Annotated in this window: 105 protein-coding genes and 1 pseudogene (2 of these 106 cut by a window edge); 48 read left to right on the plus strand and 58 right to left on the minus strand. The window is 72.8% G+C overall.

What is annotated here, in order from left to right:
* A protein-coding gene (locus QEZ54_RS26550; protein ID WP_281307442.1) for a glycosyltransferase family 2 protein crosses the window boundary here: on the plus strand, positions 1–192 show its 3' portion. 807 nt of this gene lie to the left of the window's left edge; the window shows 192 of its 999 coding nt (coding positions 808–999); its start codon lies off the left edge, out of view; its stop codon occupies positions 190–192.
* Positions 193–263: 71 nt separating this feature from the next.
* On the opposite strand, the gene arc is transcribed toward QEZ54_RS26550, so the two are convergent.
* Positions 264–2,030 (minus strand): proteasome ATPase, encoded by a 1,767-nt coding sequence (arc, locus tag QEZ54_RS26555; protein WP_281307443.1) that lies wholly within the window; start codon positions 2,028–2,030, stop codon positions 264–266.
* Positions 2,031–2,227: 197 nt separating this feature from the next.
* Here arc and QEZ54_RS26560 point away from each other — a divergent pair, with 197 nt between their 5' ends.
* Positions 2,228–2,512 (plus strand): ferredoxin, encoded by a 285-nt coding sequence (locus QEZ54_RS26560; protein ID WP_281307444.1) that lies wholly within the window; start codon positions 2,228–2,230, stop codon positions 2,510–2,512.
* A 96-nt stretch (positions 2,513–2,608) separates the two neighbouring features.
* Here QEZ54_RS26560 and QEZ54_RS26565 read toward each other — a convergent pair whose 3' ends face one another.
* From QEZ54_RS26565 to QEZ54_RS26575, 3 genes are read right to left on the minus strand one after another with little or no spacing between them, the layout of a single operon-like run.
* Positions 2,609–3,163 carry a hypothetical protein gene (locus tag QEZ54_RS26565; RefSeq protein ID WP_281307445.1) on the minus strand — a complete coding sequence of 185 codons (555 nt, stop codon included), beginning with the start codon at positions 3,161–3,163 and terminating at the stop codon, positions 2,609–2,611.
* Positions 3,164–3,165: 2 nt separating this feature from the next.
* Positions 3,166–4,122: a tRNA (adenine-N1)-methyltransferase gene (locus QEZ54_RS26570; RefSeq protein ID WP_281307446.1), complete on the minus strand. Its 957-nt coding sequence runs from the start codon at positions 4,120–4,122 to the stop codon at positions 3,166–3,168.
* A gap of 4 nt (positions 4,123–4,126) precedes the next feature.
* Positions 4,127–5,305: a M50 family metallopeptidase gene (locus tag QEZ54_RS26575; protein ID WP_281307447.1), complete on the minus strand. Its 1,179-nt coding sequence runs from the start codon at positions 5,303–5,305 to the stop codon at positions 4,127–4,129.
* A 98-nt stretch (positions 5,306–5,403) separates the two neighbouring features.
* Here QEZ54_RS26575 and QEZ54_RS26580 point away from each other — a divergent pair, with 98 nt between their 5' ends.
* From QEZ54_RS26580 to QEZ54_RS26620, 9 genes are all read left to right on the plus strand, one after another.
* On the plus strand, positions 5,404–6,294 hold the full coding sequence (locus QEZ54_RS26580) for a PD-(D/E)XK nuclease family protein (protein WP_281307448.1): 891 nt from the start codon (positions 5,404–5,406) through the stop codon (positions 6,292–6,294).
* A gap of 9 nt (positions 6,295–6,303) precedes the next feature.
* Positions 6,304–7,590 carry a sensor histidine kinase gene (locus QEZ54_RS26585; protein ID WP_281307449.1) on the plus strand — a complete coding sequence of 429 codons (1,287 nt, stop codon included), beginning with the start codon at positions 6,304–6,306 and terminating at the stop codon, positions 7,588–7,590.
* Entirely contained in the window at positions 7,587–8,261 is a 675-nt protein-coding gene (locus QEZ54_RS26590) for a response regulator transcription factor (protein WP_281307450.1), read from the plus strand. Before QEZ54_RS26585 ends, QEZ54_RS26590 begins: the two co-directional genes overlap by 4 nt.
* Positions 8,262–8,361: 100 nt before the next feature.
* Complete coding sequence (locus QEZ54_RS26595) at positions 8,362–9,153, plus strand: ABC transporter ATP-binding protein (RefSeq protein ID WP_281307451.1); 792 nt, start codon at positions 8,362–8,364, stop codon at positions 9,151–9,153.
* Positions 9,150–11,693, plus strand: coding sequence for an ABC transporter permease (locus QEZ54_RS26600; RefSeq protein WP_281307452.1), 2,544 nt, complete (start codon positions 9,150–9,152; stop codon positions 11,691–11,693). Before QEZ54_RS26595 ends, QEZ54_RS26600 begins: the two co-directional genes overlap by 4 nt.
* A gap of 286 nt (positions 11,694–11,979) precedes the next feature.
* Positions 11,980–12,756 carry an ABC transporter ATP-binding protein gene (locus QEZ54_RS26605; RefSeq protein ID WP_281307453.1) on the plus strand — a complete coding sequence of 259 codons (777 nt, stop codon included), beginning with the start codon at positions 11,980–11,982 and terminating at the stop codon, positions 12,754–12,756.
* 2 nt (positions 12,757–12,758) lie between these two features.
* Positions 12,759–15,302, plus strand: a complete 2,544-nt coding sequence (locus QEZ54_RS26610) for an FtsX-like permease family protein (RefSeq protein ID WP_281307454.1) — start codon at positions 12,759–12,761, stop codon at positions 15,300–15,302.
* Positions 15,303–15,450: 148 nt separating this feature from the next.
* Positions 15,451–16,020, plus strand: coding sequence for a helix-turn-helix domain-containing protein (locus QEZ54_RS26615; RefSeq protein WP_281307455.1), 570 nt, complete (start codon positions 15,451–15,453; stop codon positions 16,018–16,020).
* Positions 16,017–17,303: an MFS transporter gene (locus QEZ54_RS26620; RefSeq protein ID WP_281307456.1), complete on the plus strand. Its 1,287-nt coding sequence runs from the start codon at positions 16,017–16,019 to the stop codon at positions 17,301–17,303. The genes QEZ54_RS26615 and QEZ54_RS26620 overlap by 4 nt, the downstream gene beginning before the upstream one ends.
* 63 nt (positions 17,304–17,366) lie before the next feature.
* Here QEZ54_RS26620 and QEZ54_RS26625 read toward each other — a convergent pair whose 3' ends face one another.
* Positions 17,367–18,194, minus strand: a complete 828-nt coding sequence (locus tag QEZ54_RS26625) for a DUF4878 domain-containing protein (RefSeq protein WP_281307457.1) — start codon at positions 18,192–18,194, stop codon at positions 17,367–17,369.
* Positions 18,195–18,460: 266 nt separating this feature from the next.
* Here QEZ54_RS26625 and QEZ54_RS26630 point away from each other — a divergent pair, with 266 nt between their 5' ends.
* Positions 18,461–20,131 carry an FAD-dependent monooxygenase gene (locus QEZ54_RS26630; protein WP_281307458.1) on the plus strand — a complete coding sequence of 557 codons (1,671 nt, stop codon included), beginning with the start codon at positions 18,461–18,463 and terminating at the stop codon, positions 20,129–20,131.
* Positions 20,132–20,283: 152 nt separating this feature from the next.
* On the opposite strand, the gene QEZ54_RS26635 is transcribed toward QEZ54_RS26630, so the two are convergent.
* The gene (locus QEZ54_RS26635) at positions 20,284–21,258 is read right to left on the minus strand and encodes an ATP-binding cassette domain-containing protein (protein WP_348650578.1); all 975 of its coding nucleotides are present in this window, start codon (positions 21,256–21,258) and stop codon (positions 20,284–20,286) included.
* Between the two features lie 3 nt (positions 21,259–21,261).
* Here QEZ54_RS26635 and QEZ54_RS26640 point away from each other — a divergent pair, with 3 nt between their 5' ends.
* The 3 genes from QEZ54_RS26640 to QEZ54_RS26650 all read left to right on the plus strand — a co-directional run bounded on the left by QEZ54_RS26640 (position 21,262) and on the right by QEZ54_RS26650 (position 24,109).
* Complete coding sequence (locus QEZ54_RS26640) at positions 21,262–21,972, plus strand: ABC transporter permease (RefSeq protein WP_281307459.1); 711 nt, start codon at positions 21,262–21,264, stop codon at positions 21,970–21,972.
* A complete protein-coding gene (locus QEZ54_RS26645) occupies positions 21,969–22,694 on the plus strand; it encodes an ABC transporter permease (protein ID WP_281307460.1) in 726 nt (241 codons plus the stop codon). Before QEZ54_RS26640 ends, QEZ54_RS26645 begins: the two co-directional genes overlap by 4 nt.
* A gap of 431 nt (positions 22,695–23,125) precedes the next feature.
* A complete protein-coding gene (locus QEZ54_RS26650) occupies positions 23,126–24,109 on the plus strand; it encodes a glycine betaine ABC transporter substrate-binding protein (RefSeq protein ID WP_281307461.1) in 984 nt (327 codons plus the stop codon).
* Between the two features lie 79 nt (positions 24,110–24,188).
* On the opposite strand, the gene QEZ54_RS26655 is transcribed toward QEZ54_RS26650, so the two are convergent.
* Positions 24,189–24,830 carry an HAD family phosphatase gene (locus QEZ54_RS26655; protein WP_281307558.1) on the minus strand — a complete coding sequence of 214 codons (642 nt, stop codon included), beginning with the start codon at positions 24,828–24,830 and terminating at the stop codon, positions 24,189–24,191.
* Between the two features lie 192 nt (positions 24,831–25,022).
* Between QEZ54_RS26655 and QEZ54_RS26660 the strand changes: the two genes are divergently transcribed.
* A complete protein-coding gene (locus QEZ54_RS26660) occupies positions 25,023–26,444 on the plus strand; it encodes a WGR domain-containing protein (protein ID WP_281307462.1) in 1,422 nt (473 codons plus the stop codon).
* A 54-nt stretch (positions 26,445–26,498) separates the two neighbouring features.
* Here the strand turns inward: QEZ54_RS26660 and QEZ54_RS26665 are convergent, their stop codons facing one another.
* The 3 genes from QEZ54_RS26665 to QEZ54_RS26675 all read right to left on the minus strand — a co-directional run bounded on the left by QEZ54_RS26665 (position 26,499) and on the right by QEZ54_RS26675 (position 28,596).
* Entirely contained in the window at positions 26,499–27,401 is a 903-nt protein-coding gene (locus tag QEZ54_RS26665; protein ID WP_281307463.1) for a histidinol-phosphatase, read from the minus strand.
* Positions 27,402–27,476: 75 nt separating this feature from the next.
* Entirely contained in the window at positions 27,477–27,980 is a 504-nt protein-coding gene (locus QEZ54_RS26670; protein ID WP_281307464.1) for an NUDIX domain-containing protein, read from the minus strand.
* 49 nt (positions 27,981–28,029) lie between these two features.
* Positions 28,030–28,596, minus strand: a complete 567-nt coding sequence (locus QEZ54_RS26675) for a TetR/AcrR family transcriptional regulator (protein ID WP_281307465.1) — start codon at positions 28,594–28,596, stop codon at positions 28,030–28,032.
* Between the two features lie 104 nt (positions 28,597–28,700).
* On the opposite strand from QEZ54_RS26675, the gene QEZ54_RS26680 reads away from it, so the two are divergent.
* The 3 genes from QEZ54_RS26680 to QEZ54_RS26690 all read left to right on the plus strand — a co-directional run bounded on the left by QEZ54_RS26680 (position 28,701) and on the right by QEZ54_RS26690 (position 30,874).
* Positions 28,701–29,096: a nuclear transport factor 2 family protein gene (locus tag QEZ54_RS26680; RefSeq protein WP_281307466.1), complete on the plus strand. Its 396-nt coding sequence runs from the start codon at positions 28,701–28,703 to the stop codon at positions 29,094–29,096.
* A gap of 66 nt (positions 29,097–29,162) precedes the next feature.
* Positions 29,163–30,248, plus strand: a complete 1,086-nt coding sequence (locus QEZ54_RS26685) for an S-(hydroxymethyl)mycothiol dehydrogenase (protein ID WP_281307467.1) — start codon at positions 29,163–29,165, stop codon at positions 30,246–30,248.
* A complete protein-coding gene (locus tag QEZ54_RS26690; RefSeq protein WP_281307468.1) occupies positions 30,245–30,874 on the plus strand; it encodes an MBL fold metallo-hydrolase in 630 nt (209 codons plus the stop codon). The genes QEZ54_RS26685 and QEZ54_RS26690 overlap by 4 nt, the downstream gene beginning before the upstream one ends.
* 185 nt (positions 30,875–31,059) lie before the next feature.
* Here the strand turns inward: QEZ54_RS26690 and QEZ54_RS26695 are convergent, their stop codons facing one another.
* From QEZ54_RS26695 to QEZ54_RS26705, 3 genes are read right to left on the minus strand one after another with little or no spacing between them, the layout of a single operon-like run.
* Complete coding sequence (locus tag QEZ54_RS26695; protein WP_281307469.1) at positions 31,060–32,004, minus strand: GNAT family N-acetyltransferase; 945 nt, start codon at positions 32,002–32,004, stop codon at positions 31,060–31,062.
* Between the two features lie 33 nt (positions 32,005–32,037).
* Complete coding sequence (locus QEZ54_RS26700; protein ID WP_281307470.1) at positions 32,038–32,289, minus strand: UBP-type zinc finger domain-containing protein; 252 nt, start codon at positions 32,287–32,289, stop codon at positions 32,038–32,040.
* Positions 32,286–33,857, minus strand: coding sequence for a Na+/H+ antiporter (locus tag QEZ54_RS26705; RefSeq protein WP_281307471.1), 1,572 nt, complete (start codon positions 33,855–33,857; stop codon positions 32,286–32,288). The genes QEZ54_RS26700 and QEZ54_RS26705 overlap by 4 nt, the downstream gene beginning before the upstream one ends.
* Positions 33,858–34,234: 377 nt before the next feature.
* Here QEZ54_RS26705 and QEZ54_RS26710 point away from each other — a divergent pair, with 377 nt between their 5' ends.
* From QEZ54_RS26710 to QEZ54_RS26720, 3 genes are all read left to right on the plus strand, one after another.
* Complete coding sequence (locus tag QEZ54_RS26710) at positions 34,235–34,570, plus strand: hypothetical protein (RefSeq protein ID WP_281307472.1); 336 nt, start codon at positions 34,235–34,237, stop codon at positions 34,568–34,570.
* A 73-nt stretch (positions 34,571–34,643) separates the two neighbouring features.
* Positions 34,644–36,014: a serine hydrolase domain-containing protein gene (locus QEZ54_RS26715; protein ID WP_281307473.1), complete on the plus strand. Its 1,371-nt coding sequence runs from the start codon at positions 34,644–34,646 to the stop codon at positions 36,012–36,014.
* Between the two features lie 137 nt (positions 36,015–36,151).
* Complete coding sequence (locus QEZ54_RS26720; protein WP_281307474.1) at positions 36,152–36,634, plus strand: PaaI family thioesterase; 483 nt, start codon at positions 36,152–36,154, stop codon at positions 36,632–36,634.
* A gap of 328 nt (positions 36,635–36,962) precedes the next feature.
* Here the strand turns inward: QEZ54_RS26720 and QEZ54_RS36405 are convergent, their stop codons facing one another.
* The 9 genes from QEZ54_RS36405 to QEZ54_RS26765 form a co-directional block, all read right to left on the minus strand.
* Positions 36,963–37,223: a GntR family transcriptional regulator gene (locus tag QEZ54_RS36405; protein ID WP_348650579.1), complete on the minus strand. Its 261-nt coding sequence runs from the start codon at positions 37,221–37,223 to the stop codon at positions 36,963–36,965.
* A 176-nt stretch (positions 37,224–37,399) separates the two neighbouring features.
* Positions 37,400–39,022, minus strand: a complete 1,623-nt coding sequence (locus QEZ54_RS26730; RefSeq protein ID WP_281307476.1) for a glycoside hydrolase family 13 protein — start codon at positions 39,020–39,022, stop codon at positions 37,400–37,402.
* A gap of 29 nt (positions 39,023–39,051) precedes the next feature.
* Positions 39,052–42,012, minus strand: a complete 2,961-nt coding sequence (locus QEZ54_RS26735; RefSeq protein ID WP_281307477.1) for a carbohydrate-binding protein — start codon at positions 42,010–42,012, stop codon at positions 39,052–39,054.
* A gap of 145 nt (positions 42,013–42,157) precedes the next feature.
* The gene (locus QEZ54_RS26740) at positions 42,158–43,045 is read right to left on the minus strand and encodes a carbohydrate ABC transporter permease (RefSeq protein ID WP_281307478.1); all 888 of its coding nucleotides are present in this window, start codon (positions 43,043–43,045) and stop codon (positions 42,158–42,160) included.
* A gap of 14 nt (positions 43,046–43,059) precedes the next feature.
* A complete protein-coding gene (locus QEZ54_RS26745; RefSeq protein WP_281307479.1) occupies positions 43,060–43,950 on the minus strand; it encodes a sugar ABC transporter permease in 891 nt (296 codons plus the stop codon).
* A gap of 71 nt (positions 43,951–44,021) precedes the next feature.
* Positions 44,022–45,377 carry an extracellular solute-binding protein gene (locus QEZ54_RS26750; protein WP_281307480.1) on the minus strand — a complete coding sequence of 452 codons (1,356 nt, stop codon included), beginning with the start codon at positions 45,375–45,377 and terminating at the stop codon, positions 44,022–44,024.
* A gap of 284 nt (positions 45,378–45,661) precedes the next feature.
* The gene (locus QEZ54_RS26755) at positions 45,662–46,666 is read right to left on the minus strand and encodes a LacI family DNA-binding transcriptional regulator (RefSeq protein ID WP_281307481.1); all 1,005 of its coding nucleotides are present in this window, start codon (positions 46,664–46,666) and stop codon (positions 45,662–45,664) included.
* A 226-nt stretch (positions 46,667–46,892) separates the two neighbouring features.
* Positions 46,893–48,362: an MFS transporter gene (locus QEZ54_RS26760; RefSeq protein WP_281307482.1), complete on the minus strand. Its 1,470-nt coding sequence runs from the start codon at positions 48,360–48,362 to the stop codon at positions 46,893–46,895.
* 174 nt (positions 48,363–48,536) lie between these two features.
* A complete protein-coding gene (locus QEZ54_RS26765) occupies positions 48,537–48,875 on the minus strand; it encodes an Imm51 family immunity protein (RefSeq protein WP_281307483.1) in 339 nt (112 codons plus the stop codon).
* Between the two features lie 167 nt (positions 48,876–49,042).
* Here QEZ54_RS26765 and QEZ54_RS26770 point away from each other — a divergent pair.
* The 8 genes and pseudogenes from QEZ54_RS26770 to QEZ54_RS26805 form a co-directional block, all read left to right on the plus strand.
* Positions 49,043–49,396 (plus strand): annotated as a pseudogene (locus QEZ54_RS26770) (DUF1622 domain-containing protein); the annotation flags it as partial.
* Positions 49,397–49,515: 119 nt separating this feature from the next.
* Entirely contained in the window at positions 49,516–49,788 is a 273-nt protein-coding gene (locus QEZ54_RS26775) for a DUF1622 domain-containing protein (protein WP_281307484.1), read from the plus strand.
* Positions 49,789–49,899: 111 nt separating this feature from the next.
* Positions 49,900–50,691: an META domain-containing protein gene (locus QEZ54_RS26780; protein ID WP_281307485.1), complete on the plus strand. Its 792-nt coding sequence runs from the start codon at positions 49,900–49,902 to the stop codon at positions 50,689–50,691.
* A gap of 111 nt (positions 50,692–50,802) precedes the next feature.
* Positions 50,803–55,665: a diguanylate cyclase gene (locus QEZ54_RS26785; protein ID WP_281307486.1), complete on the plus strand. Its 4,863-nt coding sequence runs from the start codon at positions 50,803–50,805 to the stop codon at positions 55,663–55,665.
* Between the two features lie 168 nt (positions 55,666–55,833).
* Positions 55,834–56,700: a PAC2 family protein gene (locus QEZ54_RS26790; protein ID WP_281307487.1), complete on the plus strand. Its 867-nt coding sequence runs from the start codon at positions 55,834–55,836 to the stop codon at positions 56,698–56,700.
* Positions 56,701–56,955: 255 nt separating this feature from the next.
* Complete coding sequence (locus QEZ54_RS26795) at positions 56,956–57,777, plus strand: GntR family transcriptional regulator (RefSeq protein WP_281307488.1); 822 nt, start codon at positions 56,956–56,958, stop codon at positions 57,775–57,777.
* Between the two features lie 69 nt (positions 57,778–57,846).
* Positions 57,847–58,212, plus strand: a complete 366-nt coding sequence (locus tag QEZ54_RS26800) for a hypothetical protein (RefSeq protein WP_281307489.1) — start codon at positions 57,847–57,849, stop codon at positions 58,210–58,212.
* 100 nt (positions 58,213–58,312) lie between these two features.
* Positions 58,313–58,765: a hypothetical protein gene (locus QEZ54_RS26805; protein WP_281307490.1), complete on the plus strand. Its 453-nt coding sequence runs from the start codon at positions 58,313–58,315 to the stop codon at positions 58,763–58,765.
* Positions 58,766–59,076: 311 nt separating this feature from the next.
* Here QEZ54_RS26805 and mshC read toward each other — a convergent pair whose 3' ends face one another.
* Positions 59,077–60,318 carry a cysteine--1-D-myo-inosityl 2-amino-2-deoxy-alpha-D-glucopyranoside ligase gene (gene mshC / locus QEZ54_RS26810; RefSeq protein WP_281307491.1) on the minus strand — a complete coding sequence of 414 codons (1,242 nt, stop codon included), beginning with the start codon at positions 60,316–60,318 and terminating at the stop codon, positions 59,077–59,079.
* An 88-nt stretch (positions 60,319–60,406) separates the two neighbouring features.
* Here mshC and QEZ54_RS26815 point away from each other — a divergent pair, with 88 nt between their 5' ends.
* Together QEZ54_RS26815 and QEZ54_RS26820 are read left to right on the plus strand one after the other, a co-directional pair.
* Complete coding sequence (locus QEZ54_RS26815) at positions 60,407–60,985, plus strand: DUF3090 family protein (RefSeq protein ID WP_217401957.1); 579 nt, start codon at positions 60,407–60,409, stop codon at positions 60,983–60,985.
* A gap of 34 nt (positions 60,986–61,019) precedes the next feature.
* Positions 61,020–61,796, plus strand: coding sequence for an SCO1664 family protein (locus tag QEZ54_RS26820; protein ID WP_281307559.1), 777 nt, complete (start codon positions 61,020–61,022; stop codon positions 61,794–61,796).
* Between the two features lie 3 nt (positions 61,797–61,799).
* Here the strand turns inward: QEZ54_RS26820 and QEZ54_RS26825 are convergent, their stop codons facing one another.
* The 14 genes from QEZ54_RS26825 to uraD form a co-directional block, all read right to left on the minus strand.
* On the minus strand, positions 61,800–62,099 hold the full coding sequence (locus tag QEZ54_RS26825; protein ID WP_281307492.1) for a GNAT family N-acetyltransferase: 300 nt from the start codon (positions 62,097–62,099) through the stop codon (positions 61,800–61,802).
* Between the two features lie 9 nt (positions 62,100–62,108).
* Positions 62,109–63,239, minus strand: a complete 1,131-nt coding sequence (locus QEZ54_RS26830) for an XdhC family protein (protein WP_281307493.1) — start codon at positions 63,237–63,239, stop codon at positions 62,109–62,111.
* Entirely contained in the window at positions 63,232–63,801 is a 570-nt protein-coding gene (locus tag QEZ54_RS26835) for a nucleotidyltransferase family protein (protein WP_281307494.1), read from the minus strand. Before QEZ54_RS26835 ends, QEZ54_RS26830 begins: the two co-directional genes overlap by 8 nt.
* The gene (gene alc / locus QEZ54_RS26840) at positions 63,798–64,775 is read right to left on the minus strand and encodes an allantoicase (protein WP_281307495.1); all 978 of its coding nucleotides are present in this window, start codon (positions 64,773–64,775) and stop codon (positions 63,798–63,800) included. Before alc ends, QEZ54_RS26835 begins: the two co-directional genes overlap by 4 nt.
* A complete protein-coding gene (allB, locus tag QEZ54_RS26845; protein ID WP_281307496.1) occupies positions 64,772–66,064 on the minus strand; it encodes an allantoinase AllB in 1,293 nt (430 codons plus the stop codon). Before allB ends, alc begins: the two co-directional genes overlap by 4 nt.
* Positions 66,061–67,206 (minus strand): hypothetical protein, encoded by a 1,146-nt coding sequence (locus QEZ54_RS26850; protein WP_281307497.1) that lies wholly within the window; start codon positions 67,204–67,206, stop codon positions 66,061–66,063. The genes allB and QEZ54_RS26850 overlap by 4 nt, the downstream gene beginning before the upstream one ends.
* Positions 67,206–68,723, minus strand: coding sequence for a malate synthase A (gene aceB, locus QEZ54_RS26855; protein ID WP_281307498.1), 1,518 nt, complete (start codon positions 68,721–68,723; stop codon positions 67,206–67,208). The genes QEZ54_RS26850 and aceB overlap by 1 nt, the downstream gene beginning before the upstream one ends.
* 1 nt (position 68,724) lies before the next feature.
* A complete protein-coding gene (gene pucD, locus QEZ54_RS26860; RefSeq protein ID WP_281307499.1) occupies positions 68,725–70,989 on the minus strand; it encodes a xanthine dehydrogenase subunit D in 2,265 nt (754 codons plus the stop codon).
* A gap of 206 nt (positions 70,990–71,195) precedes the next feature.
* Positions 71,196–72,716 carry an 8-oxoguanine deaminase gene (locus QEZ54_RS26865; RefSeq protein WP_281307500.1) on the minus strand — a complete coding sequence of 507 codons (1,521 nt, stop codon included), beginning with the start codon at positions 72,714–72,716 and terminating at the stop codon, positions 71,196–71,198.
* Positions 72,713–73,183 (minus strand): (2Fe-2S)-binding protein, encoded by a 471-nt coding sequence (locus QEZ54_RS26870; RefSeq protein ID WP_281307501.1) that lies wholly within the window; start codon positions 73,181–73,183, stop codon positions 72,713–72,715. Before QEZ54_RS26870 ends, QEZ54_RS26865 begins: the two co-directional genes overlap by 4 nt.
* The gene (locus tag QEZ54_RS26875; RefSeq protein WP_281307502.1) at positions 73,174–74,028 is read right to left on the minus strand and encodes an FAD binding domain-containing protein; all 855 of its coding nucleotides are present in this window, start codon (positions 74,026–74,028) and stop codon (positions 73,174–73,176) included. Before QEZ54_RS26875 ends, QEZ54_RS26870 begins: the two co-directional genes overlap by 10 nt.
* On the minus strand, positions 74,025–74,885 hold the full coding sequence (gene pucL, locus QEZ54_RS26880; RefSeq protein WP_281307503.1) for a factor-independent urate hydroxylase: 861 nt from the start codon (positions 74,883–74,885) through the stop codon (positions 74,025–74,027). Before pucL ends, QEZ54_RS26875 begins: the two co-directional genes overlap by 4 nt.
* Positions 74,885–75,211 carry a hydroxyisourate hydrolase gene (gene uraH, locus QEZ54_RS26885; RefSeq protein WP_217401937.1) on the minus strand — a complete coding sequence of 109 codons (327 nt, stop codon included), beginning with the start codon at positions 75,209–75,211 and terminating at the stop codon, positions 74,885–74,887. Before uraH ends, pucL begins: the two co-directional genes overlap by 1 nt.
* On the minus strand, positions 75,208–75,705 hold the full coding sequence (gene uraD / locus QEZ54_RS26890; protein ID WP_281307504.1) for a 2-oxo-4-hydroxy-4-carboxy-5-ureidoimidazoline decarboxylase: 498 nt from the start codon (positions 75,703–75,705) through the stop codon (positions 75,208–75,210). Before uraD ends, uraH begins: the two co-directional genes overlap by 4 nt.
* Positions 75,706–75,811: 106 nt before the next feature.
* On the opposite strand from uraD, the gene QEZ54_RS26895 reads away from it, so the two are divergent.
* Entirely contained in the window at positions 75,812–77,260 is a 1,449-nt protein-coding gene (locus QEZ54_RS26895; protein ID WP_281307505.1) for a PucR family transcriptional regulator, read from the plus strand.
* A gap of 174 nt (positions 77,261–77,434) precedes the next feature.
* Here the strand turns inward: QEZ54_RS26895 and QEZ54_RS26900 are convergent, their stop codons facing one another.
* From QEZ54_RS26900 to QEZ54_RS26925, 6 genes are all read right to left on the minus strand, one after another.
* Positions 77,435–78,085, minus strand: coding sequence for a DMT family transporter (locus QEZ54_RS26900; RefSeq protein ID WP_281307506.1), 651 nt, complete (start codon positions 78,083–78,085; stop codon positions 77,435–77,437).
* 12 nt (positions 78,086–78,097) lie between these two features.
* A complete protein-coding gene (locus tag QEZ54_RS26905; RefSeq protein ID WP_281307507.1) occupies positions 78,098–78,418 on the minus strand; it encodes a hypothetical protein in 321 nt (106 codons plus the stop codon).
* 144 nt (positions 78,419–78,562) lie between these two features.
* Entirely contained in the window at positions 78,563–79,246 is a 684-nt protein-coding gene (locus QEZ54_RS26910; protein ID WP_281307508.1) for a histidine phosphatase family protein, read from the minus strand.
* Between the two features lie 10 nt (positions 79,247–79,256).
* Entirely contained in the window at positions 79,257–80,087 is an 831-nt protein-coding gene (locus QEZ54_RS26915; protein WP_281307560.1) for an undecaprenyl-diphosphate phosphatase, read from the minus strand.
* A gap of 6 nt (positions 80,088–80,093) precedes the next feature.
* On the minus strand, positions 80,094–81,146 hold the full coding sequence (locus tag QEZ54_RS26920) for an LLM class F420-dependent oxidoreductase (RefSeq protein WP_281307509.1): 1,053 nt from the start codon (positions 81,144–81,146) through the stop codon (positions 80,094–80,096).
* A gap of 91 nt (positions 81,147–81,237) precedes the next feature.
* Positions 81,238–82,083, minus strand: a complete 846-nt coding sequence (locus QEZ54_RS26925; RefSeq protein WP_281307510.1) for an alpha/beta hydrolase — start codon at positions 82,081–82,083, stop codon at positions 81,238–81,240.
* A gap of 55 nt (positions 82,084–82,138) precedes the next feature.
* Between QEZ54_RS26925 and QEZ54_RS26930 the strand changes: the two genes are divergently transcribed.
* From QEZ54_RS26930 to QEZ54_RS26940, 3 genes are all read left to right on the plus strand, one after another.
* The gene (locus tag QEZ54_RS26930; protein ID WP_281307511.1) at positions 82,139–82,606 is read left to right on the plus strand and encodes a helix-turn-helix domain-containing protein; all 468 of its coding nucleotides are present in this window, start codon (positions 82,139–82,141) and stop codon (positions 82,604–82,606) included.
* 49 nt (positions 82,607–82,655) lie between these two features.
* Complete coding sequence (locus QEZ54_RS26935; RefSeq protein WP_281307512.1) at positions 82,656–83,627, plus strand: aldo/keto reductase; 972 nt, start codon at positions 82,656–82,658, stop codon at positions 83,625–83,627.
* A gap of 124 nt (positions 83,628–83,751) precedes the next feature.
* On the plus strand, positions 83,752–83,943 hold the full coding sequence (locus QEZ54_RS26940; RefSeq protein ID WP_212825334.1) for a DUF5703 family protein: 192 nt from the start codon (positions 83,752–83,754) through the stop codon (positions 83,941–83,943).
* Positions 83,944–84,343: 400 nt separating this feature from the next.
* Here the strand turns inward: QEZ54_RS26940 and QEZ54_RS26945 are convergent, their stop codons facing one another.
* Positions 84,344–84,994 (minus strand): hypothetical protein, encoded by a 651-nt coding sequence (locus tag QEZ54_RS26945; protein ID WP_281307513.1) that lies wholly within the window; start codon positions 84,992–84,994, stop codon positions 84,344–84,346.
* 53 nt (positions 84,995–85,047) lie between these two features.
* The gene (locus QEZ54_RS26950; RefSeq protein WP_281307514.1) at positions 85,048–86,370 is read right to left on the minus strand and encodes a M20/M25/M40 family metallo-hydrolase; all 1,323 of its coding nucleotides are present in this window, start codon (positions 86,368–86,370) and stop codon (positions 85,048–85,050) included.
* Between the two features lie 142 nt (positions 86,371–86,512).
* Here QEZ54_RS26950 and QEZ54_RS26955 point away from each other — a divergent pair, with 142 nt between their 5' ends.
* Both QEZ54_RS26955 and QEZ54_RS26960 read left to right on the plus strand, forming a co-directional pair.
* Positions 86,513–87,178, plus strand: coding sequence for a DUF3159 domain-containing protein (locus tag QEZ54_RS26955; protein ID WP_281307515.1), 666 nt, complete (start codon positions 86,513–86,515; stop codon positions 87,176–87,178).
* A gap of 332 nt (positions 87,179–87,510) precedes the next feature.
* The gene (locus QEZ54_RS26960) at positions 87,511–88,467 is read left to right on the plus strand and encodes an aminoglycoside phosphotransferase family protein (protein WP_281307516.1); all 957 of its coding nucleotides are present in this window, start codon (positions 87,511–87,513) and stop codon (positions 88,465–88,467) included.
* A 62-nt stretch (positions 88,468–88,529) separates the two neighbouring features.
* Here QEZ54_RS26960 and QEZ54_RS26965 read toward each other — a convergent pair whose 3' ends face one another.
* On the minus strand, positions 88,530–89,462 hold the full coding sequence (locus tag QEZ54_RS26965; RefSeq protein ID WP_281307517.1) for a nucleoside hydrolase: 933 nt from the start codon (positions 89,460–89,462) through the stop codon (positions 88,530–88,532).
* A 65-nt stretch (positions 89,463–89,527) separates the two neighbouring features.
* Between QEZ54_RS26965 and QEZ54_RS26970 the strand changes: the two genes are divergently transcribed.
* Positions 89,528–91,960, plus strand: a complete 2,433-nt coding sequence (locus tag QEZ54_RS26970; protein ID WP_281307518.1) for a hypothetical protein — start codon at positions 89,528–89,530, stop codon at positions 91,958–91,960.
* A gap of 21 nt (positions 91,961–91,981) precedes the next feature.
* Here the strand turns inward: QEZ54_RS26970 and QEZ54_RS26975 are convergent, their stop codons facing one another.
* The 4 genes from QEZ54_RS26975 to QEZ54_RS26990 all read right to left on the minus strand — a co-directional run bounded on the left by QEZ54_RS26975 (position 91,982) and on the right by QEZ54_RS26990 (position 94,176).
* Positions 91,982–92,317 carry a cupin domain-containing protein gene (locus QEZ54_RS26975; protein ID WP_281307519.1) on the minus strand — a complete coding sequence of 112 codons (336 nt, stop codon included), beginning with the start codon at positions 92,315–92,317 and terminating at the stop codon, positions 91,982–91,984.
* A 44-nt stretch (positions 92,318–92,361) separates the two neighbouring features.
* The gene (locus QEZ54_RS26980) at positions 92,362–92,682 is read right to left on the minus strand and encodes a helix-turn-helix transcriptional regulator (protein ID WP_281307520.1); all 321 of its coding nucleotides are present in this window, start codon (positions 92,680–92,682) and stop codon (positions 92,362–92,364) included.
* Positions 92,669–93,052, minus strand: coding sequence for a type II toxin-antitoxin system RelE/ParE family toxin (locus QEZ54_RS26985; RefSeq protein WP_281307521.1), 384 nt, complete (start codon positions 93,050–93,052; stop codon positions 92,669–92,671). Before QEZ54_RS26985 ends, QEZ54_RS26980 begins: the two co-directional genes overlap by 14 nt.
* A gap of 152 nt (positions 93,053–93,204) precedes the next feature.
* Positions 93,205–94,176, minus strand: a complete 972-nt coding sequence (locus QEZ54_RS26990) for a LacI family DNA-binding transcriptional regulator (protein ID WP_281307561.1) — start codon at positions 94,174–94,176, stop codon at positions 93,205–93,207.
* A gap of 147 nt (positions 94,177–94,323) precedes the next feature.
* On the opposite strand from QEZ54_RS26990, the gene QEZ54_RS26995 reads away from it, so the two are divergent.
* Positions 94,324–95,298 carry an ROK family protein gene (locus QEZ54_RS26995; protein ID WP_281307522.1) on the plus strand — a complete coding sequence of 325 codons (975 nt, stop codon included), beginning with the start codon at positions 94,324–94,326 and terminating at the stop codon, positions 95,296–95,298.
* Between the two features lie 52 nt (positions 95,299–95,350).
* On the opposite strand, the gene QEZ54_RS27000 is transcribed toward QEZ54_RS26995, so the two are convergent.
* Positions 95,351–98,494: a GH92 family glycosyl hydrolase gene (locus tag QEZ54_RS27000; RefSeq protein ID WP_281307523.1), complete on the minus strand. Its 3,144-nt coding sequence runs from the start codon at positions 98,492–98,494 to the stop codon at positions 95,351–95,353.
* Positions 98,495–99,192: 698 nt separating this feature from the next.
* On the opposite strand from QEZ54_RS27000, the gene QEZ54_RS27005 reads away from it, so the two are divergent.
* Positions 99,193–99,594: a hypothetical protein gene (locus QEZ54_RS27005; RefSeq protein WP_281307524.1), complete on the plus strand. Its 402-nt coding sequence runs from the start codon at positions 99,193–99,195 to the stop codon at positions 99,592–99,594.
* 13 nt (positions 99,595–99,607) lie between these two features.
* Complete coding sequence (locus QEZ54_RS27010) at positions 99,608–99,832, plus strand: helix-turn-helix transcriptional regulator (protein ID WP_281307525.1); 225 nt, start codon at positions 99,608–99,610, stop codon at positions 99,830–99,832.
* Between the two features lie 203 nt (positions 99,833–100,035).
* Here the strand turns inward: QEZ54_RS27010 and QEZ54_RS27015 are convergent, their stop codons facing one another.
* The 4 genes from QEZ54_RS27015 to QEZ54_RS27030 form a co-directional block, all read right to left on the minus strand.
* Positions 100,036–101,211 carry a hypothetical protein gene (locus tag QEZ54_RS27015; protein WP_281307526.1) on the minus strand — a complete coding sequence of 392 codons (1,176 nt, stop codon included), beginning with the start codon at positions 101,209–101,211 and terminating at the stop codon, positions 100,036–100,038.
* A gap of 125 nt (positions 101,212–101,336) precedes the next feature.
* On the minus strand, positions 101,337–101,948 hold the full coding sequence (locus QEZ54_RS27020; RefSeq protein WP_281307527.1) for a nucleoside/nucleotide kinase family protein: 612 nt from the start codon (positions 101,946–101,948) through the stop codon (positions 101,337–101,339).
* 13 nt (positions 101,949–101,961) lie between these two features.
* Positions 101,962–103,056 carry a beta-eliminating lyase-related protein gene (locus QEZ54_RS27025; protein WP_281307528.1) on the minus strand — a complete coding sequence of 365 codons (1,095 nt, stop codon included), beginning with the start codon at positions 103,054–103,056 and terminating at the stop codon, positions 101,962–101,964.
* A gap of 31 nt (positions 103,057–103,087) precedes the next feature.
* Positions 103,088–103,897: a HEAT repeat domain-containing protein gene (locus QEZ54_RS27030; RefSeq protein ID WP_281307529.1), complete on the minus strand. Its 810-nt coding sequence runs from the start codon at positions 103,895–103,897 to the stop codon at positions 103,088–103,090.
* Between the two features lie 228 nt (positions 103,898–104,125).
* Between QEZ54_RS27030 and QEZ54_RS27035 the strand changes: the two genes are divergently transcribed.
* Positions 104,126–105,190 carry a hypothetical protein gene (locus QEZ54_RS27035; RefSeq protein WP_281307530.1) on the plus strand — a complete coding sequence of 355 codons (1,065 nt, stop codon included), beginning with the start codon at positions 104,126–104,128 and terminating at the stop codon, positions 105,188–105,190.
* Between the two features lie 77 nt (positions 105,191–105,267).
* Here QEZ54_RS27035 and QEZ54_RS27040 read toward each other — a convergent pair whose 3' ends face one another.
* The gene (locus QEZ54_RS27040; RefSeq protein WP_281307531.1) at positions 105,268–105,759 is read right to left on the minus strand and encodes a DUF1990 domain-containing protein; all 492 of its coding nucleotides are present in this window, start codon (positions 105,757–105,759) and stop codon (positions 105,268–105,270) included.
* A 74-nt stretch (positions 105,760–105,833) separates the two neighbouring features.
* Between QEZ54_RS27040 and QEZ54_RS27045 the strand changes: the two genes are divergently transcribed.
* From QEZ54_RS27045 to QEZ54_RS27060, 4 genes are all read left to right on the plus strand, one after another.
* Positions 105,834–106,373: a hypothetical protein gene (locus tag QEZ54_RS27045; protein ID WP_281307532.1), complete on the plus strand. Its 540-nt coding sequence runs from the start codon at positions 105,834–105,836 to the stop codon at positions 106,371–106,373.
* A gap of 74 nt (positions 106,374–106,447) precedes the next feature.
* Positions 106,448–108,085: a RecQ family ATP-dependent DNA helicase gene (locus tag QEZ54_RS27050; protein WP_281307533.1), complete on the plus strand. Its 1,638-nt coding sequence runs from the start codon at positions 106,448–106,450 to the stop codon at positions 108,083–108,085.
* Between the two features lie 117 nt (positions 108,086–108,202).
* A complete protein-coding gene (locus QEZ54_RS27055) occupies positions 108,203–108,364 on the plus strand; it encodes a hypothetical protein (protein ID WP_281307534.1) in 162 nt (53 codons plus the stop codon).
* Positions 108,364–109,512, plus strand: a complete 1,149-nt coding sequence (locus QEZ54_RS27060; RefSeq protein WP_281307535.1) for a putative sulfate exporter family transporter — start codon at positions 108,364–108,366, stop codon at positions 109,510–109,512. The genes QEZ54_RS27055 and QEZ54_RS27060 overlap by 1 nt, the downstream gene beginning before the upstream one ends.
* 77 nt (positions 109,513–109,589) lie before the next feature.
* On the opposite strand, the gene QEZ54_RS27065 is transcribed toward QEZ54_RS27060, so the two are convergent.
* Both QEZ54_RS27065 and QEZ54_RS27070 read right to left on the minus strand, forming a co-directional pair.
* Positions 109,590–110,564 (minus strand): hypothetical protein, encoded by a 975-nt coding sequence (locus tag QEZ54_RS27065; RefSeq protein ID WP_281307536.1) that lies wholly within the window; start codon positions 110,562–110,564, stop codon positions 109,590–109,592.
* Between the two features lie 164 nt (positions 110,565–110,728).
* Entirely contained in the window at positions 110,729–111,724 is a 996-nt protein-coding gene (locus QEZ54_RS27070; protein ID WP_281307537.1) for a hypothetical protein, read from the minus strand.
* A 178-nt stretch (positions 111,725–111,902) separates the two neighbouring features.
* Between QEZ54_RS27070 and QEZ54_RS27075 the strand changes: the two genes are divergently transcribed.
* On the plus strand, positions 111,903–112,424 hold the 5' portion of the coding sequence (locus QEZ54_RS27075; protein ID WP_281307538.1) for an ABC transporter ATP-binding protein. 216 nt of this gene lie beyond the right edge of the window; the window shows 522 of its 738 coding nt (coding positions 1–522); it begins with the start codon at positions 111,903–111,905; its stop codon lies beyond the right edge, outside the window.

The following is a 112,424-nucleotide window of genomic DNA, read 5'->3' on the forward strand; positions in this document are numbered from 1 at the left end:
GCGGTGCTGTTCATCGGCGCCCTGCAGCTGCTGTGCCTGGGCCTGCTCGGCGAGTACCTGGGACGGCTGTACGCGGAGGTCAAGGGCCGCCCCATGTACATCATCGGCTACGACTCGGCCATGCACGTGCCGGCGCAGGAGCCCGCCGACGAGGCCGACGGCGACCGGCTCACCGAGGCGGCGGCCCGCTGAACCGGCCCTGACGCGACGAGAAGCGGCGGGCGTGCTCTCGGGGAGCACGCCCGCCGCTTCTCGTGCGGCCGTTACAGGTACTGGCCGGTGTTGCTGGCGGTTTCGATCGACCGCCCGGACTCGGTGCCCTTGCCACCGGAGACCAGCGTGCGGATGTACACGATCCGCTCGCCCTTCTTGCCGGAGATCCGGGCCCAGTCGTCCGGGTTGGTGGTGTTCGGGAGGTCCTCGTTCTCGCGGAACTCGTCCAGGCAGGCGTCGAGCAGGTGCTGCAGGCGCAGCCCCTTCTTGCCCGAGGAGAGGAACTCCTTGATCGCCATCTTCTTGCCGCGGTCGACGATGTTCTGGATCATCGCGCCGGAGTTGAAGTCCTTGAAGTACAGGACCTCCTTGTCACCGTTGGCGTAGGTGACCTCCAGGAAGCGGTTCTCCTCGGTCTCGGAGTACATCCGCAGCACCACCGAGTTGATCATCGCGTGCACGCACGCCTCGGCGTTGCCTCCGTGCTCGGCCAGGTCGTCCGGGGACAGCGGCAGGCCGGTCAGGATGTACTTGCTGAAGATGTCCTTGGCCGCCTCGGCGTCGGGTCGCTCGATCTTGATCTTCACGTCGAGCCGGCCCGGGCGCAGGATGGCCGGGTCGATCATGTCCTCGCGGTTGGAGGCGCCGATGATGATGACGTTCTCCAGGCCCTCCACGCCGTCGATCTCGCTCAGCAGCTGCGGGACGATGGTGTTCTCCACGTCCGACGAGACGCCGGAGCCGCGGGTACGGAAGATCGAGTCCATCTCGTCGAAGAACACGATCACCGGCGTACCCTCGGAGGCCTTCTCCCGAGCCCGCTGGAAGATCAACCGGATGTGCCGCTCGGTCTCGCCGACGTACTTGTTGAGCAGCTCCGGGCCCTTGATGTTGAGGAAGTAGCTGGTCTTCTTCTCCTCGCCCCGGCGCTCGGCGATCTTCTTGGCCAGCGAGTTGGCCACCGCCTTGGCGATCAGGGTCTTGCCGCAGCCGGGCGGGCCGTAGAGCAGCACACCCTTCGGGGGGCGCAGGTGGTGCTCGCGGAACAGGTCCGCGTGCAGGAAGGGCAGCTCCACGGCGTCGCGGATCTGCTCGATCTGGTGCACCAGGCCGCCGATGTCGTGGTAGTCGACGTCGGGCACCTCCTCCAGCACGAGGTCCTCGACCTCGCTCTTGGGGATGCGCTCGTACGCGTACGCCGACCGGGGCTCGATCATGAGCGAGTCGCCGGACCGCAGCGTGCTCTCGATCAGCCCCTCGGCCAGGAACACGATCCGCTCCTCGTCGGCGTGCGAGATGACCAGGGCACGGTCACCCCCGTCGAGGATCTCCTTGAGCATGACGACCTCGCCGACCCGCTCGAAGCCGAGCGCGTCGACGATGTTCAGGGCGTCGTTGAGCAGGACTTCCTGCCCGCGCTGCAGGGCGTCGACGTCCAACGACGGCGACACGGCCACACGCAGCTTGCGCCCACCGGTGAAGACGTCCACCGTGCCGTCTTCATGCTTGGACAGGAAGACACCGTAACCGCTCGGCGGCTGCGCCAGGCGGTCGATCTCCTCCTTGAGCGTCACGATCTGGGCGCGCGCTTCCTTGAGCGTGGCCACCAGTCGTTCGTTGTTCTCGGTCAGCCGGGCCAGCTGTGCCTGAGTAGCGGCGAGCCGCTCCTCCAGCTGGCGTACGTGCCGCGGACTCTCGCTCAGCTTCCGCCGCAACAGGGCGAGCTCCTCTTGCAGGAACGCGACCTGAGTGGAGAGATCGTTGGCTTCCTTCTCCCACCGCGCGGCGCGCGCATCCGCGTCGTCGCTCTTTGCCACGTCCCACCTCCCCGGGGGTGTCCTCCTGTCGGTCCCACCTCGATCGGGCCGACATCAAGGGTGCTCCTAACACTAGCGGCTGATCGCCCCAGTTGAACCCTCCCGACACCCGCGTACCCGAAGAAGCTTGATCCGGAATCGCCCGCAGAGCGGCCCTGCCGGGCGGCCGGGCGCGGCGGCGCGCTAGGGTCGGGGACGTGACAGAGCTGCGGGTGCGGGTGGACCAGGATCTGTGCACAGGCGACGGCCTGTGCGTGCAGTACGCGCCCGAGATCTTCGAATTCGACGTCGACGGCCTGGCCTACGTGAAGGGCGAGGACGGTGAGCTGCGGATGTCGCCCGGCGACACGGTGGGCATCCCGGCCCATCTGCGCCTGGAGGTCATCGACGCGGCCAACGAATGCCCTGGTGAGTGCATCCACATCCAGCGCACCGCCGACTCCGAGCCGCTGACCGAGGACGAGCGCAACGCGCTGCGCTGAGCCTGTCGCTGTCCGCTATCAGCTTAATACGGCAAAGGCCCCGACCCGGCAGCAACCGGGCAGCGGGGCCTTTTTCGTACCGGCTCGCGCCGGGGGTCAGAGCATCGGGCGGCCGGCCAGTGAGGCGATCAACTGAGCGAACTCCTCCAGCCGGGTGATCTGGCCGGAGCCGCCGTCCTCCAGCGTCTTGCCGAAGCGCAGCGCGTCCTGGCGCACCACGTGGTGCGGGTCGTCCAGCGGATGCCCGTTGGACGCCTCGTCCAGCGAGCTGAGCAGCAGGTACACGTCGACGCTGTCGACGCGCAGGTGACCGGCCGAGGTCCGGCTGAGCCGGCGCCGGCAGCCCACCTCGGTGATCACCGACAGCGGCACCACGCGCAGCGAGGAGACCATCGAGCCGGGCGGGCCGTCCCCCGGCGCCACGTCCTCGCCGTGCCACAGCAGCAGCCGCGACCCGTCGCAGATCACCACCTCCTGCCACACCCCGTTGTACTCGTTGACGAAGCGCTCCAGGGTGAAGCCGAGCACCTGGGTGCCGCGCAGCACGCCCTCCAGGGCCTCCAGCGCCACCTCGGGGTCGCGCAGGTAGGCGCGCGCCGCCGAGTCCAGGTCGGGGTAGGGCGACCAGTCGGGGAAGACCGACCCGGGCACGATCACTCCTCGTCTTCGCGCACCGGCGTGTCCTCGCCGGTGCTGCTGGCGGCAGCGCCCTGCTTGCGCAGCTCGTAGGCCTCACGGCCCTTGCTGGGCTTGCGGCGGCGCGGCGGGGCGGTCACCCCGGGGGCGAGCTTGCGGGCGCGCACCAGGAACGCGGTGTGCGCGATCATGCGGTGGTCCGGGCGCACGGCCAGGCCGTCGGCGTGCCAGTCGCGCACCAGCGACTCCCAGGCCAGCGGCTCGGTGAAGCCCCGCTCGCGCAGCGCCTCGACCAGCTCCGACAGCTGCGGGGTGGTGGCCACGTACCCGATGAACACCCCGCCGGGCAGCAGGCACCGCTCCACCATGTCCAGGGCCGCCCACGGGGTCAGCATGTCCAGGATGATCCGGTCGAAGCCGGTCTCGGCGTTGTCGGCGACGTCGCCGACGCCCAGGTGCCAGGACGGCATCGACGGGCTGGCGGGCTTGCCGTCGGCCGCCCAGGTGGTGCCGAACCACGACTGCACGTTCTTGCGGGCCACCGCGGCGAAGTCGTCGCGCAGCTCGTACGACCACAGCTCACCCTCGGGCCCGACCGCCCGCAGCAGCGAGCACGACAGCGCCCCCGACCCGACGCCCGCCTCCAGCACCTTCGCGCCGGGGAAGATGTCGCCCATGGCCACGATCTGCGCCGCGTCCTTGGGGTAGATCACCTGGGCGCCGCGCGGCATGGACAGCACGTAGTCGGCCAGCAGCGGCCGCAGCGCCAGGTAGGCGGTGTTGCCGGTGGAGTGCACCACGCTGCCGTCGGGGCGTCCGATCAGGTCGTCGTGGGCGAGGATGCCGCGGTGGGTGTGGAACGCCTTGCCGGGCTCCAGCACGATGGTGTGCATCCGGTTCTTCGGGTCGGTGAGCTGCACGCGGTCGCCCGCGGTGAAGTTGCCGCGCCGTACGGTCGGCATCGGATCGGTCATCGCCTCATATCCCTGTCTGCTTCGCGGGCGCGGCCTTCAGCGTGGCCGGATCGAGCACCTGCACCACGTCCATGGCGGTGAGCACGCCCACCACATCTTCCCCGTCGACCACGAGGTAGGGCGCAGCCGGGTCCCCGCGCAGGAGCTTGATCACGTCGGCGCCCCGGGCCGAGGCCGGGATGCGGGCCACGGCGGCGATGCCGCGGGCGACGGTCTCCACCGTGACCCAGGGGCGGCGGGCGGGCGGCACCGCGGCGGCCGCGTCCGGCACCACCAGCGCGATCAGGCGGCCGTCCGGGTCGGTGACGCCGAGCAGGCAGGCCGCCCGGCCCTCGGCCTCGGCGCGGCGGTCCGCCTCGGCCAGCGAGGTGCCCGCCGGGACCGCGTAGAGCGGCTTGGCCAGGGCCACCGGGTCGACCAGCGGGTAGCGGCGGCGGACCCGGGCGGTGAGCACGGCCCCGGCCGCGCCCTGCCAGATGCTGTACGCCACGAACAGGCCGAACAGCAGGCCCCACCAGGTGTACCAGCCGGTGCCGTAGAGCAGCGCGGCGATGACGGCGGTGGCCACCGCCACCACCCGGCCGGACCAGCCCGCCACCAGCAGCCCGGCGTCGCGGTCGCCGCGCACCGCCCAGACCAGCGCGCGCAGCGCCCGGCCGCCGTCCAGCGGCCAGCCCGGCAGCGCGTTGTACACCGCCACGATCAGGTTGCAGACGGCCAGCTGGAACGCGATCTGGTCGGCCACGGTGCCGTCGGGCAGCAGGACCGCCGCGACCACGGAGCCGACCCCGACCAGCGCCGAGACCACCGGACCGGCGATCGCTGTCGTGAACTCGACGCCGGCGCGCGGGGAGTCGTGCTCGAACTCGGTGTAGCCGCCGAGCAGGTCCAGCGTGATGCCCTTGACCCCGATCCCGTGGCGGCGGGCCGTCACCGCGTGCCCCAGCTCGTGCAGCAGCACCGACAGCAGCAGGCAGGCGACGAAGCCGAGCCCGGCCAGGAACCGGGCGGCCCCGTGCAGGTCGAGGCGCTCGCCGATCACCTCGCCGTACCAGAAGGTGATGACCAGGGCCATGAGCAGCCACGATCCGCTCAGGCGGAGCGGGAACCCGAACACCCGCCCGATCTGGAAACCGGAGCGCCGCTGCTCGGGCGGCCCGGACTGGGGTGTCGGCTCGGTCACGGCGTCGTCTCCATCGTGACCATGCTATGCCGTGCCGTCCGCATCGCGTCGGTTGTGCCGTGCGGGACAGGTCGTACCACTGTCCTAACCTGTGGGCTATGACCGAGCAGCCGGTGTCGGAGACGACCGCGCCCCGCCCCCTTCCGTCGCTGTCCCCCTCCCGAGCCGCCGACTTCAAGACCTGCCCCCTGCTGTACCGGTTCCGCAGCATCGACCGCATCCCCGAGCAGCCCACCGCCGAGCAGGCGCGGGGCACGCTGGTGCACGCGGTGCTGGAGAAGCTGTTCGACGCCCCCGCCGCCGACCGGACCCGGGAGGTCGCCGACGAGCTGGTCACCCCGCAGTGGGACCGGCTGGTCGGCGAGCAGCCGGAGCTGGCCGCGCTGGTCGACGGCACCGAGCGGACCCGCGACGAGTTCCTGTCCTCGGCGCAGGAGCTGCTGGGCGGCTACTTCGCGGTGGAGGACCCGCGGCGGCTGGAGCCCGCCGAGCGGGAGACGCTGATCGAGGCCGTGCTCGGCGCCGAGGGCGAGGAGCAGCTGCTGATCCGCGGCTACATCGACCGGCTGGACGTGGCGCCGGGCGGGCTGCTGCGGGTGGTCGACTACAAGACCGGCGGCTCGCCCCGGGAGGCGTTCGAGTCGCGGGCGCTGTTCCAGCTCAAGTTCTACGCGCTGGTGCTGTGGCGCACGCGCGGGACGGTGCCGCGGGTGCTGCGGCTGATGTACCTCAAGGACGCCGAGATCTGCGACTACACGCCCGACGCCGAGGAGCTGACCCGCTTCGAGCGCACCCTGTTCGCGCTGTACCGGGCGATCGAGGCGGCGACGGTGGCGCAGGACTTCCGGCCCAAGCCGAGCAAGCTGTGCGGCTGGTGCGCGCACCAGTCCCGCTGCCCCGAGTTCGGCGGGACGCTGCCGCCGTTCCCGCAGCAGGTCACCGCCGCCACCATCGACGCGCGCCAGCGCCGGCTTGAGGGCACCAAGTAACCTCGCCGGGTGCTCCTCCCCTCTCACCTGCGCTTCTCCCACTGGCTGCGGCCCGGCTGGTGGACGCCGCTGCGCGTCGACGCGGCCCTGGCGGCCGGGCTGCTCGTCGCGCAGCTGCTGCTGATGCACGCCGAGCCGGCCTGGAGCGGGCACACCGGGGGCTGGCTGGCCCTGTGGACGGCGGTCACGCTGCTGCCCGTGGTGCTCCGGCGCCGCTGGCTGTGGGGCGCGGTCGCGCTCCTGCTGCTGACGCTGCTCGCGGGCTGGGTCGAGCCGATGGTGTGGACCGGGCAGGGCATCACGCTGTGGGTGCTGGCGTACACGCTGGCGGCGTACGAGCGCTGGTGGCGCGCGGTCGCGGGCAGCGTGCTGCTGTGGGCCGTCAACGACCTGGTCTTCGTGTACGCCGTCGGGTCGGGCTACCTGGACGACAAGGCCGGTGGCCAGGTGATCTCGACGTCGGCCGGGCTGATCGTGAACGTGGTCGCGATGGTGATCACGTTTCTGATCGGGCGTACCGTGCGGGCCCGGCGGGAGGCCTCGGCGGCGCTGGCCGAGCGGGCGCTGGCCGCCGAGGCGGGGCGGCAGGCCCACGCCGAGCAGGCCGTGGCCGAGGAGCGCCGCCGCATCGCCCGGGAGCTGCACGACGTGGTGGCCCATCACGTCAGCGTGATCGGGGTGATGTCGACGGCGGCGCGGCGGATGCTGGACCGGGACCCGGCCGCCGCCGACGAGGCGCTGAGCACGATCGAGCAGACCAGCCGGAGCACCCTGCGGGAGCTGCGCCGCCTGCTGTTCGTGCTGCGCGCCGACGGCGCCGCCGAGCCGGAGCCGGGGCTGACCCCGCAGCCGGGGCTGGGCGGCCTGCCGGTCCTGGTCGAGCAGGTGTGCGAGGCGGGGCTGCCGACGGCGCTGCGGTGCGAGGGGCTGCCCGGGGAGCTGGATCCGGGGGTGGGGCTGACGGCGTACCGGATCGTGCAGGAGGCGCTGACCAACGCGCTCAAGCACGCCGGGCCGTGCCGGGCCGAGGTCAGGCTGGCCGGGGACGGCTGCCGCCTCACCATCGAGGTGTTCGACACGGGTCGGGGGCCGCGCACGCGTACCCTCGGCCCAGGGATCGCGGCGCCGGGGCACGGCCTGCTCGGCATGCGCGAGCGGGTCGCCGTGTACGGCGGCAGCCTGCGCACCGGCCCCCGCCCCGGCGGCGGGTTCCGGGTGTACGCGGTGATCCCGCTGGAGCAGACCGGCCCCGCCCTGGCGGCGGCCCTCGACACGGGCGTGGAGGTGCCGCGGTGAAGCCCATCCGGGTGCTGCTCGCCGACGACCAGCCGCTGCTGCGCAGCGGGTTCCGGATGGTGCTGGGCGCCGAGCGCGACCTCGACATCGTCGGCGAGGCCGCCGACGGCGCCGAGGCCGTGGACCTGGCCCGGCGCCTGCTGCCGGACGTGGTGCTGATGGACGTGCGGATGCCCCGCCGCGACGGGGTGGCCGCCACCCGCGACATCGTGGCCGCGAAGCTGCCGGTGCGGGTGCTGATCCTGACCACGTTCGACCTCGACGACTACGTGGTCGGCGCGCTGCGGGCAGGGGCGAGCGGCTTCCTGGCCAAGGACGTGCCCGCCGAGGAGCTGGTCGCGGCGATCCGGACGGTGGCGGCGGGCGAGGCGGTGGTGGCGCCGCGCATCCTGCGGCGGCTGCTGGACCGGTTCGCCGACCTGCTGCCGGACCCGGCGGTGACCGTGCCGGACGCGCTCGGGTCGCTGACCGAGCGGGAGCGCGAGGTGCTGGCGCAGGTGGCCCGGGGGCTGTCCAACGCCGAGATCGCCAAGGTGCTGACGGTCAGCGAGACCACGGTGAAGACCCACGTCGGGCACCTGCTGACCAAGCTGGGGCTGCGCGACCGGGTGCAGGCGGTGGTGCTGGCGTACGAGACGGGCCTGGTGCGCCCCGGCTCGGCCCGGCCGTAGCGGGGAGGAGATCGGCTCGTCCTTCAGGAGGAGCCGGCCCGGGCCAAGACCGTGCTGGAGTCGGAGGGCCGACCGCGGCGGCGCTGACAGCCTGTGGGGCATGACTTCACCCCTGACCGAGCCCCGGGCCGATCGGAACCCCGGGGCCGCTGCCGCCGCGGTCGACCTGTGGAAGGTGTACGGCTCCGGCGAGGCCCAGGTCGTCGCCCTGCGCGGCGTGAACTGCGCGCTGGAGCGCGGCCGGTTCACCGCCATCATGGGCCCGTCCGGCTCCGGCAAGTCCACCCTGATGCACTGCCTGGCCGGGCTGGACAGCGTGACCCGCGGGCAGGTGTCCATCGGCGAGACCGCGGTGACCGGCCTGTCCGACGCCGGGCTGACGAAGCTGCGCCGCGACAAGGTCGGCTTCATCTTCCAGCAGTTCAACCTCCTGCCGACCCTGTCCGCCGAGGAGAACATCCTGCTCCCGCTCGCGATCGCGGGCCGCAGACCGGACCCCGCCTGGTACGCCACCGTCATCGACACCGTCGGCCTGCGCGACCGCCTGCACCACCGCCCCAGCCAGCTCTCCGGCGGCCAGCAGCAACGCGTCGCCTGCGCCAGGGCCCTGGTCGCCCGCCCCGAAGTGATCTTCGCCGACGAACCGACCGGCAACCTCGACAGCCGCTCCGGCGCCGAGGTCCTCGCCTTCCTGCGCCGCAGCGTCACCGAGTACGGCCAGACCATCATCATGGTCACCCACGACGCCAACGCGGCGTCGTACGCCGACCGCGTGATCTTCCTGGCCGACGGGCAGATCGTCGACGAGCTGGCCTCGCCCACCGCCGACGCGGTGCTGGACCGGATCAAGCGGCTGGACACCGCCGCCGTCGCCACCGGAGCCACCGAATGATCAAGGCCAGCCTGCGCGGGCTGCTGCAGCGCAAGCTGCGCCTGTCGCTCGCCGTCTTCGCGATCGTGCTGTCGGTCGGCTTCCTGTCGGCGATCCTGGTCCTGTCCGCCACCCTGAACGCGCAGTTCAGCACCCTTTTCAGCACGATCAACCAGAACGTGGCGGTGCGGGTCGAGGCCGGTGAGCCGGGCCCCAGAGCGCCCCGGCTGACCGCCGCACAGGTGCGCGACCTGGCCGCCACCGACGGGGTCGCCGCGGCGTCACCCGAGGTCAGCGCCGAGGGCGTGGTGCCGTACCGGGCGGGCGACGACACCCCGGTCGGCACGGACCAGGCACTGGGCTTCGGTGTCGACGGCCGGGACGACCCGCTGGGCCTGGTGGCCCTGCGCGAGGGCGCCTGGCCCGCGGCCGCCGACGAGGTCGCGGTCAGCGCGCACACCGCCGAGCAGGCCCGGGTCAAGCGCGGCGACCGGCTGAAGGTCTACCTGCCGGTGCTCAACGAGCCCCGCACCTTCCGCGTGGTCGGCGTCGTCGGCATCGCCGGGGGCCGCGACTCGCTCGCGGGCGAGACGATGGTGCTGTTCCAGGAGGCGTTCGCCCAGCAGACCTTCTACGGGGAGACCGGGGTGTACGCCGGGGTGTCGTTCTCGGCCGCCGACGGGGTGAGCCAGGAGCTGCTGCGCGACCGGATCACGGCGAAGCTGCCGAGCGGGTTCACCGCCCGGACCGCCGCCGAGGTCAACGACGAGCAGGCGGCGGCGGTGAGCACCCAGTTCGACTTCTTCACCTACATCCTGGTCGGGTTCGCGGTGCTCGCGGGCGTGGTCGGCGTCTTCCTGATCTACAACACCTTCAACATCATCGTGGCGCAGCGCACCCGCGAGCTGGCGCTGCTGCGCGCCCTCGGCGCGGGCTGGGGCCAGGTCGCCGGGTCGGTGCTGCTGGAGGCGCTGGTGGTCAGCGCGGTCGGGGCGACCGTGGGCCTGAGCGCGGGCATCGGGCTGGGCTACTGGGGCGAGGCGGCGCTGGCCGAGCAGCTGACGATGGACCCGGTGCCGGTGGTGGTGGCGCCGTCGACGGTGCTGCTGGCGTACGCGCTGGGCATCGTGGCGACGATGGTCGCCGCGTTCATCCCGGCGATCAAGGCGTCGTCGGTGCCGCCGGTGGCGGCCATGCGCGACCTGTCCCGCCCGGACAGGTCGCTGCTGGGGCTGTCGCTCACCGGCGCGGCGTTCGCCCTGCCCGGGGCGGGGCTGGTGCTGCTGGGCGCGCTGGCCGACCTCGGCGGCGCCGGATTCCTGGTACTGCTGGGCGGCGCGGTGCTGCTCCTGCTCGGCTCGCTGCTGCTGGCGCCGCTGCTGGCCCGCCCGGTGATCCGGGCCCTCGGCTTCGTGCTGGGCCGCGGCCAGGCGGGGCGGCTCGGCGTACGCAACGCGCTGCGCAATCCGCGCCGCACCGCCGTCACCGCCGTGGCGCTGACCGTCGGCGTGATGATGGTCGGCACCGCCGCGACCGTGATCGAGTCGTTCAAGAGCAGCCTGACCGAGGCCCTCGGCACGAGCGCCGGGGTCGAGGTGCTGATCCAGGCGCAGCTCAACGCCGCCCCCGACGGCACCCAGGGCTTCGACCCGAAGGCGCTGGAGCGGGTGCGGGCCATCCCGGGCGTCGAGGAGGCCGCCGCGTGGCACTTCGACGCCGCGGACGTCGCCGTGGCCGGGCAGCCGCAGTTCGTCTTCGCCACCGACGTGGCCCAGGCGGCGCGGATGTTCTCCATGAAGACCGTCTCCGGCAGCCTGCGCAGCCTCGGCGCGCGGGAGCTGGTGCTGGACGAGAACACGGCCGAGGCCCTGGGCCTGTCGGCGGGGGAGCAGACGAAGGTGCGGCTCGGCCCGGTCGAGCGGCAGTACACCGTCGTGGCTGTGTACGAGCCGACACCGCTGGTCTCCGGCATCCTGGTCGGCCCGGCCGCGGTGGCCGACTTCAACGGCCCGCTGGCGATGCAGGGCCTGGTCTCGCTGGACGAGGGTGTCGACGCGGCACCGGTCGTGGCCCAGGTCGAGCAGATCATGAAGGACTACCCGGGCGTACGCGTCGGCGACCGGCAGTCGTACGTCGAGCAGTCGTCGGCGCAGCTCGACGGGCTGCTGCTCGGCATCCAGCTGCTGCTCGTCGTGTCGCTGGTGATCGCGGCGCTGGGCATCCTCAACACGCTGATGCTCAGCGTCACCGAGCGCACCCGCGAACTCGGCCTGGTCCGCGCGATCGGGCTCAGCCGCGGCGGCGTCGTCGCGATGGTCAACGTGGAGTCGATCCTGACGGCCGTCTTCGGGGTCGCCCTGGGGCTGGCTCTCGGGGTCGGCCTCGGGGCCGCCCTCACCCAGGCCCTGATCCGCCTCAAGTTCGCCACCGCGATCACCGTCCCGTGGACCCAGCTGGCGGCGTACCTGGTGGTGGCGGTGCTCGCGGGCGTGGTCGCCGCGATCCTGCCCGCCCGCCGCGCGGCCCGCCTGAACGTCCTGGACGCCATCGCCTACGAGTAGCACCCGCCCGCCGCCGCGCGCGGCTCCGTTAAGAAGGGCCCCTTTTACCTCGCATTGCGATAACAAGGGGCCCTTCCTTACCTCGCGGGCGGGTGGGCGGGTGGGGGTTGGCCCTGAGGGCGGGGTGGGGGTGCACCCCGGGCGGACGACCCGGGGACGGTCACCCTGCGGGCCGAGGTTCGGGGGCGGCGGCGGGCCGACGATGGGTACACCGGCCGGCCGGGTGCTCCCGCCTTAAGCACCCCGCCGGCCGGTCCAATTCGTCCGGCCGAGGGAATGATCGTTGATGACCACAGCAGCCCCGCCCCAGTCGCGCCAGCGCGCCGAGACCGCCGCCGCCCGCGCGGCCGGAGTCTGGAAGGTGTACGGCTCCGGCGAGGCCCAGGTCGTCGCCCTGCGCGACGTAGACGTCGAGCTCGAGCGCGGCCGGTTCACCGCCATCATGGGCCCGTCCGGCTCCGGCAAGTCCACCCTGATGCACTGCCTGGCCGGGCTGGACAGCGTGACCCGCGGGCAGGTGTCCATCGGCGAGACCGCGGTGACCGGCCTGTCCGACGCCGGGCTGACGAAGCTGCGCCGCGACAAGGTCGGCTTCATCTTCCAGCAGTTCAACCTCCTGCCGACCCTGTCCGCCGAGGAGAACATCCTGCTCCCGCTCGCGATCGCGGGCCGCAGACCGGACCCCGCCTGGTACGCCACCGTCATCGACACCGTCGGCCTGCGCGACCGCCTGCACCACCGCCCCAGCCAGCTCTCCGGCGGCCAGCAGCAACGGGTCGCCTGCGCCAGGGCCCTGGTCGCCCGCCCCGAAGTGATCTTCGCCGACGAACCGACCGGCAACCTCGACAGCCGCTCCGGCGCCGAAGTGCTCGCCTTCCTGCGCCGCAGCGTCACCGAGTACGGCCAGACCATCATCATGGTCACCCACGACGCCAACGCGGCGTCGTACGCCGACCGGGTCGTGTTCCTGGCCGACGGCGCGATCGTGCACGAGCTGACCTCGCCCAGCGCGGACGCCGTGCTCGATACGATGAAGAGCCTCGACCGCCGGGACGGTCGGTAGGCATGCTGCGCGCCTCACTCAAGAGCCTGTTCTCCCGCAAGCTCCGGCTGACGCTGTCGGTGCTGGCGGTGGTCCTGGGCGTGATGTTCGTGTCCGGCTCGTTCGTGCTCACCGACGCGCTGGGCCGCTCCTTCGACAACATGTTCTCCTCGTCGATGACCTCGACCGACGTGCTCGTCACGGCCAAGCCGACGATCGACGTGTCCGAGTTGGAGGGTGAGTCCGTACCGGGGCTGCTGACCGCCGCCGACCGGGACCGGGTCGCCGCCGTGGCGGGCGCGGGCCAGGTCGTCGGCGAGGTCCAGGCCGACGGGGCCCGGGTCGTCGGCGCCGACGGCAAGGTCGTCACCTCGTACGGGCCGCCGCGCTTCGGCGGGAACTGGACCGGCGAGACCGGTGGCCTGCGGCTGCGGGAGGGCAGGGCGCCTGCGGCCGCGGACGAGATCGCGGTCAACGTGCTGCTGGCCGAGCTGGGCAAGCTGAAGGTCGGCGACCGGGTCGGCGTGCTGACGACCCAGCCCAAGCAGGTGTTCACGCTCGTCGGCGTGTTCGGCTACGAGGGCGGGCTGCCCAGCCGGGGGCCGGTGCAGGAGGTGCGGTTCACCGAGCCGGTGGCGCAGCGGTTGATGCTGGGCACGCCGGGGGCGTACACGAGCATCAGCGTGACCGCCGCGGCCGGGACCGACGCCGCGGCCCTGCGCGACGCGATCCGGGCGGCGCTCGGCGACGGGTACACGGTGCAGACCGGGGCCGAGGCCGCCGCCGCGATCGCGGGCGACTTCAAGGAGGCGCTGGCCTTCTTCAACAAGATCCTGCTCGGCTTCGCCGGGGTGGCCCTGTTCGTCGGCAGCTTCCTGATCCTGAACACGTTCTCCATCATCGTGGCGGAGCGGACCAGGGAGCTGGCCCTGCAGCGCGCGCTGGGTGCCAGCCGCCGCCAGGTCATCCGGACGATGCTGGTCGAGTCGCTGGTCATCGGCGGCATCGCCTCGGTGGCCGGCCTCGCGGCGGGCGTGGGCGTCGGCGCGCTGCTGGCGAACCTGGCCGCGGACATGAACAAGCTGGTCCTGGCCGGGATCGGGGTGCCGCCGGCGGCGGTGCTGGGCGCGTTCGGGGTCGGCATGATCGTCACCCTGATCGCCGCCCTGCTGCCCGCCGTACGCGCCTCGCGGGTGCCGCCGATCGCGGCCCTGCAGGAGGTGGCCATCCCGGACCGGCCGCTGACCAGGCTGACCGTCTCCGGTTCGGTCCTGGCCGCGGCCGGCGCGGGCCTGATCACGTGGGCCATGGCCGCCGACGGCGACACCGCGATGTGGCTGCTCCTCGGCGGCGTGCTCGGCGCGTTCGTCGGCGTGGCACTGCTCAGCCCCGCGCTGGCCAGGCCGACCGTGTCCCTGCTGGGGCGGCTGTTCTCGTGGTCGGTGCCGGGCCGGCTCGGGCGGCTGAACTCCGGCCGCAACCCGCGGCGGACCGCGATCACGGCGGCCGCGCTGATGGTCGGCGTCGCCCTGATCACCGGCGTGAACACGATGCTGACCTCGGTGGAGCAGTCCCTGCGCGGCAACGCGGCGGAGAGCTTCCAGGCCGACCTGATCATCTCCGGCCAGGAGAGCCCGGGGGTGCTGCCCACCTTCGACGCCGCCCTGCTGCCGGGCATGCGGCGGCTGCCGGGGGTCGTGTCGGTCGCGGCCGAGTACAACGACCAGGCCGTCATCGACGGCGAACCGGGCTGGGCCAAGGCCGTCACCGACCTGCCCGCGATCGTCCGCGACCTGTCCCTGCCCACCGTCGCCGGGTCACTCGCCCAGCCGGGGCCGCGCGAGGTCGTGCTCGACGACGAGACCGCCCGCGAGTCCGGCCTGTCGGTCGGCGACACCGTGTCGGTACGCCCGACGCGCGGCGAACCCGCCGAGTACCGGATCACCGGCGTCTACCAGCGGGTGGAGTTCTACGGCGGCTACGTGTTCGGCACCGACATCACGGCGCAGATGCGCTCGCAGCAGCCGTCGTTCGCGTACGTCACGCTGGCGTCGGGCGCCGACGAGCGGGCCGTCCGCGACGGCCTGACCGCGCTGCTGGCCGACAGCCCCGAGATGCTGGTCGAGAACCAGACGGAGTACCTGGACCGGCAGCTCGGCGACGTCGCGCAGCTGATGCTGATGATCCAGGTGCTGCTGGGCCTGGCCATCGTCATCGCCATCCTCGGCGTGATCAACACGCTGGCGATGTCGGTGCTGGAGCGCACCCGCGAGATCGGGCTGCTGCGGGCGATCGGCCTGGGCCGGGCCGCGACCATGCGGATGGTCACCGTCGAGGCCGTGGTGATCACCGTGTTCGGCGCGCTGCTGGGGTTGGTCGTCGGCGCCGGGCTGGGGGCGGTGATGGTGCGGGGGCTGGCCGACGACGGTCTGAAGGAGCTGGCCCTGCCGTGGGCCCAGATGGGGACGTACCTGGCGCTGGGCGTGGTCGTCGGCGTGCTGGCCGCAGTCCTGCCCGCGATCAGCGCGGCCCGGGTGAACGTGCTACGCGCCATCGCCCACGACTGACCCCGCTCCGCAGGGAAAAGGAAGGGCCCCTTCTTATCGCAATCCGATGTAGAAGGGGCCCTTCTTCACGCGCCGGAGCGCTTCGGCTTGGCGGCGGGTTCCGTTCGCGGGATTGCCAAGAAGTCTTTGCAAAGATATGTTGGCGGTCGTGTCCAACGACCGCATCCATCTCGACCCGCGCACGCTGCGCGGGCTGGCCCACCCGTTGCGGGTGCGCATTCTGCAGCTGCTGCGCGACCACGGTCCCTCCACCGCCACCCTGCTGGCCCAGCAGCTCGGCCTGTCCAGCGCGGCGACCAGCTACCACCTGCGCCAGCTGTCGCTCTACGGCTTCGTCGCCGACGAGCCCGAGCAGGGCACGGGCCGCGAGCGCTGGTGGCGCGCCGTGCACCGCGGCACCACCGTCGACCGGGTGGACCCCGAGTCCTTCCCCGACTTCGAGATCTACCTGCGCGCCGTCGCCGCCGAGTACGCCGCCCGCATCGACCGCGCCATCAGCGAGATCCCGACCCGGCCCACCGCGTGGGCGAACGTGGGCACCCTGAGCGACTGGACCCGGCAGCTCGATCCGGCCGAGACCGAGGCGATGCTGGCCGAGCTGGTCGAGGTGGTCGACCGGTACCGGCGCGCGGACCCGGACACCCCCGCCCCCGACGGCACCAGGCGGGTGCAGGTGCAGCTGCAGGTGCTGCCGGTCTTCGACGAGGTGCGCGCGTGAAGGGCCTGATCGGACTGTTCACCGCCGGCACGATCTCGCAGATCGGCAGCCGGATGACGTTCCTGGCCATCCCGTGGCTGGTGCTGGTCACCACGGACAGCCCCACCAAGATGGGCCTGGCCGCGGCCGCCGAGTGGCTGCCGTACGTGCTGGCCGCCCCGCTGGGCGCGCCCCTGCTCGACCGGTACGGCGCCCGCCGCATCGCCATCGGCGCCGACCTGGCCAGCGCCCTGGCCACCGCCGCCGTGGCGCTGGGCTACGTCGGCGGCTTCGGAGCGCTGCTGGCACTGCTGGTGTTCGCGGGCGCGCTGCGCGGCATGGGCGACAACGCCAAGCGGATGCTGCTCCCCCGCGTCATCGCCGCGTCCGGAGTGGAGATCACCCGGGCCGCCTCGGTGTACGACGGAGTGAACCGGCTGGCCGGGCTGCTCGGCGCGGGCATCGGCGGCAGCGTCATCGTCTGGCTGGGCGCGCCCGGCGCGGTGCTGTTCGACGGCGCCACGTTCGCGCTGTGCGCGCTGCTGGTGGCCCTGTTCGTGCCCGCCGACGCGAGCGGCGCCCCCGTGCCGACGACGGGGATCGCCGCGGTGCTGGCGGCGCCGCGGGAGCCGTACCTGACCGCGCTGCGGGGCGGGTTCCAGCACCTGCGCGGCGACCGGCTGCTGATCGGCATCCTGGCGCTGCTGTTCGTGACGAACCTGGCCGACCAGGCCAACGCGGTGGTGTTCGTGCCGGTATGGGTCGACGAGGTGCTGCACTCACCGGTCGCGCTCGGCTTCACCGGCGGCGCGTTCGCGCTGGGCGCGGTCCTGGGCAACCTGGTCTTCACCGCCCTGGCCCCGCGCGCGCCCCGGTATGCCGTGTTCACCGCCGGGTTCCTGATCGGCGGGGCGCCCCGCCTGTTCACGCTGGCCCTGTCGGACACGCTCACCCTGGTCCTGGCCGTGTCGCTGGTCAGCGGACTGGCCATGGCGGCGGTCAACCCGATCCTGTCCGCGGTCAGCTTCGAGCGGGTGCCCGAGCACCTGCAGGCCCGGGTGCTGAGCCTGTCCACCGCCATCGCGTACGCGGGCATCCCGCTGGGCGGCCTGCTCGGCGGCTGGGCGGTGCAGGGGGTGGGCCTGACCGGTTCGCTGCTGCTGTTCGGCGCGCTCTACCTGGCCGCCACGCTGCTGCCGGTCCTCGACCGCCGTACCTGGCGCGACATGGACCGGCGCCCCGACACCGCGAAGGTCCCCGCACCGCGCGAGCCGGAGACCGCCGTCGAGGCGGCTGTGGCCTGACACCGCGACGCCGCGCCACCGGCTGGGACGGTGGCGCGGCGTCGCGGGACGGTCCGGTCCGGCTCAGTCCATGTCGACCATGTCGCCGTCGCAGACCTTCCAGCCGTTCTCGTCCACGAGTTCCAGGTCATAGGTGACCTTGGAGGACTTCCCGTCCGGCGAGCTGATCTCCATCTCGACCCGGACGGTCGCGCGGTCCCCCGAGATCGTCTCGTCGATGACGTCCCAGGTGAACCCGTAGCCGTCGGGCAGGTCGTCCATGTCCGTCGAGGACTTCTTCGCGTCCATCTTCGCGCGCTCCTTGGCGCAGACGAGGGACCTCATCGCCTCGGCGTCGCCGTCCGCGCTCGCTTCGTACAGTGAGTCGACGACGTCGCCGGGGCTGTCCGACGCCAGCGAGTAGATGCCGGCTCCGCAGACGGTCGCGCCGCAGAGCGCGAGTGCCGCCAGCAGCACGACGAGGCCGCTCACTCCGGCGACCTTCGTGGTGCGCATGTGCGCGACCAGCGTCCCGGCCTCGGCGAGGATCCCGTTCTTCGCGACCTGACCCGCACCCTCCGCGGTGTCCGCGACGCCGGGTGCGCTCGCACCACCGCCGAAGTCGTTCTGGTGCAGGAGATTCAGCAGGTCGTCGCTGAAGGCGGGGTCTCGGCGCAGCTCGCCGTCCAGCGCCTGCACCGCGGCCGCCCGGCTCGCCTCGTCGGTCGGCGCCTGCTCCAGCTCGCTCAGGACCCGGGCGCCGAGACCCGTGCTGCGCAGTCGCGCGGCGACGAGATCGTAGACCGCTCCGGCGGTGTCGGCGGGCTCCTGCTCGGCCGCGTGGCCGTCGGCTCGCTGGAGCCGCCGCGCGATCAGGTCGACCGCGCTCGCGGCCATGCCTGCGATGTCCATGTGATCTTCCATCCAGGGCGTCGGGAGGTCTCACCATACCGACAAACACGAATCGCGGCGTACCTCGCTCCATCCACTTGAGACGAACGGCCGAAGGCCGTCGGGCGACCGGTATGCGGGCGGCGCCGGTCGGCGGCGTCAACTTAGGTTGACGCCCAGCCCTCTTGTCAACTACGGTTGACAACAGGACGGCAGGCCGCCGGATGATCCGTGATCGTGGACGCCCGGTGCTGCCCGGACGACACCCAGCGATCACGGAGGTGGCCATGACCGCGCAGGTCGAGCGCAGCGACGTCGTGATCGTCGGCGGCGGGCCGACCGGCCTGCTGCTCGCCGCCGAGCTGCGCCGCGGCGGCGTCGGGGCGGTCGTGCTGGAGCGGCGCGCCGCCCCCGACGACCTGCCGCGCGCCAACGGCCTGGTCGGGCAGGTGGTGCGCGTGCTCGACCAGCGCGGCCTGCACGGCGAGCTGGCCCGGCACGACCGCGGACCGCGCGGGCTGCTGCGCCGCTTCGGCACCGGCAACCTGGGCCGCCCCCGCCCCATCCGCGCCTTCGGCTACGCGGGCTTCCGGCTGCCGCTGCACCGGCTGCCCGACAACCCGCTGCACGTGCTGCCCGTACCGCAGCGGCACCTGGAACTGGTGCTCCAGCGCGACGCCCTGCGCCTGGGCGTCGAGCTGCGGCGCGAGCACGAGCTGCTGGCGTTCACCGCCGACACAGACGGCGTCGACCTGGCGGTGCGCGGACCCGACGGGCCGTACCGGCTGCGGGCGGCGTACCTGGTGGGCTGCGACGGGGCGCACAGCGCGGTCCGCAAGGGCGCCGGGATGGAGTTTCCGGGGCTGACCAGCCGCGACACCGTCAGCCGGGACGCGCACGTGGTGCTGTCGGCGGGCGAGCTGACGCGCCGCGGCGCGCTGCGGATGCCCGGCGGGGCGCCGCTGCGGCCGTTCGAGCTGCACCGGCTGCCGGGCGGGGTGTTCACGTTCGCCTCGTTCCGGCCCGGGGTGCACCTGGTCCATGTCAGCGAGTGGGACCAGCCCGAACCCGACGAGAGCGTGCCGATGAGCCTCACCGAGCTGGGTACGGCGGTGCGCCGGGTGCTCGGGCGGGACCTGGCCATGCGGGCACCCGGCGGACCCGGGCCGCACGTGCTGCGGCGGCTGGCCGGACGCAACTCGCGGGTGGCGCTGCCGTACCGGATCGGGCGGGTGCTCGTGGCGGGCGACGCCGCGCACGTGGTGGCCGGGTTCGGTGGCGCGGGACTCAACCTGGCCCTGCAGGACGCGGTCAACCTGGGCTGGAAACTGGCCGCCGCCGTACGCGGTGACGCACCCGAGGGCCTGCTCGACTCCTACGACGCCGAGCGGGCGCCGCAGGCCCGGCGGATGCTGGCGCACGCACGGGACCAGGCGGCGCTCATCGCCCCCGGCGACGCGGTCACCGCCGAGCGGGCGGCGTTCCAGGCGCGGCTGGCCGACCCGGCGGTGCTGGCCGGACTCGCCGCGACCATGGCGGGCAGCGAGGTGGCGTACGAGGCGGACCCGGCGGACCCGCGCGTCGGCCGCCTCGTACCCGACCTGCGGGTGCGCGTCGGCGGACGGCGTACCCGGGTGGCGGAGCTGCTGCGCACGGGGCGGCCGCTGCTGCTGGACGCCACCGGCCGGACCGGACCGGACTCACCCGCCGAGCTGGCCCGGCCCTGGTCGGGGCGCGTCGACGCGGTCACCGCCACCGCCACCGCAGCGGACGCCCTGCTCATCCGCCCCGACGGCTACGTGACCTGGTCGGCCCGGTCCGCGACAGCCCTGCCCGACGCACTCACCCGCTGGTTCGGCCCACCCCCACTCCCACGGCCCCCCTCGCCCCCACGGCCGCCTTCGCCGCAACCGCCCCCATCAGCGCCCGCGCCGCCGTCCCCGCCCCGCTTCACATAAACGCTGGCCTATCTCGAAGAAAAAATGGAGATCATCTTCTACGAGATAGGCCAACGTATATGGAAGACGGGGCGGGGACGGCGCGCGGGCGGCGCGGGCGGGGCAGGGGCGGGGTGAGCTGGGCGAACCGGGTGCGGAGGTGGTGATGCGGGTCAGATCAGGGTGCGGAGGTGGGTGTAGACCGCGTCGGGGGTGAGGATGCCGAGGACGGTGGCGCCGTCGCGGATGGCGACCCAGCCGGTGTCGGACTCCAGGATCGCGGCGAGCGCGTCCCGCAGGTTCGCCGTCGCCGCCACCACTGGCGCGTCCGCGGGGGCGTCGGCGGGCAGCGGCGCCAACCCCTCCCGGGGTACGGGGGCGACCGCGAGCAGCTTGATGCCCCGGTCGGCACCGACGAACTCGGCGACGAAGTCGTTGGCCGGGCGCGACAGCAGCGTCGCCGGGTCGGCGAACTGCTCCAGGCGGCCGCCCTCGGACAGCACCGCGATCCGGTCGCCGAGCCGCACCGCCTCGTCCACGTCGTGGGTCACGAACACGATCGTCTTGCGTACGGCCTGCTGCAGCCGCAGGAACTCGTCCTGCAGCCGCCCCCGCACGATCGGGTCGACCGCCGAGAACGGCTCGTCCATCAGCAGCACCACCGGGTCGGCGGCGAGCGCGCGGGCCACCCCGACGCGCTGGCGCTGGCCGCCGGACAGCTCGTGCGGGTAGCGGGCGGCGTACTGCGGGGCGGGCAGGCCGACCAGTTCCAGCAGCTCGTCGACGCGTTCGGCGACGCGGGCCCGGGGCCAGCCGAGCAGGCGCGGCACGGTGGCCACGTTGTCGCGCACGGTGTGGTGCGGGAACAGGCCGACGTTCTGGATCACGTACCCGATGCGGCGGCGCAGCTCGATCGGGTCGACCGAGGTGATCTCGTCGTCGCCGAGCCACATCCGGCCGCCGGACGGCTCGATCAACCGGTTGATCATGCGGAGCAGGGTGGACTTGCCGCAGCCGGACGGGCCGACCAGCACGCTCAGCCGGCCGGCGGGCAGTTCCAGGCTCAGTTCGCGTACGGCGACCGTGCCGTCGCCGTACTGCTTGCGGACTCCGTCCAGCCGGATCGACACCGCGGCGGTACCGTTCACCCCATGCCCTCCAAGGTCAGCGCCTTCGTGTCCGCCGGGGCCGCCTACGACCCCGGCCCCGGCAACCCCTGGTTCTCGTGGGACTACCTGCGCCAGAACTACGGCACCCTGCTGGCCGCGCTGCGCGAACACCTCCTGCTGACCTTAGTCGCCGTAGCCGTGGCCGCGCTGCTCGCGATCCCGCTGGCGGTGCTGGCGCACCGATTCGGCCGGCTGACCGGCACGATCCTGGGCGTCACCGGGGTGCTGTACACGATCCCGTCACTGGCCCTGTTCGCGTTCCTGGCGCCGTTCACCGGGATCCAGCCGGTCACCGTCCTGATCGGACTGGTGCTGTACGCCCTGATCACCATCATCCGCAACACCCTCACCGGCCTGCGCCAGGTGCCCGCCGAGGTGGTCGAGAGCGCCCGCGGCATGGGGTACGGCCGCGCGGCGCTGCTCTGGCGCATCGAACTGCCGCTGGCGCTGCCCGGCATCATGACCGGGCTGCGCATCGCCACGGTCTCCACCGTGGCGCTGGTCACCGTCGGCGAGCTGGTCGGCTACGGCGGCCTCGGCGACCTCATCATCGGCGGCTTCAACGCCAACTTCTACCGGGCGCAGGTGATGGCGGCGACGCTGGCCTGCGTCGGCCTGGCCCTGGTGCTCGACCTGGCCCTGATCCTGGTCGGCCGGGCCGTCATGCCCTGGACCCGCCGGAGGACCGCATGACCATCATCCACGACGCCATCCTCTGGCTGAACGACCCGCTGAACTGGACGAACCCGAACGGGATCATCGCCCGGACCGAGGAGCACCTGTGGATCTCGGGCGCCGCGGTCGGGCTGGCCTGCGCGGTGTCCTGGCCGGTGGGGGTATGGATGGGGCACGTCGGCCGCGGCGGCCCGGCCGTGGTGGCCATGACCAACCTCAGCCGCGCCGTGCCCACCGTGGCGCTGCTGACCATCCTGCCGCTGACCGTGATCGGCTTCGGGCCGCCCGCGATCATCCTGGCGCTGGCCCTGTTCGCGATTCCGCCGCTGCTGGCCAACGCGTACCTGGGGGTGCGCGAGGTCGATCCGCAGGTGCGCGACGCCGGGCGGGGCATGGGGCTGTCCGGCTGGCAGCTGCTGCGCTCGGTGGAGCTGCCGCTGGCGGTGCCGTACCTGGCCAACGGGCTGCGGATCGCGGCGGTGCAGGTACTGGCGACGGCGACGCTGGCCGCGTACGTCAACGGCGGCGGACTCGGGATGATCATCAGCCGCGGCTTCGGGCTGGGCCTGAACGCGGGCGGCGGCCAGGTGCTCGCCGGGGGCCTGCTGGTGGCGCTGCTGTGCCTGCTGGCGGACGGGCTGCTCGTCCTGGTCGAGCGCGCCGCCCTGCCCAAGGCGCTGCGCCGCACCGACCACCGCCCGCCCCGCTCCGCCGCCGACCCCATCACCCCCACCCCCTGACCCCACCCCGCCCGCCGCCCGTCCCCGGGCCGGCCTAGGTGCAGTTTCAGGGAAAGTGCAGGAATCCTGGCATCGATTTGTGCACTTTCCCCGGAACTGCACGCACCACTTCCGGGTGCGCGTTAGCACGAAGGCAGCGCCTGCGCCAGCGGGAAAGTGCGCAATCGGGCGGTAGGCGCGCGAAGGTGCGGAAAGCATGATGATCGTCACTGGGCGACGGGGAACAATCGCGGACCGCCGCGGCTGCCTGCGCAGACCTCCGGTTTGTGAACGGCTGTTCGCGGGTAGGGGCGCGGGCAGTTCACAAATCTTCGCCACTATGTCCCACGTATCAGCTAGGAAACGTGGTGACGAGGTCATTTCGCGCACGTTCGGCCGGGTTGCCCGGCCGAGAACGGAAGGCTGCACGCATGTATTCGCATACTCGTAGATTGTCCGCTTTAACCCTGGCAGGCCTCGCGGCGGCGGCGTTCACGCTGGCCGCCTGCGGTGAGGCCGGATCGTCGGGTACGGCCGCGCCGCAGAGCGTCTCCGGTGCGGGCTGCGCGCCGGTCGCCGGGACCGCGCTGGTGGTGCTCGAGGACGACAAGCACCTGCAGAACGCGGACAACGTGATCGCCGTCGCCAACGCGAAGGCGGCCAGCCCGGCGCTGTTCGCGGCGGTCGACAAGGTCGGCGCGGCGCTGGACACGCCGAAGCTGGTGGCTCTGAACCGGGCCGTGGACGTGGACCGCAAGACCGCGCAGGTCGCGGCGGCCGACTTCGCGGCTACGGCGGGGCTGGCCAGCGGCCTGTCCGGCGGCAGCGGCAAGGTGGTCGTGGGTGCGGCGAACTTCCCGGAGAGCCAGATCCTGGCCGAGCTCTACAAGATCGCGCTCAACGGCGCGGGCTTCACCGCGACGGTGCAGACCGCGGGCAACCGCGAGCTGTACGAGGCGGCCCTGGAGCGCGGCGAGCTGAGCGTCTTCCCCGAGTACGCCGCGACGCTGACGGAGTTCCTGAACCAGAAGCAGAACGGCAAGGACGCCCAGCCCAAGGCCAGTGGTGACGTGACCGCGACGGTGACCGCGCTGAAGGGCCTGGCCGAGAAGGCGGGCCTGGCCGTCGGCGCCCCGTCGGCGGCGACCGACCAGAACGCGTTCGCGGTGACCAAGGCGTTCGCCGACGCCAACGGCGTGAAGACGCTGTCGGACTTCGCGGCCAAGTGCAGCGGCAAGGCGTCGGTGCTGGCCGGTCCGGCCGAGTGCCCCGAGCGGACGTTCTGCCAGAAGGGCCTGAAGACGGTGTACGGCATCGACTTCGGCTCGTTCGCGCAGGCCGACGCGGGCGGTCCGCAGACCAAGACGGCGCTGACCACCGGCAAGGCGAGCCTGGGCACCGTCTTCTCCTCCGACAGCGCCTTCGCGGCGAGCTGACCTGCCCCACCCGGGCCACAGGTTGGGAAGGGCCCCTTCTACATCGCATTGCGATAAGAAGGGGCCCTTCCTTCGTCTTTCAGCGCGGGGCGGTGAGGGTGGCGAGGTCGGCGAGGGTGACGCCCGCCAGGGTGGGCAGCAGCACCAGCCCCGGCGCCGCGTCGACCGACACCGCGTGCGGCACGGCGATCACCCGGGCGCCGGCGGCCAGGGCGCTGGCGGCGCCGGTGGGCGAGTCCTCGATGGCCAGGCAGTCGGCGGGCTCGACGCCGAGCAGCTTCGCCGCGCGCAGGTACGGGTCGGGGTGCGGCTTGGTGAACGCGACCTCGTCCCCGCAGACCACCGCGTCGAACGTGTCCCGCCCCAGGGTGTCCAGCGCGATCTCGACCACGCGCCGGTTGGTGGAGGTGACCAGGGCCGCGGGGATCCCGGCGGCGCGCACCTCGGCGAGCAGTTCCCGGGCGCCGGGCCGCCACACCAGGTCGCTCGCGAACAGCACCGCGACCCGCTCGTAGATCCAGTCGGAGCTCGTCTTGGCGTCGCGCCACGACTGGCCGATGCCGTCGTGGAACAGGACCATGGATTCGGGTACCGAGCGCCCGACCATGGCCAGCCGCACCTCGGCGGCCAGCACCGCGCCGTACTCGGCGGCCAGCTCGTCGATCGCGATGTCCCACAGCGGCTCGCTGTCGAAGAGGGTTCCGTCCATGTCGAAGAGCACTGCCGCGGGAGTCACCGGCCGATCATCGCGCACCGCGCCCGGCTGCGGCGCCGGAATATCGAACGTAGTGGCCGGAATCACGCTGACCAGCAACGATGACCGAGCTGTGGGACGGCGGGCCGCACTGTCGGTGGCGGTCGCTAACGTACCGCCAGTCCGAGCGCTTCCCCCGCCGCGAAAGGCGAGCCCGCCATGCCCGTTGAGACGACGTACCTCGAACTGTCCGAAGCCGACGGCGGCTCGCACAAGTTCTACGAGGTGATTGTCGACGACACCGAGCTGACCATCCGGTACGGCCGGATCGGCGACCCCGGTGCCACCAGCAAGAGCAGCTTCGCCGACCACGACAAGGCCAAGGCCGCGGCGGCGAAGAAGATCGGCGAGAAGGTGCGCAAGGGCTACGCCCCGGCGGTCCAGGGCCAGCGGCAGAAGCGCTCCGTGTCCCGCCGTGTGATCACCAGCACCCGGTCGACCGCCAAGAGCGCGCCGGTGCTGTGGCGCTACCGCTCGGGCACCTCCGCGTTCGGCATCTTCGTCGACGAGCGGGTGTGCATGGTCGGCAACGAGGCGGGCGTGATCACCACGCTCAACCACGACGCCGAGGTGATCTCGCAGGTCAAGCTGCCCGACGGCGTCAAGTGCATCGTCGCCGACGACGCGTGGCTCTACGCCGGCTGCGACGACGGCAACGTCTACGACCTGTCCGGCAAGATGCCGCGGGTGGCGTACCAGATCGCGCCCGACATCGACATCTACTGGCTCGACATCCACGACGGCGTGCTGGGCGTCTCCGACGCGCGCGGCGGCGTCGCCGCGATCGACCATGAGGACGAGTTCCTGTGGCGCAAGCAGAGCGAGGGCTCGTCGGGCTGGATGGTCCGCTGCGACGCCACCGCCGTGCACCACGGCCACTCCAGCGGCGTGACCAGCTACAACTGGCACACCGGCGACGTGCTGTGGAAGCACAGCAGCAGCGCGGTGCTGTTCGGCTGGCAGGAGGAGCACACGCTGTACGCGGGCACCTCCGACCGCAAGGTGGTCGAGCTGGCCAAGGACGGCGCGCACCGCCGCACCTACTCCTGCGACGCGGCCGTGTTCTCGTGCGCCACCAGCCCCGACGGCAAGTTCATCTTCGCCGGCGACAACAGCTCCTCGGTGTACTGCTTCGACGACGCGGGCAACCGCCTGTGGAAGCTCGGCACCGGCTGCGGCTCGGCCTACTCGATGCAGTACCACGACGAGCGGCTCTACATCGTGACCACGGACGGCTCGCTGGCCTGCATCGACGCCTCCGAGCCGGCGATCCGCGCGGCCGAGCAGGGCACCGTGCCGGAGATCAAGGACATCAAGGCGCCGCAGGCGGCCCCGGCCGTGGCCGCGCCGACCGCGATCGAGACCACCAGCGACAGCAGCGGCGGCGTGGTGCTCGAGTGCGTCGAGGAGGGCGGCCGCCTGCGGGTGCGCGTGGTCTCCTCGGGCTACCAGAGCTCGTGGCAGGTGCAGTTCCCCAAGGGCATCCGCCAGGCCGGTGCGCGATACCTGGTCAGCGAGGTGCGCGAGGCGAGCCGGGGCGGGTTCTACCGCGCCTTTGGCGAGATCCGGAAGTTGGTCTAATTTCGATGGGGGCACCGTCGCAGCCGTCCAGCTCTCGGGTGCGGCGGTGCCCCCTCAGCCGATCGCGTCCGGATCGGACAGCGGCACCAGGCGCGACGCGCCGCCGGTGTCGAAGGCGAGCCGCTCGCGGTATCCGGCGGCGCGGGCGTACCGGATGATCTCGTCGAAGCGGTCGGCTGCCTCGTGCGGCTCGTGCGCGTCGCTGGCCAGGGTGATCGGCACGCCCGCCTCGTGGCACATGCGCAGCAGCGTCGGCGCCGGGTAGGGCTCGGCGATCCGCTTGCGCAGCCCGGCGCTGTTCACCTCGACCGCCACCCCGCCGCGCACCGCCGCCGCGACCAGCCGCTCGTACAGGTCGACCGGCTCCTGCTCGCACCGGTGCCCGAACTTCTTGACCACGTCGGCGTGGCCGAGCACCTGCACGACCCCCGCCTCGGCCAGCTCGGTGACCAGCGCGAAGTAGTCCTCGTACGCGCGGCGCACGCCCCGGCGCTCGTACTCGTACGTGACGGCGGGGTGGTCCAGGGCCCACTCGCCGACCCAGTGCACCGAGCCGATCAGGTAGTCGAACGGGTACTGCGCCAGGATGGCGGCGATGCGGTCGGCGTGCGCGGGGAACCAGTCGACCTCCATGCCCAGGCGCACCGGCAGGCCCCGGTCGCGGGCGCCGGTGACGGCCTCGACGTACCGGTCCAGGTGCAGGTTGAGCTCGTCGTAGTACATCTGCCGGCTCTGCTCGGTCAGGTCCTGGCGCGACCCGCCCGCCCAGAAGCCCTCGATCGCCGGGGCGAACTCGACGAACCGGTACAGGTGCTCGGTGAAGCCGACCTCGGTCGCGCCCCGCGACAGCGCCCGCTCGACGAACGCGTCGACGTGCCCCGGCGGATACTGCCCCGGCGGCGGGCTGGTCTCCGGCCGAGGCTCATGCGGGTGCAGGTGCACGTGGTAGTCGCCCATGACGTCAGCTCTAGCCGATGCCGCGCGGCGGCGTGACGCCGGGGGTCCGCGTCGCCGCAGTCCGGGACCGCCGGCTCACAGCTGCAGCGGTCTCAGCACCGGATGGGCGGTGCCGGGCTGGGCGAACCAGGCCGATTCGCCGTCGAGCGCCTCGTCGATGAGCATGCGCGTCCACTGGTCGATCGGCGGCAGCGCGGCGCGGGGGAACCAGCCGACGGCGAGCGACTCGTCGTCGTTGACCCGGGCCGTGCCGCCGGTCGCGCGGCAGCGGAACCACAGGTTGAGGTACTGGCACTGGTCGCCGTTGGGGTAGACGACCGGGTGCAGTGCCGTGCCGGCGAGCCGCTCGACGGCCACGTGCACGCCGGTCTCCTCGTACACCTCGCGTACGGCGGCGTCGGCGGGCTGCTCGCCCGGGTCGACGGCGCCGGCTATCAGCGCCCAGCGGCCGTTGTCGCTGCGCCGGCCCAGCAGCAGCTCACCCCGCTCGTCCACGACCACGGCGGTGACGCTGGGCAGCATCAGCAGGCCGGTTCCGACATGCCTGCGCAGGTTGGCGACGTACTCCGACATGGGCACCGGGGCAGCATAGCCATGGCGCCGCCGGGTCGCCGCCCGCGGCCGGTGCTCAATGCCCGGTGAGCCCGTCGAGCATGACGCGGATGACCCGGGCGCGGGCGTGCGGATCGGCGGCCAGCGGTTCCACGGCACGGGAGGCACCGATGAGCAGGCTCATCAGGTCGGTGACGGTCAGTTCCGGGCGTACGCCCGCCTGCTGGGCGCGGCGCAGCAGCCCGCCCAACGCCTCGCGCAGCCGCGCGCCGGTCGCCGAGGCGGCGGCACGCGGATCGACCCCGGCGGCGCTGAGCGCTTCGGCCAGGGCGTTCTTGGAGGCGGCCTGCTCGACGGTCTCGGCGAAGAAGGTGCGCAGCGCCGCGACCGGATCGTTCGCCTCGGCCAGCCGCTCGGCCCGGTCGCCGAGGCGTTCCAGCCGGGCCAGGTACACGGCCGACAGCAGGCTCTCCTTGGTCGGGAAGTGCCGGAACGCGGTGCCGACCCCGACTCCGGCGGCGCGGGCGACCTCCTCCACCGGCGTGCCGGTGCCGTGCTCGGCGAACACCTGCTCGGCGGCTTCCAGCAGGCGGGCGCGGTTGCGGGCGGCGTCGGCACGCAGCGGTCTGTCCTGAGCAGGCATGAGCCCTCCCGAGCCGTGGACAAGCGGAGTGATCAGTCCGTATAGTCGGGGCCGCTATCGGAGTGATCACTCCGATTATGCCCCGACCGGGAGAGGACTCCGCCATGACCCCACGCGAACTGTTCGACCAGCGGGTACAGCTCATCCACGAGAACCGGTGGCACGATCTCGCGCAGCAGTACGCCCCCGAGGCCGTCGTGGAGATCCCGTTCGCCCCGCCCCGGCCCATCCGCCTGGTCGGCCGCGACGCCATCGCCGCCCAACTGGCCCGCGCGGGCACGCTGCGGTTGGCGTTCGCGGTGCGCGACGTGGTGGTGCACGAGACCGCCGACCCCGAAGTGATCATCGTCGAGTACGGCTACGACCTCACCGATCCCGACTCCGGCCGGACCGCCGCGGTCGACAACATCCAACTCTTCCGCGTACGCGACGGCCTGATCGTCCACACCCGCGACTTCCATGACCACCGCGCGATAGCCGAGCTGCTCAGCCGGTCATAGCGGGTACGACGGGCGTGACGCGGGTAACATCGCCGTGAACTTCGTCCACGTGCCAAGGAGGTCACGGTGGTGCATGAGGTACGCGGTGTAGTCGCCCGCGCCAAGAACGCGCCGGTCGGCATCGAGACCGTGCTCGTCCCCGACCCGGGGCCCGGTGAGGCGCTCGTGGCGGTGCAGGCATGCGGGGTGTGCCACACCGACCTGCACTACCGGGAAGGCGGCATCAACGACGACTTCCCGTTCCTGCTCGGCCACGAGGCGGCCGGGGTGGTCGAGGCGGTCGGCGAGGGCGTGACCGAGGTCGCCCCGGGCGACTACGTCGTCCTCAACTGGCGCGCCGTCTGCGGCCAGTGCCGGGCCTGCGTACGCGGCCGCCCCTGGTACTGCTTCGCCACCCACAACGCGAAGCAGAAGATGACCCTGGCCGACGGCACACCGCTGGCCCCCGCCCTGGGCATCGGCGCGTTCGCCGACAAGACCCTGGTCGCGGCCGGGCAGTGCACCAAGGTCGACCCGAGCGTGCCGCCGGAGGTCGCCGGGCTGCTCGGCTGCGGCGTCATGGCCGGGCTCGGCGCCGCGCTGAACACCGGCGCGGTCGGCCGCGGCGACAGCGTCGCCGTCATCGGCTGCGGCGGCGTCGGCAACGCCGCGATCGCCGGGGCCCGCCTGGCCGGGGCGGGCACCGTCATCGGCGTGGACCTCGACGACCGGAAGCTGGACTGGGCCCGGCGGCTCGGCGCCACCCACACCGTCAACGGCGGGCAGGCCGACGTGGTCGCCGCGATCCAGGAGCTGACCGGCGGCTTCGGCGCCGACGTCGTGATCGACGCGGTCGGCCGCCCCGAGACGTACCGCCAGGCCTTCTACGCCCGCGACCTCGCCGGCACGGTCGTCCTCGTCGGCGTGCCCACCCCCGACATGAAGCTGGAACTCCCCCTCCTCGACGTGTTCGGCCGCGGCGGCGCCCTCAAGTCCTCCTGGTACGGCGACTGCCTGCCCTCCCGCGACTTCCCGGTGCTGCTGGAGCTCCACCGCCAGGGCCGCCTCGACCTCGGTGCGTTCGTCTCCGAGACGATCGCGCTGGACCAGGTCGAGGAGGCGTTCGCCAAGATGGGCCGCGGCGAGGTGCTGCGCTCGGTGGTGCTGCTGTGACCGCGCGGATCGAACGGGTCGTCACCCACGGCGTGTTCCGCCTCGACGGCGGCGAGTGGGAGGTCGACAACAACGTCTGGCTCATCGGCAACGACTCCGACGTGCTGGTCGTCGACGCCGCACACGACGCGGCGGCGATCGCCGCGGCCGCCGGCGGGCGCCGGGTGGTGGCCATCGTGTGCACGCACGCCCACAACGACCACATCGACGCCGCCCCGGAACTGGCCCGGCTCACCGGCGCACCGGTCATGCTGCACCCCGAGGACCGGATGCTGTGGGACCAGACCCACTCCGGCCGGGCGCCCGACCGCGAGCTGGCCTCCGGCGACTGCCTCACCGTCGCCGGCACCGACCTGTGGGTGCTGCACACCCCCGGCCACTCCCCCGGCGCCATCTGCCTGTACGCGCCCACGCTGAAGGCCCTGTTCTCCGGCGACACCCTGTTCCAGGGCGGACCCGGCGCCACCGGCCGCTCCTACAGCGACTTCCCGACGATCATCGGCTCGATCCGGGACCGCCTGCTCACCCTGCCCGAGGACACCACCGTCTACACCGGCCACGGCGACACCACCACCATCGCCGCCGAGTCCCCCCACCTCGACACCTGGCTCGCCCGCGGCCACTGACGTAAGGAAGGGCCCCTTCTTATCGCTTTCCGTAGCAGAAGGGGCCCCTCTTAACACTCGACGACGCGCCGAACACACACGTGGGCGCGTCGAATCCTGCAGATTCGGGGGAAAGTGCCTGTATTTCGGCCAGGATTCGTGCAGTTTCCCCGAAACTGCACGGACCCACGCCGCCCGGGTAGCCGTCAGGCGAGGTGGTAGACCACCGTGGTCCAGGTGCTGGTCGTGGTGAAGCCCAGGGCGTGGTTGACCGCGAGCATGCCCGTGTTGGTGCCCGCGTTGGACGTCTTGACCACCGCCGCGTCCGGGCGGTCGGCCGCCAGCCGGGCCAGCGACTCCGCCTTGACCCAGGTCGCCAGGCCGCGCCGCCGGTGCCCGGCCGCGACCGCGGTGTCCTCGGTGGACACGATCGCCTCCGGCGGCGGCGCGACGACCAGCTGGGTCAGCGCGACGACCTCACCGGAGTCGGCGACGATCGCGGTGACGCGCAGCTGCTGCCCGCGCTCGGCGACGGCCGCCTCCTCGTCGCGGACGCGTTCGGGCGTCCACGCGTCGTGCAGTCGGCCGCCGGTGTCGGTCGGGGCGTCGTTGATCGCGTTGCGGGCCTCGGCGTAGGCGCCGAGCAGGTCGTCGGGGGTGGCGCCGGTCCAGGAGACGGCGCGGTAGCCGGGGACGGGTGCGGGGGCCAGGCGCGCGGGCAGGTCCAGGCGCAGGGCGATCACGCTGTGGCCGCGCTCGGCACCGGTGGCGGCGGTGAACTCGGCCGCGGCCGGGTCGCCGTACACGCCGGTCAGGTGGGTTCTGCCGAGGGTGCGGGCCCGGTCGAGCGCCGAGGTCAGCAGCGCGGAACCGTGGCCGCGGCGGCGGTGCTCGGGCAGGACGCAGATGCGCAGGAAGCCGGTCGGCACGCCCGGCGGCAGGTACAGCCCGGCGAAGGCGACGACCGGGTCGCCGACCACGCCGTGCCAGCGCTGCTCGCCGGGCGGGGTGACCCGCATCGAGGCGACGCCCCAGGCCTGGTCCGGCGGCTCCTCCTGCGGCGCGACCGCCCGGTGGCACACCCGGCGGATCTCGTACATGTGCCGCAGCAGCGCCTCGTCGGCCCGCTCCGTGTCGACCTCGATCACCATGCCCGGCACCGTACCGGCCCGGCGGCGCTCAGGTCAGCCCACTTCCTCGTGCACGAAGCACCAGCGCCAGTCCTCGCCGGGCTCGAACGACTGGATCACCGGGTGCTCGGTCTCGTGGAAGTGCAGCGTGGCGTGCTTCTGCGGCGAGGAGTCGCAGCAGCCGATGTGCCCGCAGGTCAGGCAGCGGCGCAGGTGCACCCAGCCGGTGCCGTCGCGCAGGCACTCCACGCACCCCTCGGCGGTGGGTGCCGGGTTCTCGGCGTTCTTCAGGTCTTCGCAGCTCATGCCTCTCCCATCCGATGCAGCATCGACTCTTCCAGGTCCATGTCGCGCTGGGCTCGGACCAGGACCTCTTCGGGGATCTTTCCCTCGTCCCGTGCGGTCCGAAACACCGCGCGCTCTGCTTCCAGCATTTCCCGCCGCAGCCGCACGTACGCCGCGGTCGGGGTCTCCCGGTTGCCGCCCAGCCGCTCCCACACCGAGTTGGACCGGCGCTCGGTGAGATCGCGCAGCTTGGCCACCACGTCCGGGGTCGCGCTGCCGCCCAGCTCCTCCAGCCGCTCCAGGGCGGCCTTGCTCGCCCGCTGCTGCACCTGCGCCTCGGCGAGGGTGTCGCGGGTCGGGTCGTCCTTGGGCACCCGCAGCCGCCGGGCCAGCGCGGGCAGGGTCATCCCCTGCAGCACCAGCGTGCCGACGATCACCGCGAACGCCAGCCAGACGAACAGCGCCCGGGGGTACTCCATTCCCCCGGCCAGGGTGGCCGGCAGCGCCAGGGCGGTGGCCAGGGTGACCACGCCGCGCATGCCCGCCCAGGCGAGCACGGTGGGGACGGAGACGTGCGGGGCGGGGTCGCGGCGGCGTACCCGGGGCAGCAGCCGGGTGAGGTAGGTGGCCGGGTACATCCACAGGAAGCGGACGCCGATGACGGTGGCCAGCACCACCAGCGACAGCCACAGCACCTGGTCGGCGGGGGCCTGCAGGTGCGCCAGCACCTCGCGCAGCTGCAGGCCGACCAGCAGGAAGACCAGCCCCTCCACCATGTACGTGACCATCTTCCAGAACGCGCTCATCTGCAGCCGCGACTGCGCCGACATCAGCGTGGGCATCCGGTGGCCGAGGTAGAGCCCGGTGACCACGACGGCGACCACGGCCGAGGCGTGGATCGACTCGGCGACGGCGGTGACCGCGAACGGGGTGATCAGCGAGATCGAGTTGTCCAGCAGCGGGTCGGTGGTCTTGCGGTGCACGTACGCGGCGGCCAGCGCCCCGACCGCGCCCACCAGGATGCCGCCGCCCGCGGCGATGACCACCTGGCCGGCGATCGCCACCGGCCCGACCGCGGTGCCCACGGCTGCGGCGACCGCGACCCGGAACAGCACCAGCGCGGTGGCGTCGTTGAGCAGGCTCTCGCCCTCCAGGATGGTCACCACCCGGCGGGGCAGCCCGATCCGGCGCGCGACGGCGGTGGCGGCGATCGCGTCGGGCGGGGCCACCACGGCGCCCAGCGCCAGGCAGGCCGCGAGCGGCACACCCGGCAGCAGCGCGTGCACGGTCAGCCCGACCGCGGCGGTGGTCACGATGACCAGCCCGACCGCGAGCAGCAGGATCGGCCGAAGGTTGTACCGGAAGGCGGGCACCGAGGTCTCCAGCGCCGCGACGTACAGCAGGGGCGGCAGGATGCCGATCAGCACCAGCTCCGGCTCCAGCCGCAGCGCCGGGAAGCCCGGCACCAGGGCCAGGATCAGGCCGACTATGACCAGGGCGATCGGGTTGAGCAAGCCGTACCTGCGCGACAGCGCGGTCACCGCGACCACCACCGAGGCCAACACCACCGCTACCAGCAGCGCATTCACGGGTTAGAGCCTAGGGGCCGCCGCCCGCGGCCCGAGCGGCAGGCGGGGCGGCCTGCCTGCCGTCCGGTAATCCCGCTGACCGGCCGGTAGGTAAGATTCCACTCCCGCATCGTAGGAACCAGAGCGGCCACCGCTTCTGTTCACCCGAAGTTCAGGCAGGTCACCGGGTACCGCATAGCGGACGCGTGGCGCCGGGTTACCTCCCCGCTTTCCGATCTACCTGCCGGTCGGTAGGGGCCTCCGGTGAACGCGGCATGAACCGCGACGGGCGGCTGCGCCGCCGGCCGCGATCGCGCCTTACACGCCTTTGACCAGGTACGACGGCTGTTTTTCAATGGTGTGATCCACGCAACAGCTTCCAGGGAGGAGGCACCGCGATGCGGGAGGCAGTACAGGTGACGGGTGCCAGGCTGCGGGCGATGGTGACCATGATCGGGGTCGTACTGGTCATGCTCACCGGCGCGGCGGTCGCGGCCAAACCCGCGGCGGCGGCACCGGCGCAGGTGTCCGTCCAGGACGCGACGGCGGTCGCACCCGACACGGGTCGGCGCTGCTACCGGCAGACGTACTGGCACCACCACCACCGGTACACGTACTACAAGTGCCGCTGGTACAACGACCACCACGACAATCACGGGAACAACCACCACAGGAACAACCACTGGAACGACCACCATGGCAACGACAACCACCATGGCGGCAACCGCTGGTGAGCAACGGTCGACCATCCCTCGGGCCGGCGGGCGTACCCCCGCCGGCCCCCTTCTGCGTGGCACGATGTGCCGCATGTCTGAGACGCCACTGCTGCCGGCCACCAGCCGGGCCCTGCTGCACCGCATCGCCACCGCGCAGACCCAGGGCCGCGCGCCCTCGCTGACCGCGGCCGTCGTACGCGACGGCGCCCGGGTGTGGAGCGCGGGCTACGGGCTGGTCGACGGCGCGGTGCCGGACGAGGACACGCAGTACCGGATCGGTTCGCTGACCAAGACCTTCGTCGCCGTGCTGGTCATGCGCCTGCGCGCCGACGGCCTGCTCGACCTCGACGACCGGCTGTCGCAGCACGTGCCTGACGCCCCGGCGGGCTCGGCCACCGTGTTCCAGCTGCTCGCGCACACCAGCGGCATCGCCTCCGAGACGCCGGCGCCCTGGTGGGAGCGGACCCCCGGCGACGTACGCCCGAACCTGGGCGACGTGCTCGCCGACGACCACCGCAAGTTCCCGGCCGGGCACCGGCACCACTACTCCAACCCCGGGTTCGCGCTGCTGGGCGCGCTGGTCGAGCGGCTGCGCGGGCAGTCGCTGGAGCAGGTGCTGCGGCAGGAGATCCTGGCGCCGCTGGGGATGACCCGCACCACGCTGCTGCCGCGCGCCCCGCACGCGCGCGGCTGGGCGGTGCACCCGTGGGCCGACGTGCTGCTGCCCGAGCCGACCGAGGACGCCGGGCTGCTCGCCCCGGCGGGCCAGCTCTGGTCGACCACCGCCGACCTGTGCCGCTTCGCGGCGTTCCTGGCCGAGGGCCACCCGGCCGTGCTGCCCAAGGCCGCGGTCGAACTGATGCGCACCGCCGCCGCCCCGCCCGAAGGCGACAGGTTCGACGACGGGTACGGCCTGGGCGTGCAGCTCAAGCGCGACAGCGGCCGCGTCCTGGCCGGGCACACCGGTTCCATGCCCGGCTTCCTGGCCGTGCTGTGGTTCAGCCCGACCGAGCGGGTCGCCACGGTCGCGATGGCCAACACCACCTCCGGCCTGCCGATCGGCGGCCTGGGCGCCGACCTGGTCCGCATCGTGTGCGAGCACGAACCGCGCATCCCCGACGCGTGGCAGCCGCTGACCGGGTACGACCCGGCCCTGCTCGACCTGACCGGCCCCTGGTACTGGGGACCGGGCGGGGTGGGGCTGAAGCTGTGCGCCGACGGCGACCTCGAACTCGCGCCCCTGGCCGGGGCCGGGCGCGGCGCCCGCCTCAGGGCCCAGCCCGACGGCACCTGGCTCGGCCTGGACGGCTACTACGCCGGGGAGACCCTGCGCGTCGTCCGCCGCCCCGACGGCAGCGTCGACCACCTCGACCTCGGCAGCTTCGTCTTCACCCGCACCCCGTACGACCCGGCGGCCGACGTACCGGGCGGCGTCGACCCGGACGGCTGGCGCGGCCGCTGACCAGCGGTGCGGCCCCGATGGCGGCCACGGTCCGCATCGGGGCCGCGGCAGCGGACGGCTCGACGCCGCGCCCCGTCGCGCGCAACGGCGCAATCAGCGCGAACAGTCCTGCCCGGCCCGCGCGATACCCTCGGGCCATGCAGCGCACGGCACCCCTTCCCCACCCCGAGGCCCCGGCACCCGGCAGCGTGCTGCCCTCGCACTACCACCACTGCTACGGCTGCGGCCCGGACCACTCCACCGGACTGCGCTCACGGGTCGTGGTCGGTGCGGGGGCGTCCGTGCACAGCACCGTCGAACTGACCCGCGACCACCAGGGCGCGCCGGGCCTGGCGCACGGCGGACTACTGTCGACGGCGCTCGACGAGGCGTTCGGCAGCGCGGCTCTGCTGCTGGGCCGTCCCGCCGTCACGGCCAGCCTGTCCGTCGACTACCTGCGGCCGGTGCCGATCGGCACGACACTGCACATCCACGCGTACTGCACCGGCACGGACGGGCGCAAGGTGCACCTGAGCGCCGAAGCGAGGATCGACGACCCGGGCGCCGCGCCGGTGCTGCGGGCCACCGCCGTCTTCGTCGCCGTCGGCTTCGACCACTTCGCCCGCCACCGCACCCCCTGACCGGCCACCGGTCTCGCGGCGCGGGCATCGCGTCCGAGAACCGCGATCTTCGCGATCCTCCTACCGGGTGAACGCCGTTCGGGTCTCTACCAGCGATCGCCGTTCCGGGTCGGGAAGTGCGGTTCGGGTGGACGGCGGCGCAGTGAAGTGGCCGATGGTCGCGATCTTCAGGTCGGTTCGAACCGGTGATCGTCGTGCGCGGTCAAAACGTGGCCCTCCAACCGAGTTTCTGACCGCGCACGACGATCACCATGAGCGCCCAGCCGACACAGCCGAGCAGACACGGTCGATTCGGTCAGTAATGGCCGATATGGCGATTGCGCATCGACTACCGCTCGACGACGAAGACTCCGACACCGGGCAAGCCCTCGACCAGACCGAGAGCCTTCATCCAGTTCATCGCGTTGCGTACGACCGTGATGGACACGCCGTACTGCTGCCGGAGCTCAGCCGTGCTGGGGCCCAAGCAGAACTGGGCACGGAATCCAAACGGGAGACCGTCAAACTCGCGCTTGCCCTCGCGGTCGGCATGGCAGGACGGGACCGGTCGATCACGATGTCCTGGCTCCAGGCGAATGTCCCGATCCACGGCATCGACCTCGCGCTGATCGCCGACGCCACCACTCCCTGGCCCTTCGCCTAAGGCGTGAGTGGCTGCAGTTTCGGGGAAAGTGCGTGAATGTCGGACGCCATTCGTGCACTTTCCCCGAAACTGCAGCCACGCCGTCGACCCCTCGCCCCGTGAGGCGACGAGGCGGGGCGGGGTCAGCCTGTGCGGAGCCAGGCGGCGGTGTCGGCGGGGAGTTGGCCGTCGGTGAGGGGGGCGCTGGAGAGGAGGAGGTCGGTGTGCCAGGGCAGGTCTACCGGGTCCTCGCCGAAGTTGACGACGCAGGTCAGGCCGCCGGGGCGGCTGAACGCCAGCACCTGGTCCTCGCTGTCGAGCCAGGTCATCGGGCCGTCGCCGAGCCCGGCCTCGGCGCCGCGCAGCGCCAGGGCCGCCTGGTACAGCCGCAGCATCGAGTCCGGATCCGCCTGCTGGGCCGCGACCGTCTGCCCGGCCCAGTGCTCCGGCTGCGGCAGCCAGGCCGGCTGCGCCCCGGCCGGGCTGAACCCGAGCGAGGCGCCGTCGTTCGACCAGGGCAGCGGCACCCGGCAGCCGTCGCGGCCGGGGTCGTTGCCGCCGGAGCGGTGGAAGATCGGGTCTTGGCGTACCGCGCCGGGCAGGTCCTCGGCCTCGGTCAGCCCCAGCTCCTCGCCCTGGTACAGGTAGACCGAGCCGGGCAGGGCGAGCGTGAGCAGCGCGGCGGCCCGCGCCCGGCGCAGGCCGAGCGCCGGGTCGGTCGGCAGCCGGTGCCGGGCCTGACGCAGCGCGTGGTCGAAGCGGGTCTCGGCCCGGCCGTAGCGGGTGACGGTACGGGTGACGTCGTGGTTGCACAGCACCCAGGTGCTGGGCGCGCCGACCGGGGCGTGCGAGGCCAGTGTCGCGTCGACGCAGGCGCGCAGTGCCTTGGCCTCCCACGGGGCGCCCAGGAAGTCGAAGTTGAACGCGGCGTGCATCTCGTCGGGCCGCAGGTAGCGGGCGAACCGCTCGGTGTCCGCCAGCCACACCTCGCCGATCAGGGCGCGCGGCACCTCGTACGAGTCGGCGATGGTGCGCCAGCCCCGGTAGATGTCGTGGATCTCGTCGCGGTCGACGAACGGGTGCAGGTCGGGCGGGCTGGTGCGGTCGAAGTCGGCCAGCGCCGGGTCCTTGACGCACATGGCCGCCGAGTCGATCCGGATGCCGTCGACGCCCCGGTCGAACCAGAACCGCAGGATGTCGGCGAACTCGGCCCGTACCAGCGGATTGTCCCAGTTGAGGTCGGGCTGCTCGGAGGCGAACAGGTGCAGGTACCACTGTCCGTCGGCGACGCGGGTCCAGGCGGGCCCCTCGAACACCGACTGCCAGTCGTTGGGCGGCAGCTCGCCCTGCCCGCCCCGGCCCTGCCGGAACCAGAACAGGTCCCGGGCGGGCGAGCCGGGGCCCTCGGCCAGCGCGCGCTGGAACCAGGCGTGGGCGTCGGAGCAGTGGTTGGGCACGATGTCGACGATGATCCGGATGCCGTACGCGTGCGCCTCGGCGATCAGCGCCTCCGCCTCGGCCAGGGTGCCGAAGCTCGGGTCGATGTCGCGGTAGTCGGCCACGTCGTAGCCCGCGTCGGCCATCGGCGACGGGTACCACGGGCTGAACCAGATCGCGTTGACGCCCAGGTCGTGCAGGTACCCGAGCTTCGCGCGGATGCCCGCGAGGTCGCCCGTCCCGTCGCCGTTCGCGTCGGCGAAGGAGCGCGGGTAGACCTGGTAGATGGCCGCGTGGCGCCACCAGTCACGGGAGTCGTCGTGAAACACGGGTACCTGCTCTCTCATGGGTTCTTCGGTCAGAAGCCGCTGTTGCCGGGGCCGCGGTTGAGCGTGTAGCCGGTCCGGTTGACCAGACCGCCGCTCGCGGCACCGCTGACGGTCACGTACGTGACGTACGCGCTGCCCGCGGCGTTGAGCTCGATGCCGTACGTCCCGGCCCCGTTGACGGTGACGTGGTCCAGCGTCAGGTTGGTGATGTTCTTCAGGTAGCTGAGCAGGATGCCCTGGTACTGGCTGTCGATGATGTCGACGTCCTTGACCAGGACCGGCGCGGTGATGTCGGTCGCCTCGGCGTAGATCCACAGGCCGCCGAGCGAGGAGTTCCAGTTGCGCTCGAAGCTGCTGGTACGGGTCAGCGTGTTGCGCTGTACCGAGGTGGTGCCGCTGAACGCCTGCGCCCCGTGCCACGTGCTGATCGCGATGCCGGCACCGGCGTACACGGAGTCGGTGATGAGGTTGTCCTCGATCCGGTTGGCGGTGCCGCCGTAGATCGCCGCGCCGTTGGCCAGCATCGGCAGGCTGACGGTGTTGAAGGTGAACGCGCTGTTGGCGACCGGGGCCGAGTTCGACCACATGGCCAGGGCGTCGTCACCGGTGTTGCGCAGCACGCTCTGGTCGATCCGGACGTTGTTGGCCCCGCCGTTGACGTTGACGCCGTCGGCGAAGGTGTTCCGGATGCGGACACCGACCGCGTACAGGCCGTTGGTGCCGGTGGTGGGCCACATGCCCACCTTGGTGTGCTCGATCCACACGTGGTGGACCAGCGAGCCGGTGCCGAAGTTGCCCTCGATCGCGGTGTCGAACGCGCTGTCGTCGCGGTAGCGCACGTCCCCGGCGAGGGTGAAGTCGGCCAGGCGCACGTTCGAGCCGGTGGCGAAGAAGCCGCCCTTGCCGTTGGTGCCCTTGATGACCGTGTACCACTCGCCCGCGCCGCGCAGGCTGACGTTGGCGATGTTGATCCGCGCGTTGACGACGAACGTGCCCGCGGGCACCCAGACGCCCTTGCCCTGGCTCTGCGCCGCCGAGATCGCGCTGTTGAACGCGTTGGTGTCGTCGCCGGCGTCGTTCGCGACGGCGCCGTAGTCCGTGACCGGCAGGAAGTTGGTCGGCTGGGTGAGCGCGGCCGGGGTGACCTCGCCCTCGACCAGGTCGATCGTGTAGTACGCCGCTGAGGAGGACGCGTCCTTCTGCAGCTTGACCACGGTGCCCGCCGCGTACGTGCCCGGCAGGAGCACCCGCACCTCGTCGAAGAAGCGGTGCGGCTCGCCACCGGCCGGGTTGTTGTTGTACGGGTACGCCCCGTACACCCAGCTGTAGACGGAGCTAAGGGTCACGTCGGCGACCTTGGTCGAGCCGTTGTACAGCGCCAGCGGCGCGGTCTGGCCGGTGCCGCCCGCGTTGTCCGGGATCGAGTAGCGGATGACCAGCGCGTTGGCCGGCTTGGTCAGCGTGACCTGCACGTACTGGCCGGTCGAGGAGAGCTTGACCGCCTTGCGGCCCGACGCCTCCGACGCCTCGGTCAGGTAGGTGCGGTTCGGCCCGACCACCGAGGCGTTGGTGCTGCCGTTCTCGGCCTCGTAGGTGGTGTACGGCACCGTCGCGCCCCGGGCGGCCAGGGCCGCGCCGCCGGTCACGTACAGCGTGTCGAGCTGGACGTTGCCGGAGTCGCCGGAGTCGTACTGGTAGGCGACGATGTTGAGCCCGGCGCGCAGGGTCAGGTTCTGCGCCACGGTGAGCCAGCCCGACCCGGCGGGCAGGGTGAGCTGGCCCGTCTTGAGGTCGTTGACGTACACCGACACGGTGCGGCTCGCGCCGTTGGTGTTGGCGTAGCGCAGCGTGGTCGCGAACGAGCCGGCGGCGGCGGAGTTGACGGTGCGGATCACCCGGGCGCCGACGGCGGTCAGGCCGGTGACGTAGCCGCCGCCGTTGTAGCCCGCGGTGGACGTGGCCGCCGAGGTGCCGCCGGACAGGAAGCCGGTCTCCAGCTCGTACGGCTGGCCGCCGGGCTGCCCGGTCGGGGACGGAGACGGCGACGGCGACGGCGAGGCCGACGGGCTGGCCGCCGCACCGGAGACGGTGATGTTGTCGATGTTGACGTTGCCCGAGTCGGTGGTGTCGAACCGGTACGCCACGGTGTTGCTGCCGTTGGTGAGGTTCACCGACGAGGCGAACGTGCCCCAGGTGTCCCAGTTGGCCGTCGCGGGCAGGCCGACCTGCCCGATCTTGGTGCCGTTGGCGTACAGCGACAGGGTCATCGTCGCGCCGGTGCCGTTGGCGTACCGCAGCGTGACGGTCCGCGACCCGGCTCCGCTCACGTTGACCGTGAACGAGGTGTTCGCGTTGCCCTTGTTGCCGTCGGTGTAGCCGCCGACGAAACCGGAGCCGGTGTAGCCCGGGTGGTCGGTGGCGACGGCCGCGCCGCCGGACAGGGCGGCCGACTCGGCCTCGTACTGCCCCGCCGGCGGGGCCGCGATGTCGGCGACGGTCAGGCTGTCCAGATTGACGTTGCCCGAGTCGGCCGTGTCGAACCGGTACGACACCGTCGCGCTGCCGTTGGGCAGGCTGACGGTCTCGACCTGGGTGCCCCAGCTGTCCCAGTTGGCGGTGGCGTTGAGGCTGATCTGCTTCTGCTTCGCCCCGTTGACGTACAGCGACAGGGTCTTGGTCTGGGTGGTGCCGTTGGCGTAGCGCAGCGTCAGCGTGCGGCTGGCCGCGCCGGAGTTGCCGACCGTGAACGTCGTGTTCGCGTTGCCCTTGTTGCCGTCGGTGTAGCCGCCGACGAAACCGGAGCCGGTGTAGCCGGTGTGGTCCGTGGCGACGGCCGTGCCGCCGGCCAGCGCGGCCGACTCGGCCTGGTACGTGGTGCTGGCGGCCTCGGCGGGCAGCGCGGCGAGCACGCCGGTGACCAGCGCGGTAGCCGCCGCGGCGGCTGTCGCCAGCGCGATGCGCAGTGTGTTGCGTGGTGCGGAGCGGTGCATGGTGCGTTACTCCTTCCCTGCGGTGATGGGGTTCCCCCGTGTCCCGGGCAGCGGCCATCGGCTCACCGGTGCGGTGGGCTGCTGGTCGGTGCCGGTGCCGGTCAAGCACCGCCGGGCGCGGCGCTGGACCGTGTCTGCGGTGCCGTCAGCCCTTGATGGCTCCGGCGGACAGGCCGTTGAGGATCCGGCGCTGGAAGATCATGAAGACGACGATCATCGGGAGGCTGGCCATGGCCAGCGCCGCGTACAGCTCGTTCTGCGGGACCTGGCCGGTGAAGGACAGGCGGCTCAGCGCCACGCTGATGGTCTGCTGCTGCGGGTCCTGGAGCACCAGCAGCGGCCACAGGAAGTCCTTCCACGACCCGATGATCGCGAAGATCGAGATGACCGCGAGTACGGGCAGCGACAGCGGCAGGATCACACTCCACAGCATCCGCAGCCGCCCCGCCCCGTCGATGCTCGCCGCTTCGAGCAGGTCGTCGGGGATCTGGTCGAAGAACCGCTTGAGCACGTAGACGTTGAACGCGTTGGCGGCGCCGGGCAGCCACAGCGCCCACGGGCTGTTCAGCAGGTTGACGCCGACGATCGGCACGTCGACCACGGTCAGGTACGACGGCACCAGCAGCGCGGCGGCGGGCAGCATCAGGCTGGCCAGCATCGCGCCGAGCACCACCTTGCCGAAGACCGGCCGCAGCTTCGACAGCGCGTACGCCGCCGCGACGTCGACCAGCAGCTGGATCAGCCAGCCGAAGAACGCGTAGTAGGCGGTGTTGAGCAGGAAGTGGCCGACCTGCAGCCGCTCCCACGCGTCGGCGAACGTGCTCCAGTGCCACTCGGTCGGCAGCAGCGTCGGCACCGGCTGCACCAGCTCCTGCGGCGACTTCAGCGCGCCGGAGAACATCCAGTACAGCGGGAAGATGAACAGCAGCGTGAAGGCGACGGCCAGCGCGCCCAGCACGACGCGGTACACCAGCCGGTTGCGGCCGCGCCGCAGGTGGGCGTCGGAGATCAGCGATCGGGTCGAGGAGCTCATCAGGGCACCCGCTCTCAGTCGGCCTTGCGGGTCAGCCGCAGGTACACGGCCGAGAACGCGCCGAGCACGATGAACAGCAGCACGCTCATCGCGGCGGCCAGGCCGAAGTCGTTGTTGACGGTGAAGGCGTACCGGTAGATCAGCACCATCACCGTGATGGTGTCCGGGTTCGTGGTGCCGGTCAGCTGGAACGGCTCGATGAACACCTGCATGGTCGCCACGATCTGCAGCAGCAGCAGGACCAGCATGATGAACCGCAGCTGCGGGATGGTCACGTGGCGCACCCGCTGCCACACGCTCGCGCCGTCGAGTTCGGCGGCCTCGTAGAGCTCGCTGGGGATGCCCGCGAGCCCGGCCAGGTACATGATCGTCGCACCGCCCATGTTGGCCCAGGTCGACACCAGTACCAGCGAGACCATCGCCATCTTCGGCGACTGGGTCCACTCCGAGGTGGGCAGGTGCAGCGCGCTCAGCACCGCGTTGAACAGGCCGGAGCCGGGGTCGTAGAAGTACTTCCACAGCAGCACGCTGACGATCGGCGGCAGCATCACCGGCAGGTAGACGGCGACCCGGAAGAAGCCCTTGGCGTGCCGGAACTCGTTGACGACCAGCGCCACCGCGAACGGCACCGCGTATCCGAACAGCAGTGCCAGCGCCGTGAACTCCAGCGTGTTGAGCCAGGCGGTGCCGAACAGCGGGTCGGCGAACAGCGCCCGGTAGTTGTCGAGCCCGACCCAGTAGGGCGGGGTGACGAAGTTGTCCTGCTGGAAGCTGAGGATGATGCCCTTGACCAGCGGATACCAGGAGAACAGGCCGAAGCAGACCAGACCGGCCGCCAGGAACGCGTACGCCTGCAGGTTGTCGCCGATCCGCCGCCGCAGCCGCTCGGATGCTCCGACCGTCATCGTGGCCGCCCTTTCTGCTCGCACCAGGGGTAGGCCCCGGGCTGCCAATCCCCCAGCCCGGGGCCTGTTCGTCACTTGGCTGCGGCCAGGATCGTGTTGACCTGGGCCTCTGCGTCAGCGAGGAGCTTCGCGATGTCGGCGTTGCGGTCGGTCAGGACCTTCTGCATCGCCGTGTCCAGCACCGCGTAGACCTGCTGCGCCAGCGGCGGCTCCAGCTTCAGCGGGATGCTCGCGTTTCCGGCGACGAACGGCGCGAAGTTGTCCGAGGGGACGTTCGCGAACTTCTTGGTGGCCTCCTCGCGCTTGGCGGCCGAGGCACCGGTCCAGATGTTGGGCTGCGGAAGGCCGACGGGCTGGCCCGCCTTGGACGCCTTCTCGTTGTCCGCCATGATCCGGTCCGGGTTGATCGTCTTGAAGGACAGCCAGGTCAGACCGGCCTTGATCTTCTCCGGGCTGAGGCCGGCCTTGAACATGTAGCCGTCGCCGCCGCCCAGGGTGCCCTGGCCGCCCGGCATGACCGACAGGCCGTAGTCCTCGTACTTGCCCTTGTACTGGTTCACGATCACCGGCAGGTTGTCCGACGAGCCGATGTACATGCCGAGCTTGCCCGAGGCGGCCATCTGGATCAGGTCGGCCCACTCCAGCAGCTGGCGGCTGCCCATGGTGTCGTCGGTCCAGCGCATGTCCTTCAGCTGCTGCAGGACCTGCTTGCCCTTGTCGCTGTTGAAGGCGGCCTTCCACTTGTCGCCGTCCTTGACGGCGATGTCGCCGCCGACCGAGTACAGCTCGGCGGTGAAGTGCCAGCCACCGGTGTTGCTCTTGCTGTAGTCGCCGTAGCCGACCACGCCGTCACCGAGCGCCTTCAGCTTCTGCGCGGCGGTGCGGACCTCTTCCCAGGTCTTGGGCGGGTTCGCCGGGTCGAGACCGGCCTTGGTGAACAGGGTGCGGTTGTAGACCAGGCCGAGGGAGTAGTTCGCCGAAGGCAGGCCGTACACCTTGCCGTCCGGGCCGGTGAAGACCTTCATCAGCTGCTCCTGGATGTCCTTCACCTGCGGGACGGTGTCCAGGTAAGCGGAGATGTCGGAGACCTGCTTCTTGGCGATCAGCGCCTGCGGGTCGGTGAAGTAGACGTAGAAGACGTCCTCCAGCTGGCCGCCGGCCAGCTTGGTGGCGAACGTCTGGGGGTCCATGAACCCCTCTTTGGCGTCGATCTTGATGTTCGGGTACTTCGCCTCGAACGCCTTCACGTCGGCCTCGAAGTTGGCCAGGTTGACCGCGTCGGTCGCCGGCGGCTTGCCGTTGACCGTGATCGTCACCGGGCCGGTGGACTCGGCGGGCTTGTCCTCGCCGGAGCACGCGGCGCCGAGCAGCGCCGTGCCGGCGATCAGCGCCACCGCGACGGACTTGCCGAGCATGCGACGGTTCATCGTCAAATATCCCTTCTGGGTATGCACAGGTACCGAGCCGGGGGCAGCCCGGATCGACCGGAGACGCGACACCTCCGGTTGTTGCTTGCGCATTGCCACCGTGTTGCTCTGCGATTTCCGAGCACTTCGGCGTGAGCAGAAGGCTAGACGGTATGAACCCAAGAAGTCCATGGGTTGTTGCAAAAAATTGACCAGAAGATCGTCTTGGAGTTGCACTGCCTCGCAAACGCGATACTTGTCGATGTCTTAAGGCGCTGGACAGGCAATCGTCGAGTTCGGACTGATCACGACTGGCAGGGGCCCGTTGAGCTGCGCACGATCAGCTCCGGGTCGAACAGGATCTCGCCCCGGTCGACCACACCGCCTTCGATCTGCGCCATCAGCGAGGCCACCGCCGCGCTCGCCATCGGCTCGATCGGCTGGCGCACCGTGGTCAGCGGCGGATCCGTCACGCCCATGAAGGTCGAGTCGTCGAACCCGATCACCGACACGTCCTGCGGCACCGAAAGCCCCTGCTTGCGTACGGCGCGGATCGCGCCCAGCGCCAGCGCGTCACTGGCGCAGACCACCCCGGTCACGCCCTCGGCCAGCAGCCGCGTGGCCGCGCCGCGACCGCCCTCGGTCGAGAAGATCGTGTGCTCCACCCAGCGCCGCCACTGCCGCGACTGCCCCCGCCGCTCGAAGAACCGCACGTAGGCGGCGAGTTTGCGGGCCGAGGGGATGTGCCCGGGCGGGCCCAGCACCAGGCCGACGCGCTCGTGGCCCAGGGCGGTCAGGTGCGTCAGCGCCTGCTCCACCGCCAGCTCGTCGTCGACGCACACCCGCGGCACGCCCAGGTTCTCGTCGGCGGCGTTGATCAGCACGATCGGCAGCCGGCGCTCCTCCAGCCTGCGGCACTGCTCCGGGCCCGCGTCGGCGTAGCTGCCGCCCACGAACACGATCCCGCCGACCTGGTGCGACAGCAGCATCTCGATGTAGTGCGACTCCGAGACCCCGTCCGCGGTACGCGTGCACAGCGCGGGCACCAGCCCCCGCTTGATCAGGGCCTGCGCGATCACCTCGGCGAAGGCGGGGAAGATGGGGTTCTGCAGGTCGGGCAGGACCAGGCCGACGAGGCGGCCGCGCTCGGCGCGGATGCGCTCCGGGCGCGGGAAGCCGAACACGTCCAGGGCCGTGAGCACGGCGTCCCTGGTCGCGGGGGCGATGCCGGGCTTGTTGTGCAGGACGCGGCTCACCGTCGCCTCGGACACCCCGGTGAACTTGGCCACCGCCGCCAGTCTGCTCGTCACGACAGCGAGCTTACGATACTCCGTGCAAAAACTCGATACCCCCACGCAACCTCTTGCACCCTCGCCTCGGCCGCGTCCGCCCGGCGCCGTGGTGCAGTTTCGGGGAAACTGCCGGAATCTTGGGCCGGATTCCTGCACTTTCCCCGAAACTGCACCCGATCTTGGCGCGCGCGGCACGGGGGCGCGGGCGTGGTGCGCGGTGCGGGTGGGTGCGGGGCGTGGGTGGTCAGTGGGGGGTGGCGGGGACGGGGGTCGCGGAGTCGCGGGCGGCGCGGCGGCCGGCGTACACGTCGATGAGGGCGACGACCAGGGCCGCCAGCACGAAGGCGATGGTGAGCAGCAGGCCGTGCCGGAACGCGGCCGCGTAGTCGCCCTGCGAGGCAGCGAGCCCGGCGAAGAAGATGGCGCCGATCGCGGCGATGCCGACCGCCGCGCCGATGCGCTGCCCGGTCTGCAGCACGCCGCTGGCGCTGCCCGCCCCGGCCACCGGCACCTCGGCCAGGGTCAGCGTCTGGTTCGGGGCGATCACCAGGCCGCTGCCGATCCCGGCGACGAGCAGCGGCAGGGCGGTCGCCCAGCCGTCGGCGCGGCCCGGTACCAGCTCGACGGCCAGTTCCACCCCGGCCAGCCCGAACGCGACCAGGCCCAGCCCGACCGCGATGAGGGTACGCCCGACGCGCGTCACCACCCGGCCGCCGGCGCCGGCCGACACCGCCGACCCGAGCGCGAACGGCAGCGTGGCGAGGCCCGCCTGCAGCGCCGTGTAGCCGATGCCCTGCTGGAGGTACAGCGTGAAGATGAAGAAGATCGCGGTGAACCCGGCGAAGTAGACCAGGCCGAGCAGCGTGCCCAGGGCGTACGAGCGGCGCCGGAACAGGCTCAGGTCGACCATCGGGGTGCCCGCGGCGGTGCGCGCGTACCGGCGTTCCCACGTGACGAAGCCGGCCAGCACCACCAGCCCGGCCGCGAGCAGGAGCCACTTGCCGCGCCCCGGCCACGACTGCTCCTGGATCAGCGGCAGCAGCACGAGGACCACGCCCACCGCCAGCAGCAGCACCCCGACGGGGTCGAAGCTCTCCCGGCGTCTTCGGCTGTCGCAGAAGCCCGGGATGAACCGGTACGCCATGATGATCGCGAGAATGCCCACCGGGATGTTGACGTAGAACACCCAGCGCCAGCCCTGCTCGACCCCGGCGGCCTGGATGAGCAGGCCGCCCAGCAGCGGGCCGATGGCGGTGGAGATGCCGACGATCGCGCCGAGCATGCCGAAGGCCCGGCCGCGTTCGGCGCCCCGGAACAGCTGCTGGATCAGCCCGCTGATCTGCGGGTTCATGATCCCGCCCGCGGCGCCCTGGACGAGCCGGGCCAGCACCAGCCACAGCGCGGTACGCGCCAGCCCGGCCGCGGCGCTGGACAGGGTGAACAGGGCCACCGCCGCCACGAACGCGTTGCGGCGCCCGTGCATGTCGCCGAAGCGGCCCGCGGGCACCAGCAGGATGCCGAACGCCAGCGCGTACCCGGACAGTATCCACTGCAGGTCGCTGGCGGTGGCGTGCAGTCCGGACCGGATCGAGGGCAGCGCCACGTTGACGATGCTGACGTCGAGCAGGGCCATGAAGCCGCCGATGAGGCAGACGCTCAGCGCCCGCCACCGGCGCGGATCGGGTCGGTAGTCGTCACCCGCGCCGCTGTGCATGATGCCGAGCCTACCGGCGGTTGTCCGTTTCCTGGCTGGTTCGCGGTAATCGTGCCGCCTCGGCCCGGCTCGTCAGCATCTCGCCGATCTCAGCGTGACGCCGGCCTGCCACGTCGGATGGGGCGAGATCGGAGTCGACGAGACAGGCCGACGTTCATGCGCTCGATGCCGCGCTCAGTCGTCGAACTCGAATCCGGTCGCGGCGGCCAGCGCCACCAGCGCCCGCACCCGGTCCGCGCCGGTGGCCGGGCCGCTCATCAGCTCGCCGAGCTCGGCCAGCGCGGCCCGGTCGGTGCCGTAGGCGCAGAACATGCCCGCCTCGGGATCGTAGGCGAAGCGTCCGGCGAGGCCGGGAGCCTCGTGCTCGACGATCAGCCGGGCGACGCCCGCCCAGAAGTAGCCGCTGGGTTCGTGGCCGAGCTCGTAGACCACCTCGTCGACTCCGGTTCCGCCCGCGTTGAGCAGCAGCGAGTACTTACCGGCGTCCGTTTCGATGAGCTTCAGCGGAGTCATGCGCCGTAGCGTCCCACAAGCGGTGGCCGCCGCCGCGCCAGTACCCGCGATCGGCGGCGCGGGACGCGCTTGAGCTGGTAGGCATAGCTGACTGAACCGGCGGGCGGCGAGGGACCGGCCCGGCAGGACCGGACGCGCAGGACCGGACGGGCACGGGGACGGGGCGCATGGGTGACGCGCTGGACGGGCTGACGACGCTGGCCGGGGTGGTCGACCTGCTGGTCAGGCTGGTCGAGTTCGCCGGGGCACTGATCATCTTCGTGGGTGCCGCGGTCGCGTTCGCGCAGTTCGTCAATGCCGCCGTCCGGGTACGGCGTACCGACAGCTTCGTGCCGATCCGGCTGGGCCTGGGCCGCTTCCTGGCGCTCGGGCTGGAGTTCCAGCTGGCCGGGGACATCCTGCGCACCGCCATCGCGCCGACGCTGCGCGAGATCGGGGAACTGGCCGCGATCGCGGCGATCCGGACCGCGCTGAACTTCTTCCTCAACCGCGAGATCAAGGAGGAGCGGGCCGAGATCGCGGCGGATGGCGGTGCCCGGCTGGACCCGGCCGACGACCTGAGCGCGCCCGCCAGCCAGGGTGCACCAGGCAGCCAGGGTGCACCAGGCAGTCGGGGTGCACCAGGCAGTCGGGGTGCGGCGTGACCCCCGCCGCGCTGATCGACCTCGCTTCGCTGGCGTGCGTCGCGGCCGGGCTGCTCGCGGGTGGCCTGGTGCTGGCCACGAGTGGTACGGCCCGGTTGGCGCTGGCCGTGGCCCTGGACTTCTGGCTGGCGGCCGGGCTGCTCCGGCTGTCCCTGCCCGCGTCCTGGCAGGCCGTCGCCGCCGCGGCCGCGATCCTGCTCATCCGCCGCCTACTGGGCGCGGCCCTGCGCCACTCCGCCGCCGCGCCCCCGCCCGCAAGCCGCCGCTGAGCGTTAAGAAGGGGCCCTTCTGCTACGGAAAGCGATAACAAGGGGCCCTTCCTTTCCCCCCGGAGGGGGCGGGGTGGGAACCGGAGCGGCTCTCGCGCGGTCGAAGGCTGCATGCTGAGTGTGCGCACCCCCGCGATCCTGCTCACCGTGCTGCTGGCCGGGGCCTGCGCCCAGCCCGGCGACGTCGGCTCCCCCGGGCCCGGCGCGGGGGCCGCGCTGGCCGACCGCACGTTCCTGTCCACGGCGGTGACGGAGGGCGGCACCGCGCGCCCGCTGGTCGCGGGGACCCGGATCAGGCTGATGGTGCGCCCCGACGGCGGGGTCAGCCTGAACGCGGGCTGCAACCACATCAGCGGCACGGCCCTGTTCGACGGCGGCAGGATGACCGTCGGCGAGCTGGCCACCACCGAGATGGGCTGCGACCAGGCCCGGCACGAGCAGGACGACTGGCTGGCCGCGTTCCTGCGCGCGGGGCCGTCGTGGACCCTGGGCGGCGACGTGCTCAAACTGAGCGACGGCAGGACGGAGCTCACCATGCAGGACCAGGAGTCGGCGACGCCGGACCGGCCGCTGACCGGCACCCGCTGGACCGTGGACACCGTGGTGACCGGCGAGGCGGCGGGCTCGGTGCCCGGCGGCGCCGCGGCGTACCTGGAGTTCGCCGACGGCAAGGTGTCCGGGTCGACGGGCTGCAACCAGCTCGGCGGCACGGCCGAGGTGCGCGGCGACAGGATCGTCTTCTCCGCGCTGCGTACGACGAAGATGGCCTGCGCCGACGAGGTGAACCGGCTGGAGCGGGCGGTGCTGGCCGCGCTGCGGGGCGAGGTCGTCTGGAAGGTCACCGCCGACCGGCTCGACCTGACCGGACCGGACCGCAACGGCCTGTCCCTGCGGGCCGGGTGATCTGCGGACCGGCGACCAGGGGCCCGATAGCGACAAACAGTCTATTCTTGGTGACAGCGACATTTCGTATGCGCGTACCACGGAGAATTGGGTGTTTTGACGGATCCGGCGGTGAACGACGACCAGCGACGTGACAGCCCGCCGCTCGCCGCCGCACGGTTCGAACAGCTGCACCGCACCGACCGCACCCTGGTCACGCGGCGGTTCCTGCCCGGCGGCGGGTCGCTGATCGTCAAGACGGCACTGGGCCCGGACGCGGTCAAGCGGACCGACCACGAGCTGGCGATCCTGCACCGGCTGCGCGGCGTCAGCGGCGTCGCGCAGCTCGCCGCCGAACTCCCCGAGCCGGGCACCCTGGTGCTCACCGACCCCGGCGGCACCACCCTGGCCCAGCGCGCCAAGCCCCTGCCGTGGGCCGAGACCGTCGCCATCAGCCTCGACCTGGCCCACACCCTGGCCGAGATCCACCGGCGCCACGTCGTACACCGCGACGTCTGCCCGTCCAACATCGTGCTGCCGCCCGGCGGCGGGGTGTGCCTGATCGACTTCGAACTGGCCACCGCGTTCGCCGAGATCCGGCCCGAGTTCACCCACCACAACGAGATCGTCGGCACGCTGCCGTACCTGGCCCCGGAGCAGACCGGCCGCACCGGGCGCCCCGTCGACCAGCGGGCCGACCTCTACGCCCTCGGCGCCACCATGTACGAGCTGGCCACCGGCGCCCCGCCGTTCGGCACCGGCGACCCGCTGCGCCTGAGCCACGCCCACCTGGCCCGGCGCCCGGTGCCGCCCGCCGAAGCCGATCCGCGCGTCCCCGCCGAACTGTCGGCGATCATCATGCACCTGCTGGAGAAGGAGCCCGACCACCGGTACCAGACCGCCGAAGGCCTGGCCCACGACCTGGCACTGCTGCGCGACGCGCCCCCCGGCGCCGCGGCCGGGCTGCGCGTCGGCGCCAACGACGTGCCGCTGCGGCTGCTGCCCCAGTCGCGCATCATCGGCCGCGACCCGGAGATCCAGGCGCTGGGCGCGGCGTTCGACGACGCGATGAGCGGGCTGAGCCACGGCCTGCTCGTCACCGGCGCCGCAGGCGTCGGCAAGACCTCCCTCATCGACGAGCTGCGCGCCATCGCCTCGGCCGGCGGCGGCTGGTTCGTGTCCGGCAAGTTCGACCCGCACCGGCACGACCGCGACTACGACGCCGTCCGCCAGGCCCTGCGGGCACTGGGACGACTGCTACTGGCCGAGCCTGAGGAGGAGCTCGCCGAGCTGCGCAAACGGGTGCTGCGCACGGTCGGGCACAACGTCGGGCTGCTCGTCGCGGTGCTGCCCGAGTTCGGGGCGCTGCTGCACCTGGAGGCCGACCCGACCGTCGGCGACATCACCCACGCCCAGGCCCGCACCCAGCGCACCGGCGTGGACGTGCTGATCGCGACCGCGTCGCCGAAGCGCCCGATCGTGCTTTTCATCGACGACCTGCAGTGGGCCGCGCGTACCCCGCTGGGGTTCATCGACATGCTGGTGTCCGAAGGGCCGCCCGACGGGCTGCTGCTGGTCGGGGCGTACCGGGAGGACGAGGTCGACGCCACGCACCCGCTCGCCGCCGTGATCGCCCGGTGGCGGCGCCAGGGCGTCGAGCCGCAGCGGCTGCGGCTGGAGAACCTGACCGCCGACAGCACCACCGAACTCGTCGCCGACCTGCTGCACCTGGACCTGCCCGACGCCGCCGAACTGGCCGGGCCTGTCGCCCAGCGCACCCAGGGCAACCCGTACGACACCGTCGAGCTGATCAACGCGCTGCGCCGCGACGGCGTACTGGAGCCCGGCGAGGACGGCTGGACCTGGGACGCCGCCGCCCTGGCCCGCCACCTGCGCCAGGCCGACGTCGCGGACCTGTGGACCGCCCGGGTGCGCGCCCTGCCCGAACCGACCCGCCGCGCCGTGGAGGTCATGGCCTGCCTGGGCGGCAAGGCCGATCTGAACCTGCTGCAGACCCTGTCCCAGCGCGACGTCCCGGCGATCGAGGAGCTGCTCGTGCCCGCCCTCGACGACGGACTGCTGGTGCTCGAACCCGGCGAACCCGCCGACGTGCTGCGGTTCCGGCACGACCGGGTCCGGCAGGCCATCCTGGACAGCCTGCCCCACCCGAGACTGACCCGGCTGCGCCTGGACCTGGCCCGCCGCCTGTCCGCCCAGCCGAACCTGGCCGACCTCGCCGCGCAGCAGTACCTCGACGTCGCCGACCGGGTCACCGACCCCGACGAGCGCTGCCGCGCCGCCGGGCTGTTCGCCCGCGCCGCCGAGCGCTCGCGGCTGCTCAGCAACCACGCCGCCGCCGAGCGCTTCCTCGCCGCCGCGATCGCCCTGGCCGACCCCGGCGACACCGCCGAACTGCTGCGCCTGCACACCGCCCGCCACGCCGCCCTGTACGGCCTGGGCCGCCTCGACGACGCCGACCGGGTGTACCAGATCATCGAGCGGCTGTGCGCCGACCCGACCGACTGCGCCGACGCCACCATGGTCCGCGTGCTCAGCCTCACCAACCAGGGCCGCGCCGCCGAAGCCGTCGCCCTCGGCCTGCGCATGCTCGGCGAACTCGGCGTCCACCCGCCGCCGCCGGAGCGCGTGGACGCCGAGATCGAAGCCGAACTCGACCGGCTGGCCGACTGGCTGGACGACGGTGACGCCGAGACCGACCTGGCCCGCCCCGAAACCGCCGACCCGCGGCTGCTCGCCGCCACCGCGCTGATCAACAAGATGATGGCGCCGGCGTTCTTCAGCGACCAGGCCACCATGTGCTGGCTGACCCTGCGGGCGCTGCGCTGCTGGGCCGAGCACGGTCCGGTCGCGGCGCTGGTCGGACCCGTCGCGCACATCATGTTCGTCACCGTCGGCCGCCGCGGCGACTACCGCACCGGCCACCGCGCCATGCGGCGCTTCCTCGCCGCCGCCACGGCCCGCGGGTACGAACCCGACACCTCCCAGGCCCGCTTCCTCTACGCGCTGAGCACCGGCCACTGGTACGAGCCCCTCGAGGACACCGTGCGGCAGGCGCAGCTGGCCCGCGAGGGTCTGCTGCACGGCGGCGACCTGCAGAAGGCCTGCCACACCTACTACGTCACCGTCTACGGCCTGCTCGACTACGCCCCCACCCTGGACAGCTACCTCACCGAGGTCGACGCGGGGCTCGCCTTCGCCACCCGCACCGGCAACGACCAGTCCACCGACGTGTACCTGCCCTACCGGCGGCTGGCCGCCGAGCTGCGCGGCGAGCACGTCGACGCGTACCCCGACGAGCAGGCCATGCTCGACGGCCTGGCCGGCAACGTCGTCGCCGCGTCCAACGTGCACCTCACCCGGGCCCTGGCCGCGGCGCTGCTGGACGAACCGGACGCCCTGCACCGCCACGTCACCGCCGCCGCCGCGCTCACCCACACCAACCCGGCGACCTACCCGGTCGCGCTGACCTACCTGCTGCGCGCCCTCGACCTCGCCGCCCGCGCCCGCACCGCCGCACCGGCCGACCGCGACCGGCTGCTGGCCGAACTGGACGAGTGCGCCGGCTGGCTGGCCGACCGGGCCGCCGACGCGCCCGGCAACTTCGCGCACCTGCTGCTGCTGGTACGCGCCGAGCAGGCCGCCGCCCGCGCCGACTTCGAGGCCGCCGCCCGCGCCTTCGACGCCGCCCAGCGCGCGGCCGCCACCCGGCAGCGCCCCTGGCACCGCGCCCTCATCCTCGAACACGCCGCCCGGTTCTACCTCGCCAACGACATGCCCACCGCCGGGCACAACCTGCTCGAACGGGCCCGGCAGGCGTACCTCGCCTGGGGCGCCGCCGCGAAGATCGACCAGCTCGACCGGGCCCACCCGCCGACCGCCGACGGCACCGCCCCCGCCGCGGCGTCCGCCGAACCCACCCGGCCGATCCTCACCAGCACCATCGACCTGCTCGGCATCCTGGCCGCATCGCAGGCGCTCAGCTCGCAGACCACCTTCGACGGCGTACGCGCCCGCGTGGTCGAGGTGCTCAGCGACATGACCGGAGCCACCGCCGTGCACCTGCTGCGCCGCGACGACGACGGCAAGCACTGGGCCCTGCCCCCGCAGGAGCCCGGCGACCGGCCCCCCGCCCCCGCCTCCGTCATCCGGTACGTCGAGCGCACCCGCGAACCGCTGGTCGTCGGCGACGCCGCCCACGACGACCGCTTCGCCCGCGACCCGTACTTCGCCGGCCTGGACACCTGCTCGCTGCTGGCCGTGCCCATCGTCAACCGGGGCAGCTGGCAGGCGCTGCTGCTGCTGGAGAACCACCTCATCCGGGAGGCGTTCTCGGCCGAACGGCTGGACGCGGTCCAGCTCATCGCCGGGCAGCTCGCCGTGTCGCTGGACAACGCCTCGGTGCTGGCCTCGCTGGAGCGCAAGGTGGCCCAGCGCACCGAGGAGCTGACCGCGGCCAACGCCCGGCTGGAGCTGCTGAGCAGCACCGACGCGCTCACCGGGCTGGCCAACCGGCGCCGGTGGGAGCAGCGGCTGGCCGGGGAGTGGGACCGCGCCGCCCGCGCCGGGGCGCCGCTGGCGCTGGCGATGGTCGACATCGACCACTTCAAGCCGTACAACGACCACTACGGGCACCCGGCCGGCGACGACTGCCTGCAGCGGGTCGCCGCCGAGCTGACCCGCAACCTGCGCCAGGTCGACCTGGTCGCCCGCTACGGCGGCGAGGAGTTCGCGGTGCTGATGCCGGGCATCGGCGTCGAGCGGGCCCGGCAGGTCGGCGAGCGGCTGCGCGCCGCGGTCGCCGCGCTGTCCGAGCCGCACGCGGTCACCAGTGACGGAATAGTGACGGTCAGCATCGGGGTGGCGGCGATGACGCCCGGTCCGGCCCGCGACGCCGACGACCTGGTACGGCTGGCCGACGTCGAGCTGTACCGCGCCAAGCGCAGCGGCCGCAACCAGGTCAGCGCCGCCGCCTGACCCTCGGCGCCGGGGCGCCGGGAACCGCCCGGCGCAGCACCGCGGACCTCGGATGAGAGTGGGGACCGCGGGATCAGGCGGGCTCGATGCCGCCGGTGTGACCGGCGCGACGCGCCAGCGGCGGCGACTCGCCTGGACGACGCGGCGCTTCGCCGTAGGCTGGCAGGCGTGACCGAGTTCGACGGCCTTCCTGTCCTGCGCTCCCCCATCGCCATCGCCGCCTTCGAGGGGTGGAACGACGCCGCTGACGCCTCCACGGCCGTGGTGGAACACCTGGAGCAGGTGTGGGACGCCCGCGAGGTGGCGGTGGTCGACCCCGAGGAGTTCTACGACTTCCAGGTCAACCGGCCGCTGATCACGCTGGTCGAGGAGGAGCGGCGGATCGAGTGGCCGAGCACCCGGTTCCTGGTGGCGTCGCCGCCCGGGGCCAAGCACGACGTGGTGCTGATCCGCGGCATCGAGCCCAGCCTGCGCTGGCGCACCTTCTGCGGCGAGGTGCTGGAGATCTGCCACAGCCTGGGCGTGGAGAAGCTGGTGCTGCTGGGGGCGCTGCTGGCCGACGTGCCGTACAGCCGCCCGCTGCCCATCAGCGGCACCGTGACCGGCAGGTCCGCCGCCCAGGAGAAGATCAAACTCACCCCCACCCGGTACGAGGGACCGACCGGCATCGTCGGGGTGCTCCAGGAGAGCGCCCGCCGCGCCGAACTGGACGCGATGTCGTTCTGGGTGCACGTGCCGCACTACGCGAGCAACCCGCCGTGCCCGAAGGCGACGCTGGCACTGCTGCACCGCCTGGAGGAGGTGCTGGACCTGCCGGTGCCCATGGCCGACCTCGCCGAGGAGTCGGCCGAGTGGGAGGACCGGGTCCGCGCCGCCGCCGCCCAGGACGCCGAGCTGGCCGAGTACCTGCGCGACCTGGAGGAGCGGGCCGGCGACGCGATCAAGCCGCTGTCCGGCGACGAGATCGCCGTCGAGTTCGAGAAGTACCTGCGCCGCCGCGGCGGCTCCCACGGCCCCACCCACGGCACCTGGTAGACCCGCACTCCCCCGACGCCCGCCCCGGCCCCCGCCGACGGCGGGCGTCGCCGTCTTCGCACCCGTCCCGCGCACCCGTCCCGCGCGGGCGCCCCAAGATCGGTGCAGTTTCGGGGAAAGTGCAGGATTCGGGGCCAAGATTCGTGCACTTTCCCCGAAACTGCATGATCGATCGTGACGTGTCAGGCGCGACACGTTGACTAGGTCGTCCTAGGACGCTAGGTATTCGGACATTCGTACGGCATGATCCCTATCATGACCGAGACGGGCATCGGCGGGATCAATCCGGGCGCGGCGGAGCATCCGCACCGCCAGATCGCCGCCCAGCTGCGCGCGAAGATCAGAAGGGGCGACTGGGCCGCGGGCGAGCAGCTGCCCTCGATCCCCGCCCTCGCCCAGATGTACGGCGTGGCCAAGCAGACCGTGCAGCGCACCATCGACCAGCTGCGCATCGAGGGCCTGCTGATCACCAAGCCGGGCTCGGGCACGTTCGTGCGCGGCACCCGGCGCCGCCTCAACCGGCTGTCGCGCGGCCGCTACGGCGCCCAGCGCGGTTACCACGCCGACCTGGCCGCCCGGTACCGCCAGCAGCTCACCGAGGTCGCGCGGGCCGCTCCTCCGGCCGAGGTCGCCGACGCGTTCGGCGTCTCCGACAGCACCGAACTGGTGGTGCGGCGCCACATCGTGCGCACCCAGGACGCCACCGTCGAGGTCGGCGCCTCGTGGCTGCGCCCCACCGACACCGCGGGCACGGGCCTGGAACGCTTCGAGTCGTTCGGCCGCCCGCTGTACCAGGAGGTCGAGGAGGTGACCGGCCGCCGCTACGTCACCGCGACCGACACCATCACCGCCCGGCTGCCCACCCGGGAGGAGGCCGAGGTGCTGCAGATCCGGCCCGACACGCCGGTGCTGCACCTGCTGCACGTCGCGTACGACGCCGATCACCGCCCCATCGAGGTGGCCCAGTCCACCTGGCCAGGACCGATGACGACCCTCACGGAGGACTACCGGGTGCCCGCGCCACGCCCGGACGCGGACCTGGATGGAGACCCGGATCCGGGCCTGGTGCTGGGCTGATCCCTTAATGTCGGGTGGCCGACAGTTTTTCTCCTGCGCGCGAGCGCACCGGTCGCAAGGATGGGACGCATGACCCTTCGCCGAGACGTTCCCGCAGGTAAGCGTGGCGCTTCCCGGACGCCGGACACCGGCCGCAAGTCGCCGCAGGCGTTCGTGGCCACCCTCGGCGCCCTGGTCGTGCTCGTGATCGGACTGGCGCTGCTGGCCATCCTGGTCGTCGGCATCGCCGACGGGGTCGCCTCGACCGGGGTGCTGCTGCTGGGCGCCCTCTGCCTCGGCGTGTTCGCCCTGGCGGCCCGCCTCGGCCACGTCGCGCTGACGCTGCGCCGCGAGGCCGCCGCTCCGGTCCGGGCCACCCCGGCCCGGCGGCCCGCAGCCCCGCAGGCGCCGCGCCCGGCCGCGCGGACCCGCCCGCAGCCGCGCCCGCGCGCCTGAGCCGGGAGCACCCCGGGCCCTCGGCATCGCCGCCTGACGCTGGGCGCGGGGCAGCGGCCACAGGGCAGCGGAAGTGGTGCCGGGCGGTCACAATGCCGTCGTGTTCAAGCAACGGGAGAAGGATCGCCAGCGGCTCACGCCGTTCAGTCGCGAGCGGAATCAGTATCTGCTGATCGTGCCGGTGGTGGGGTACCTCATCGCCCGGGGCGAGCCCCTCGGCTTCCTGCTCCTGCTGCTGTTCGCCGGCTCGTTCATCCGCTTCCTGCGGACGGGGATCTTCGCCACCGACTCGACGCTGCGGGTCAGCGGCGGGCCGTACTTCTCCGCGAGGTTCGACGAGGTGGTCGCGTTCACGGTGCGCCGGGACGAGCGCGGGCACCGGGCACTGTGGATCGACCTGGTCGACGGCAGGCGGTACCCGACCCCGGTCGGGCTCGACCCGGGTCAGAACACGATCATGATGAGCCAGTCGCAGCTGGACGCCCTGGTGGCGAACCTGGATTTCCGCCGGTCCGCCGCCACCGGCCGGACCCCGGCCCCGGCGGTCGGCTGACCTCGACCTCGACCTCGACCTCGACCTCGACCTCGACCGCACATGATCGGTGTCTCCGGTCAGGACCCGCCCTTGAGGCGAAGGGGACGACCGCAGGCGGCGATCATCGCGGGTGACCGCGCCACGATCAGGCACAAGATCGGCGTCCCAGGTCGGAACCCTCGATGTGCGCGAAGGTTCCGACCCGAAACACTGATCTTGCGCCGCAGCCGCGCGCCGCGCGGTGACACCGCACCGTGGGCGCCGCGCGGTGACACCGCACCGTGGGCGGCGCGCCGTGGGCGGCGGGTGAGGGGGCGGCCGTGCGGTGGCTAGAGGGCGATGCCGAGGAGGGCGTCGAGGGTTCGGGACATCAGGGCGGGGGCGGCCGGGTCGGTGCCCGCGCCGGCGAGGGTGTCGTCGGCCCAGGCGTCGATGAGGGCCAGCGCACCGGGGGTGTCGAGGTCGTCGGTGAGCTTGCCGCGTACCCCGGCCAGGAACTCGGCACCGGACGGCCCGGCGGCGGCCCGCGCGGCCCGGCGCCAGCGGGCCAGCCGGGCCTCGGCGGTCTTGAACAGCTCGTCGGTCCAGGAGCGGTCGGTCCGGTAGTGGTCGGCGATCAGCGCCAGCCGCACGGCCATCGGGTCGACGTTGTCGGCGCGCAGCCGGGACACGAAGACGAGGTTGCCGCGCGACTTGCTCATCTTCTCGCCGTCCAGGCCGATCATGCCCGCGTGCACGTAGTGCCCGGCGAACGGGGCCTTGCCGGTCAGCACCTCGGCGTGGGCGGCCGAGCACTCGTGGTGCGGGAAGAGCAGGTCGTTGCCGCCGCCCTGCACGTCGATGGTGTCGCCGAGCAGGCCGAGGGCGATGACGGCGCACTCGATGTGCCAGCCGGGGCGCCCGGCGCCGAGCGGGCCGCCGTCCCAGGAGGGCTCGCCGGGGCGGGAGCCGCGCCACAGCAGCGGGTCGAGCGCGTCCTGCTTGCCGGGGCGCTGCGGGTCGCCGCCGCGCTCGGCGGCGAAGACCAGCATCTGCTCGCGGGACAGGTTCGACTCGTACCCGAAGCGAGGCGCGGAGCTGATCGCGAAGTAGACGTCGCCGGTGCCGTCGTCGAGGCGGTACGCGGCACCCGTGTCCAGCAGCCCCACCACCTTGTCGACGATGGCCGGGATCGACTCGACGGCGCCGACGTAGCGGGCCGGCGGGATGATCCGCAGCGCCTCCATGTCCTCGCGGAACAGGGCGGTCTCGCGCATGGCCAGGACCTTCCAGTCCTCGCCGTCGCGGCTGGCCCGCTCCAGCAGCGGGTCGTCGATGTCGGTGACGTTCTGCACATAGGTGACCTCGTGGCCGGCGTCACGCCAGAGCCGGTTCACCAGGTCGAACGTGATCATGGTGGCGGCGTGGCCCAGGTGCGTCGCGTCGTACGGGGTGATGCCGCAGACGTACATGGTCGCGTGCCCGTTGCCGGGGCGGCTGGGGCACACCCCCTGGCGCGCGGAGTCGAAGAGAACGAGGGGTTGACCGGCGCCGGGCAGGCGCGGGACGTCGAGTCCGGACCACGATTCCATGCCCGCCAGCCTAATCGGCATTCTGCCGAGAGCGGATCTAGCCTCGAGGGGTTACCCGGTTGGCCGAACGTGACGCTAGGGTCGAGGCATGACCCATCAGGTGTACGCGTTCGAGCCGCCGGAGCGGTTCGTGGCAGGCACAGTGGGTCCGCCCGGTGAGCGCACGTTCTTCCTGCAGGCGCGCGGCGGAGGCCGCCTGGTCAGCGTCGCGCTGGAGAAGATGCAGGTGGCGCTGCTGGCCGAGAAGCTCGAGGAGCTGCTCACCGAGGCACATCACCGCTTCGGGGCGGACCTGCCCGGCACCGAGCTGCCGACGGACAACGAGCCGCTGGAGGCGCCGGTCGACGAGGAGTTCCGCGTCGGCACGCTGGGGCTGGCCTTCGACGTCGAGTCCAGTACCGTGGTGATCGAGGCGATCGCGGCCGAGGAGGTCGAGTTCGACGCCGAGACCGACACCGGCGACGAAGCCGACGCCGAGGACGCGCCGGAGATCTCCGACGACCTCGACCGGTTGCGGGTGCGGCTGACGCCGCAGGAGGTGCGCAACTTCATCGACCGCGCGAAGCGGGTGGTGGCGGCCGGGCGGCCGCCGTGCCCCCTGTGCGGCCAGCCGCTGGACCCGGCCGGGCACCTGTGCCCGCGCCATAACGGCTACCACCGCAGGTAGAGCCCCGGAACGCAGAAGCCGAGGAGGTCGGGCCATCCCTCCCGTCGACGACAAGACCGAACTCGGGCGTCTGCTGCGCGATGCCGACATGGAGATCGAAGGCAGGCTCGTCGAAGCCTCCAACACCACCCTGCGGGTGATCCTCACCGCCGACGGGCACAGCTTCCGCGCGGTCTACAAGCCGGTGCGCGGCGAGCGGCCGCTGTGGGACTTCCCACACGGCACCCTGGCCGCCCGCGAGGTCGCGGCGTACTCGGTGAGCGACCGGCTGGGCTGGGACATCGTGCCGACCACGGTGATGCGCGACGGGCCGCTCGGTCCCGGCTCATGCCAGCTGTGGCTGGACGAGGTGACCGAGCCGCCGGTGGACTTCGTCCCCGCCGACCGGCTGCCGCAGGGCTGGCTGCCGATCGCGGCGGCCCAGGACGACGAGGGCCGGCCGTACCTGCTGGCGCACGCCGACGATCCGCGACTGGCCCGGATGGCGGTGTTCGACGCGATCGTCAACAACGCCGACCGCAAGGGCGGCCACGTGCTGGCCACCCCGGACCGCAAGCTGTACGGCGTGGACCACGGCATCTGCTTCCACACCGAGGACAAGCTGCGCACGGTGCTGTGGGGCTTCGCGGGCCGGGCCGTCGCGCCCGACATCGCCGAGGCGCTGCGCGGCTTCGACGCGGGCATCCTGGCCGACCTGCTCGCCCCGGCCGAGGTCGAGGCGCTGCAGACCCGGGTGAAGCACCTGGTGGCGGAGGGGACGCTGCCGCAGCCGCCGGAGGACCGCCACGCGATCCCGTGGCCGCCGATCTGAGGTCTACTTCACCCGCCGGTGGTCGGTGACGACCATGTCGGCGTACTCCTGGTGGCGCTCCAGCCAGCCGGCCAGGAACGGGCAGATCGGCACGACGGTGCGGCCCGCCGCGCGGGCGTCGTCCATGACCCGGCGGGCGATGGCCTTGCCGACGCCCTGGCCCTCGAACTCCGGCGACACCTCGGTATGCGTGAACGCGACGATCTTGCCGGTCACCTGGTACGTCATGAACCCGGCCAGCACCTCGCCGGCACGTGCCTCGTATCGCCCCTTGGCCGGCGCGTCCACCACCTCGATCGTCACAGCGCCATCCTAGTCGGCGGCGGTGTCCGCGCCCGCATGGTGGATCGGCCCGTCGACCTCCGACAGGACCGCGCCCGAGCCGCCCCACCGGTTGGCGACGATCTCGGCGGCGATGCTGACCGCGGTCTCCTCCGGCGTACGCGCGCCCAGGTCCAGCCCGATGGGCGAGCGCAGCCGCCCCAGCTGCTCGTCGGTGAGCCCGGCCAGGCGCAGCCGGGCCAGCCGGTCGTCGTGGGTGCGCCGGGAGCCCATCGCCCCGACGTACGCCACCGGCAGCCGCAGCGCCACCTCCAGCAGCGGCACGTCGAACTTCGGGTCGTGGGTGAGCACGCACAGCACGGTCCGCTCGTCGACCAGGGCGTTTTCGGCCTGCTCGGACAGGTACCGGTGCGGCCACTGCACCACCACCTCGTCGGCGGCCGGGAACCGCCGGGCGGTCGCGAACACCGGCCGGGCGTCGCAGACGGTCACCCGGAACCCGAGGAACGACCCGATCCGGGCCACGGCGGCGGCGAAGTCGATCGCCCCGAACACGATCATGCGCGGCGGCGGCGCGTACACCGCTGTGAACAGCGTCAACTCGTCCCCGCGCCGCTGCCCGTCGGCGCCGTAGCGCAGCGTGCCGGTGCGCCCGGCGGCGAGCATGCCCCGGGCGTCGTCGGCCGCGGCCGCGTCCAGCCGCGGCGACCCGAACGAACCGGCGGTCCGGTCGACCCAGACGACCAGGCGCCGCCCGAACCGAGCGTGGTCGGCCGGGTCCACGCAGGTGACCACGGCCACCGGCTCCCCCGCCCGGATCGAGGCGACCACCTCGCCCAGCTCCGGGAAGGTCGTCCGCGACACGCGCTCGACGAACACGTCGATGACGCCGCCGCAGGTCAGACCGACCGCGAACGCGTCGTCGTCGCTGATGCCGTACCGCTGCAGCACGGGCGGCCCGGCGGGGTCCACGGCGAGCTCGTAGACGGCCGCCTCCACGCAGCCGCCGGAGACGCTGCCGGTGACCGCCCCGTCCGGGGCGACCAGCATCGACGCGCCGGGCCGGCGCGGCGCCGACCGCCAGGTACGCACCACCGTGGCCAGCCCGACGGTGTCGCCCTGCGCCCACCACCGGTGCAGCTCGTCGAGCACATCACGCATCGCTGTCCCGAAGATCGGGCGGGGTGTCCAGGTCGGTGCCGATCGCGATGTCGTCGCAGGGCACCTCCTCGACGAGCTGGCTCACCAGGTAGGGCCGCGCGCCGACGTCGCCGACGGCCAGCCGGGACGCCCCGTCCCAGTGGTCGCGCCCGAGCAGCACCGGATGCCCGCCGTCCCCGCTGTACGTGGCCACCCGCAGCGTCGTGGCGCGGGCGTCGGCGGCGATCCGGCGCACCGCCTGCGGGGTGACGCCGGGGGTGTCCACCAGCAGCACCACCACCGCCGTGACCTCCTCGGGCAGCGCGTCCAGCCCGGCCCGCAGCGACGAGCCCATGCCGGTGGGCCAGTCCTCGTTGACCACGACCTGCGCGCCGGGCAGCGGCGGCGCCTGCTCGGCACCGGCGCCGAGCACCACCACGACCGGATCGCAGCCGCCCTCCCGCAGGGTGCGCAGGGCGCGCTGGACCAGCAGCTCCGCACCGCCGGGTGCCTGCGCCAGCGCCTTGGGCATGCCGTAGCGCCGCCCGGCGCCCGCCGCCAGCAGCAGCCCCGCCGTGCTCACCGGTCGTCCCCCTGCCATGCCTTGGCCAGCCGGGCCAGGCCGTCCGGGGTGAGGGCGCCGTAGACGCGCAGCCGGGCCATGCCGCCGTCGGGGTACACGTCGAGCAGCACCTCCTCGACGGCGGCGGCGACGGCGGGGCGGAAGCGGTGCCGGGTGTCGGGCTGCAGCCGGGTACGCGGCAGCAGCTGCTCGCCGTCCGGGCCGGTCAGCGCCGCCCAGCCGGGGGCGTTGCCCTTGAAGTGGGAGGTGTCCAGCTCGATCAGGCTCGGCACGCCGGGGGCGGCCAGCCGGACCCGTACCCAGTCGTTGCCGCCGTCGCGGCGGCGGCGGGTCTCCCAGCCCTCGCCCATGGTGGCGGCCAGGCCCGGCAGCAGCAGGTTGCCGGGCGAGCCGTAGAAGCGGTCGGAGCAGTCGAGCACCCGCCCGCCGTACTCGGCGGCGGCCAGGTCGAACACGTCGGGCAGCAGGTCCGGGTCGGCCACCGGGGCGCCGTAGACGCGCAGCCGGGCCACGCCGCCGTCCGGGAAGATGCGCAGCCGCACGTGCGAGGCGCGGCGCGGCTGCTCCACCGGGAACCGGTTGCGGGTGTCGCCCTGCAGCGGCGAGCGCGCCACCAGCGGGAACCAGTCCGCCGCGGCCAGCTCGTCCGGCGCCGGGTAGCCCGCGAGCAGGCAGCCCTCGACGGCCGCCTCGGGCGGGTAGTTGCCGGTGAAGAAGGCGGTGTCCACCACGACCCCGTGCACGGTGCCGGTCGTGCCCAGCCGCACGACGGCGTGGTCGTGGCCGGGTTCGCGGCGGCGGCGGGTCTCCCAGCCGTCGTAGACCTGGCCCTTGGCACCGAAGGTGCGCGGGGTGAAGCTCGGCGCCCACGGGTTGATCAGGTTGTCGCGCTCGGCGAAGAACTCGTCGTTGGCCGCCACGACGCTGCCGCCGAGCGCCCGCGAGGCCAGGTCCAGCGATTCCTCGAACATCATGGACGCTCCAGCAGTCGGCCGATCGGTTCCGCGCCGGCCAGTCGGCCGCGCAGCCAGGTGTCGCGCACCACCCCGCGCAGCCGCCGCCCCTGGTACGGCGAGACGGGGTGGCGGTGCAGCAGCGCGGCGGCGTCCACGGTGAACTCCGCCTCGGGGTCGAACGCGACCAGGTCCGCGTCGGCGCCGACCGCGATCCGGCCCTTGCCGCCCAGCCCGACCAGGTCGGCGGGGGCCTGCGCCATCCAGCCGACGACCTGCGCCAGCGGCACCCCCCGGGTGACCGCGGCGGTCCACACCACGGGCAGGCTGAGCTGCACCGAGGCGATGCCGCCCCAGGCGGTGGCGAAGTCGCCCGCCTTCAGCTCGGGCGGGCACGGCGAGTGGTCGGACACGACCGCCTCGATGACGCCGTCGCGCAGCCCCTGCCACAGGGCGTCCTGGTGGGCGGCGTCGCGTACGGGCGGGCAGCACTTGAACTCGGTGGCGCCGTCGGGGACCGTCTCCGCCCGCAGGGTGAGGTAGTGCGGGCAGGTCTCGGCGGTGATCCGTACCCCGTCGGCCTTCGCCCGCGCGATCAGGGCGACGGCCTCGGCGGCGGCCAGGTGCAGGATGTGCACCCGGGCGCCGGTGCGCCGGGCCAGGTCGATCGCGGTCGCCACCGCCGACGCCTCGGCCTGCGGCGGGCGGGTGGCGACGAAGTCGGCGAAGTGCGCGGCGTGCGCGGGGGTGTCGACCAGCGCCGGGTCCTCGGCGTGCAGCACGAACAGCGCGTCCACGGCGCGCAGCGCCGACTCCAGCCCGGCCGGGTCCAGCGGCGGGAACTCCGGCACCCCGGAGTCGATCAGGAACGCCTTGAACCCGAACACCCCGTGCTCGTACAGCTTGGGCAGGTGGTCGGCGTTGCCGGGCACCGCGCCGCCCCAGAAGCCGACGTCGACGTAGCACTGCTCGGCCGCTGCGGCCCGCTTGACCGCCAGGGCCGCGATGTCGACGGTCGGCGGAATGCTGTTGAGCGGCATGTCGACGATGGTGGTGACACCCCCGGCCGCCGCGGCGCGGGTCGCGGTGTCGAAGCCCTCCCACTGCGTCCGGCCCGGTTCGTTGACGTGCACGTGCGTGTCGACCAGGCCCGGCAGCAGCGCGCACTCGCCCAGGTCGATGACGTCGTGGCCGCTCAGCGCCCCGTGCCCGGCCACGGCCGCGATCCGCCCGCCGCGCACGGCCACGTCGGCGGGCCGCTCCCCTTCCGGCGTGAACACCCGGTACGACCGGAAGACCAGCTCGCTCATAGTGCGTCCAGACTGGACGGGTCCACGTCGAACTCGCCCGGGTCGAGGGCGCCGCAGTGCAGGCCGCGGCGCAGGAACGCGGCCAGCATGCGGGCCGTGGCGGGCTCGTCGAGGTAGCCGCTGTCGCGGCGGTCCAGGTAGTCGCGCAGGCGCCTGGCCGCGGCCGGAGCGCCGTCGCGGAAGAAGGCGTACGCGGTGCCGAAGCGCGTCGCCAGCTGCGCCGGATGCAGGTCCCATCCCTGGTAGAAGCCGCGTTCCAGGCCCCGGCGCACCAGCTTCGCGTGTACGCCCCAGGCCGCGTGGACGGCGGCGGTGTCCCCGACCGGCAGGATGTTGGTGGAGCCGTCGGACAGCCGTACCCCCGTGCCCGCCGCCGCCACCTGCATCACCGCCTTGGCGTGGTCGGCGGCGGGATGGTCGGCGGCCTGGCGGCCGGGGGCGATGCCGAGCGCGGCGGAGTAGTCGTACGTGCCGTAGTGCAGCCCGGTGCACCGCCCGGCGGCGGCGTGGATCATCCGGGCCAGCGGGACCGTCCCGTCGGCGCCGAGCACCGCCTGCGGCAGCTCGATCTGCAGCTCGAACCGCAGCTGCCCGGAGATCGGCTCCAGCCTGCGGCACAGCGACACCATCGCCTCGACCTGCGCCACCGAGCTCACCTTCGGCAGGGTCACCACGAACCCCGGCGGGACGGTGCCCAGCGCGTCCAGGAACCGGTCCAGGGTGCGCAGTGCCCGCGCCCGCGTCGGCGCCTCCAGGCTCTTGATCCGGATGCCGGTGAACGGCGCCGGCCGGGTGGCCAGGTACACCGCCATGGCGCGCGCGTGCGCGTCCTCGGTCTCGTCCTCGCGTACGCCGTAGCCGTCCTCGAAGTCGATCCGCAGGTCCTCGATCGGCTCCGACGCCAGCTTCCGGCCCACCCGACCGTGCAGCTCCTCCGGGTACGGCAGCCCGTGCTCGGCCAGCGCCGCCAGCGCACCGGCGCCCCAGCGCGCCACCAGGTCGGACCGGACCCGGTCGGCGGGCACGTACACGGTGTGCAGCGGCTGGCGGGTCGCGGGCTCACCCGGGTACCGCTGCTGCCACAGCGCGTCGTCGGCGGCCAGCCGCCGGTCGATCTCCGCGTACGCCGCCGGGCTGAGCATCAGTCGATCAGCTCCCCGGCCGGCAGGGTCAGGAACGGGGTGAACTCGTCGCAGAGCGCCACCTGCTCGAACAGGCCGCGCGCGATGGCGTACTCGGGCCCCAGCTCCAGCATCTCGGCCTCGATCAGCTCCTGCAGCAGCGAGCGGGTGACCCGCTCGCCGGAGTCGAGCACCACCTCGTGGCGCAGCCACTGCCACAGCTGCGAGCGGGAGATCTCGGCGGTGGCGGCGTCCTCCATCAGGTTGTTGATCGCGGCCGCGCCGTTGCCGCCCAGCCACGCCTGCAGGTACCGGATGCCGACGTCGATGTTGGCGCGCACCCCGGCCCGGGTGATCCGCCCCGGCACCGTGGACACGTCCAGCAGCTCGTCGGCGGCCACCTCCACGTCGGGCCGCTGGCGGGGCAGCTGGTTCGGGGCGCCGTCCAGCGCCTTCTCGAACACCTCCAGGCACACCGGGACCAGGTCCGGGTGCGCCACCCACGACCCGTCGAACCCGTCGGCGGCCTCCCGCTCCTTGTCCTGGCGCACCTTGGCCAGGGCGTTGGCGGTGACGTTCGGGTCGCGCCGGTTCGGGATGAAGGCGGCCATGCCGCCGATCGCGTACGCCCCGCGCCGGTGGCACACCTTGACCAGCAGCTGCGCGTACGCCCGCAGGAACGGCGCGGCCATGGTGACGCTGCCCCGGTCGGGCAGCACGTACCGCTGGTGCTCGCGGAACTTCTTGATCAGGCTGAACAGGTAGTCCCAGCGTCCCGCGTTGAGCCCGCTGGCGTGGTCGCGCAGCTCGTAGAGGATCTCGTCCATCTCGAACGCGGCCGTGATCGTCTCGATCAGCACGGTCGCCCGGATGCTGCCGTACGGGATCCCCAGCAGCTCCTGCGCGGCGGTGAACACGTCCTGCCACAGCCGCGCCTCCTCGCTGCTCTCCAGCTTCGGCAGGTAGAAGTACGGCCCGCTGCCCCGGGCCAGCAGCTCGGCGGCGTTGTGGAAGAAGTGGAGGCCGAAGTCGACCAGGGCGGCCACGCCGGGGGCGCCGTCCACCGGCAGGTGCCGCTCGTCGAGGTGCCAGCCGCGCGGGCGCACCACGATGGTCGGCAGCGGCCCAGGGTGCAGCGCGTACAGCTTGTCGCCCTGCTGGAGGCTGACGGTGCGGCGCACGGCCTCGTACAGGCTCTGCTGGCCGCCGACGACGTTGGCCCAGTGCGGGGTGTTGGCGTCCTCCAGGTCGGCCAGCCACACCTTCGCGCCCGAGTTGAGCGCGTTGACGGTCATCTTCCGGTCGGTCGGGCCGGTGATCTCCACCCGCCGGTCGACCAGGTCGGCGGGGGCCGGGGCCACCGTCCAGTCCCCCTCCCGGATCCACGCCGTGTCGGCGCGGAAGTCCAGCCGCCCGCTGCGGCTGATCTCCTTCTGCCGGGCCTGGCGCGCGGCCAGCAGCTCGTCGCGCCGGGGGCGGAAGCGCCGCTGCAGCTCGGCGACGAACTCGACCGCCTCGGGGGTCAGGATCTCGGTCAATTCAGGCTCCAACGATGTGCTCGGGGCGCACCGGCACCCGGGTCAGGGCCGCGCCCGTGGCGGCGCGGATCGCGGCCACGACCGCGGGCGTGGACGAGATGGTGGGCGGCTCGCCCACCCCGCGTAGACCGTACGGGCTGTGCGGGTCGGCCAGCTCCAGGACGTCGAGCCGCATCGGAGGCATGTCCATGATCGTAGGGAGCAGATAGTCGGTGAAGGACGGATTGCGTACCATTCCGTCCACGACCTGGATCTCCTCCATCAGGGCCAGGCCTAAGCCCTGCGCCGTGCCGCCCTGGATCTGGCCGGCCACGGCCTGCGGGTTGACCGCTTTGCCGACGTCCTGGGCGGTGGCTATCTCGACGACCTTCACCAGGCCCAGTTCGACGTCTACGTCGACGGTGGCCCGGTGGGCGGCGAAGGCGTACTGGACGTGGGCGTCGCCCTGGCCGGTTTCTGGATCCAGTGCGTGCGTGGGGCGGTGGCGCCACTCCACCGTCTCCTCCAGCGCGCCGGCCTCCAGCGCCCCCACCCACTCCTCAGCCGAAAGGAAGGGACCCTTCTTATCGTTATCTGATGTGGAAGGGGCCCTTCCTAACGCCGTGAGGCGCGCGGCGAGGCGGGCGCGCAGGGCGAGGCAGGCGGCGCGGACGGCGCCGCCGGTCATGTAGGTCTGGCGGGACGCCGAGGAGGAGCCCGCGCTGCCGACACTGGTGTCGGCGGGCGCGATGGTCACCTGCTCCACGCCCAGCTCGGTACGCACGATCTGCGCCTGCACCGTGACCAGCCCCTGCCCCACCTCGGCGGCGGCGGTGTGCACCAGTGCGGCCGGGCGCCCGCCGACCAGCTCCAGCCGCACCCGCGCGGTCGCGAAGTCGTCGAACCCCTCGGAGAAGCACACGTTCTTGATGCCGATGGCGTAGCCGACCCCGCGCACCACCCCCTCGCCCCGCGTCGTGTTGGCGGTGCCGCCGGGCGGGAAGTCGGCCCCGGCCGGGGCCTGCGGCCGCTCCCGCACCAGCCGCAGCAGCTCGGCGACCGGGGCGGGGCCCTCCACGAGCTGCCCGGTCGGCATCCGGTCGCCGGTGGTCAGCGCGTTGCGCAGCCGCACCTCGACCGGGTCCAGGCCGACGGCGGCCGCGAGCCGGTCCATCTGCGACTCGTACGCGAAGCAGGCCTGCACGGCGCCGAAGCCGCGCATCGCCCCGCACGGCGGGTTGTTGGTGTAGAGGCCGTAGGCGTCCATCACCACGTTCGGCACGTCGTAGGGGCCGATGCCGAGGGTGGCGGCGTTGGCGACGACCGCGCCGGTGCTGGAGGCGTACGCGCCCCCGTCCAGCACGATGCTCGCCTTCACGTAGACCAGGCGGCCGTCGCGGTCGGCGCCGTGCTCGTAGCGCAGCCGGGCCGGGTGGCGGTGCACGTGGCCGAAGAACGACTCCTCCCGGCCGTACACCATCTTCACCGGACGGCCGGTGCGCAGCGCGAGCAGGCACGCGTGCACCTGCATGGACAGGTCCTCGCGCGCGCCGAAGGCGCCGCCGACCCCGGCCAGGGTGAGCCGCACCTTCTCCTGCGGCAGGCCCAGGCAGGCCGCGACCTGCTGCTGGTCGACGTGCAGCCACTGGGTCGCGATGTACAGGTCGACGCCGCCGTCCTCGGCGGGCACCGCCAGCCCGGACTCCGGGCCGAGGAACGCCTGGTCCTGCATGCCGACCTGGTACTCGCCGGTGACCACGACCGGGGCGGTCGCGGCCGGGTCGCCCTTGCGGATCGGCACGTGGCGCAGCAGATTGGGCCGGTCGGCATGCACCCGGTCCGAGCCTGGCAGCAGCGCCGCGTCGGGGTCGGTGACCGGGGCGAGCACCTCGTAGTCGGCCTTGATCAGCGAGGCGGCCCGGCGGGCGGTCTCGGGGTGGTCGGCGGCCACGATCGCGATCGGCTCGCCCTGGTAGCGGATCTCCGTGCCCGCCAGGACGGGCTGGTCGGCGTGCTCCAGGCCGTACACCCGGCGTCCCGGCACATCCTGCGCCGTGAGCACCGCGTAGACCCCCGGCAGCGCGACCGCCGCGGTCAGGTCCAGGCCCGTGAGCTTCGCGCGGGGGTACGGGCTGCGCAGCGTCGCCCCCCACAGCATGTCGTCGGCCCACAGATCCGACGAGAACGCGAACTCGCCGCTGACCTTGAGCCGCCCGTCCGGCCGCTGCGGGCTGCTGCCCACCCCGCCCCCGACCCGGACATCCAGCCCGGTCGGCCGCGCCCCCACCCGCACCTGCGCAGTCGGCCTGGTCGCATCAGCCGGCCGGACCTGGGCGACCTGTCCGCTCCGCCGGACCCTGTCCGCGATGCGTGCCGGGCCGGCGGGTGCCGCACCGGCCAGGCTTTCGATATCTTGTGCGTTTTCCGTCGTTCCAGCGACGGAAAACGCACAAGATCCGGCCGTGCCGAGCGGTTCGGTGAACGGGATGGTCGTCATCGGGACACCTCGTTGGTCAGGCGGCGGCTGACGCGGGCGAGGTCCCGCGCAAGCGCGCCCTGGTCGGCGTTGGTGAGCCGCCCGGACCGGACCACGGCCGCGCCGCCGACCAGCAGCGCCTCCAGCGGCGCGGGCGGTCCGAGCACCAGCGCGGCCACCGGGTCGGCGATCCCCGCGTGCCCCAGCCCGTCCAGCCGCCACAGCGCGACGTCGGCCAGCTTGCCCACCTCCAGCGACCCCAGCTCCCGCTCCCGCCCCAGGCACCGCGCCCCGCCGATGGTCCCGAGCGCCAGCGCCTCCCGCGCCGTCAGCGCGGCCGCCGCCACGCCGTCACGCGACCGCGCCGCGCGCTCGCCGACCGCCCCGCGCTCGCCGACCGCCGCGCCGGAAGCGGGCGCCGCGCCGGAAGCGGACCCCGGACCGGCCGCGGAGCCGGTGCGGGCGGCCCGCAGCCGGGCCGACAGCAGCGCCTGGCGCAGTTCCGGGCCGAGCGCGCCCGCCTCCTGGGAGGCGGCGCCGTCGACGCCCAGGCCGACCGGGGCGCCCGCGTCGAGCAGGTCCCGGACCGGTGCGATGCCCGCGCCGAGCCGGGCGTTGGAGCTGGGGCAGTGCGCGATGCCGGTGCCGGTCGCGCCCAGCCGCGCGATCGCGGCCGCGTCCAGGTGCACCCCGTGCGCCAGCCACACGTCCCCGCCGAGCCAGCCCAGCTTCTCCGCGTACTCCACGGGGGTGCAGCCGAAGCGGTCGCGGCAGAACTCCTCCTCGTCGAGCGTCTCCGCAAGATGCGTGTGCAGGCGTACGCCGTGGGCGCGGGCCAGCGCCGCCGCCTCGCGCATCAGCTCCGGGGTGACCGAGAACGGCGAGCACGGCGCGACCGCCACCCGCACCGTCGCCGACGGCGACGGATCGTGGTGGCGCTCGATCGCCTCGGCGGTCGCGGCCAGCGCCGCGTCGGTCGACTCCACCACGTGGTCGGGCGGCAGCCCGCCGTCCTTCTCCCCCAGGTCCATCGACCCCCGGCAGGCGTGCAGCCGTACGCCGATCCCGGCCGCCGCGTGGACCTGCGCCCCGATCAGGTCCCCGGTGCCGCGCGGGAAGACGTAGTGGTGGTCGGCGGCGGTGGTGCAGCCCGACAGGGCGAGCCAGCCCAGCCCGGCCGCGCTGGTGGCGTGCACCAGTTCGTCGTCCAGCCGGGCCCAGGTCGGGTACAGCTCGACCAGCCAGCCGAACAGGTCGCGCTGCTGCGCCAGCCCCCGGGTGGCCCACTGGTACAGATGGTGGTGCGTGTTGACCAGGCCCGGCGTGGCCAGGCAGCCCCGCCCGTCGATGACCCGGTCCACCGGCCCGGCGTACCCGCCCGCCCCGACCGCCGCGATCCGGTCGCCCTCGACCAGCACGTGCCCGCGCTCGTACTCGGTGCCGGCGGCGTCGACCGTCGCGATCGCGCAGTCCGACAGCAGCACCCGCTGCGGCGGGCTCGGCGGCGGCGCCGTCAGCTGCTCGTCCCGCCCGCTCATGCCTGACCACCGGCCGCGAGCCGTACCGCTTCCATGATCTTCTCGTAGCCGGTGCAGCGGCACAGGTTGCCGGCCAGGGCCTCGCGGATCTGCGGATCGGTGGGGTGCGGGTTGCGGCTGAGCAGGTCGTCCACGGCCACGATCAGGCCCGGGGTGCAGAAGCCGCACTGCACCGCGCCCGCCGCCAGGAACGCCCGCTGCACCGGCCCCGGTTCGGCATCCGGGCCGCCGCTCAGCCCCTCGACGGTGACGACCTCCCGGCCGACCGCCTGCCCCGCCGCGACCAGGCACGAGCACACCGCGGTGCCGTCCAGGTACACCGTGCACGAGCCGCATTCGCCCTGTTCGCAGGCGTTCTTGCTGCCGGGCAGGCCGAGCCGCTCGCGCAGCACGTACAGCAGGCTCTCGCCCTCCCAGACGTCGTCGGCGGTGCGGGGCACCCCGTTGACCGTGCACGTCACTCGCACAGTTCCTCCCAGGCCCAGGTCAGCGTGCGCCGGGCCAGCACCGACAGGCTGTGCCTGCGGTAGGCGGCGGTGCCGCGTACGTCGTCGATCGGGGCGGCCGCGGCCGACACCAGCTCGCCGAAGCGGCGGGCCAGGTCCGGGTCGAGCGGCCCGGGGCCGTCCCAGGGCAGGTGCGCGGCGGCGAACTCCTCCGCCTCGGGGGCGCGGCGCGGGGTCGGCGCGGCCGAGCCGATGCCCGTGCCGACCGAGCGCCGCCCCGGGTGCAGGGCCAGCGCGAACGAGCTGACCGCGATCACCATCGCGTTGCGGGTGCCGATCTTGGCGAACTGCTCCGGCCCGTCGGCCGGGGCGACCAGCACCGCCGCGATCAGCTCGTCGGGGGCGAGCACGCTGCGCTTGGGGCCGGTGAAGAAGTCGGCGACGGGGACCTCGCGGGTGCCGCGTACCGAGGCGAGTTCGACCACGGCCCCGGCGGCCAGCAGCGGCGGATGGCCGTCCCCGGCCGGGGAGGCCGAGCCGAGGTTGCCGCCCAGGGTGCCCCGGTTGCGGATCTGCGGCGAGCCCACCGTGCGCGACGCCGCGGCCAGCCCCGGCAGCAGGCCGCCCAGCTCCTCGATGAGCCGGGTGTAGCTGACGCCCGCCCCGACGCGCAGCACGTCGCCGTCGCGCCCCCAGGCCGCCAGCTCCGGCACCCGGGTCAGGTCCAGCAGCGCGGCCGGGCGGCGCCGGTGAAAGTTCAGCTCCACCATCACGTCGGTGCCCCCGGCCACCGGCACCGCCTCGGGCCGGTCGGCCTTGACCGCCAGCGCGTCGGCCCAGGTCACGGGCGTCAGGAAGTCCATCATCGCCCCGCCCACTCCCACGACGGCCCGGCCGGGGCCGCGCCGTCGCGCAGCACCGCCGCCTCGATCAGCCCGTACGGCCGGTCGGCGGCGAGGTACACCTCGCCCGGGTTGTCCAGCCCGAACGGCGCCAGGTCGACCAGGAAGTGGTGCCGGTTCGGCAGCGCCAGCCGCACCTCGGCCACCTGCGGCACCCGGTCGAGCACCCGCTCGCCCATCGCGTACAGCGTCTGCTGCAGCGAGCGGCTGTACGTCTGCACGAAGGCGTCGACGAGGGCGGCGCGTACGTCGTCGTACGCCTCGTCCCAGCCGACGTCGAGCCCGTCGAACCGCCAGCGGGCGTCGACCGCCGTGGCCAGGATCCGGTCGGCCGCCTCCGGCAGGGTCGTGTACCGGTCCCGGGCGAAGCCGCGGAACTCCGAGTCCGTCGTGTTCAGCAGCACCAGCCCGGTCAGCCCGCCGACCACCCACGCGCCCCGCGCGTCGGCGGTGACCACGGCCAGCCGGGTCTCGTCGCCGCGCCGGGCGAACGAGTGGTCGCCGAGCCGCTGCCACGGATGCTGCTCGACGGTCACCCGCGCCTGCTCGACCGGTCCGCTGACGAAGTGCCGGGCCAGGTCCAGCCCGAACGCCTCGATCGCGGTGATGCCGTGGCGGGCCAGGGCGTACACGGTGTTCTTCTGCGTGTCGGTGGGCAGCACGTCGGCGTTGTCGCCGGTCAGGTGGGTCGCCTCCAGGCGGCCCGCGAGCGAGGTGCTGACGGTCAGGTCGGTGAGCCGGTGCCGCGGGCCGTCGCGGTCCACCCGCACCAGCCGGCACTCGGCCTTGCCGTAGCAGTTCGCGCCCAGGTGGATGCTCATCAGGAACCCCGGTAGGTGGTGTAGCCGAACTTGCTGAGTAACAACGGCAGGTGCAGGTGCCGGGTCGCGTCGGCGACGTCGAAGACGATCGTCACCTCGGGGAAGAAGCTGCCCAGCCCCTGGTACGCGGCGACGTCGAAGCGCAGCCCGTAGCGGCCGGGCAGCCACTGCTCGGCGGGCACCCAGTCGCGCAGCCGCCCGTCGGCGTCGGTGGTGCCCGACGCGACCGTGGTCCAGCCGTACTGCCCCAGCCGCTGCAGCGTCACCGGCACGTCGGCCGCGGGCTCACCCCGGCAGGTGTCCAGCACGTGCGTCGACAGGCTCATGAGTGCATCAACTTCCGGAGCCGGTTGACGGTGATCGCGCTGAGCTCACGGCGTACGACCTCGCGCTCCGTGGTCGGGTCGTGCCCGAGCCGGGCCCGTGCCGCCGCGAGCATCTGCTGCGCCGAGCGGCCGCTGGCGAAGATCAGGAAGACGTGGCCGAACCGCTCCTCGTACGCCCGGTTCGCCGCGACCAGCGCCTGGGCCGTGGCCGCGTCGGCCCCGGCCGCGCCCGACTGCTCGCGCCGCGACCAGGCCGCCTCCCGGCTGTCGCCGCCCGCCCGCTCCCCGATCCGCGGATGCGCGGCCAGCGCCCGCTCCAGCTGCGCCCAGTCGAGGCCGTCCAGCGCCACCTCCGCGGCCGCGATCAGCGTGTCCGCGTCCGCGTACGGCCGGCCGGCCGCCACCCGCGCCGCCCACACCGGACTGGCGCAGCAGGCGAGCAGTTCCGCCTCGGCCTGCGGCGTTGGCAGCTCGTTGAAGGCGGCTGTCGACATGCGTTGAGTCAACTGCCCAGCCCCGTACCGATGAAGCGTCAGATGTGCTGAAACCGCAACAATGCCTGGTTACCCTCTTCGGAGGTTACTACGAGGGCAGGTGCCGATGCGGCTTCGTGACGTGCTGGAACAGCCCGGGTCGCGGCTGCCGGTGCTCGTGGGCGCGGGCGAGCTCGACCGGCCGCTGACGCTGGCGTACACCACCGACCTGCTCGACCCGACCCGCTACCTGACCGGCGGCGAGGTGGTGCTCACCGGCATGATGTGGCGCCGCGGGCCGGAGGACTCCGACCTGTTCGTCTCCCACCTGGTCCGCTCGGGCGTGGCCGCCCTCGGCGCCGGTGAGGGCGGGAGCGGGCCTGTCCCCGCCGACCTGGTGCAGGCGTGCGCCCGGCACGGGCTGCCGCTGTTCGCGGTACCGGCCGAGGTGTCGTTCCGGGAGGTCACCGACCGGATCAACGCGGTGCTGTGGGCCGAACGCGAAGCCGGCGACCTGGCCGACCGCAGCCGCCAGCGCGGCCTGGTCGCCAGCCTCGCCGCCGGGGCCGAGCTGGCCGAGGTCTGGCCCGCCACCGGCGCCTGGCTGCTCAGCTGCACCGGCCGCGTGATCGCCGGGCCCCAGCTGGACCTCGGCCCCCGCCTGGCCCGCGAGTTCCTGCGCGCCGCCGCGCTGCCGGTACGCCGCGTGCTGGGCGGTCGTGAGTTCCATTTGGACCAGGTACCGCCGGGCGAGCGGCCGCTCGGCCGGTTCGTCGCCGTCGAGGGCGGCCCCGCGCCCATCGAGAACCTCGTCGCCCTGGCCGTGCTCGACGCCGCCCGGAGCGACCGGGCCCGCCGCCTGGAGCACCGCCTCGCGGGGCAGCTGGTCACGGCGCTGCGCGGCGGCGCCGCCCGAGCCGAGGTCACCGCCGCGCTGCGGGCCTGCGGGCTGCCCGGCGCCGGGCCGCACACCGTGCTCGCCGCGCTGACCACCGGCGCCGACGCGGCCGGGCTCCTGGCCGAGCTGCTGCAACCGGCGCAGGCGGCCGTCTCCGGCGGGGGTACGCGGGCCGTCGCGGTGATCGCCGGGGCCGAACCCGTGCTGCGCGACCGCGCCCGCCACCTGGTCTCGGCGGTACGCGGACTGCGGCTGACCGCCGGGATCAGCGAACCCGCCGCCGATCCGGCCGGGCTGCCCTCGGCCCTGGCCCAGGCCGAGCACGCCCTGGAGTACGCGGCCCAGCGGCCGGGCCGGGTCCGCGTGGTGGGCAGCGCCGAGCTCGCCTCGCACGAACTGCTGCTGGCCAGCGTGCCCCGGCCGGTCCGGGAGGAGTTCGCGCGGCGGCTGCTGTCCCCGCTGCGCGAGTACGACCGCACCCACCGCGCCGACCTGGTGCACACGCTGCGCACCTTCCTCGACTGCGACGGCTCCTGGACCCGGTGCGCGGCCGCGCTGCACCTGCACGTCAACACCCTGCGCTACCGCATCGGCCGCATCGGCGCCCTGACCGGCCGCGACCTCGACCACTTCCCCGACCGGGTGGACCTGTACCTGGCCCTGCGCGCCGCCACCTGACACGCCCGCCGCGCGCTGGCACGGGGACGGGGTGCGTGCAGTTTCAGGGAAACTGCTGGAATCAAGGCGCTGATTCGTGCAGTTTCCCCGAAACTGGACGGCGCTTCTCGGCGACGGCACGGCCCGAGCGGGACGAATGGCACGGCCCGAGCGGGACGGATGGCGCGGGGCCGATCAAGTCGCCGGATTTGGGCTGCGGGCGGGGCTGACCACGGCGAGGATCGGGGCCGTGGAGTGGGACACGCCGAGTGGGACGCCCGCGACGACCAGCGCCGATCCAGCGGCCGCGAGCGGTGTCGGCAGGCCCTGGCCCAGGACGGCCGCCGTGGTGACCGCGCCGATGGGCAGCACTCCGGCGAACAGCCCGGCCCGGTCCGCGCCCAGCCGGGGCAGGGCCGAGTACCAGAGCAGGAACGCGCCGACGCTGACCGCCAGCGACAGGTACCCCAGTCCGATCAGCTCGGTCGCGGTCGGCAGGCGCAGGAAGGCGGGCCCGTCGACGGCCAGCCCGAGGACGGCGAACATGGGCAGCGACACCGCCGCCGCGTACCCGGACAGCCGGATCGCGCCCAGCTTCGGCAGCAGCGGCAGCGCGAACAGCGAGAAGCACACCTCGCAGGCCAGCGCGCCGAGGCTGTACAGCAGCCCGGCCGCGCTGCCCGATCCGCCGCCGGTGGCCAGCGCGGTCCCGGCGACGACCACGGCCGCGCCGAGCAGCACCCGCCCCGACGGCCGCCGCCGCTGGGCCAGCGGCCCGACCACGGCCGGCACCACCGGCACCCCGCCGACCACCTGGCCGCCGACGCGGCGCGCCTGCGCCGCCACTTCGACCTCGGCTCACCGGCGCTGGAGCAGTACGCCCTGGCCGAACTGCTCGCCGACGGCGGCTACGACCGGCACCTGCGCCGGGTCCGGCTGGTCTACCGGCGCCGCCGCGACGCGCTGGCCGCCGCCCTGGCCGAGCACCTGCCGCAGGCGGCGGTCCGGGGCATCAGCGCGGGCCTGCACCTGTACGCGGAGCTGCCCGCCGCCGCTGACGACGTCGCGCTGGCCGCGGCCGCCCTGGCCGAGGGCGTCGAGGCGGTGCCGGTGAGCCCGATGCGCACCCGCCCCGGCCCGCCGGGGCTGGTGCTCGGCTTCGCCACCGAGCCCGAGCACCGCCTCACCGCGGCGGTACAGCTGCTCGCCCTGGTCGCAAGCCCGCCAGGCTAGAGGGCGCAGTTTCGGGGAAACTGCACGTATGCAGGCCGAGATTCCTGCACTTTCCCCGAAGCTGCACCCTCTCGCGGGGCGAGGGACAGGTCAGGCGCCGCCGCCGAGGACGGCGTCGCCCTCGGCGGTCTCCTCGGCCGGGGGGCGGTGCTTGTGCACCAGGGCGTCCAGGGAGCCGCCGGTGTCGTTGACGCGCAGCACGAACGGCCGCTGCGGGGTGTACCGGATCGCGGTGATCGACGACGGCTCGACCTGGATGCGCTGGAACAGGTCCAGGTGCATGCCGAGCGCGTCGGCCACGATCGCCTTGATCACGTCGCCGTGGCTGCACGCCAGCCACACCGCCTCGTGCCCGTGCGACTCGGTGATCCGAGCGTCCCAGGCGCGTACGGCGGTGACGGCGCGGTTGGCCATCGCGGCCATCGCCTCGCCGCCCGGGAACGTCACCGCGGCCGGATGGTGCTGCACGGTGGCCCACAGCGGGTTGTCGGCCAGCTCCTTGAGGGCCCGCCCGGACCACTCGCCGTAGCCGCACTCGCGCAGGCCGTCGTCGGCGGTGACGGGAGTGCCGGGCAGGGCCAGGTCCAGCGTCTGGCGGCAGCGCAGCAGCGGGCTGCTGACCACGACGGCCAGCGGGAGCCCGGTCAGCCGGGCACCGGCCTGGCGGGCCTGCTCGGCGCCGAACTCGTCCAGCTCGACGGGCAGGTCGCCGGCGAGGATGCCGTCTGCGTTGGCGGTGGTGCGACCGTGTCGCAGCAGTAGAAGCGTGGCCACGTCCGCAAGCCTAGGTCGCGCTGATGGTGCTTGTGGCGAGCAGCGCGATGATCGCGCCGCCGAGGATCACCCGGTACCACACGAAGGCCATCAGGGTGTGGTGGGCGACGAACTTGAGCAGCCAGGCGATCGAGGCGTACGCGACGAGGAAGCTGACCAGCGTGCCGACGCCCAGGACCGCGCCGCTGACCGCCTCGCTGCCCAGCGCCTCGGGCAGCTCGTAGACGCCCGCCGCGACCAGGGCGGGCACGCCGAGGAAGAAGGACAGCCGGGTGGCGGTGACCCGGTCGAGGTCGCGCAGCAGACCGGTGGTGATCGTGGCGCCGGAGCGCGACACCCCGGGGATCAGGGCCAGGCACTGGGCGAAGCCGATGATCAGGGTGTCCTTGAGGGTGAGCTGCTTCTCGTCGCGGATCTGGGTGGCGGCGTACTCGGCGAAGGCCATCACGCCCGCCCACACGATCATCGACCCGGCCACGAACCAGAGGCTGCGCAGCGGGCCGGTGATCAGGTCCTTGCCGAGGAAGCCGACGATGCCGATCGGGATGGAGCCGGCGATGACGTACCAGGCCAGGCGGTAGTCGAGGTCCTCGCGGGCCTCCTTGGAGAAGACGCCCTTGAACCAGGCCGAGGCCAGGCGCCCGATGTCCTTGGCGAAGTAGACCAGCACCGCCGCGATCGCCCCGATCTGGATCACGGCGGTGAAGGCGGTGACGGCCGTGTCGTCGATCGGCAGGCCCATCAGCTTCTCGGTGATGGTCAGGTGGCCCGTCGAGGAGATCGGGAGGAACTCGGTGATCCCCTCCACGATGCCCAGGATGATCGCCTGCCAGATCGTGATCTCCACCTAGTCTCCCAGTCCACTCTCCGCGTACGCCTCAGCGACGGTACGCAACGTCTCCCGGCCCGAGTCGGCGTCTGCGACGAACAGCGCCAGCGACAGCGTAGTCACGCCCGCGTCGGCGAAGTCACGCAGTCTCGCCGCGATGCGGTCCTTGGGACCGAGCAGGGACGTCCGGTCGATGAACTCCATCGGCACCGCCTCGGCGGCGTCGCGGTGGCGCCCGGCCAGGAACAGGTCCTGCACCTTCTCGGCCGCCTCGCCGTAGCCCATGCGGGTGGCCAGCTGGTTGTAGAAGTTCTGCTGGCGGCTGCCCATGCCGCCGACGTACAGCGCGGCGTACGACCGGACCAGCTCGGCACACATGCTCACATCGTCGCCCACCACGACCGGGACGGTGGGCACGATGTCGAACCCGGCGATCGTCTTGCCCGCCTTCTGGCGTCCGCGCTCGATCGCGGCCAGCTGCTCGGCGGCGAATTCGGGCGCGAAGAACACGGCCAGCCAGCCGTCGGCGATCTCGCCGGCCAGCTCCAGGTTCTTCGGGCCGACCGCGGCCAGGTAGATCGGGATCTCGGTGCGCAGCGGGTGGAAGTTCAGCCGCAGCGACTTGCCCGGCCCGTCGGGCAGCGGCAGGGTGTGGAACTCGCCGTCGTAGCTGACCTGCTTGCGGCTCAGCGCGAGCTTGACGATGTCGACATATTCGCGGGTACGGGCCAGCGGCTTGCCGAAGCGCACCCCGTGCCAGCCCTCGGAGACCTGCGGCCCCGACACGCCCAGCCCGAGCCGGAACCGGCCGCCGGACAGGGTGTCGATAGTGGCGGCGGTCATCGCGGTCGCGGCCGGGGTGCGGCCCGGGATCTGCATGACGGCGCTGCCGACGTCGATGCGCTCGGTGTGCGCGGCGATCCAGGTCACCAGGCTCGGCGAGTCGGAACCGTACGCCTCGGCGACCCAGGCGCTGGAGAAGCCGAGCCGGTCGGCCTCCTGCGCCAGCTCGACCAGCGTGGCCGGGGTCGACCAGGGCGTGAGGTATCCGATGTTGAGTCCGAGCTTCATGGCGCGCCTCCCAGGTCGGTGCCCGCACCGGAGCGGGACGACGTCAGGTTACCGGCTAGTAGGGATCATGTGAAGCACAGGGCGTGCCCGGTCACCGTACCGTCGCGAGCACGTCGCGGAGCCGTTCGGCGTACGCCCGGGGGTGGGTGGTGTTGCCGTTGTGGCCGCCCGGGAAGTCGACCGCGGCGGTGCCGACCAGCGCGGCCAGCTCCATCGCGCAGCGGTGGTCGAAGACGTGGTGCGGGGTGGTCCGGCCGTACGCGGGGACGATGGGCACGCCGGCGTCGCGCACCGCCGCCGGGTCGAGGGTGTCGCGCACGATCGCGGTGAAGTCGTGCTCGATGAAGACGTCGAAGTTCGCGGTGCGCCGGGCGTCCAGCGGCTGCGGGGTCAGTCCGGGCTCGGCGTCGGGGCTGGCCGGGTCGATGCCCAGCACTCGGGCGATCTGCCCGAACACCGCCCGCAGGCCCTCGGCCCGGTAGAGCCGCTGCAGCTCCCGCAGCTCCTCCTCGTGGCAGGCGCGCTCGGCGGGCGGCAGCAGCCGGGGCGCGACGGGTTCGTGCGCGACCAGCACCGCCAGCTGCTCCGGGTGGCGGACGGCCAGGTGCATGCCGATGACGGCGCCGAGGCTGCAGCCGAGCATCCGGGCGGGCCGGTCGGTCAGCGCCGCGAGCAGCCGGTGCACGTCGTCGGCGTGGTCGGCCATGGTGCCCGGCCGGGCCGGGTCGGCCAGGGTGCTGCGGGACAGGCCGCGCCGGTCGTACGTCACCACTGTGTGGTCGGCGACGAGCCGGTCCACCAGGTCGGTGCTGCGTCCGGCGTCGCCCTCGCCGCTCTGGGAGATGAGCAGCAGCGGGCCGGTGCCGCGCACCTCGTAGTACAGCTCGGCGCCCGGCACGGACAGGGTCGCGGCGCGGGCCGCGCTCGTGATCGTCATGCCGGAACCATAACCCATCATTTCTGATGTATCAAGAATGATGTAAGCTGGCACCATGAACGGAGTCGACCTGTTCCTGCTCGGGCGGACGCTGATGAAGATCGGCCAGGACGCCATCCCCACCCCGGCCGACGGCCCGCGCCAGGGCGCGGAGCGGACCGTCCTGATCGTCGCGGCCGACGTCGCGGCCCACCCGGGCAGCTCGATCAGCGAGATCACCGAACGCACCGGGTTCCCGCAGAGCGCGGTCTCCGGCAGCGTCGCCCGGCTGCGCGAAGCCGGTGCCGTGCGGACCCGCACCGACCCAGGCGACCGGCGCCGCCAGCTCGTGCACCCGGCCGAGCAGGTGTCCGACCGCGTCGCCGAGATCCGCGCGACGGGCGTCGAGGCCGCCCTGGCCGCCGCGCTCGGCCCCGGCGACCCCGGCCGACTGGCGGAGGTGACCGCCGCACTGGACGCCCTCGCGCGCCACCTGGCCCCGGCCGCGCTGACGAAACTGCGCCGCCCTGGCGGCACCGGCTGACCGGACCACGGATCCGCGACCCCGGTCGAAGGCGAATACAGTTCAGGCCATGCAGCAGCGGCCGCTCGGCAACAGCGGGATGATGGTCTCCCGCCTCGCCCTGGGCACCATGACGTGGGGTCTGGACACCGACCCCGACGACGCCGGTGCCCAGCTCAAGGCGTATGTGGACGCCGGCGGCACGCTCCTGGACACCGCCGACGTATACGCCGACGGCGAGGCCGAGGCCGTGCTGGGCACCCTGCTCGACGCCATGGTGTCGCGTGACGACATCCTCATCGTCGCCAAGGCCGGGCTGCGGGCCCGGGCCGGGCGCCGCCACGACGGCTCGCGCGGGCACCTGCTGCGCACCCTGGACACCACCCTGCGCCGCCTCGGCGTGTCGTACGTGGACCTGTGGCAGGTGCACGGCAGCGACCCGGACACGCCCTGGGAGGAGACCCTGGCCGCGGTCGACCACGCCGTCAGCACCGGCCGGGCCCGCTACGCCGGGGTGTCTAACTTCTCCGGCTGGCAGACCGCCCGCGCCGCCACCTGGCAGAAGGCCTGGCCCGGCCGCGCCCCGATCGTCGCCACCCAGATGGAGTACTCGCTGCTCCAGCGCGGTATCGAGCGGGAGGTGCTGCCCGCCTGCGCGGCCCTGGGCATCGGGGTGCTGCCCTGGTCGCCGCTGGGGCGCGGGGTGCTGACCGGCAAGTACCGGCACGGGCGGCCCGCCGACTCGCGCGGGGCGTCGCCGCACTTCGAGCGGTTCGTGCTGCCGTACCTGCAGCCGCGCTGCTCGGCGATCGTCGAGGCGGTGGCCACGGCCGCCGACGGGCTCGGCGTCACCTCCGCCGAGGTGGCCCTGGCCTGGGTGCGGGACCGGCCCGGGGTGACCGCGCCGATCCTGGGCGCCCGCGACGTCGGCCAGCTGGTGGCGGCGATGCAGGTGGAGGACATCGTCCTGCCCCCGGAGATCGCCCGCGCCCTCGACGACGTCTCCGCCATCGCCATCACGTACCCCGAGCTGGAGTCGTGACGCGCCGCGGCCAGGTGCTGTTTCGTGGAGAGTGCACGAATCCCGGCCCCGAATGCCGCACCTTCCCCGAAACTGCAGCACAACACGCTTGCCGCCCCCACGGGTGAAGGTGCACGATCGGGACATGGACTACGAATACGCACCGCTGCGGCTGCCACCAGACATCGATCGGCTGACCGCGGCGGTGCGGCTGGCCATCCAGGCGGAGTACGGCGGCTGGGAACTGGCCCGGATGCGGCTCATGAAGGACGGCACCCGCCAGGTGCTGCTCCGCCGCCCGCTTCGGCTGGCCGTCCTGCCCGGCCCTTCCGCCTGACGCCGGAAACCGACCTACTGGCCTCACCCGCACCCAGCCCCACCCCGTCGCCGACCGCCGCCAAGCCCAGCGCCGCGCCGTCGCCGAGCGCGGGCGCTCCGGCGAAGATCGGCACCCGGGCGCGGTCGAAGGACAGCAGCCTGACCTATGTCGCCCAGGGCCTGGAGAACGTCGCGGCTCCGTCGGCTGCGGCACCGGCGCTTTCGAGCAGGTCACCGGCGTGTACTGCAGGTGGCTGAACGGGCAGTCCTACGGTTTCGTCTTCCGGCAGGGCAAGGCGAGCGCGTCGGCCCTGGAGGACATGCGCAAGGCGCGCGACTCGGTCCTGGGCGGCTGAGCCGGTGGGAACGAGAGCGGCGCGCACCCACCGGGCGCGCGCCGCTCTCGTCGGTGCGGAAGATCAGTCCTGGTCTTCCATGATGTCGCCGTTCAGGTGCTCGTCGAGGCGGGCGACGAGCTTGTCCTGGGCGCCCAGGGTGAACGGGCCGTTGGCGTCGGACTCCTCGAAGTCGTCGGGCTCCAGCGAGCTCTCGACCTCGGCCACGGTGACGATGCCGTCCAGCGGCTCCAGCTCCGGGATGTCCAGCGCCGCCAGCGAGCCGTCGGAGCTCTGCAGCAGCTCCAGCAGCGCGTCGGCCACGGTGGCGACCGGCTCGGAGTCGCCGTCGCTGAGCCCGGCCTCGCGGCGGGCCAGCTCGGCGGCGTTGATCAGCGCGGATACGCTCGGGACCAGGTAGTCGCGGCGCTGGCGGACGGAGATCACACGCGGGTGCGGGTCGGTAGGAGCCTGCTCCGCGGCCACCAGGTCGGCCATGAAGCGGTCGGCCTTCTCCAGGTCGATCGGCTCCACCTCCCAGGGCAGCGGCTCGCCGTACGTCTCCGAGAGGGCGTCGTCGTAGGCGACGGCGGCGTTGTTGAACGCCACATAGGCCCGCCAGACCTCGTCGCTGTCGACCTCACCCTTGGCGTCGCGGACGGCGGCCAGGTGCGCCCGGGCCGTGGTGATCATCTCTTCCAGCGCGGCCTCGACGGCAGCGTGGTTGTCGCTCATTACTCGGTTACTCCTTCATACGACGAGACAGAGTCGTGTGCACCGACGGGCTTTCAACTCTGACGCAGGAACCTGTCGAGAACCCGCACGCCGAACTGTAGTCCCTCCACCGGGACGCGCTCGTCGATGCCATGGAACAACGCGGAGAAGTTCAGCTCTGCGGGAAGCCGCAGCGGGGCGAACCCGAAGCAGCGGATCCCCAGCCTGGCGAACGACTTGGCGTCGGTGCCGCCGGACAGCATGTACGGCACCGCCCGCGCCCCCGGGTCCTCGGCCCGCAGCGCCAGCGCCATGGCGTCCACCAGTGCTCCGTCGAACGTGGTCTCCAGCGCGTTCTGGCGGTGAATCGACTCTATCTCCAGATCCGGGCCGAGCACCTCCACCAGCTGCTCGCGGAACAGGTCGAACTGGCCGGGCAGGGTACGGCAGTCGATGGTCGCGCTCGCCCGGCTCGGGATCACGTTGTCCTTGTACCCGGCGGCCAGCCGGGTCGGGTTGGCCGTGTTCCGGATGGTCGCGCCGATGATGGTGGCGATCGGGCCGAGCTTGGCGATGGCCGCCTCGGGGTCGTCGGGGTCGAGCTCGATCTGCAGCGCGTCGGAGATCTCGGCCAGGAACGCGCGCACGGTCGGGGTGACCACCACCGGGAACCGGTGCCGCCCGACCCGGGCCACCGCCTCGGCCAGCGCGGTCACCGCGTTGTCGTCGTGCACGAACGAGCCGTGGCCGGGGCGGCCGGTGGCGTGCACGCGCAGCCAGTCGATGCCCTTCTCGGCCGTCTGCACCAGGTAGAGCCGCAGGTCGTTGCTCACCGTGTACGAGAAGCCGCCGACCTCGCCGACCGCCTCGGTGCAGCCCTCCAGCAGCTCCGGGTGCTTCTCCACGAGGAAGGTGGCGCCGAACTCGCTGCCGGCCTCCTCGTCGGCGGTGTAGCACAGCACGATGTCGCGGGGCGGCACGTAGCCGGTGCGCTGCCAGTCGCGCACCACGGCCAGCGACATGGCGTCGAAGTCCTTCATGTCGACCGCGCCCCGGCCCCAGATGCAGTCGCCGCTGGTCCCGTCGGGCCTGATCTCGCCGGACAGCGGGTGGACCGACCACTCGGAGGCGTCGAACGGCACGACGTCGAGGTGGCCGTGGACCAGCAGCGCCCCGCGCGAGCTGTCCCGGCCCGGGATCCGGGTGATCACGTTGGCCCGGCCCGGCCTGCTCTCCACCACCTGCGGGTGCAGGCCGACCTCGCTGAGGCTGGTCGCGACGTACTCGGCCGCGGCCCGCTCGCCCGCGCTGGTGGCGTGGTCGCCGGTGTTCGTGGTGTCGATGCGGATGAGGTCGCGGCAGAGGTCGATAACCTCGTCGGTGGCGGCAGTACTCATAAGGATCTTCCTACCAGGTCCGGCTGCCCCGGCCCAGTCGGAGCGGGCCACCGCTACCGGGGCGGGGTCGGAGCGGCTACGCTGAGCCCGCATACCCATAGGCAAGCCTGCCCTAACTTAGCGCGACCACCTGGAGACAGCAGTGACCGGCACGCCGCGAGACCCCGCCGCGGAAAGCCTCGCCGACCTGCTCGGCGGACGCCGGGCGGCCATCGACGCCACCGTCGGACCGCTGGCCTTCGGCATCGGGTACAGCCTCGGCGACGCCCACGCGCTCGAGTGGGGCGTCGGCGCGGCCGCGGTGGTCAGCGTGCTGCTGGCGATCTGGCGGATCAGCGCCGGCGACAAGCCCCGCGCGGTGCTGATCGGGCTGCTCGGCATCGGCTTCGCCGCGCTGATCGCGCTGCGTACCGGGCACGGCGAGGCGTTCTTCCTCATCCGCATCGCCACCAACGCCGCCAGCGCGCTGGCCTGGGCGGTCAGCATCGTGATCCGGTGGCCGCTGCTCGGCGTCGTGGTCGGGCTGATCCTGCTGCAGGGCGGCAGGTGGCGGCACGATCCGGACCTCCTGCGGGCGTACAGCCGGGGCAGCTGGGTCTGGGTCGGGCAGTACCTGCTGCGCCTGGCCGTGTGGCTGCCGCTGGCCTGGGCCGGGATGACCCGCACCCTGGCGTTCGCCACCGCCGCGCTGACCTGGCCCCTGATCGCGGCCTGCCTGGCCGCGAGCTGGTGGGTGATGCGCCGCTCCCTCCCCGCCGGCCACCCCGGCCTGCGCCACCCCGTGCTTCCCGAGCCCGCCCACTCCTGACCCGCGCCCGACCCCGCGCCGCGTCGACTCCGCATCCCCGCTCGCGCCACGGTCGCGGGGCACGGTCGCGCGGCACGCGGCGCTCGCGGGACACACGGCGATCCGCGGCGGCTCGTGCAGTTTCGAGGAAACTGCACGAATCCTGGGCCGGGTTCCGGCACTTTCCCCGAAACTACACGAAGCCCCTCCCGTCGCACGACGCGGGTCTCGGAGAGAGCGCTCTCGCGCGTATCTTGAGCAGCGGCAGGGACCGATCCCGCCCGCGCGCTCACCGAACGGGTGAGCTGGACGCGCGAGCGGGGTCACGGGCGTGATCAGCGGAGGGTGGAGCGGTGCGTAGTCCGACCCAGCGGGAGTTGAGCGGCGACGACGTGGCGGCGTACGCGCGGGTCGCGTTCGGGCAGGGCGCGGCGGTGGTCGACTGCGCCGAGCTGTCCGGCGGCGGGTTCGCGGCGGTGTGGCGGGCCCGGCTCGCCGACGGCCGCGACGTGGTGCTGAAGGTCGGCCCCGCCGCAGCCGTGCCCCTGCTGCGGTACGAGGCAGGCATGATCGAGTCCGAGGCGCGCTACTTCCGGCTGGTCGAGCGGCAGGCGCCGGTGGTGCCGGTGCCGCGCGTGCTGCACCACGGCGACGGCTGGCTGTTCGCCACCCTGCTGCCCGGCACCCCGCTGACCGGCCTCGACGGTCCGCAGGACGGCGTACGCGAGCAGCTCGGCGCGGCGCTGGCGGCGGTGCACGGGGTCACCGGCGACCGGTTCGGCTACCCCGGCCCGCGCCCGCACGGCACCACCTGGAGCGCGGCCTTCGCGGCGATGGTGGACGCGCTGCTGGCCGACGCCGAGGACTGGCAGGTGGCCCTGCCCGTGCCCGCCGGGGCGATCCGGGCGCTGGTGGCGTCCCACGCCGGGGTGCTGGACGAGGTCACCCGGCCCGCGCTGGTCCACTTCGACCTGTGGGACGGCAACGTGCTGGCCGTCGACGGGCGGCTGACCGGCATCGTCGACGGCGAGCGCTACCTGTGCGGCGACCCGCTGGTCGACTTCGTGTCCCCCGCCCTGACGCGCCGCATCGAGGACGAGCCGGACCACCCGTTCGTACGCGGCTACGCGCGTGCCGCCGGGCGGCCGACCGTGTTCACCTCCGCCGAGCGGCGGCGGCTGGCGCTGTACCGGCTGTACCTGTACCTGCTGATGCACGTCGAGGTGCCCAGCCGGGCCATCGACGACCAGGCGCGGATCGACTTCGTCGCGCGGCTGCTCGCCGAGGAGGCCCGGCTGCTGTCGGCCTGACCCGGCCCGGTCCCGCCGCAGGTCCGCCCGGCGGTCCGGCGTCGGCTCGCGCACGGGCGGAGTCAGCCGTCGAGGCGGGACAGGCGCCGGACCACCTCGTCGAGCAGCGCGGGCACGTCGCCGTCGGCGGCGACCGCGACCGGCCCGGCCGGATCGGGCTCGACCGTGGTGGCGCCGCGTCCGGGGCCGGTACCCGGGTCGACCAGCACCCGGGCGGCGCGGGTGCGGACCAGGTCCGGCCGCAGGGCCGCCAGCACCGCGATCGCGTCGTGCACCGGCGTCACGTCGCCGGAGCCCTGCGTGCGGTAGGCGCGCCCGTAGAAGTCCAGCGCGGCGGCGCAGCGCTCGCCCACGGGCCCGCCCGCGCGCAGCCGGGCGACCGCGTCGCCGGGCAGGGTGCAGCGCAGCGTCAGGTCGAGCGTGACCTGCGTCGTGGGCACCGCCACCCCCGGGTCGGTGAGGACCCGGAAGGCCGCCTCCGGGTCCCACCAGATGTTGAACTCGGCCGCCCGGGTGATGTTGCCCGCGCCGACCGACCCGCCCATCACCACCAGCCGGGACAGGCGGGCGGCCGCGTCGGGGAACATCGCGTACAGCAGGGCGACGTTGGTGAGCGGTCCGATCGCGACCAGGGTGACCGGACCGGCCGCGGCCCGGATCGCGTCGGCCAGGAACGCCGCTCCGTGGCGGGGATCGGGTCCGCCCGGCGGGGTGGCCAGGCCGATGCCGCCCAGGCCGTCCTCGCCGTGCACATGCGCGCCGAAGCCGGTCGACGACCGGACCAGCGGGCGGGCCGCCCCGGCCGCGACCGGGATGTCACCGCGCCCGGCCAGGGCCAGGATCGCGCGGGCGTTGGCGGTGGTCCGGGCCAGCCCGGCGTTGCCGCCGACGGTGCTCACGCCGACCAGGTCCAGCTCCGGTCCGGCGCACGCCACCAGCAGCGCGATCATGTCGTCGATGCCGGGGTCGCAGTCGATCAGCAGAGCTTCGGCCATACCCCCATTCTCATCTGCCGATTCGGACGGTTGCCAACCGGCGGGCCCGACCCCAGGGTGTCGCTATGCCTGTGCCGCGTTACGGCTCCTCACTCGTGGGTCGCCCGTCGGGCCTGATCCCACCCCCTGTCGACCTGGGCGGGGTGACCGAGCTGCGCCTGCACGGCGTGGGCGGCACCACCGCCGAGGACCTGCTCGGCGACCTCGCCCCGCAGCAGGTCTCCGGCGACCGCATCGCCGGGTTCTACCGCACCCTCGACCAGCCGGCCCGCCCGGCGACCCCGCCGGACCCGGAGAAGGACCAGCCGAGCCGCCACATCGAGGCGTACTCGTGGGGCGGGCTGACCTCGCGCAGCGGCTCCCGCGTGCTGTGGCTGCTGCTGCTGCCGTTCGCGCTGGCCAATCTGGCCGGTTGGATGTGCTCGCCGCGCACCCACCGCAACGGCTTCCTGTTCCGCCTGCACCGCACGGCGGTGCGCTGGACCGCGCTCGGCATCACCGTCAACGTCGTACTGATCACCGCGCTGGCCTCGATGGAGCTGATCGGCTACCAGTGCGGCGCCCGCGACGGCTGCGCCGGGCAGATCTGGCTGCTCAGCTGGCTGCGCGACCCGGTCCTGGCGGCGCACCCGGCCCAGCGGGTCGCCCTCGGCGCGATCCTGCCGCTGCTGGTCGTGGTCGGACTGGCGATCCTGACCCTGCGCACCATCAACCGGTACGAGGAGATCCAGCCCCCGTTCCTGGCCGGGCAGGAGCCCGCGCGCGAGGCGGCCAGCGCCGCCCAGCCGCGCCGGGGCCTGGCCGACCGCGGGTTCTGGGACGGCCGCCGCAGCGCCTTCGACCAGGGCTGCGCGCACGTCGCCGCGGCCGCGGGCTGGATCGCGCTGGTGCTGGCGCACACCGCGCACACCATCGGCCACGAGGCGGGGCTCGGCTTCGCCCAGGAGCACTGGTGGACGGCGGCGCTGATCCTCGGGGCCGTCGCGGTGGCGGGCGCGCTGCTCGTCACCGCCGTCGACGGCGTACACCGGGTGCTGACCGGCACGCTGCTGGTCGTCGCGGCGGCGGCGCTGGTCGCGGCGGCCGTCTTCGCGGTGCGGCAGCCCGGCGCCGACCTGGCCGTCCAGTGGAGCTACCTGCCCGGCATGCGCAACTCGATCAACGCGGGCTTCATCGGGCTGTTCGGCTCGCTCGGGCTGGTGCTGGTCTCGTCGCTGCTGGGCGGCTGGCGCAAGGGCACGTTCTTCATCTACGGCCCGTTCGTCGTGCTCGCCGTCAGCATCGCGCTGCTCAACGCGGTGCTGCTGGGCGCGATGCTGCGGGTCGTCGACGTGTTCGCCGAGGTGTCGTCGCGGCTGCTGCTGCCGGGTCTGGCGGTGGACCACGACACGCTGTACGTGTACCCCATCGTCGCCACGCTGCACCAGTACCTGACCCTCCCGCCGCTGGCGCTGATCGCCGCCTTCGTGGTGTACGAGCTGTTCTCGTACTGGAAGGCGGGCCTGGACAGCCCCCGGCGCAAGGAGACGCTGGCGTTCTACCTCGACGAGCAGCGCTACCCGAAGCCCGACGCCGAGCAGGGCTGGTACGACAGCGCCGTAGTCGGCGCGGGGGCCACCCGGTGGACCGCCGGGGTGGTGCGCGCCCGCAAGGTCGCGGGCATGGCCCGGCACATCGACCGGCTGCTCACCTCGATGGCGGCCGTCGGCCTGATCCTGCTGGTGGCGATCCAGATCCGCTACTGGTACTTCCACGAGCTGCCCTGGGGCACCCAGTGGACGGTCACCGTCGGCACGTACCTGGCGGCCGCGCTGCCCGTGCTGGTGGTGCTGCTGCTGCGGCGCGGCTGGACCAACCTGGCCAGCCGGCGGCGCATCGGCGTGCTGTGGGACGTCTCCACGTTCTGGCCGCGCGCCTACCACCCGCTCGCCCCGCCGTCGTACGCCGAGCGGGCCGTGCCCGAGCTGCAGCGGCGGCTGTGGCGGCTGCACACCAGCGGCGGCCGGGTCGTCGTCGCCGCGCACAGCCAGGGCACCGTCATCGCGGCGGCAGCCCTGCTCCAGCCGGACAACCTGCCCGCGGGCGGCCTGTTCTCACTGGCCACCTTCGGCTCGCCGCTGCGCACGCTGTACGGCTGGGCGTTCCCCGCCTACTTCGGCGACGGGGTGCTGCGCGGGCTGCAGTCGCGGGTGAAGGTGTGGCGCAACTACGCGTACGAGACGGACTTCATCGGCGGCGTCGCGCTCGACCCGCTGATCCGCGCCGACGTGGACGTGGTGCTGCCCGACCCGGGCACCTGCTGGTACATCTACGGCCAGCCCCGGCCGCTGGCCCGCCGCCACACCGGCTACTGGGACGACCCGGCGATGTGGCACGGCGTGGACGACATGGCCAAGGCGCTGGCCGAGCTGCCCGCGCCCGAGGTGCCGGACGTGCCGGTGCAGGGCGGACCGCCCGACGACGAGACCCAGGTGACGGTCAACGAACTGAAGTCCTGACCGCGCTGAGGTCCTAGCTGCTCACTGCCCCCGCCTGCGGCCGTAGGCGGGGGCGAACAGCACCAGCAGGGCCAGGTCCTCGGTGACGTCGACGAACCGGTGCGGCTCGTGCGCCGGTACGAACACGACCGACCCCGGCCCGATCTCGGCATCGCCCGACGGCGTCGTGATGCGGGCCCGACCGGCCGTCACGACATAGATCTCGTCCTCGGTGTGCGGCGACTGGTCGTCGACCCCGCCGGCCGGAATGCAGTACGTCCCCACCGACAGGTCGTCGTTGGCGAAGTGCTCCGTCCAGTCGTTGGCGGCCCCGGCCACCGGCGCACTCCAACGCCCCGCACCCTCGATCACACGCATGGCGCCACCCTACTGGGCGGCGCCGCGACCGGTCCGGCGTGCTGTCAGGCGACCTTCAGCTGCTCGTCCCCGAAGTCAGCGATCAACTTGAGCGTTCCGCCCAAGGCGGTGATGTACCTGTTGAGCACGTCCTGGGTGGCCACGTCGCCGTTCTCGATCTGCGAAACGCGCGCCACGGAGACGCCCATCCGAGTGGCGACCTGCTCCTGTGTCATGCTCCGGCGCTGGCGCATCTCGGCGAGCCGCCATCCGCGTGCCTGCGCCAGCATCTGACCCATCGCGGCGTCGAACGCCTCCTGTCCGCCTGCCGTCTCCACGGCGCGGTGGAGGTGGTCGGTGTCCCGCCAGCGCTTAGCTTCGGCCATCACGGATCTCCTGTTCACGTTCCTGCAGATACGCAGCGTATAGCTTCTCGGCGGCCGGGATCGCCGTCCGATACCAGGCATTCCAGTGTCCTGCCTTGTCACCCGCGATCAGCAGCACCGCCGATCGCCATGGATCGAAGGCGAACATGATCCGAATCTCGCTGCGGCCCCCGGACGGCGGTCGGAGCTCCTTCATGTTGGCTATCCGCGAGGCGCGAACGGTGTCCACCAGTGGCCGTCCCTCGCTCGGACCGTTCTGCTCCAGCACAAGGATCGCCTGGTTGACCAGCTGATGGCTGGCCCTGTCCTGGGCGTACAGCTCGTCCAAGAACGATTCGACCTGTGCGGTCATCAGGATTTCCCACTGCATCGAGCCGCCTCCCCAGGCGTCATGTTAAGAAAATCCTAAACCATGGGGGCACGCATTCCGGCAATGATCAGCATAAATGGTCAACAAACAGGCCTCGGCCACCCACAGTGACCGCAAACGGCGATCATGGCGGACGGACGAGGCGGGCACCGTCAGGAGAGGCCGCGGTCGATGAGTTCCGTCGGGAGGACGATGGTGCGGGGTTGGGTGCGGTCGCCGTCGATGCGGGCGAAGAGGAGCTGGGTGGCCTGGCGGGCCAGCTCGCGGGTGTCGTAGGAGATCACCGTCAGTGGGCGGGGCATCAGGTGGGAGAGTTCGAAGTCGTCGAAGCCGACCAGCGCGGCCGTGCTCCCCCGCCGCCACAGCTCCTGCACCGCGCCCACGGTGATGCGGTTGTTCAGGGTCAGGAACGCCGTCGGCGGATCGGGGCGCTCCAGCAGCTCGGCGACGGCCGCGGCGGCACCGGCCGGATCGCGTACGCCGTCGCGGACCAGCGCCGGGTCGTCGCGTATCCCCGCCTCGGCCAGGGCCTCGCGCGCGCCCGCCGCCCGCTCGCTCATCGTGTGCACGCCGGTGGAGTCGAGCAGCACGCCGACCCGCTGGTGCCCGGCGGCCAGCAGACGGGCCATGCCCGCGCGGGCGCCGCCCCGGTTGTCCAGCAGCACCGCGTCGGCGGACAGGCCGGTGCCGGGGCGGTCCAGGAAGACCACCGGGATGCCCAGCTCCACCTGGGGGCGCAGGTAGCCGTGGTCGCCGTGGGTCGGCACCACCAGCAGCCCGTCCACGCGGCGCGAGCACAGGTCGCGCAGCAGCTGCTCCTCGCGGGCCGGGTCCTCCTCGGAGCTGGCCGACAGCAGCAGCGTGTCGCGCTCCCGGGCGATCTCGGCGGCGACGTGGGCGATGGTCGAGTAGAACGGGTTGGCCAGCTCCTCGATCAGCAGGCCGATGGTGGCGCTGGCCCGGCCGGCACGCAGCGCGCTGGCCATGTGGTTGCGCTGGAAGCCGAGTTCGGCGGCGACGGCCAGGACCCGGTCGGCCAGGGCCCGCTGCACGTGCGGCTCGCCGTTGATCACGCGGGACACGGTCTTGAGGCTGACGCCCGCCTGTTTCGCGACGTCCACCATGGTCGGGCGCCGTCCGGCCCGCCCCGTTCCGGTTCCGCTGTGAGTGGTCACGGCAGAAAACGGTACTCGCTAGTGAGGTTGTGGGTGTACGCGACCCGGACAACGTTGTCATACTCTGCTGGACAAGATTTCCTTCCAGGAGACTTCATGACTGACACCGCCGTTGACAGCGCCGACGCGTCGTCGCTCGCCCTCGCCGTGGACATCGGCGGAACCAAGCTGGCCGCGGCCCTGATCGGGGCGGACGGGGCGGTGGTGCTGGCCGACCGCGTCGCGACCCCGCGGCCCGCCCCGGGGCCCGGCGCCGCCGAGCAGGTCTGGACCGCCCTGGCCGACCTGGTCAAGCGCATGGTCGACGCGGCCGGCGACCGGCCCATCGTCGGCGTGGGCGCCAGCACCGCGGGCCCGTTCGACCTGGTCGGCGCGACGATCAGCCCCGTCAACATCCACGCCTGGCGCGGCTTCCCGCTGGTGGACCGGCTGCGCGAGGCGGTGCCGGAGGTGCCGGTGCGGCTGGCGGGCGACGGCGCGTGCGCGGCCATCGGCGAGCACTGGCGCGGCGCCGGGCGCGGCCACGACGACCTGCTGGTGCTGGTGGTCTCCACCGGCGTGGGCGGCGGGATGATCCACGGCGGGCGGCCGTTCCTGGGCGGCGGCGGCAACGCCGCGCACGTCGGGCACATGGTGGTCGACCTGGACGGCGAGCCGTGCCCGTGCGGCGGGCAGGGCTGCGTCGAGGCGCTGTCCAGCGGACCGAGCATGGTCCGGTACGCGCTGCGCGAGGGCTGGCACGCCACCGGGGCGGGCACCGCCCGCGACCTGGCCGACGCGGCCCGGGCCGGGGACCCGGTGGCGGTCGCGGCGTACGAGCGGGCGGGGCGGGCGCTGGCGGCCGGGATCGTGTCGGCGGCGGCGATGTGCGAGCTGAGCCAGGTGGTGATCGGCGGCGGCGTGGCCGAGTCGGCCGACCTGCTGTTCCCGTCGCTGCGCGCCGGGCTGGACCACTTCGGCCGGATGGGCTTCCTGCGCGACCTCGGCCTGCGCACCGCCGAACTGGGCGGCACGGCCGGGCTCATCGGCGCCGCCGCGCTGATCCACGAGCCCGGGACGTACTGGTCCTGACGCGAGGCGGGGTCGCCGCGACGGCGGCGACCCCGCGTTCAGCCCGCCGGGGTCAGGAGTAGACCTCGACCTCGTAGATGCGGGCGGCGTTGTCGGTGGTGGACGTCGGCGCCGAGATGTTCAGCCGCACGTAGCGGCCGGTGGCGCTGACCGCGTGCGTGGTGGTGCTCGCCGTGTTCCCGGTGACGGTGGCCACCGTGGTCCAGGTGCTGCCGTTGGCCGACACCTGCAGGGTGAAGTCCCTGGTGTTCCAGGCCGCGTTCTCGCCGCCGGCACCCGCGTGCCGGACCACGATCGAGCTGACCGGGTACGAGGCGCCCAGGTCCACCTGCCAGAACTTGCTCGTGCCCAGTGAGCACCACTTGTCGGTGCTGCCGCCGGTCCAGGTGCCGTTGACGGCCTTGGCGGGGCCCTCGTTGGCGTTGCAGGACGAGTCGGCGGTGGCGGTCTTGTTCAGCGCCACGTTGACCGGGCCGGAGCCTGGGCCGTACGCCTCGAACTCGTAGATCCGCGCCGCGGCGTTGCCGTCGTTGGCCGGGGTGGTGATGTTCAGGCGCAGGTAGCGCGCCCCGACCGTGCCGATCGGGTGGTACGTGCGGCTGGTCCGGTTGCCGGAGACCGTCACCCGCGTGGTCCACGTCGACCCGTCGGTGCTGGTCTGGATGTTGAACGCGCCGGTGTTCCAGCCGCTCTGCTCCCCGCCCAGCGCCGCGTGCTTGACCACGAACGACGACACGTTCTGCGTCGAGCCGAGGTCCACCTGGAGGAACTTGGCGGCCGCGTTGGTGCAGAACTTGCTGTTGTTGGTGAGCGAGCTGTCGACGGCCTTCTCCGGGCCCTCGGCGGCGCCGCAGGCGGTCGAGCCGGTCGTCGCCTTGCCCGCGGCCAGGTTGGTGCCCAGGACCGGGGCGGGCGCCGGGGCGCTCCAGCCGTCGTTGAACGACGGCGGCACGTCGGACGCGCCGGTGCCCCACGAGCTCGCGCTCGAACCCATGGTGAACTGCAGCGTGGCCCCGGCCGCCAGGTCCGGATAGCGCAGGAAGTTCTTGCTGCTGGCGGTGCCGTTGCGGGAGAACGACTGGACGTAGGGGTTGCCGCTGCCCGCGTTGGCGGCGTTGATCTGGATGTTGCCCGCCGCGCGCTGGATGAGGATCGACGGGAACAGCGGGCCGTGCAGGGCGAGCACGTCCGCGCCGGGGGTGGGCGGGTACATGCCCAGGGCGCCCCAGACGTACCAGGCGGAGGTGGCGCCGAGGTCGTCGTTGCCGGGCAGGCCGCCCGCGCCGGTGGTGAACGACTCGCTCATCACCCGGCGTACCGCCGAGGAGGTGCCGGCGGGCTTCTGCGCGTAGTTGTACGCCCACGGCACGCTGTGCTCGGGCTCGTTGCCGATGTAGAAGTAGGGCAGGCTCAGGCCGCCGTTGAGCTGGGTGAAGTGGTGGTCCAGCCGCTGCGCGGCCGTCTGCGGGCCGCCCATCAGGGCGATCAGGCTGCCGTAGTTGTACGTGGTCATCCAGGTGTACTGCGCGGCGTTGCCCTCGGTGTAGCCCGACGGGCTGGCCGGGTCCAGCGGCCAGGTCCAGCTGTTGTCGGCGTTGCGCCGGTGGATGTACTGCGACTCCGGGCTGAACACGTTGGCCCACCACTGGGCCCGCTGCATGTACGTGCTGTACTTCGCCGTGTCCCCCAGCGCCTGGGCGAACTGGGCGACGGCGAAGTCCGACGCCGAGTACTCCAGCGAGTCCGACGGGTCCTCGTCGATGAAGTGCTGGCTGGTGTACTCGCCCTGGCGGCCCCGGATGGCGCTGCCCTGGGCGGTGCCGCCGTTGGAGCTGCTGTGCATCAGGGCCAGCGCGGCGGCGGTGTCGAAGGAGCGGGCGCCGAACGCGTACAGGCTGGCGACCACGATCGGGCCCGGGTCGCCGTTCATGATGAAGTCCTCCTGGTTCTGCTGCGACCACTTGGGCAGCAGGCCGCCCTGCTGGCCGTCGAGCACCATGGACTTGGCGATGTCACTGGCCTCGGCGGGCGCGATCAGCGCCACCAGGGCCGCCCAGGAGCGGTAGATGTCCCAGCCGGAGTAGTTCTGGTACACCGGGTGCGACGCGCTGTGCACCGCGTTGTCGAAGCCGCGGTACTGGCCGTTGGTGTCGCTGGCGATGTTCGGGTTCTGCAGCACGTGGTAGAGCGCGGTGTAGAACTTCTGCAGGTCGGTGGCGCTGCCGCCGGTGGCCTGGATCCGGTTGAGGATGTTGTTCCACGCCGTGTCGGCCGCGGTGCGCACCGCCGCGAAGTCCCAGCCGGCGTTCTCCGCCAGGTTGGCCTGCGCGTTGGCGATGCTCACGAACGAGATCGCGGTCTTGACCTGCACCACCGCGTTGGAGCCGGTGTCGAAGGTCAGGTACCCGCCGGTGTTGGTGCCGCTGGTGGACGTCCCACCGGCCGTGACGGTGCCGCCGTTCCAGGTGCCCACACCGCTGGGGGCCCGGTCGAACGCCATCGCGAAGTAGATCTGGTAGGTCTTCGACGAGCCGCAGAAGCCGCCCGCGGTCACCTGGCCGGTGACGTTCGAACCGCTGATGCTGATCGACCCGCTGCGGTTGCCGGTGGCGCTGCGGCTGGTGTTGATCAGCACGCGCGCGCTGGTGGTGGCCGGGTACGTCACCTTCATCATGGTGGTACGGGTGGTGGCGGTCAGCTCCGCCGCGGTGTTGCCGTACGTCGACAGCACCGCCTTGTAGTACCCCGCCTGCGCGACCTCACTGCCCTTGACCTGTGTGGCCTGGTAGTTGGTCCACGCGGTGCCGGGCGAGGTGCCCAGCGCCCCGGTGATCGGCAGGATGCCGATGTCCTCGTTGTTGGAGCAGCCGGCCCCGTTGAAGTGGGTGAGGCTGAACTCCTGGATCTGGGTGTCGCTGAACCGGTAGCCCGACGGGGAGGCGGTCGGGGTGTCCGGGCTGAACTGCACCATGCCGAACGGCAGGACCGGGCCGGGGACGGTGCTGCCGCCCGCGCCGCCGCCGACGGGGTTGGGCGAGTTGCTGTCGTCGGTGCCGATGAACGGGTTGACGTACTGCGTGAGGTTGAGGTTCGCCGCGTGCGCTGGGGTGGCCACGGCGGTGGCGGCGGCGCTGGCGACGAGGCTCGCGGCGGCGAGCAGCGCCAGGTGCCGCAGGGGGTGCCGGGATCGGGACATGCCTGTTCTCCTCAGGGACGGAGACAACGTTGTCAACGTGCTGGAGACAGACAAGCCTCTTAACTGAAGCATGTCAATACTTGGCGCGAACAATGGCGCGCGGCGCCCTTCTGCCCGCCGCCCCGCTTCACTACGCTGGGGCGATGTCCAGCGAGACGTTGTACACCCGGGTCTTCGGCATCGTGTTCGGCATCCTGCTGCTGGTGGTGGCCATCCGCTGGATGTTCGGCAAGAAGTGAGGCGGGCGGCGGCCCTGGGCGGGGTCGCTCGCAACGCGGTGCGGATCCGGCACTTCGGCTCGCCCGGAGAATGCCCGTTGGCAGCGATCTCGCACGCCGACGCCCCGGCATGATCGCGACTCGCGGCCGAAAGCTCGGATCCGACCTCTACCGGCGTCCACAAACGACCGTAGAACGCGATCTTCGCGTGTCCGCGCCCCCATGATCCCTGTTCCCGGTCAGAACACCGGCTGGATCCTGCCGTTCTGACCGCCGACAGCGATCATGCACCCGAACCGACCCCGAGCCTGAGCCAGCCGAGCCCGAGCCGAGCCAGCCGAACCCGAACCGAGCCAGCCGAGTCGAGGCAGCCGAGTCGAGCCGAGCCAGCCGAGTCGACATAAGGAGGCGACGTAATGCTTGCCTTCCATAAAGTCAGGGACGCTTGACTGTATGTCAGGGACGCTTTACCTTCATGTCATGGCGAAACAGCAGGATCAGGTCACGCGCGCGGCTCGCCGCGCGGTCCTCATCGACGGCCTGCCCGTGGCGGTGCTGGGCCCCGTCGCCCTCGCACTGGGCAGCAGTCCCGACCAGAGTCCCGCCCAGAAGGCCTGGTGGATCGGCGTGACCGCGGTGTTCGCACTCTCCGTGGTCTGGATCCTGGTGCGGGCGTTCCGGCGCGCGGACGAGTACCTGCGCAGGGTCCAGCTCGAAAGCATGGCCGTCGCCTTCGCGGCCGTTCTCGTGGCACTGCAGGTGGCCACCGTGCTCGACGCGGCGGGCATCATCCGGCTCCATCAGCTCACGCAGCTGATCCTGCTCGGCGGAGTGGTGGTCTGGCTGACGATCGCCGACCTGCGCACCCGCCTGCGTCGATGAGGGCGCCGCACCCATGAGGAACCGACTGCGCGAACTGCGGGCGGCGCGCCGCTGGAGCCAGGCCGACCTGGCCGACCGATGCCAGGTCTCCCGCCAGGCCATCAACGCCATCGAGACCGAGCGGTACGACCCCAGCCTCCCCCTGGCGTTCACCATCGCCGACGTCTTCGGCCTCACCATCGAGGAGATCTTCCGGCCCGACCGGGCGGGCCCGGCGCCCGACCCCGCCGCGCCCTGACCGGCCGAGCCCAGCTTCCGCCGGTCGCACTGAACGCCGGTCGGCCCTGAACGCTGGCGGCACTGAACGCCGGTCGGCCCTGAACGCTGGCGGCACTGATCGACGGCCCGGCGCTGAACGCCGGTCGGCCTGAGCGGCCGGTCGGGCAACGCCCGCAGCGTTGCCCGACCGGCCGTTCAGTGCCGGGCCGTCGATCAGCTCGTTCAGTGCTCGCCGTCGACCAGCGCGCGGCCGGTGGCCGACACCGCGACCGTGGGCTCGGGTGACGGCTCGGGCGGGTCGAAGATCGCCAGGCGCTCCTCCATGGCGAAGTTCGTGATCAGCATGCCCAGTGGCGGATTGCGCTGGCTGGATGCCTGCGCCGCGTTGACGTCCGGCGTGTTGGTGATGGTCACCATGATCAGCGTATGGCCGGTGAACAGCAGCACCGTCCACAGTTGCGCGTCGGTGCCCAGGTTGAACCCGGCGCGGCGGTCCGGCGGATCGTCGCGCAGGCCGTACTGCTCGATCAGGCCGTCGCCCTCGGTGGTGCTGCTGAATCCGCACCAGGTCAGCCGCTGGCAGTGGCTCAGCCCCGGCATCATCGTCGTCGGCGCCACCGACACCGTCAGCGTGCCGTAGCCCGACACCCCGACCAGCTGCAGGCTGACCGTCAGCGCGTCCGGAGCCAGCTCCGGATCGGGCAGCGCCGCCAGCGGCCGCTTGTCCCCGCCGTCGGCCAGCCCCAGGTCCAGCCGGCGCAGCCCCATCGGGTTCAGCCTGGTGGTGACCAGATCGGCCATCAGGCAGGCGAACTTCTCCCGCCGGTCCTTGTCCGCGGGCACCGGCTCGTCCTGCGGCAGTGGCAGGTCGCCGACCAGCGTCGCGAGCCGGGACACGCCCCGCTCGCCCGCCTGCGGCGGCTGTGCCGGGGCCTGGCGGGTCAGCGACGGCAGCGGCGTCTCCGGCGGCGCCACATCCATGCAGCCGACCACCTCGGGCAGCGGGCCGCCACCCGGGTCGGGGCGCAGCAGCACGATGCCGTACCCGATACCCGCCGCCACCAGCACCGTGGTGGCCGCGCTGAGCCAGCGCTCGCGGCGGCGCAGCCGTCGTCCGCTGTCCAGCAGCTCGGCCGACGCCAGCCCCGACGGCGGCTCCGGGCCCTCCGGCGGCTCGCCCTCGCCGAACCGGCGCAGCGCGCGCAGCAGCGTACGCTGCGCGAACGCCTCCGGCGGCTCGTAGCCCAGGGACGGCCAGCGCCGGTACAGCCGCAGCAGGGTCCGTCGCACCAGCTGCTCCGCCAGCGCCCAGTCCCGGCACCGGGCGTACGCCTGGCGCCGCAGCACCGGACCCACCGCCACCGCGAACTCGGCGAACTCGCCCTCCCACGCACGCATCCCCATAGTCAACACAATGGATGCCGCGCGCGGCAGACCCGTCCCGCCCCCCTGGACACCGAACCGCGCAAGTGGCGAACGGCGAGCTGCCGGGGCGGCGCGGGCCGCCTCGGGACCCGCCGCGGTCAGCCCCGGTGCAGGCGCAGGTCGGCGCGCGGGGCGGTGGTGGCGACCAGGCGGGCGTTGGCCTCGTCACTGCGCATGACCCAGTCGCGGGCGGCGGCCTCGTCCAGGCCCTTGGCCCGCTGGCGCGACAGCAGGCCGTCGACCCGCTCGGCGTCGTCGGCCGACAGGTACACGGCCACGTCGAGCAGGTCGCGCACCCGGTCCCAGGGCGGGGTGTCGAGCAGCAGGTAGTTGCCCTCGGTGATGACGATCCCGGTCTCCGGCGGCACCGGCACCGACCCGGCGACCGGCTCGTTCAGCACGTGGTCGAAGGTCGGCGCCCACACCGTCTCGCCGGTGCTGTCGCGCAGGCGGCGCAGCAGCGCGGCGTACCCGGCGGCGTCGAAGGTGTCCGGGGCGCCCTTGCGGTCGGCCCGGCCCAGCCGGGCCAGCTCGGCGTTGGCCAGGTGGAAGCCGTCCATCGGCACCACCGCCGCCCGGTCCAGGTGCTGGGCGAGCAGCCGCGCCAGCGTCGACTTGCCCGCGCCGGGCGCGCCGGTGATCCCGACCAGCAGTCGGCCGGGGCGCGCGGCGCGCAGCGCCTGGACTCGTTCCAGCAGCAGGGTGAGCATCGAAGCCAGTCTGTCAGGCCGGTCCGGCCAGCGCGAGCAGGGCGAGCCCCGCCTCGACCACGTCGTCGGCCGACCACTCCAGCGCCGGACCGGCCACGGTGATCTCGGCCATCGCGCGGCCGGGGGCGCGGTCGGTGAAGGCGTTGCACAGCCAGATCCCGCGCTGCTCGGCCAGGGCGATCACGGCCTCGTTGAGGCGCTCGGCCGGGCCGGGCAGCCACAGCTGGAACTGGTGCGTGTGCGGCACGGCCGGGTGCACCAGGGCGCCCGGCAGCTTCGCCAGGGCCTGCGCGACCACCTTGGCGTGGGACACGTACTCCGGCAGCCGGGGCAGCTCGCGGTCCAGTCCGGCCAGGGCGGTCAGCACGGCGGGCCACTGCTGGAACAGGTTGCCGCCGTACCGGTGCCGCCAGGCGCGGGCCTGCGCGACGAAGTCGGCCGGACCGGCGAGCACCGCCCCGGCCAGGCCGCCGAGGGTCTTGTACAGCGACACGTACACGCTGTCGGCCAGCCCGGCGATGGCGGCCAGGTCCTGGCCCAGGTGGACGGTCGACTCCCACAGCCGGGCGCCGTCGAAGTGCACCCGCGCGCCGCGCGAGCGGGCCGCCGCCACCGTCTCGGTGAGCTCGTCCCAGCTCGGCAGCAGGAAACCGGGCTCGCGCAGCGGCAGCTCGACCAGCAGCGTGCCGTACGGCTCGTCGAGGTCGCGCACCTCCGCCGGGGTGGGCTGGCGCGGCTCCCGGGTGGGGAAGACGCCGCGCAGGCGGCTGAGCGACTCGTACGCCCCGCGCTCCATCGCCTCGACGTGGCTGAGCGGGTGCAGCGCCACCACCGGGCTGCCGGTGCGCTCGGCCCAGCAGCGCAGCGCCACCTGCTGTGCCATGGTGCCGGTCGGGAAGAACACCGCGGCCGGCTTGCCGAGCAGCTCGGCCACCCGGCGCTCCAGCTCGGCGACCGGCCCGCCGCCATAGAAGTCGGGGAAGCCGTCCAGGTCGAGGGTGTCGAACAGGGCCAGCTGCTCGCGCATCGTCGGCACCCGGTGGGCGGACAGAATCCGGTCGCAGCCGCGCTGGGCGCGGCGGCGGCGGTCGGCGGGATCCTCGGTCACCGCGCCATGATGCCACGCGGCGCGCCGGGCCTCATTCGGGTTCGGCGCAGGCGGCCAGGGCCGCCACGACCAGCGGATCGCTCTGGTCGTACGCCGCCAGCAACGGCACCAGCGACGGGTCGCCCAGCGCGGCGGCGCTGGAGAACGTGAGCTCGCTGGCGCCGTCGTCGGCGAGCAGCGCCGCCACGAGCGCCACCGCCCCCGGATCCTTGCGCCGGGCCAGCCCGTGCACGCCCTCCTCGAACGCCGGGACGTAGCTGTCGCCGGTGCGCGCCCACAGCGCCGCCCGGATCGCCTCGGTGTCGGCGTCCAGCGCGGTGCCCAGCCCGTAGGTGGCCCAGTCGCGCACGTGCGGTTCGCTGTCGGCGCTGAGCCGGATCAGCACCGCGACGCCGTCGGCCGGCAGACCGGCGCCTGCCAGCACGGCGGGCAGCGCCGCGGCGACCTGGTGCCGCACGTCGCCGTCGGGGTGCCCGGCCAGCCCGACCAGGACCGGCAGCGCGTGCGGACGGCCGCTGCCGCCCAGCGCCTCGATCATGGCGCACAGCACGTCGGGCTCCTTCTCCTCGCCGATCAGGTCGACCAGCAGCGCCGCGACCTCCTCCCGGCCGGTGTCGCCGCCGACCTCGTCGAGCACGCGCAGCAGCCGGGCGGCCCCGGCGCGCACGGCCGTGTCGTCGTCGCGCAGGCGGGTGCGGGCGAGGTCGACGGCGGGGCCCGCACCGCCTCTGGCCAGCCGCAGGAGCGGATCGCGGAAGGCATCGTCGTCGTAGGGCTCCGCGTGGTACGCGTGCACCGCAGCGGAGAACAGCCGGACCGGGTCGTCAGCCAGCTCGCTCACTACTGCATCCTGACAGGACCATCTGTCCTTCGCCCAGCAGCTGACCGGCTGATCGCACCCGCTGTGTGTGCCAATTCGAGTCGATCTCACCCGCCCGGGCCAGCGACGTGATCTCCGCGAAACACGACAGGAACCGACCGATGTCTATCCGACAGAAGCCTTGAGATCAACAATTCTCGATGCTTTGCTGGCGCGCGAATCCGTCCCCCTCCCGGAAAGGTGTCGGACATGCACAGACCGTCCCGTCGGTCGCGCCGCGTCCTGGCTCCGCTGTTCACCCTGCTCGCACTGCTCGCCACCGCCCTTACGGCCGCGTCCCCCGCGCAGGCCGCCGTGCCCAACCGCCTCGGCTTCGTGCTGTGGAACGGCGCGGCCGTCGTGGCCTCGGGCACCACGCCCGCCGCCACCACCGTCGTGCCCATCGGCATCGGCCGCTACCAGGTCAAGTTCCCCGGCCAGGCCGCCGTCGGCGGCGTGACCCACGTGACCGCGATCCACACCGCGCCGCACTCCTGCCAGGTCGAGAACTCCGGACCGTCGGGTGCCGACCAGATCGTCATCATCCGGTGCTTCAAGATCGGTGGCGTACTGGACAACAGCGGGTTCAGCGCGATCTTCTCGCACAGCTCGGGCATCAGCGGCTTCGGCCCGTTCGGCTACGTCGACGCCCTGCCCGGCGGCGGGATCGTGGGCCAGTACAACGCCTCCGGCGCCGCCAACACGGTGACGGCGCTCGCGGTCGGCCAGTGGCTGGTCCGCTTCCCCGGCATCGGCAGCGCCGGGCCGGTCGACGGCAGCGTGCAGGCCACCCCGGTCGGCACCGTCAACGCCCGCTGCAAGGTCGCCAACTGGAACTCCTTCCCCGCCGAGCAGCGGGTGTGGGTGTACTGCTTCACCCCCGCCGGCGCGCCGATCAACACCCGGTTCACGCTGACCTACCAGCAGAAGGTCTCGCTGTACGGCCCGTCGTACCCGCCGAAGTACTTCGGCTACCTGTGGTTCAAGCCGCCGGTAGGCCCGCCGACGACCAACTTCAACTCGGTCGCGGGCCTGGGCGTCAACACCCTCGCCGGAGCGGGCGCGGGCCTGTTCCTGGTGACGTTCCCGAACATCGCGTTCCTGCCCGACACCGTGCAGGTCACCGCGTTCGGCACCACGCCGGACTTCTGCGGCCTGAACACCGCCTGGGCGCACATCGGCACCAGCACCGTCGTCCGCGACGTCAACTGCTTCACCGTCAACGGCGCCCCGGTAACCTCCGGCTTCACGGTAAGCGCCAACTCCCAGTTCTGACCGCGTTCAAGTTGCCGGGCAACCGGGGGTATCGGGGCACAGGATACGCCCGATTGCCCGGCGACTTGCCGTGCTGGTCAGGCTGTGAGGCGGCGCAGGGCGCGGGCGAGGAGGCGGGCGTAGAGGTGTTGGAAGGCGACTACGGCGTATGAGCCGAGGCGGGTGTACCACCGTGCCGGACGGCTGAAGGCGGTCACCGAGAACCAGACGCGGCCGTCGACCAGCTCCAGCAGGAACGACTCCTCGCCGCACTCGGGGTGGCCCGCCAGGGTGCCGTACGCGTACCCGGCGCGCTCGGCGGTGTCCTCGGCCCACACCACCTCGCACGGCGCCTTGATTCGCAGGTTCGCGAAGCCCAGCCCGGACGTCACGCGCAGCCCCGGCACGGCCCGGGGTCCGGCGGCGTCCATCCGCACGCCGATGGCGCGCTGCGCCGCGAAGGTGAGCACGGCCTCGGCCGCCGGGGCCATCGTCTCCGGGCCGCCGAGCTCGGTCCGGTAACGGAGATGGTTGTAGCCGGATGGCAGCACCGCGTCGCGGGTGGCGCCGACCTCGGCATATGTGAACATGAGCGAAGGCTAGCGCAGCCCGGCCGGGCGATGGCGCCGAGCGTTCCGGCGCTGCGTTGCATAGACTCTCGCTCATGGACCTTGGACCTGTAGCAGGGGCCCGCGCGACCCGCGGCACCCGGCGCCCCGTCACCCTGTTCGCCGTCGCGGCCGTGGCCGCGCTGCTCGCCTTCGGCGCGGGCTGCGCCACCGCCGCCGAACCCGGCACCGGCGGCAGCCCTGAGAGCACCACCGAGTCGCCCGACGGCCGCGTCGCGGGCGTCACGGTCACCGTCGAGAAGACCGGCGGCATCGCGGGCGTGAACGAGCGCGTCAGCGTCGAGCGCGACGGCAGCTGGGTGAAGGTGGGTAAGGAGGGCAAGCAGGCCTCCGGCACGCTGACCGCCGACCAGCTCGGCCAGCTGCAGACGCTCACCGCCGACCCGGAGCTGGCCAAGGAGGCCGCGCGCAGTCCGCAGCCGTCGAACTGCCGGGACGCGTTCAACTACAAGGTGACCGTCGACCGGGCCGGGCAGCAGACGGTCTCGGCGTACACCGACTGCCCGAGTGACAAAGATATTCCAGTCGCCACCCAGAAGGTCGCGCTGCTGGTCACGGAGGCTGCCGGTAGCTGATCTTCATCCATACGCGTCACTGTCGGCAGCCGGGATCGGTTTGGCTGTCGGCTCGGGTGGTTACGCTCCCCGCGATGATGATTTTCTTCCGCTCCCTGCGGCTGCGCCGCGCGGCCCGGTCCCACTTCGGTTGGGACCGGCTGCGCCCGGCGCAGCTGGACGCCATGCGCCCGCTGCTGCGCGGCCGTGACGCCGTCGTCGTGCTGCCCACCGGCGGCGGCAAGTCCGCCGTCTACCAGGTCACCGCCACCCTGCTCAAGGGACCGACGGTGGTGATCTCGCCGCTGCTGGCTCTGCAGCACGACCAGATCGGCAACCTCAACGACCGCGGCAACCCGCTGCTGCGGGCGGTGCGGGTCAGCTCGGCCGAGACCCCGGCCAAGCAGGCGGCGGCACTGCAGGAGGTGCGCGAGGGCAGGGCCCGGTTCCTGTTCATCACGCCGGAGCAGCTGAGCTCGCCGGAGCGGCTGGCCGAGGTGCGGGCGCTGAAACCCGCCCTGGTCGCGGTCGACGAGGCGCACTGCATCTCGTCGTGGGGCTACGACTTCCGCCCCGACTACCTGGTGCTGGGCCACATCATCCGCGGGCTGGGCCGCCCGCCCGTGGTGGCGCTGACCGCCACCGCGTCCCCGCCGGTGTGCGAGGACATCATCGGGCGGCTGGGCATGCGCAAGCCGGTCATGGTGCGTACCGGGCTGGACCGGCCGAACCTGTTCCTGGAGGCCACCCACTGCCCCGACGAGGCCTACCGCTGGCGGCGGCTGCTGCAGCTGCTGGAGGCGAGCAAACCGCCGGGCATCGTGTACGTGCCGACCCGCGCCGCCGCCGAGGAGCTGGCCGAGCGGCTGACCGCGGCGGGGCACGAGGCGCAGGCGTACCACGGGGGCATGGCGGCCGGGGTGCGTGCCCGCCGCCACCGCGAGTTCCTCGCCGACGAGATCCCGATCATGGTCGCCACCTCGGCGTTCGGCATGGGCATCGACAAGCCGAACATCCGCTGGGTGGCCCACTTCGCGCTGCCCGACTCCCCCGACAGCTACCTGCAGGAGATCGGCCGGGCCGGGCGCGACGGCGAGCCCGCCCACGCGCTGCTGCTGCACCGCGCCGAGGACGTGGCGCTGCAGCGCTTCTTCGCCGGTGGCGCGCCGGACTTCGCCGAGCTGCGCACCGTCGCCGCGGCGCTGCACAGCGGGCCGGTCAAGAACCGGACCGCGCTGGGCAAGGCGACCGGGATCGGCCCGCGCAAGGTGACCAGCTACCTGACCATGCTGGAGCAGGTCGGGGCGGCCGCGGTCAGCGACAAGGGCGAGATCAGCGTGCCGCGCTTCGCGCCCCTGCCCGACCAGGCCGCCCGGGAGGCGCTGGCCGACTACGAGCGCCACCAGGCCGGGCAGCGGTCCCGGATCGACCTGATGCGGCGCTTCGCCGAGCAGCGCGGCTGCCGGATGCAGGCGCTGCTGGCGTACTTCGGCGAGCAGCTGAACCAGCCGTGCGGGCACTGCGACAGCTGCCACGGCGGCACCTCCGAGGTCATCTCCGACGACGTGCCGTTCCCGCCGCACAGCAAGGTGCGCCACGCCGACTGGGGCGCGGGCACGGTGCTGGGCTACGAGAAGGACCGGATGACGGTGCTGTTCGACGAGGTCGGCTACAAGACCCTGTCGGTGCCGGTGGTGCAGTCGCAGCGGCTGCTGGTGGTGGAGTCGGTCTAGCGTCCGAAACTGACGGTTGCGTCGTTTGTTCTGGCAGGTCGAGATCAATCTCGACTATTCCTACCGGCGTTGTATAGTATTGCCGCGTCGCCGTCCCTGCCAGGAAAGGGCTCCCTCATGAGCGACGCACCCGCACCCTCCACCCCCGACACGCCTCCGCCCGCCGTGGCGCACGTCAGCAAGTGGTCCGTCAACGAGGACTGGGCCGCCACCATCGTCGGGCTCGCCCTCATCGCGCTCGTGCTGACCGGGGTCATCCCCGTCGGGCTGGTGCCGTGATGACCCGGACGGAACCCGTAACCCCGGACGCCGCCACGGCCACCACGGCCGCCGACGAGGCGCCCGAATCCCGCCCCACCCTCCTGTGGACCGTCCTCGGCCTGCTGTTCGTGCTCGTCCTCGGCGCCGGCGCCCGCTGGCTGGAGGACCTGGTCCCGGCCGTGGCCAAGGGCACCAGCCTGGAGAAGTCCTCCCTCGCGATCGAGTACCCGATCTACGCCATCGCACTCGGCCTGGTCGGCAACCTGATCATCACGCTGCTCGGCCTGCGCGACCGCATCGCCGACGCCGTCCGCACCGAGTTCTTCATCAAGACCGGCCTGGTGCTGCTCGGCGCGTCCATCAACCTCTCGCTGATCGTCAAGGCGGCCGGACCGGCCATCGTGCAGGCGCTGCTGCTGATCACCACGGTGTTCCTGTTCACCTGGTACTTCGGCGGCCTGCTCAAGCTGGACGACAAGCTGCGGGCGCTGCTGGCGGCGGCGGTGTCCATCTGCGGCGTCAGCGCGGCGATCGCGGCCGCGGGGGCGGTGCGGGCCCGGCGCGAGCAGCTGGCGTACGCCGCCAGCCTGGTCATCGTCTTCGCCCTGCCGTCCATCTTCATCCTGCCGTGGCTGGCCGACGCGCTCGGGCTGACCCCGGCCGTGGCGGGCGCCTGGATCGGCGGCAACATCGACACGACCGCCGCGGTCACCGCCGCCGGGGCGCTGGCCGGCGAAGAGGCGCTGCAGATCGCCACCATCGTCAAGGCCACCCAGAACGCGCTCATCGGCGTGGTCGCGGTGGCGCTGACGGCGTGGTTCGCGTTCAAGGTGGAGAAGTCGGCCGACGCACGGCGCCCCGGCCTGGGCCAGCTCTGGGAACGGTTCCCGAAGTTCGTGCTCGGCTTCGTCGCCGCCTCGGCGATCGGCACCTGGTACGTGAACAACACCGCCGCCGCCGAGGCCAAGAAGGTCATCGGCGTCGTCAACGACCTGCGGGTGTGGTTCCTGATCCTGGCCTTCGTCAGCATCGGCCTGCAGCTGCGCGTCTCCGCCCTGCGCGAGGCGGGCTGGCGCCCGGTCGCCGTCTTCGGCACGGCGGCGCTGGTGAACCTCGCCGTCGGCCTCGGCCTGGCGGCCCTCCTCTTCCACGACTTCACCAGCTGACCGCAGGAAGGAAGGGTCCCTTCCACTCGTTCTACGTAGCGGAAGGGACCCTTCTCAACGCCTCGGCGGGGGCGCGCTCAGTACGTCCAGAGCACCGCGTGGTACTCGCCGGTGGTGGAGTTCAGGTTGGACTGGCCCACGATCTGGCGCTTGTTGTTGTTGCCCCAGGCCGTCGTCTGACCGCCGCGCAGCCCCGGCAGCAGCTTCGGGGCACCGCCCTTGGGCCACCAGACCGCCCGGGTCTTGTAGCCGTCCGAACGCCAGCCGACCACGTCGGCGCAGTCGTTGAGGTCGGTGCTGCCGGCGAACGCGGTGCCGGCGGGCAGGGCCAGGTCGGTCAGCACCCCGCCCTTGCGCAGGAACACGCCCTGGCCGGCGTCGCCGCTGACGTCGCCGAACCGGTTGACGCCGGTGGCCGTGCCGCCCGAGACGGTCTGGATCACGCCGTTCTTCCAGGTCACGGCCAGGCCCTCGGTCGTACCCGCGATGATGCCGTTGGCCGAGACCGCAGCGGGGATGATCGGCACGCCGGAACCGGTGGTCAGCGCGGTCATCACCCCGTTGTGCCAGCGGAACCCGCCGAGCCCGCCGGCACCGTCGGAGTAGTAGCCGACGACGTCGCCCGCCTCGTCGATCCCGACGGCGACGCTGTCGCCGCCGAGGGTGCCGAGGTCTCGCATGCCGTACCCCGGCTGCCAGAGGAAGGCGTGCACGCTGCCGTCGGGCAGCGAGCTGGCGCCGGCGATCTCGCCCTTGTCGTTGATCGCCGAAGCCCAGGCGCGGGGCCCGCCGAGCGTGCCGAGGTCCTGCATGTGGCCGTGCTGCCAGCGGAACGCCCGCTCCGGCGGGTTCTCCTGCGTGCCGATCTGGCTCTCGCCGACGACCACGCCGTGGTCGTTGATGTCGAAGGCCTGGCTGCAGCAGGTGCCGGTCAGCGTGCCGAGGTCGATCACGCGCAGGCCCGCCGCCGCGGCCGGGGCGCCGGGCAGCAGCGCCGCCAGCAGTCCGACCAGCACCGACGCCGGCAGCAGCCGCTTGATGAGGTTCTTCACGAGCACTCACTTCCTGTAGGGAGAGAGATTTCGCCGCACACGCCCAGGCAGGCGTGAGGTTTCAGTCTGCTCCGAAATGGACTCGCCGCCAGTCGGCTACCCGACCCGGCGCGCGGACCGCGCCGGATCGGGGCAGCTCAGCGGGGCAGCTCAGCGTGGTCGGGTCACCCCAACGGAGCACCGATACGGGCCGGATCCACGATCCTGGGCGGTACGGACGGCTCCGGGTCCACCGAGCGCAGCACCTTGCCCGGGATGCGGGGCGGTGCGGGGTCAGCCGCCTTCCCACCGGGCCCGACCACTTCATACGGCGCGATCTTGCGGACCGAGTCGGGCTCCGTCGCGGGCGCCGCACCGACGCCCCACGGCGGGTCGTCCGGATTCACCGACGGCGACGGCACCGGACTGGCCGACGGCGACGGCGACGGCGACATGCTGGGACTCGGTGACGACGAGGGCAAAGAGGAAGGCGACGGCGAGGGCGGCACGGACGGCGAGACGATCGGCGACGGCGACACCACCGGCGCGACGGACGGACTCGGCGACGGCGACAGACTGGCCGAGGGGCTGGCCGAGGGGCTGGCCGAGGGGCTGGGTGCAGGACTGGGCGAAGGACTGGGTGACGCGCTCGGCGAGGGCGAGGGTGCGACGTCGTCGCCGTCGTCGCAGCCGCCGCAGCTGTAGAAGATGATGTCCCAGTGGTTGCCCTCGTCGGTGTACAGGTTCCCCGACGGCGCCTTGTACTGGTACCCCCAGCCCCTGATCAGCCCCACATACCTGAAGTTCTTCTTGATGTACTTGCCGATGCAGGTGTACTTGCTGATGTCGAGCTTCCACCCGTTCCAGTGGGTGTACGTGCCCGAGCCGTGGCCGGTCTCGGTGCCGCCGGTGAGCATGATCGCGCAGTCGCTCGCCTCACGCAGCGTCAGGATGCCCTCGACGGTGGTGCGCCGTACGTCCTCGAACGACGTGCAGCTGGGCTTGTTGCGATCGGCGCAGTTGCCGCTGGACCACCAGGTGATGCCCGCGTCGCGGAACATGTCGGTGGCCTTGCGGTGGCTGAGTTTCGCCGCGGCGGAGGCTCCCGCGACGGGCAGGCCGAGGTTGACGACGACGATCGCGGTCAGCAGCAGCAGACCACGCCGCAACGCAGGATGCATGGCGACTCTCCACCGTTCGGGGATGTGAAACGGGCTACAAGGAATGTAATCCGCAAGAGTCGCGAAAGGTACATACTTTCGTAATTGGTACAATTCGCGAAGCCGGTTCACATTCGCTCAGCTGATTCCCAGCGTCAGCGGCCCGCCGCGGGCCCGCCCGGCTGCCACAATCGCGGACATGCGACTCGACGACGTATGGCTGCGCTACGACCGCCGCGGGCCGTGGGTGCTGCGCGGGGTCACCGCCGCCGTGCGCCCCGGTGAGATCGTCGTCGTGCTGGGCCGCAACGGCGCCGGCAAGTCCACGCTGCTGCAGTCGGCCGCCGGAGTGCTGCGCCCCGGGCGCGGCCGGATCACCGACCGTCCGGCGGTAGTCGGCTGGGTCCCGGAGCGCTTCCCCGCCGACCAGCCGTTCACGGTCGCGGCCTACCTGGCCGGAGCCGCCGCCGTACGCGGACTGCCGGCGCAGCCGGCGCGCGCGGCCGCCGAGGGCTGGATCGAGCGGCTGGGACTGGCCGCGTTCCGCCAGACGCGGCTGCCCGAACTGTCCAAGGGCACCGCGCAGAAGGTCGGCCTGGCCCAGGCGCTGCTGGTGCCGCCGCGGCTGCTGATCCTCGACGAGCCGTGGGAGGGCCTGGACGCGGCCACCCGCGACCTGGTGCCCGAGATCGTGCTGGAGGTGGCCGCGAGCGGCGGTTCG

Source organism: Catellatospora sp. KI3, from assembly GCF_029948125.1.
Lineage (GTDB): Bacteria > Actinomycetota > Actinomycetes > Mycobacteriales > Micromonosporaceae > Catellatospora.

Bases quoted from the DNA above. Each gene is read 5' to 3' on its own strand.
- QEZ54_RS26570 (WP_281307446.1), bottom strand. From the start codon at position 4,122: ATGACCGATCCGATGCCGACCGTACGGCGCGGCAACTTCACCGCGGGC.
- QEZ54_RS26580 (WP_281307448.1), top strand. From the start codon at position 5,404: ATGACCGAGCAGCCGGTGTCGGAGACGACCGCGCCCCGCCCCCTTCCG.
- QEZ54_RS26595 (WP_281307451.1), top strand. From the start codon at position 8,362: ATGACTTCACCCCTGACCGAGCCCCGGGCCGATCGGAACCCCGGGGCC.
- QEZ54_RS26600 (WP_281307452.1), top strand. From the start codon at position 9,150: ATGATCAAGGCCAGCCTGCGCGGGCTGCTGCAGCGCAAGCTGCGCCTG.
- QEZ54_RS26605 (WP_281307453.1), top strand. From the start codon at position 11,980: ATGACCACAGCAGCCCCGCCCCAGTCGCGCCAGCGCGCCGAGACCGCC.
- QEZ54_RS26610 (WP_281307454.1), top strand. From the start codon at position 12,759: ATGCTGCGCGCCTCACTCAAGAGCCTGTTCTCCCGCAAGCTCCGGCTG.
- QEZ54_RS26625 (WP_281307457.1), bottom strand. From the start codon at position 18,194: ATGGACATCGCAGGCATGGCCGCGAGCGCGGTCGACCTGATCGCGCGG.
- QEZ54_RS26630 (WP_281307458.1), top strand. From the start codon at position 18,461: ATGACCGCGCAGGTCGAGCGCAGCGACGTCGTGATCGTCGGCGGCGGG.
- QEZ54_RS26640 (WP_281307459.1), top strand. From the start codon at position 21,262: ATGCCCTCCAAGGTCAGCGCCTTCGTGTCCGCCGGGGCCGCCTACGAC.
- QEZ54_RS26645 (WP_281307460.1), top strand. From the start codon at position 21,969: ATGACCATCATCCACGACGCCATCCTCTGGCTGAACGACCCGCTGAAC.
- QEZ54_RS26660 (WP_281307462.1), top strand. From the start codon at position 25,023: ATGCCCGTTGAGACGACGTACCTCGAACTGTCCGAAGCCGACGGCGGC.
- QEZ54_RS26665 (WP_281307463.1), bottom strand. From the start codon at position 27,401: ATGGGCGACTACCACGTGCACCTGCACCCGCATGAGCCTCGGCCGGAG.
- QEZ54_RS26675 (WP_281307465.1), bottom strand. From the start codon at position 28,596: ATGCCTGCTCAGGACAGACCGCTGCGTGCCGACGCCGCCCGCAACCGC.
- QEZ54_RS26680 (WP_281307466.1), top strand. From the start codon at position 28,701: ATGACCCCACGCGAACTGTTCGACCAGCGGGTACAGCTCATCCACGAG.
- QEZ54_RS26695 (WP_281307469.1), bottom strand. From the start codon at position 32,004: ATGGTGATCGAGGTCGACACGGAGCGGGCCGACGAGGCGCTGCTGCGG.
- QEZ54_RS26700 (WP_281307470.1), bottom strand. From the start codon at position 32,289: ATGAGCTGCGAAGACCTGAAGAACGCCGAGAACCCGGCACCCACCGCC.
- QEZ54_RS26710 (WP_281307472.1), top strand. From the start codon at position 34,235: ATGCGGGAGGCAGTACAGGTGACGGGTGCCAGGCTGCGGGCGATGGTG.
- QEZ54_RS26715 (WP_281307473.1), top strand. From the start codon at position 34,644: ATGTCTGAGACGCCACTGCTGCCGGCCACCAGCCGGGCCCTGCTGCAC.
- QEZ54_RS26720 (WP_281307474.1), top strand. From the start codon at position 36,152: ATGCAGCGCACGGCACCCCTTCCCCACCCCGAGGCCCCGGCACCCGGC.
- QEZ54_RS26735 (WP_281307477.1), bottom strand. From the start codon at position 42,012: ATGCACCGCTCCGCACCACGCAACACACTGCGCATCGCGCTGGCGACA.
- QEZ54_RS26740 (WP_281307478.1), bottom strand. From the start codon at position 43,045: ATGAGCTCCTCGACCCGATCGCTGATCTCCGACGCCCACCTGCGGCGC.
- QEZ54_RS26745 (WP_281307479.1), bottom strand. From the start codon at position 43,950: ATGACGGTCGGAGCATCCGAGCGGCTGCGGCGGCGGATCGGCGACAAC.
- QEZ54_RS26750 (WP_281307480.1), bottom strand. From the start codon at position 45,377: ATGAACCGTCGCATGCTCGGCAAGTCCGTCGCGGTGGCGCTGATCGCC.
- QEZ54_RS26760 (WP_281307482.1), bottom strand. From the start codon at position 48,362: ATGCACAGCGGCGCGGGTGACGACTACCGACCCGATCCGCGCCGGTGG.
- QEZ54_RS26765 (WP_281307483.1), bottom strand. From the start codon at position 48,875: ATGACTCCGCTGAAGCTCATCGAAACGGACGCCGGTAAGTACTCGCTG.
- QEZ54_RS26780 (WP_281307485.1), top strand. From the start codon at position 49,900: ATGCTGAGTGTGCGCACCCCCGCGATCCTGCTCACCGTGCTGCTGGCC.
- QEZ54_RS26795 (WP_281307488.1), top strand. From the start codon at position 56,956: ATGACCGAGACGGGCATCGGCGGGATCAATCCGGGCGCGGCGGAGCAT.
- QEZ54_RS26800 (WP_281307489.1), top strand. From the start codon at position 57,847: ATGACCCTTCGCCGAGACGTTCCCGCAGGTAAGCGTGGCGCTTCCCGG.
- mshC (WP_281307491.1), bottom strand. From the start codon at position 60,318: ATGGAATCGTGGTCCGGACTCGACGTCCCGCGCCTGCCCGGCGCCGGT.
- QEZ54_RS26815 (WP_217401957.1), top strand. From the start codon at position 60,407: ATGACCCATCAGGTGTACGCGTTCGAGCCGCCGGAGCGGTTCGTGGCA.
- QEZ54_RS26830 (WP_281307493.1), bottom strand. From the start codon at position 63,239: ATGCGTGATGTGCTCGACGAGCTGCACCGGTGGTGGGCGCAGGGCGAC.
- alc (WP_281307495.1), bottom strand. From the start codon at position 64,775: ATGATGTTCGAGGAATCGCTGGACCTGGCCTCGCGGGCGCTCGGCGGC.
- allB (WP_281307496.1), bottom strand. From the start codon at position 66,064: ATGAGCGAGCTGGTCTTCCGGTCGTACCGGGTGTTCACGCCGGAAGGG.
- QEZ54_RS26850 (WP_281307497.1), bottom strand. From the start codon at position 67,206: ATGCTCAGCCCGGCGGCGTACGCGGAGATCGACCGGCGGCTGGCCGCC.
- QEZ54_RS26865 (WP_281307500.1), bottom strand. From the start codon at position 72,716: ATGAGCGGGCGGGACGAGCAGCTGACGGCGCCGCCGCCGAGCCCGCCG.
- QEZ54_RS26875 (WP_281307502.1), bottom strand. From the start codon at position 74,028: ATGATGGACTTCCTGACGCCCGTGACCTGGGCCGACGCGCTGGCGGTC.
- pucL (WP_281307503.1), bottom strand. From the start codon at position 74,885: ATGAGCATCCACCTGGGCGCGAACTGCTACGGCAAGGCCGAGTGCCGG.
- uraH (WP_217401937.1), bottom strand. From the start codon at position 75,211: ATGAGCCTGTCGACGCACGTGCTGGACACCTGCCGGGGTGAGCCCGCG.
- uraD (WP_281307504.1), bottom strand. From the start codon at position 75,705: ATGTCGACAGCCGCCTTCAACGAGCTGCCAACGCCGCAGGCCGAGGCG.
- QEZ54_RS26895 (WP_281307505.1), top strand. From the start codon at position 75,812: ATGCGGCTTCGTGACGTGCTGGAACAGCCCGGGTCGCGGCTGCCGGTG.
- QEZ54_RS26920 (WP_281307509.1), bottom strand. From the start codon at position 81,146: ATGAAGCTCGGACTCAACATCGGATACCTCACGCCCTGGTCGACCCCG.
- QEZ54_RS26925 (WP_281307510.1), bottom strand. From the start codon at position 82,083: ATGACGATCACGAGCGCGGCCCGCGCCGCGACCCTGTCCGTGCCGGGC.
- QEZ54_RS26930 (WP_281307511.1), top strand. From the start codon at position 82,139: ATGAACGGAGTCGACCTGTTCCTGCTCGGGCGGACGCTGATGAAGATC.
- QEZ54_RS26935 (WP_281307512.1), top strand. From the start codon at position 82,656: ATGCAGCAGCGGCCGCTCGGCAACAGCGGGATGATGGTCTCCCGCCTC.
- QEZ54_RS26940 (WP_212825334.1), top strand. From the start codon at position 83,752: ATGGACTACGAATACGCACCGCTGCGGCTGCCACCAGACATCGATCGG.
- QEZ54_RS26945 (WP_281307513.1), bottom strand. From the start codon at position 84,994: ATGAGCGACAACCACGCTGCCGTCGAGGCCGCGCTGGAAGAGATGATC.
- QEZ54_RS26950 (WP_281307514.1), bottom strand. From the start codon at position 86,370: ATGAGTACTGCCGCCACCGACGAGGTTATCGACCTCTGCCGCGACCTC.
- QEZ54_RS26965 (WP_281307517.1), bottom strand. From the start codon at position 89,462: ATGGCCGAAGCTCTGCTGATCGACTGCGACCCCGGCATCGACGACATG.
- QEZ54_RS26970 (WP_281307518.1), top strand. From the start codon at position 89,528: ATGCCTGTGCCGCGTTACGGCTCCTCACTCGTGGGTCGCCCGTCGGGC.
- QEZ54_RS26975 (WP_281307519.1), bottom strand. From the start codon at position 92,317: ATGCGTGTGATCGAGGGTGCGGGGCGTTGGAGTGCGCCGGTGGCCGGG.
- QEZ54_RS26980 (WP_281307520.1), bottom strand. From the start codon at position 92,682: ATGGCCGAAGCTAAGCGCTGGCGGGACACCGACCACCTCCACCGCGCC.
- QEZ54_RS26985 (WP_281307521.1), bottom strand. From the start codon at position 93,052: ATGCAGTGGGAAATCCTGATGACCGCACAGGTCGAATCGTTCTTGGAC.
- QEZ54_RS26990 (WP_281307561.1), bottom strand. From the start codon at position 94,176: ATGGTGGACGTCGCGAAACAGGCGGGCGTCAGCCTCAAGACCGTGTCC.
- QEZ54_RS26995 (WP_281307522.1), top strand. From the start codon at position 94,324: ATGACTGACACCGCCGTTGACAGCGCCGACGCGTCGTCGCTCGCCCTC.
- QEZ54_RS27000 (WP_281307523.1), bottom strand. From the start codon at position 98,494: ATGTCCCGATCCCGGCACCCCCTGCGGCACCTGGCGCTGCTCGCCGCC.
- QEZ54_RS27005 (WP_281307524.1), top strand. From the start codon at position 99,193: ATGGCGAAACAGCAGGATCAGGTCACGCGCGCGGCTCGCCGCGCGGTC.
- QEZ54_RS27010 (WP_281307525.1), top strand. From the start codon at position 99,608: ATGAGGAACCGACTGCGCGAACTGCGGGCGGCGCGCCGCTGGAGCCAG.
- QEZ54_RS27015 (WP_281307526.1), bottom strand. From the start codon at position 101,211: ATGCGTGCGTGGGAGGGCGAGTTCGCCGAGTTCGCGGTGGCGGTGGGT.
- QEZ54_RS27020 (WP_281307527.1), bottom strand. From the start codon at position 101,948: ATGCTCACCCTGCTGCTGGAACGAGTCCAGGCGCTGCGCGCCGCGCGC.
- QEZ54_RS27035 (WP_281307530.1), top strand. From the start codon at position 104,126: ATGCACAGACCGTCCCGTCGGTCGCGCCGCGTCCTGGCTCCGCTGTTC.
- QEZ54_RS27040 (WP_281307531.1), bottom strand. From the start codon at position 105,759: ATGTTCACATATGCCGAGGTCGGCGCCACCCGCGACGCGGTGCTGCCA.
- QEZ54_RS27045 (WP_281307532.1), top strand. From the start codon at position 105,834: ATGGACCTTGGACCTGTAGCAGGGGCCCGCGCGACCCGCGGCACCCGG.
- QEZ54_RS27050 (WP_281307533.1), top strand. From the start codon at position 106,448: ATGATGATTTTCTTCCGCTCCCTGCGGCTGCGCCGCGCGGCCCGGTCC.
- QEZ54_RS27055 (WP_281307534.1), top strand. From the start codon at position 108,203: ATGAGCGACGCACCCGCACCCTCCACCCCCGACACGCCTCCGCCCGCC.
- QEZ54_RS27060 (WP_281307535.1), top strand. From the start codon at position 108,364: ATGACCCGGACGGAACCCGTAACCCCGGACGCCGCCACGGCCACCACG.
- QEZ54_RS27070 (WP_281307537.1), bottom strand. From the start codon at position 111,724: ATGCATCCTGCGTTGCGGCGTGGTCTGCTGCTGCTGACCGCGATCGTC.